The organism is Flavobacterium sp. (assembly GCF_044369455.1).
Classification (GTDB): domain Bacteria; phylum Bacteroidota; class Bacteroidia; order Flavobacteriales; family Flavobacteriaceae; genus Flavobacterium.
On record NZ_JBIPLW010000007.1, the window covers coordinates 57,672 to 173,014 of the forward strand.

General features: G+C 34.7%; 89 protein-coding genes and 2 tRNA genes (1 of these 91 only partly in view). 55 read left to right on the forward strand and 36 right to left on the reverse strand.

Annotated elements, in window-relative coordinates; translation table 11 throughout:
• The 4 genes from ACIQ2L_RS08380 to ACIQ2L_RS08395 all read right to left on the reverse strand — a co-directional run.
• Positions 1–512: the 5' portion of a response regulator gene (locus ACIQ2L_RS08380; RefSeq protein WP_396157753.1), read on the reverse strand. It extends 115 nt beyond the left edge of the window; only the first 512 of its 627 coding nucleotides appear in the window; the start codon lies at positions 510–512; its stop codon lies beyond the left edge, outside the window.
• A 137-nt stretch (positions 513–649) separates the two neighbouring features.
• Positions 650–895 (reverse strand): GIY-YIG nuclease family protein, encoded by a 246-nt coding sequence (locus tag ACIQ2L_RS08385; RefSeq protein ID WP_396157754.1) that lies wholly within the window; start codon positions 893–895, stop codon positions 650–652.
• Positions 896–1,114: 219 nt separating this feature from the next.
• Positions 1,115–1,366 (reverse strand): GIY-YIG nuclease family protein, encoded by a 252-nt coding sequence (locus ACIQ2L_RS08390; protein ID WP_396157756.1) that lies wholly within the window; start codon positions 1,364–1,366, stop codon positions 1,115–1,117.
• A gap of 48 nt (positions 1,367–1,414) precedes the next feature.
• Positions 1,415–1,494 (reverse strand) — tRNA-Leu (locus ACIQ2L_RS08395).
• A 246-nt stretch (positions 1,495–1,740) separates the two neighbouring features.
• Here ACIQ2L_RS08395 and ACIQ2L_RS08400 point away from each other — a divergent pair.
• The 3 genes from ACIQ2L_RS08400 (at position 1,741) to pth (ending at position 4,275) form a co-directional block, all read left to right on the forward strand.
• The gene (locus ACIQ2L_RS08400) at positions 1,741–2,682 is read left to right on the forward strand and encodes a ribose-phosphate pyrophosphokinase (protein ID WP_396157757.1); all 942 of its coding nucleotides are present in this window, start codon (positions 1,741–1,743) and stop codon (positions 2,680–2,682) included.
• A 243-nt stretch (positions 2,683–2,925) separates the two neighbouring features.
• On the forward strand, positions 2,926–3,531 hold the full coding sequence (locus tag ACIQ2L_RS08405; RefSeq protein WP_396157758.1) for a 50S ribosomal protein L25/general stress protein Ctc: 606 nt from the start codon (positions 2,926–2,928) through the stop codon (positions 3,529–3,531).
• A gap of 177 nt (positions 3,532–3,708) precedes the next feature.
• Complete coding sequence (gene pth, locus ACIQ2L_RS08410) at positions 3,709–4,275, forward strand: aminoacyl-tRNA hydrolase (RefSeq protein WP_396157759.1); 567 nt, start codon at positions 3,709–3,711, stop codon at positions 4,273–4,275.
• 48 nt (positions 4,276–4,323) lie between these two features.
• Here the strand turns inward: pth and ACIQ2L_RS08415 are convergent, their stop codons facing one another.
• Both ACIQ2L_RS08415 and ACIQ2L_RS08420 read right to left on the reverse strand, forming a co-directional pair.
• Positions 4,324–5,628: a zinc-dependent metalloprotease gene (locus ACIQ2L_RS08415; protein ID WP_396157760.1), complete on the reverse strand. Its 1,305-nt coding sequence runs from the start codon at positions 5,626–5,628 to the stop codon at positions 4,324–4,326.
• A gap of 127 nt (positions 5,629–5,755) precedes the next feature.
• Complete coding sequence (locus tag ACIQ2L_RS08420) at positions 5,756–8,440, reverse strand: reprolysin-like metallopeptidase (protein WP_396157761.1); 2,685 nt, start codon at positions 8,438–8,440, stop codon at positions 5,756–5,758.
• 524 nt (positions 8,441–8,964) lie between these two features.
• On the opposite strand from ACIQ2L_RS08420, the gene ACIQ2L_RS08425 reads away from it, so the two are divergent.
• A complete protein-coding gene (locus tag ACIQ2L_RS08425) occupies positions 8,965–9,906 on the forward strand; it encodes a bifunctional riboflavin kinase/FAD synthetase (RefSeq protein ID WP_396157762.1) in 942 nt (313 codons plus the stop codon).
• 211 nt (positions 9,907–10,117) lie between these two features.
• Entirely contained in the window at positions 10,118–11,203 is a 1,086-nt protein-coding gene (gene bioB / locus ACIQ2L_RS08430) for a biotin synthase BioB (protein ID WP_396157763.1), read from the forward strand.
• A gap of 79 nt (positions 11,204–11,282) precedes the next feature.
• Here bioB and ACIQ2L_RS08435 read toward each other — a convergent pair whose 3' ends face one another.
• A complete protein-coding gene (locus ACIQ2L_RS08435; RefSeq protein ID WP_396157764.1) occupies positions 11,283–16,076 on the reverse strand; it encodes a choice-of-anchor D domain-containing protein in 4,794 nt (1,597 codons plus the stop codon).
• 326 nt (positions 16,077–16,402) lie between these two features.
• Here ACIQ2L_RS08435 and ACIQ2L_RS08440 point away from each other — a divergent pair, with 326 nt between their 5' ends.
• Positions 16,403–16,888, forward strand: a complete 486-nt coding sequence (locus ACIQ2L_RS08440; protein ID WP_396157765.1) for a regulatory protein RecX — start codon at positions 16,403–16,405, stop codon at positions 16,886–16,888.
• A gap of 81 nt (positions 16,889–16,969) precedes the next feature.
• Positions 16,970–17,314, forward strand: coding sequence for a GIY-YIG nuclease family protein (locus ACIQ2L_RS08445; protein WP_396157766.1), 345 nt, complete (start codon positions 16,970–16,972; stop codon positions 17,312–17,314).
• Between the two features lie 102 nt (positions 17,315–17,416).
• On the opposite strand, the gene ACIQ2L_RS08450 is transcribed toward ACIQ2L_RS08445, so the two are convergent.
• The 5 genes from ACIQ2L_RS08450 to ACIQ2L_RS08470 all read right to left on the reverse strand — a co-directional run bounded on the left by ACIQ2L_RS08450 (position 17,417) and on the right by ACIQ2L_RS08470 (position 22,211).
• Positions 17,417–18,655 carry a beta-ketoacyl synthase N-terminal-like domain-containing protein gene (locus tag ACIQ2L_RS08450; RefSeq protein WP_396157767.1) on the reverse strand — a complete coding sequence of 413 codons (1,239 nt, stop codon included), beginning with the start codon at positions 18,653–18,655 and terminating at the stop codon, positions 17,417–17,419.
• Between the two features lie 32 nt (positions 18,656–18,687).
• A complete protein-coding gene (bioA, locus tag ACIQ2L_RS08455; RefSeq protein WP_396157769.1) occupies positions 18,688–19,959 on the reverse strand; it encodes an adenosylmethionine--8-amino-7-oxononanoate transaminase in 1,272 nt (423 codons plus the stop codon).
• 74 nt (positions 19,960–20,033) lie between these two features.
• Positions 20,034–20,657 carry a dethiobiotin synthase gene (bioD, locus tag ACIQ2L_RS08460; protein ID WP_396157770.1) on the reverse strand — a complete coding sequence of 208 codons (624 nt, stop codon included), beginning with the start codon at positions 20,655–20,657 and terminating at the stop codon, positions 20,034–20,036.
• Positions 20,658–21,062: a DUF2007 domain-containing protein gene (locus ACIQ2L_RS08465; RefSeq protein ID WP_396157771.1), complete on the reverse strand. Its 405-nt coding sequence runs from the start codon at positions 21,060–21,062 to the stop codon at positions 20,658–20,660.
• 3 nt (positions 21,063–21,065) lie between these two features.
• Positions 21,066–22,211: an aminotransferase class I/II-fold pyridoxal phosphate-dependent enzyme gene (locus ACIQ2L_RS08470; RefSeq protein WP_396157772.1), complete on the reverse strand. Its 1,146-nt coding sequence runs from the start codon at positions 22,209–22,211 to the stop codon at positions 21,066–21,068.
• Positions 22,212–22,315: 104 nt separating this feature from the next.
• Here ACIQ2L_RS08470 and ACIQ2L_RS08475 point away from each other — a divergent pair, with 104 nt between their 5' ends.
• Positions 22,316–25,618: a reprolysin-like metallopeptidase gene (locus ACIQ2L_RS08475; RefSeq protein ID WP_396157773.1), complete on the forward strand. Its 3,303-nt coding sequence runs from the start codon at positions 22,316–22,318 to the stop codon at positions 25,616–25,618.
• Positions 25,619–25,938: 320 nt separating this feature from the next.
• Here ACIQ2L_RS08475 and ACIQ2L_RS08480 read toward each other — a convergent pair whose 3' ends face one another.
• The 7 genes from ACIQ2L_RS08480 to ACIQ2L_RS08510 all read right to left on the reverse strand — a co-directional run bounded on the left by ACIQ2L_RS08480 (position 25,939) and on the right by ACIQ2L_RS08510 (position 37,217).
• On the reverse strand, positions 25,939–26,220 hold the full coding sequence (locus ACIQ2L_RS08480; RefSeq protein ID WP_396157774.1) for a F0F1 ATP synthase subunit epsilon: 282 nt from the start codon (positions 26,218–26,220) through the stop codon (positions 25,939–25,941).
• 75 nt (positions 26,221–26,295) lie between these two features.
• Positions 26,296–27,807: a F0F1 ATP synthase subunit beta gene (atpD, locus tag ACIQ2L_RS08485; protein ID WP_396157775.1), complete on the reverse strand. Its 1,512-nt coding sequence runs from the start codon at positions 27,805–27,807 to the stop codon at positions 26,296–26,298.
• A 190-nt stretch (positions 27,808–27,997) separates the two neighbouring features.
• Positions 27,998–29,554: a G-D-S-L family lipolytic protein gene (locus ACIQ2L_RS08490; RefSeq protein WP_396157776.1), complete on the reverse strand. Its 1,557-nt coding sequence runs from the start codon at positions 29,552–29,554 to the stop codon at positions 27,998–28,000.
• A gap of 30 nt (positions 29,555–29,584) precedes the next feature.
• Positions 29,585–32,374 carry a TonB-dependent receptor gene (locus ACIQ2L_RS08495; protein WP_396157777.1) on the reverse strand — a complete coding sequence of 930 codons (2,790 nt, stop codon included), beginning with the start codon at positions 32,372–32,374 and terminating at the stop codon, positions 29,585–29,587.
• A 265-nt stretch (positions 32,375–32,639) separates the two neighbouring features.
• Positions 32,640–34,490: a glutamine--fructose-6-phosphate transaminase (isomerizing) gene (gene glmS, locus ACIQ2L_RS08500; protein ID WP_396157778.1), complete on the reverse strand. Its 1,851-nt coding sequence runs from the start codon at positions 34,488–34,490 to the stop codon at positions 32,640–32,642.
• A gap of 11 nt (positions 34,491–34,501) precedes the next feature.
• Complete coding sequence (locus ACIQ2L_RS08505; RefSeq protein WP_396157779.1) at positions 34,502–36,391, reverse strand: DUF4270 domain-containing protein; 1,890 nt, start codon at positions 36,389–36,391, stop codon at positions 34,502–34,504.
• A gap of 19 nt (positions 36,392–36,410) precedes the next feature.
• Complete coding sequence (locus tag ACIQ2L_RS08510; protein WP_396157780.1) at positions 36,411–37,217, reverse strand: glycogen/starch synthase; 807 nt, start codon at positions 37,215–37,217, stop codon at positions 36,411–36,413.
• A gap of 106 nt (positions 37,218–37,323) precedes the next feature.
• On the opposite strand from ACIQ2L_RS08510, the gene panC reads away from it, so the two are divergent.
• The 3 genes from panC to ACIQ2L_RS08525 are packed head-to-tail and all read left to right on the forward strand — an operon-like array spanning position 37,324 to position 39,509.
• The gene (gene panC / locus ACIQ2L_RS08515; protein ID WP_396157782.1) at positions 37,324–38,172 is read left to right on the forward strand and encodes a pantoate--beta-alanine ligase; all 849 of its coding nucleotides are present in this window, start codon (positions 37,324–37,326) and stop codon (positions 38,170–38,172) included.
• Between the two features lie 14 nt (positions 38,173–38,186).
• On the forward strand, positions 38,187–38,537 hold the full coding sequence (gene panD, locus ACIQ2L_RS08520) for an aspartate 1-decarboxylase (protein WP_396157783.1): 351 nt from the start codon (positions 38,187–38,189) through the stop codon (positions 38,535–38,537).
• 6 nt (positions 38,538–38,543) lie between these two features.
• Positions 38,544–39,509: a YbhN family protein gene (locus tag ACIQ2L_RS08525; RefSeq protein WP_396157784.1), complete on the forward strand. Its 966-nt coding sequence runs from the start codon at positions 38,544–38,546 to the stop codon at positions 39,507–39,509.
• On the opposite strand, the gene ACIQ2L_RS08530 is transcribed toward ACIQ2L_RS08525, so the two are convergent.
• From ACIQ2L_RS08530 to fbp, 4 genes are all read right to left on the reverse strand, one after another.
• Entirely contained in the window at positions 39,510–41,078 is a 1,569-nt protein-coding gene (locus tag ACIQ2L_RS08530; protein ID WP_396157785.1) for a S41 family peptidase, read from the reverse strand.
• A gap of 40 nt (positions 41,079–41,118) precedes the next feature.
• Positions 41,119–41,547, reverse strand: coding sequence for a deoxycytidylate deaminase (locus tag ACIQ2L_RS08535; protein ID WP_396157787.1), 429 nt, complete (start codon positions 41,545–41,547; stop codon positions 41,119–41,121).
• A 208-nt stretch (positions 41,548–41,755) separates the two neighbouring features.
• Positions 41,756–42,349 carry a HupE/UreJ family protein gene (locus tag ACIQ2L_RS08540; protein WP_396157788.1) on the reverse strand — a complete coding sequence of 198 codons (594 nt, stop codon included), beginning with the start codon at positions 42,347–42,349 and terminating at the stop codon, positions 41,756–41,758.
• Between the two features lie 250 nt (positions 42,350–42,599).
• Positions 42,600–43,607, reverse strand: coding sequence for a class 1 fructose-bisphosphatase (gene fbp, locus ACIQ2L_RS08545; protein WP_396157790.1), 1,008 nt, complete (start codon positions 43,605–43,607; stop codon positions 42,600–42,602).
• Between the two features lie 107 nt (positions 43,608–43,714).
• Here fbp and ACIQ2L_RS08550 point away from each other — a divergent pair, with 107 nt between their 5' ends.
• The 16 genes from ACIQ2L_RS08550 to ACIQ2L_RS08625 all read left to right on the forward strand — a co-directional run bounded on the left by ACIQ2L_RS08550 (position 43,715) and on the right by ACIQ2L_RS08625 (position 61,173).
• On the forward strand, positions 43,715–44,197 hold the full coding sequence (locus ACIQ2L_RS08550; protein WP_396157791.1) for a GNAT family N-acetyltransferase: 483 nt from the start codon (positions 43,715–43,717) through the stop codon (positions 44,195–44,197).
• A gap of 56 nt (positions 44,198–44,253) precedes the next feature.
• A complete protein-coding gene (locus ACIQ2L_RS08555) occupies positions 44,254–45,507 on the forward strand; it encodes an aspartate kinase (RefSeq protein ID WP_396157792.1) in 1,254 nt (417 codons plus the stop codon).
• 37 nt (positions 45,508–45,544) lie between these two features.
• Positions 45,545–45,757 carry an addiction module protein gene (locus ACIQ2L_RS08560; protein ID WP_396157793.1) on the forward strand — a complete coding sequence of 71 codons (213 nt, stop codon included), beginning with the start codon at positions 45,545–45,547 and terminating at the stop codon, positions 45,755–45,757.
• Positions 45,757–46,050, forward strand: coding sequence for a type II toxin-antitoxin system RelE/ParE family toxin (locus ACIQ2L_RS08565; protein ID WP_396157794.1), 294 nt, complete (start codon positions 45,757–45,759; stop codon positions 46,048–46,050). Before ACIQ2L_RS08560 ends, ACIQ2L_RS08565 begins: the two co-directional genes overlap by 1 nt.
• A 47-nt stretch (positions 46,051–46,097) precedes the next feature.
• Positions 46,098–49,493: a hypothetical protein gene (locus ACIQ2L_RS08570; protein WP_396157795.1), complete on the forward strand. Its 3,396-nt coding sequence runs from the start codon at positions 46,098–46,100 to the stop codon at positions 49,491–49,493.
• 67 nt (positions 49,494–49,560) lie between these two features.
• Positions 49,561–50,103: a hypothetical protein gene (locus ACIQ2L_RS08575; RefSeq protein ID WP_396157796.1), complete on the forward strand. Its 543-nt coding sequence runs from the start codon at positions 49,561–49,563 to the stop codon at positions 50,101–50,103.
• A 351-nt stretch (positions 50,104–50,454) separates the two neighbouring features.
• Positions 50,455–51,432: a ribonucleotide-diphosphate reductase subunit beta gene (locus ACIQ2L_RS08580; protein ID WP_396157797.1), complete on the forward strand. Its 978-nt coding sequence runs from the start codon at positions 50,455–50,457 to the stop codon at positions 51,430–51,432.
• Positions 51,433–51,729: 297 nt separating this feature from the next.
• Positions 51,730–54,150, forward strand: a complete 2,421-nt coding sequence (locus ACIQ2L_RS08585; protein ID WP_396157798.1) for a ribonucleoside-diphosphate reductase subunit alpha — start codon at positions 51,730–51,732, stop codon at positions 54,148–54,150.
• A gap of 171 nt (positions 54,151–54,321) precedes the next feature.
• Complete coding sequence (locus tag ACIQ2L_RS08590) at positions 54,322–54,954, forward strand: NYN domain-containing protein (protein ID WP_396157799.1); 633 nt, start codon at positions 54,322–54,324, stop codon at positions 54,952–54,954.
• Positions 54,955–55,116: 162 nt separating this feature from the next.
• Positions 55,117–56,091 (forward strand): fibrobacter succinogenes major paralogous domain-containing protein, encoded by a 975-nt coding sequence (locus tag ACIQ2L_RS08595; protein ID WP_396157800.1) that lies wholly within the window; start codon positions 55,117–55,119, stop codon positions 56,089–56,091.
• 103 nt (positions 56,092–56,194) lie between these two features.
• Positions 56,195–56,533 (forward strand): hypothetical protein, encoded by a 339-nt coding sequence (locus tag ACIQ2L_RS08600; RefSeq protein WP_396157801.1) that lies wholly within the window; start codon positions 56,195–56,197, stop codon positions 56,531–56,533.
• Between the two features lie 6 nt (positions 56,534–56,539).
• Entirely contained in the window at positions 56,540–58,573 is a 2,034-nt protein-coding gene (locus tag ACIQ2L_RS08605; protein WP_396157802.1) for a DUF3883 domain-containing protein, read from the forward strand.
• Between the two features lie 17 nt (positions 58,574–58,590).
• Entirely contained in the window at positions 58,591–58,815 is a 225-nt protein-coding gene (locus ACIQ2L_RS08610; RefSeq protein WP_396157803.1) for a hypothetical protein, read from the forward strand.
• A 5-nt stretch (positions 58,816–58,820) separates the two neighbouring features.
• A complete protein-coding gene (locus ACIQ2L_RS08615) occupies positions 58,821–59,330 on the forward strand; it encodes an RDD family protein (protein ID WP_396157804.1) in 510 nt (169 codons plus the stop codon).
• A gap of 2 nt (positions 59,331–59,332) precedes the next feature.
• Positions 59,333–59,782 (forward strand): GNAT family N-acetyltransferase, encoded by a 450-nt coding sequence (locus ACIQ2L_RS08620; protein WP_396157805.1) that lies wholly within the window; start codon positions 59,333–59,335, stop codon positions 59,780–59,782.
• Between the two features lie 56 nt (positions 59,783–59,838).
• Complete coding sequence (locus tag ACIQ2L_RS08625; RefSeq protein ID WP_396157806.1) at positions 59,839–61,173, forward strand: deoxyguanosinetriphosphate triphosphohydrolase; 1,335 nt, start codon at positions 59,839–59,841, stop codon at positions 61,171–61,173.
• Here the strand turns inward: ACIQ2L_RS08625 and ACIQ2L_RS08630 are convergent.
• Complete coding sequence (locus tag ACIQ2L_RS08630) at positions 61,170–62,969, reverse strand: 1-deoxy-D-xylulose-5-phosphate synthase (RefSeq protein WP_396157807.1); 1,800 nt, start codon at positions 62,967–62,969, stop codon at positions 61,170–61,172. The two genes, ACIQ2L_RS08625 and ACIQ2L_RS08630, sit on opposite strands and share 4 nt — an antisense overlap.
• Before the next feature lie 52 nt (positions 62,970–63,021).
• Between ACIQ2L_RS08630 and ACIQ2L_RS08635 the strand changes: the two genes are divergently transcribed.
• From ACIQ2L_RS08635 to pbpC, 6 genes are all read left to right on the forward strand, one after another.
• Positions 63,022–63,273, forward strand: a complete 252-nt coding sequence (locus ACIQ2L_RS08635) for a hypothetical protein (RefSeq protein WP_396157808.1) — start codon at positions 63,022–63,024, stop codon at positions 63,271–63,273.
• Positions 63,255–63,536, forward strand: a complete 282-nt coding sequence (locus ACIQ2L_RS08640; RefSeq protein ID WP_396157809.1) for a Txe/YoeB family addiction module toxin — start codon at positions 63,255–63,257, stop codon at positions 63,534–63,536. Before ACIQ2L_RS08635 ends, ACIQ2L_RS08640 begins: the two co-directional genes overlap by 19 nt.
• 20 nt (positions 63,537–63,556) lie before the next feature.
• The gene (locus ACIQ2L_RS08645; RefSeq protein ID WP_396157810.1) at positions 63,557–64,000 is read left to right on the forward strand and encodes a nucleoside deaminase; all 444 of its coding nucleotides are present in this window, start codon (positions 63,557–63,559) and stop codon (positions 63,998–64,000) included.
• A 130-nt stretch (positions 64,001–64,130) separates the two neighbouring features.
• Positions 64,131–69,779, forward strand: coding sequence for an alpha-2-macroglobulin family protein (locus ACIQ2L_RS08650; protein WP_396157811.1), 5,649 nt, complete (start codon positions 64,131–64,133; stop codon positions 69,777–69,779).
• Between the two features lie 77 nt (positions 69,780–69,856).
• Positions 69,857–70,447: a transposase gene (locus tag ACIQ2L_RS08655; RefSeq protein WP_396157813.1), complete on the forward strand. Its 591-nt coding sequence runs from the start codon at positions 69,857–69,859 to the stop codon at positions 70,445–70,447.
• A gap of 61 nt (positions 70,448–70,508) precedes the next feature.
• The gene (gene pbpC, locus ACIQ2L_RS08660; protein ID WP_396157814.1) at positions 70,509–72,899 is read left to right on the forward strand and encodes a penicillin-binding protein 1C; all 2,391 of its coding nucleotides are present in this window, start codon (positions 70,509–70,511) and stop codon (positions 72,897–72,899) included.
• Between the two features lie 194 nt (positions 72,900–73,093).
• Here the strand turns inward: pbpC and ACIQ2L_RS08665 are convergent, their stop codons facing one another.
• Both ACIQ2L_RS08665 and ACIQ2L_RS08670 read right to left on the reverse strand, forming a co-directional pair.
• Complete coding sequence (locus ACIQ2L_RS08665) at positions 73,094–74,797, reverse strand: T9SS type A sorting domain-containing protein (RefSeq protein WP_396157815.1); 1,704 nt, start codon at positions 74,795–74,797, stop codon at positions 73,094–73,096.
• Positions 74,794–76,227, reverse strand: coding sequence for an O-antigen ligase family protein (locus ACIQ2L_RS08670; protein WP_396157816.1), 1,434 nt, complete (start codon positions 76,225–76,227; stop codon positions 74,794–74,796). The genes ACIQ2L_RS08665 and ACIQ2L_RS08670 overlap by 4 nt, the downstream gene beginning before the upstream one ends.
• Positions 76,228–76,860: 633 nt before the next feature.
• Here ACIQ2L_RS08670 and ACIQ2L_RS08675 point away from each other — a divergent pair.
• Entirely contained in the window at positions 76,861–78,186 is a 1,326-nt protein-coding gene (locus ACIQ2L_RS08675) for an O-antigen ligase family protein (protein ID WP_396157818.1), read from the forward strand.
• 254 nt (positions 78,187–78,440) lie between these two features.
• Here ACIQ2L_RS08675 and ACIQ2L_RS08680 read toward each other — a convergent pair whose 3' ends face one another.
• Both ACIQ2L_RS08680 and ACIQ2L_RS08685 read right to left on the reverse strand, forming a co-directional pair.
• Positions 78,441–79,985 carry an Rne/Rng family ribonuclease gene (locus ACIQ2L_RS08680; protein ID WP_396157819.1) on the reverse strand — a complete coding sequence of 515 codons (1,545 nt, stop codon included), beginning with the start codon at positions 79,983–79,985 and terminating at the stop codon, positions 78,441–78,443.
• A gap of 389 nt (positions 79,986–80,374) precedes the next feature.
• On the reverse strand, positions 80,375–80,668 hold the full coding sequence (locus ACIQ2L_RS08685; RefSeq protein WP_236463372.1) for an HU family DNA-binding protein: 294 nt from the start codon (positions 80,666–80,668) through the stop codon (positions 80,375–80,377).
• Positions 80,669–80,802: 134 nt separating this feature from the next.
• Here ACIQ2L_RS08685 and mutY point away from each other — a divergent pair, with 134 nt between their 5' ends.
• The 4 genes from mutY (at position 80,803) to gldD (ending at position 84,268) form a co-directional block, all read left to right on the forward strand.
• Positions 80,803–81,843, forward strand: a complete 1,041-nt coding sequence (gene mutY / locus ACIQ2L_RS08690) for an A/G-specific adenine glycosylase (protein ID WP_396157820.1) — start codon at positions 80,803–80,805, stop codon at positions 81,841–81,843.
• Between the two features lie 86 nt (positions 81,844–81,929).
• Entirely contained in the window at positions 81,930–82,367 is a 438-nt protein-coding gene (locus ACIQ2L_RS08695) for a single-stranded DNA-binding protein (RefSeq protein WP_396157821.1), read from the forward strand.
• A 25-nt stretch (positions 82,368–82,392) separates the two neighbouring features.
• Complete coding sequence (locus tag ACIQ2L_RS08700; RefSeq protein ID WP_396157822.1) at positions 82,393–83,688, forward strand: gliding motility-associated protein GldE; 1,296 nt, start codon at positions 82,393–82,395, stop codon at positions 83,686–83,688.
• A 7-nt stretch (positions 83,689–83,695) separates the two neighbouring features.
• Positions 83,696–84,268 carry a gliding motility lipoprotein GldD gene (gene gldD / locus ACIQ2L_RS08705; RefSeq protein WP_396157823.1) on the forward strand — a complete coding sequence of 191 codons (573 nt, stop codon included), beginning with the start codon at positions 83,696–83,698 and terminating at the stop codon, positions 84,266–84,268.
• Positions 84,269–84,364: 96 nt separating this feature from the next.
• Here gldD and ACIQ2L_RS08710 read toward each other — a convergent pair whose 3' ends face one another.
• Positions 84,365–84,745 (reverse strand): heavy-metal-associated domain-containing protein, encoded by a 381-nt coding sequence (locus ACIQ2L_RS08710; RefSeq protein WP_396157824.1) that lies wholly within the window; start codon positions 84,743–84,745, stop codon positions 84,365–84,367.
• 112 nt (positions 84,746–84,857) lie between these two features.
• On the opposite strand from ACIQ2L_RS08710, the gene ACIQ2L_RS08715 reads away from it, so the two are divergent.
• The gene (locus ACIQ2L_RS08715; RefSeq protein ID WP_396157825.1) at positions 84,858–85,724 is read left to right on the forward strand and encodes a DMT family transporter; all 867 of its coding nucleotides are present in this window, start codon (positions 84,858–84,860) and stop codon (positions 85,722–85,724) included.
• Between the two features lie 47 nt (positions 85,725–85,771).
• Here the strand turns inward: ACIQ2L_RS08715 and ACIQ2L_RS08720 are convergent, their stop codons facing one another.
• Together ACIQ2L_RS08720 and ACIQ2L_RS08725 are read right to left on the reverse strand one after the other, a co-directional pair.
• Positions 85,772–87,820 carry a M16 family metallopeptidase gene (locus ACIQ2L_RS08720; protein WP_396157826.1) on the reverse strand — a complete coding sequence of 683 codons (2,049 nt, stop codon included), beginning with the start codon at positions 87,818–87,820 and terminating at the stop codon, positions 85,772–85,774.
• Between the two features lie 11 nt (positions 87,821–87,831).
• Positions 87,832–89,160: a M16 family metallopeptidase gene (locus ACIQ2L_RS08725; RefSeq protein ID WP_396157827.1), complete on the reverse strand. Its 1,329-nt coding sequence runs from the start codon at positions 89,158–89,160 to the stop codon at positions 87,832–87,834.
• Between the two features lie 235 nt (positions 89,161–89,395).
• Here ACIQ2L_RS08725 and rplU point away from each other — a divergent pair, with 235 nt between their 5' ends.
• Together rplU and rpmA are read left to right on the forward strand one after the other, a co-directional pair.
• A complete protein-coding gene (rplU, locus tag ACIQ2L_RS08730) occupies positions 89,396–89,896 on the forward strand; it encodes a 50S ribosomal protein L21 (RefSeq protein ID WP_396157828.1) in 501 nt (166 codons plus the stop codon).
• 23 nt (positions 89,897–89,919) lie between these two features.
• On the forward strand, positions 89,920–90,180 hold the full coding sequence (rpmA, locus tag ACIQ2L_RS08735) for a 50S ribosomal protein L27 (RefSeq protein WP_396157829.1): 261 nt from the start codon (positions 89,920–89,922) through the stop codon (positions 90,178–90,180).
• A 68-nt stretch (positions 90,181–90,248) separates the two neighbouring features.
• Here the strand turns inward: rpmA and ACIQ2L_RS08740 are convergent, their stop codons facing one another.
• A complete protein-coding gene (locus ACIQ2L_RS08740) occupies positions 90,249–90,881 on the reverse strand; it encodes a polysaccharide deacetylase family protein (protein WP_396157830.1) in 633 nt (210 codons plus the stop codon).
• 96 nt (positions 90,882–90,977) lie between these two features.
• Positions 90,978–94,259: a DUF2723 domain-containing protein gene (locus ACIQ2L_RS08745; RefSeq protein ID WP_396157831.1), complete on the reverse strand. Its 3,282-nt coding sequence runs from the start codon at positions 94,257–94,259 to the stop codon at positions 90,978–90,980.
• A gap of 224 nt (positions 94,260–94,483) precedes the next feature.
• On the opposite strand from ACIQ2L_RS08745, the gene ACIQ2L_RS08750 reads away from it, so the two are divergent.
• Positions 94,484–94,554, forward strand: a tRNA-Gln gene (locus ACIQ2L_RS08750).
• A 53-nt stretch (positions 94,555–94,607) separates the two neighbouring features.
• Here the strand turns inward: ACIQ2L_RS08750 and ACIQ2L_RS08755 are convergent.
• Positions 94,608–95,432, reverse strand: a complete 825-nt coding sequence (locus tag ACIQ2L_RS08755; RefSeq protein ID WP_396157835.1) for a universal stress protein — start codon at positions 95,430–95,432, stop codon at positions 94,608–94,610.
• 166 nt (positions 95,433–95,598) lie between these two features.
• Here ACIQ2L_RS08755 and rimP point away from each other — a divergent pair, with 166 nt between their 5' ends.
• The 3 genes from rimP to infB are packed head-to-tail and all read left to right on the forward strand — an operon-like array spanning position 95,599 to position 100,101.
• Entirely contained in the window at positions 95,599–96,066 is a 468-nt protein-coding gene (gene rimP / locus ACIQ2L_RS08760) for a ribosome assembly cofactor RimP (protein WP_396157837.1), read from the forward strand.
• Positions 96,067–96,073: 7 nt separating this feature from the next.
• Positions 96,074–97,315, forward strand: a complete 1,242-nt coding sequence (gene nusA, locus ACIQ2L_RS08765) for a transcription termination factor NusA (protein ID WP_396157839.1) — start codon at positions 96,074–96,076, stop codon at positions 97,313–97,315.
• Between the two features lie 38 nt (positions 97,316–97,353).
• Positions 97,354–100,101 carry a translation initiation factor IF-2 gene (infB, locus tag ACIQ2L_RS08770; protein WP_396157841.1) on the forward strand — a complete coding sequence of 916 codons (2,748 nt, stop codon included), beginning with the start codon at positions 97,354–97,356 and terminating at the stop codon, positions 100,099–100,101.
• 34 nt (positions 100,102–100,135) lie between these two features.
• Here infB and ACIQ2L_RS08775 read toward each other — a convergent pair whose 3' ends face one another.
• Positions 100,136–100,489, reverse strand: coding sequence for an SPOR domain-containing protein (locus ACIQ2L_RS08775; protein ID WP_396157843.1), 354 nt, complete (start codon positions 100,487–100,489; stop codon positions 100,136–100,138).
• A 256-nt stretch (positions 100,490–100,745) separates the two neighbouring features.
• Here ACIQ2L_RS08775 and ACIQ2L_RS08780 point away from each other — a divergent pair, with 256 nt between their 5' ends.
• The 10 genes from ACIQ2L_RS08780 to queG all read left to right on the forward strand — a co-directional run bounded on the left by ACIQ2L_RS08780 (position 100,746) and on the right by queG (position 114,477).
• On the forward strand, positions 100,746–102,092 hold the full coding sequence (locus ACIQ2L_RS08780; protein ID WP_396157845.1) for a c-type cytochrome: 1,347 nt from the start codon (positions 100,746–100,748) through the stop codon (positions 102,090–102,092).
• Positions 102,093–102,124: 32 nt separating this feature from the next.
• The gene (locus ACIQ2L_RS08785) at positions 102,125–105,196 is read left to right on the forward strand and encodes a TAT-variant-translocated molybdopterin oxidoreductase (protein WP_396157847.1); all 3,072 of its coding nucleotides are present in this window, start codon (positions 102,125–102,127) and stop codon (positions 105,194–105,196) included.
• A gap of 134 nt (positions 105,197–105,330) precedes the next feature.
• Complete coding sequence (gene nrfD, locus ACIQ2L_RS08790) at positions 105,331–106,734, forward strand: NrfD/PsrC family molybdoenzyme membrane anchor subunit (protein WP_396157849.1); 1,404 nt, start codon at positions 105,331–105,333, stop codon at positions 106,732–106,734.
• A gap of 8 nt (positions 106,735–106,742) precedes the next feature.
• A complete protein-coding gene (locus ACIQ2L_RS08795) occupies positions 106,743–107,270 on the forward strand; it encodes a DUF3341 domain-containing protein (protein ID WP_396157852.1) in 528 nt (175 codons plus the stop codon).
• A 7-nt stretch (positions 107,271–107,277) separates the two neighbouring features.
• Positions 107,278–107,838, forward strand: a complete 561-nt coding sequence (locus ACIQ2L_RS08800) for a c-type cytochrome (RefSeq protein ID WP_396157854.1) — start codon at positions 107,278–107,280, stop codon at positions 107,836–107,838.
• Positions 107,839–107,865: 27 nt separating this feature from the next.
• A complete protein-coding gene (locus tag ACIQ2L_RS08805) occupies positions 107,866–109,371 on the forward strand; it encodes a quinol:cytochrome C oxidoreductase (protein WP_396157856.1) in 1,506 nt (501 codons plus the stop codon).
• Positions 109,372–109,390: 19 nt separating this feature from the next.
• On the forward strand, positions 109,391–110,572 hold the full coding sequence (locus ACIQ2L_RS08810) for a cytochrome c oxidase subunit II (protein ID WP_396157858.1): 1,182 nt from the start codon (positions 109,391–109,393) through the stop codon (positions 110,570–110,572).
• A 26-nt stretch (positions 110,573–110,598) separates the two neighbouring features.
• Positions 110,599–112,398 carry a cbb3-type cytochrome c oxidase subunit I gene (locus ACIQ2L_RS08815; protein WP_396157860.1) on the forward strand — a complete coding sequence of 600 codons (1,800 nt, stop codon included), beginning with the start codon at positions 110,599–110,601 and terminating at the stop codon, positions 112,396–112,398.
• Between the two features lie 81 nt (positions 112,399–112,479).
• The gene (gene ruvB, locus ACIQ2L_RS08820; protein ID WP_396157862.1) at positions 112,480–113,502 is read left to right on the forward strand and encodes a Holliday junction branch migration DNA helicase RuvB; all 1,023 of its coding nucleotides are present in this window, start codon (positions 112,480–112,482) and stop codon (positions 113,500–113,502) included.
• Between the two features lie 51 nt (positions 113,503–113,553).
• Positions 113,554–114,477: a tRNA epoxyqueuosine(34) reductase QueG gene (gene queG, locus ACIQ2L_RS08825; protein ID WP_396157901.1), complete on the forward strand. Its 924-nt coding sequence runs from the start codon at positions 113,554–113,556 to the stop codon at positions 114,475–114,477.
• Here the strand turns inward: queG and ACIQ2L_RS08830 are convergent.
• Positions 114,474–115,280: a DUF2797 domain-containing protein gene (locus tag ACIQ2L_RS08830; protein ID WP_396157864.1), complete on the reverse strand. Its 807-nt coding sequence runs from the start codon at positions 115,278–115,280 to the stop codon at positions 114,474–114,476. The genes queG and ACIQ2L_RS08830 overlap by 4 nt on opposite strands.
• Between the last annotated feature and the right edge of the window lie 63 nt (positions 115,281–115,343).

Genomic DNA, 115,343 nt, shown 5'->3' on the forward strand with positions numbered 1-115,343 from the left:
ACTTCCTTATTCATTTGACCTTTGGCTAACAAATTTAGAATCTCGTTCTCTCTTGTTGTGAGGGTTTCGGTTAACTTATTTTGCAATTCCATTTTAGAAAAACTGGCTACCACTTTTCGGGCGATACTACTGCTCATTGGGCTTCCGCCTTCAAACAACTCATCTAAAGCACTGATGATTTTAGCAGGACCTTCGGTTTTTAGAATATAACCACTGGCACCTACTTCTAAACTTTTGAAAATTTTATCATCGTCTTCATAAGAAGTACACATTAAAACCAAATAATCGGGATTGATATTTTTGAGTTTATTCACGCAATGTATTCCATCTTCTCCAGGTAAATTGATGTCCATTAATATTGCGTCTGGGTTGGTTTCGGGCAAATATTGAAGTGCTTTTTCGGCATTTTCAAAACTCCCAGCAAGTTCATAATTCTCTGTAAATTGTATCATCATACAGAGTGCTTCTCTCAAATCTCTGTCGTCTTCAACTATACCAATACGTTTTTTCATAATCGCTCAAATTTACCTTAGCAATATAAAAATAGTAATTATATGCTGAAATACGTAAATAGGCGTAGAAAAGAAAAGCTTTCGTACCTGCCTGCCTGCCGGTAGGCAGGCCTGCCTGCCGGTAGGCAGGTTCCGCCTTATAGATTTTCTCTGATGATTCTTAATTTTTCCTTCCCAATTCCGCTTTTAAAATATTTCTCTCTATTTCTAGCCTCGCTTCTGCTGCTGTAATTTTCAAAATAAATTACAACGAAAGGAGAATAAGCCTTTGTCGTTTTATTTTTCCCTGTATTATGTTCAGATAATCGCCTTTCGAGATTGTCTGTCAAACCTACATAAATATAGTTTCTTTCTACACTGGAAATTGCATAAACATAATACATAAAAACATTTTAAAATTAAAAAGCTCCTCTTTGCAGAGAAGCTTTTCGTACCTGCCTGCCGGCAGGCAGGCCCGGAGCCGGAGTCGAACCTGCCTGTCGGCAGACAGGCCGGCACGGTTTCCCACAGGTGTTTGAGACCAGCGCGTCTACCAACCTGCCTGCCGGCAGGCAGGCCTGCCTGCCGATAGGCAGGCCTGCCTGCCGATAGGCAGGTTCCGCCTATTGTCCTTGATTTTCTCTGATGATTCTTAATTTTTCCTTTCCACTTCCGCTTTTAAAGTATTTTTCTTTAATTCTAGCTTCAATTCTGTTGCCACATTTTTCAAAATATATAAGCACGAAAGGAGAATAAGCCTTTGTCGTTTTATTTTTCCCTGTATTATGTTCAGATAATCGCCTTTCGAGATTGTCTGTCAAACCTACATAAATATAGTTTCTTTCTACACTGGAAATTGCATAAACATAATACATAAAAACATTTTAAAATTAAAAAGCTCCTCTTTGCAGAGAAGCTTTTCGTACCCGGAGCCGGAGTCGAACCGGCACGGTTTCCCACAGGTGTTTGAGACCAGCGCGTCTACCAATTCCGCCATCCGGGCTTGACAGACAAAACCAACAACAGTTGGCTTATCGCGTAAAAAAACATCAAAAAAAGGATGCTTATTTTATAACACGATGCAAATGTAAATATTTTTTGTACAATGATTCAAAAAAATAGTTAAAAATATCCTTTCAGAGTTGGATTAAATTTCTAAATTTGCACCTCGGTAAAACGAACAACAACTAACTAACTACATTCGAGACACTTCCAACATTAGTGTAACGGATAAAAACAACAAATTACAATGTCGCATTTAGAACCAGAAGCAAAGATATTTGCGTGTTCGCAAAGCGTCTATCTTGCTGAACAAATAGCCGAAAACTATGGTGTTCCGCTTGGTAAAGTTACGTTCTCAAAATTTAGTGATGGTGAATTTCAACCTTCTTTTGAAGAATCAATAAGAGGATTGCGCGTTTTTATTGTTTGCTCTACATTTCCGAGTGCCGACAATTTAATGGAACTTTTGTTAATGATAGATGCTGCAAAAAGAGCATCAGCGCGACACATTACTGCCGTAATTCCGTATTTTGGTTATGCAAGACAAGACAGAAAAGACAAACCAAGGGTTCCGATTGGAGCAAAACTAATAGCAAAACTATTAGAAACTGCCGGAGCTACTCGAATCATGACAATGGATTTACACGCCGATCAGATTCAAGGGTTTTTTGAAAAGCCAGTGGATCATTTGTTTGCATCGACTATCTTTTTACCTTATGTGAAGAGTTTGCAATTAGACAATTTAACAATTGCTTCTCCTGATATGGGAGGTTCAAAAAGAGCCTATGCCTATTCTAAATTTTTAGAATCGGATGTGGTAATTTGTTACAAACAAAGAAAAGCAGCCAACGTGATTGACACAATGGAGCTGATTGGTGAAGTGAAAGGGCGACATGTAATTCTGGTTGACGATATGATTGACACCGGAGGAACATTGGCCAAAGCAGCTGATTTAATGATGGAAAAAGGAGCTTTAAGTGTGAGAGCCATTTGTACTCATGCTATCCTCTCGGGAGAAGCTTATGAAAAAATAGAGAATTCTAAATTATTGGAGTTAATTGTAACCGATTCAATTCCGTTAAAGAAGGAATCGAATAAAATAAAAGTGGTGAGTTGTGCACCTCTTTTTGCAGAAGTAATGCACATGGTGCAACACAACAATTCCATCAGTGGTAAATTTCTGATGTGACCGAGTGTTAAGAAGCGAGGCAAAGCCGAACTGAACGAAGTTAAAAAGTCCTATGGACTGTTTTAGTGAAGGGGCAAGGTGATGCGTTGGCCTATGCAAGAATCAAGACTTCAATGAAAATTTAAATTTGAAGTATAGCAGAAGACAGCGTTAGGGATAGAGGCAAGCACCATGTGCAGCCGAAAGCCCGGCCGAAGGCAACGCCCGAAAAGAATTTTTATTATTAATTATATATTTTTTACAATGAAATCGATTACGATTAAAGGATCACAAAGAGAAAGCGTGGGCAAGGTAGCAACCAAAGCGGTACGTAATGCTGGAATGGTTCCTTGCGTTATTTACGGAGGAAGTCAACCAATTCATTTTGCAGCAGAAGAGAAAGCATTCAAAAGCTTGGTTTACACTCCAAACGCACACACAGTTGTGATAGATTTGGATGGAAAAACTACCAATGCCGTTTTGCAAGACATTCAGTTTCACCCAGTTTCAGACAGAATCAATCACATTGACTTCTTTCAATTGGATGAAAACAAAGAAATCATTATGGAAGTACCTGTAAAAGTAACTGGAACTTCTCCAGGGGTACTTTTAGGAGGTGTTTTAAACTTGAATCAACGTAGGTTAAAAGTGAAAGCATTACCTAAAAATCTACCTGATTTTGTAGAAGCTAACATTTCGGAGTTACAAATGGGGAATAAATTGTATGTTACAAAATTAGAAGTGAAAAACTTCAAATTAATGCACCCAGACAATACTGTTGTAGCGCAAGTTAAGATTTCACGTGCTGCTATGAAAGCGGCTCAAGAAGCTGCAAAAGCAGAAAAAGGTGGAGCAAAAAAGAAAAAATAAGTAATTTATTTTTCCGATATAGAAAAGCATCAGTTTTACTGGTGCTTTTTTTATATTTGAAATTAAAAGGAGCATTGCCAGTGGCAATGAGGTATGCAAACTTTAGCTTACTTTTACAACATGAATTGGATTAAAAATGTATTTAAAAAAAATACAATCTCTGAAAACTCAGATATAATGAAGAAATGTCTTATCGTCGGCCTAGGAAACATTGGGGCCGAATATGTAAATACCCGACACAATATTGGTTTCAAAATAGTAGATTATGTAGCTTCAAAACAAGGAGTCTCTTTTGAAACTGCAAAATTAGGTACTGTTGCTGAATTCACTATAAAAGGAAGAAAGCTTATTCTTTTAAAGCCCAATACGTATATGAATCTAAGTGGTAAAGCAGTTCACTATTGGATGCAAAAAGAAAACATTACGAAAGAAAATGTTTTAGTTATTACCGATGATTTAAATTTGGCTTTCGGAACCATTCGAATTAAAGGGAAAGGAACGGATGGCGGTCATAATGGATTGAAAAACATTCAGCTTATTTTAAATACCTCAGAATATCCGCGATTTCGTTTTGGTATAAGTGATGAATTTAAAAAAGGGCAACAAGTGGATTATGTTCTTGGTGAATGGAATGACGTAGAAAAAGAAAAACTTCAGGAACGATTTGAATTGGCCAATCAAATAGTCGAATCTTATGCCTTGGCCGGATTAAACGAAACGATGAATCGCTTTAATGGGAAATAAAAAACCCTTTCATTTGAAAGGGTTTAACATATTTATATTTAAAAAAAATTACTGAATAATTAGCTTCTTAGTTACGATACCATCGTCACTTTTAATATTCACAAAATATACACCGTTAGTTGGATTGTCTAAATTAATTACTTGAGCTAAATTGGCTGTTTGATCATAGTTATTTTCATAAATGGTTTTACCTGTTACGTCATAAACTTCAACTGAAAAACTATTAGCTAGTTCTTTAAATTCTATGGTAAAACTGCCTTTATTAGGGTTAGGATAGAGCGTAAATTTGTTTTCTAAAAAATCTTGGCTTGATAAAGCTGTTGTAGTTAATTGACCAGAAATAGAATTATACCAACTTTGCATTCGAGCGGCTTGACCAGCAGAAAACATATACATACAAGAATCTTGTACATAATCCATATAATTCATTGTCAACTGAAGAAAACCGCAGCTAGACAATGGTGGGTTACCTCCTCCAGGTGTTGGAGGATTATCAGCAGCATTACAATCATAACGCGGTTGGTCAGTCGGTGGGGTATCACAAACCCTATCGCCCGATGATGCGCAATTTGAACCATCACATGCTTGGAAAGTATGCGCTAAATTAAAAAAGTGACCCAATTCATGAGTTAGTGTTCTCCCTTTATTATAGGGAGCAGCAGGGACAAAACCGGCACAAGATGTTGGGCTTGGGGTCAAAGTTGCTCCAAAAGAATTATTATCGATAACTACAGTTCTACCAAATTGAGGTTGCCCACCAAGAGGAGAAAATCCAAGGATACCTCCTGAAATATTTGTAACTACTATATTTATATAACCAGCCCATGTAATATCTTCATTGCACCCATTGGTACAACTTATAACACCCGAACCAATAAAATCAGTGCCAAAAGTAACCGCTAAATCTCCATTATTTAAACCTGTTCCTGCGGGGTGATTTTGGGTTGCAATTACAAATTGTACATTTAAACTTCCAGTTGAAGTTCCAAAGTAGTTATCACTTACAGATGCCCAATTTGAAATATCAGTATTCGTAGCGTTATAATCGGCATTTAAAATATCAATTTGTTTTTGAGCCAAACGGCGAAGACATGTTTTAATAGCATCTGTAACTGCGCCCGCAGTAGGATAGTGAACAGCTACTGGAATTCTAATTAATTCATTTGTATTTCTCAATGAATTAGATTCTAATTTTTGCATCTCAACTTCAAACTTACTTTGTTGTTCAAGATACGCCGCTCTTTGTGCAGGGTCATTCATTATGGTTTGCATATACTCTTGCGTACCACAGGTTCTTTGTTGAGCAAAAGCTACTTGAAAAACAATTAAGAGGAAAAATAATTTTAATTTCATTAGTAAGGGTTTTAAATTTTAAAGAACTCAAAATTAATCAATTGTTTTAAATGACATAATTTTTAACACAAAAAAAGGGGAGAATCTATTAAAATCCTCCCCTTTTAACTAATTAATTGTCAGATAACTATTCAATAACGATTCGTTTCACTAGTTTTTGGTTACCAGCTGTAACCGAAACCAGGTAAACTCCAGCTTGTGCATTATTCAATTGAATATTTTCGTTGAATGTAACCTGATTTGAATAATTATTTTCAAATATAGTTCTACCTCTCATGTCGTAAACATTTACTTTAATTTCGTTTGAAGTAGTGTTGTCAAATTGAATAGTAAAGTTTCCTTTATTTGGATTTGGATAAATCGCAAAATCAGTAAGTTGATTTTCACTTGTTGTTAGGGCTACTGTTTGGGTACATACTTCAATCCCCCATGAATTTATTGTACCAGTGTCTTGGGCAAAATTATCATAAACTCTGAATGTCCAAGTACCTTGTGAGTTTTGACCGTTAAATGCCGCTAATGATTCTCCTGGAGTTACAGTTTGGAGTGTATTACCACCAGTACAATTAACTGCCGCTGCACCATCACTAAATTTTAAGTTTAAGGTTCCGTTAGTATTACCGCAGCTTCTATTAAATAATTTAACAAAAGTTGTTGGGTTTTGTGGGCTACTGATATCAGTTTGAACATCAGACAAATAACTATGTGTAATATTGTTAAAAATATTGACGTCAGAAATAGTTCCAGAAATAGGAACATTTAAAGTTCTAGTTGTGTAAGAACCTGGCGCTTGATCGACAAATGCATAGGGAGTAGTGAAATTATATGTATTACATTGATTTGTAATCGTATAACCTAATGCTATATTTTTAGAAACTGCATAAAATATATTACCAACAGCTTCGATTAATATTCTACAAGAAGTAGATGGTGTGCTTGGAAGCGTAATGCTTTCTGATCCGTCATTTGCAGTATTAGAAGCTAATACAATAGGAAAAGTAGCACCGCCATCCGTAGAAAATAATATATTTACAGTAGACGTATTAATACCGTTGGCAGTAGTTCCGGCAACATTCCATGTAACGGTTTGTGATGAACCTAAATTCCATGATACATCTTGAGTATTCGGATTCGTGATTGCAAATGCAGCACCAGTATTTACAACCGTTACAGTAGTAGCCAAGCTATTAGTTTGACCGCCACCAAGTACATTATCTCTAACTGTTAAAGCAAAATTTAATGTTCTAGCTACAGAAGAGGTAGTTTCCCATGTTGGCGTTAAGTTACCGTTTAATACATCAGAAAACTGAGGCATAAATCTAACAGGAGATAAACTTGGAACACGAGATCTGAAATTTGGGCCATTAGTTTTAGTTGGTGAAGGAAAAGTAGACGTACCTCCAACTACCGTTGCATCGTCATTTTGTTCCCAGCAATAGGTTAACACTTCTCCTGTAGTTCCTGTTCCAGAGCCTGTTAGTTTAAAAGCAGTACTAATTGGAATACTGAAAGCAGGGCTTAAGACAGTAATGACAGGTTTTGGGTTGGTAACCGCTAAACTGGTACTTATAGGACAAGTCTTTGAGTTCATGTTTGACTGAATTTGAGAAATACTTTTGAAGGTAAAATAATCATCAGAATTAGATTGCATATCGGTACCACCACCACCTATTCCTGCATACGCCATTATCGTTGAACCTGAACCAGGTTCAACATTTACTGAATTGTTTTCAGCAGTATGAGTAAATGTGTGATTGGCTCCCATTTGGTGCCCCATTTCGTGAGCCACAAAATCAATATCAAAAGTGTCCCCCATAGGAATATCATCTAAAGGAGAAGTTATTCCACTTCCTTTGTTTGCATCCACACATACACAACCTATACATCCGGCACTTCCGCCGCCACCTGTAGCTCCAAACAAATGACCAATGTCATAATTTGCTGCTCCAATAACAGTATTTAAAGTACTTTGTAATTGTGAATTCCACGCAGCCGGAGCAGCTCCTCCTGTTACGGTTGAGTAAGGATCTGTGGCTGCATTGGTATAAATTACTAAGTTGTTATTTGCTATTATAAGTAACTTAATAGCCAAGTCTTTTTCAAAAATACCATTACATCTGGTCATGGTAGCATTCATTGCAGCTAAAGCTAATGGCACAGTACCTCCATGATAAGTAGTATATTCTGCCGTACACGACAAAGCCAATCTCATGGTTTTATAGACTTCATTACTAGCTTGTGTTATATTTTCTAAATTTTTAGATAATTTTTCACCTACTGCTAAATCTTCAGTACTACATACAAAAGGCAATTTCCCTTTATATCGTGTTTGTGAATCAAAAACAACATAAACCGAACTGTCTTTGGTATATGGTTCGATAAATTCTGTTCCTTTATCAGCTCTAAAAATCATCGTTTGAATCCCTCTTGGGTCAAAACTAAAGTTTAAAACAGCAGAAGGATCGGTAATTCCTTTTCCTACGAATGATCTAATTTCTGGGAATTGTGCCTGTAACGCAGGTTCAAAGTTTGAAGATTCCCATACTAAGAATTTCTCTAACGCTCCTTTAATGTTTGGTAATTGAATTTCAACACCTGCTTGACCAGATCCTTTTTGAGAAACACCAGCAAGTGATTGTTTGAACTGAATAGCATTAAACTGTACTAATTTTTGATTTTCAGAATAATCGGTTTGTCTTATTTTTTCAGAACTGATAGTTTTATTAGAATCCCAAAGCTTAAATGAGGCATTTTGAGAAAATGATAAACTAACAGATAAAATAAAAACAATTAAAAGTAAATTTTTTTTCATGGTTTTGTTGATTAAATAAAAGTAGGTAAAGATAGTTATGTTTAAATAAACTGCAAATTTATATTCTGAATTATTAAACATTCAGTAATTAATTTAACAAATTCTTATTTTTAACCATTTAAAAGTGAATTATTCTAGTCATTTATTTTAAACAAAAATAAAATGTCAAGGTCTTTTCCTATATTTGTGAAAATCAAAAAAATATAATTAGAGTATACTTTTTTCAGTGAGCGCTGATTTTTATTGTTACTTTTTACTTATCATCTTATCAAAGTTCCAACATAGGCAGTAATGAGAGAGTGCTGTTAAAATCAGATTCGTAACGGGCATCAAAAAAAATGTATTTATTAAAGAGTAAAAAACGTGAAATAGTATCCATTTAAAATGAGTGAGGTGCCATAAGTATAAATGAAATCAGTAATTAAAATCAACAGTTTTTTTATATCTTATTTAAGACACTAAAAATTATTGTTTTTAAATTCTAAAACATATTTTTGCGGCATCATACTTTTTATCCATTTTTCTTGAAAATATTCCATTCCATAAAGTCATTTTCTTCTAATAATCAAACTATTGTTACTATTGGAACCTTTGATGGTGTTCATCTTGGACATCAAAAAATACTAAAACAGATTACAAAAAGCGCTCAGGAATTACATTGTGAGAGTTTAGTACTTACCTTTTTTCCACACCCAAGAATGGTGCTTCAGAAAGACACTGAAATGAAGCAACTCAATTCTATAAATGAGAAATTAGAACTACTAGATAATTTAGGGATTGATAATCTTGTTATTCATCCTTTTGATAAAGAATTTTCAAGGTTAACTGCAGAAGTATTTGTAAAACAGGTTTTAGTAGATGTTTTTCGAGTTAAAAAAATTATAATTGGCTATGATCATCGATTTGGAAGAAATAGAACCGCCACAATTGATGATTTAAACTCTTTTGGAGAAACGTATGGTTTTGAAGTGGAACAAATCTCAGCAGAACAAATCAATGAAGTGTCTATTAGTTCGACTAAAATTAGAAACGCAATCTTAGAAGGGAATGTTGAAATTGCCGCATCTTATTTAGGCTATAACTATCCAATCACTGGAATTGTTTCAAAAGGAAATCAATTAGGACGAACTATAGGATATCCCACTGCAAATATTAAAATAGTAGATGACCATAAATTGATTCCGTTAAACGGCGTTTATGTTGCGAAAAGTGTTATCAATGGAGCGACCTTTTACGGCATGATGAATATTGGCACAAGACCAACAGTTGATGGATCAACTCAAACCATCGAAATTAATTTTTTCGATTTTAATCAAGATTTATACAATCAAAATATAACCGTTTCACTTCTAAAACGTTCGCGTAACGAACAGAAATTTGAATCTTTAGATGCTTTAAAAAATCAATTGGGATTAGATAAAATAGCAGCACAAGATTTTATAAATCAATTTGTCAAAAAGAATTAATTTGTTGTTTTTATTTGGTGGAAAACCTCATGTTGCCGAATATTGTTTTGGTATATTATTCGAAGGTATTGCTTCTGCTGTTATGGTAGTCTTCATAACAATGCTCTTATGGAAAAGCAAAAATCCCGAAAAGGACTAACTTTTCTGTTTTATTTCTATTTTTTTCTTCATAACTATTTGATTACTTTTGATGCAATATAAAAAGGCACTCATGAGCATTACTAAACACAATTGGACCAAAGAAGAAATAATTTCAATTTATAATAAACCCTTAATGGATTTGCTTTATGACGCAGCAACAATTCATAGAGAACAGCACGATCCAAATGTAGTTCAAGTATCCACTTTATTGTCAATTAAAACGGGTGGTTGTCCTGAAGATTGTGGCTATTGTCCTCAAGCCGCTCGTTATCATACCGATATTGAAGGGAATGATTTGATGACTGTTAGCCAAGTAAAAGCGCAGGCACTTAGAGCAAAATCTAACGGTTCCTCCAGAGTTTGTATGGGAGCAGCGTGGCGTAATGTTAGGGACGGCGAAGAATTTGACCAAGTCTTGGAGATGGTAAGAACCATCAATAAACTCGACATGGAAGTGTGTTGTACTTTAGGGATGATAACTGAAAATCAAGCACAGCGTTTAGCCGAAGCAGGTTTGTATGCGTATAATCACAATTTAGATACTTCGGAAGCGTATTATAAAGAAGTAATTTCAACTAGAGGTTTTGAAGACCGTTTGGAAACAATCGAAAATGTTCGTAAAACAAATGTTACCGTTTGTAGTGGCGGAATAATTGGGATGGGAGAAAGTATTGAAGACAGAGCCGGAATGTTAGTGGCGCTTTCAACGTTAAATCCACAACCTGAATCAGTGCCCATTAATGCACTGGTTGCCGTTGAAGGCACTCCGATGGAAAATGAAAAGCCCGTTGAAATTTGGGAAATGATTCGTATGGTGGCTACTACGCGTATTGTAATGCCTGAAACCCAAGTGCGCTTATCGGCAGGAAGGACGGAAATGTCAAGAGAAGGTCAAGCAATGTGTTTCTTTGCAGGTGCGAATTCTATTTTTGCAGGAGATAAATTATTAACCACTCCAAATCCGGATGTAAACGAAGATATGAAAATGTTTGAAACACTGGGATTAGTAGCTCAAAAACCGTTTATAAAAATAATGCAACCTACAACGGTTGAGGCAGCAGATTCAAAATTCCAATCGTTAGGAGAAAAGCCAAAATGGACACGACCAGGACATGTTATTGATAGAAACTTAGAAGCATCAACCAAAGGGAAATAAGTCGTACTTTAAATTTATATAATAAAAAAGAGTCCGAATTCTAAATTAGAATTCGGACTCTTTTTTTAAAAAGGCGGTACTAAAGAACAATTTTTCTAGTTACAATTGTTCCGTTTTCGAGTTTTATTTTTACTATAAGTGCTTGCTGGCTGATTGAAATTTTAGAAGTAGAAAAGTCTTTGTTTCCTATTGCTTTAGCTTCGAATAATTGTCTGCCTAAAATATCATAAACCATAACATCTTGAATCGAGTCGACAAAAGATTTAATAGTCATTAGTCCGTGATTTAAAGTTAGAATAACTTCATTTACACTTCCAAATTCAGGATTACTCAAAGCATTATTATTATATCTTAAAACAAATCGGTCATTAATGATTCCAGCGGTAGCATTAAAACTGTACGGATTTTGTCTTAAATCATGAATAATCGCTAACTGCTTATCTTCTATATAGATATTTTGGGTTGGCTCAGAAAACAAACCATCAACAGCACCAATGGCAATTTTATATGCTCCATCTTGCAGGATACGAACTCCAATTTGTACAGTATCAGTAGTATTAAATGGCAAAGATCTTCCTTGAATTATTTGGGTTTCATTTTCAATAATGGAATAAATATTTCTCTCATTTGCAGTGTTTTTAAAAGCATCATACAATCGATCCAAACCATTACTTGCTTCCGGAACATAGCCAATCACAGTTCTTACAGGTACGTTGTCTGAATCCAATAAGTCCAACCAAATCCTATGCTTATCTTGTTCTTCTAGATTTTGTGAAACTCTATAAAATTGATTATTGGCATACGTTTTATTCCTCATTACATTTCTAAAGTTGATTGTTCCACTTGTGGTGGCTCCGTCATTCATCAACACAAAAAATCCTTGTCCACCTGCTATATTACCATTAAACGTTGGAGGTCCAATAGGTCCACTTGTGGTTGCGGTTCCATTATAGGTTATGTAATCGTTTGTGGTGTAATTATATAAAAACGAACTATAAAATGGATTGGTTGAAGATACAGGTGCTGTATTATGAGTCCATAAGTAGATAAATCCTTGAATATTCGTATTAGCATTCAAAAAGTCTAATGCTCTTATTGCAGACGGATAAGGATTGCCCACTAAATTCCAATTGTCGTCAAAATTAGAAATTGTAACTCCATTTCCAGAACCGACGGTACTTGCAGTTGTATTATTTCCTCTGCTTATTGTTACTGGGATTACACCATTATTAACCCTACCTGTGAATACACCCGGAATGCTTGAAGCAGCCATGCTATAGTTGCTAGAACCTCGAACAATATAACCTGTTCCAACATCCATAGTTCCTGATGTAGATTCCCATCTTCCTGAACTCACAGGGCTATTGATGTTAGATGCCAAAGGATTCCATTTGTATTTGAATCCCGATGTTGGACTAGAATAAATATTATCCACGGATTGACCCGTAACCGGCGAAGACCAATATACATAGTCATAACCTCTTATCCCAGCAGCTGTTCTTTGATAAACGATGCTTCCTGAATTTGTCGCAGCATCATTTATTTGAATTAAACTTGCGTTATTGGCTATGGTTAGAGTTCCAGCATTTACAATGTTGCTCTGAATTTCAAAATAATAATTAGAGTCCACAATTACATTTGCTCCTGATCGTATCTGCAATTCACAGGATTCTACACTGCCATTATCTATAGCTGCAGTAGTAGTATATGTTGTTCCCGTGTCAAAAATAGCTTTAGTAGTCGGAGTTGGAAAACCTGCTGACCATGCTGTACCGTTCCATATGGTTGATTGCGCCGTTTGACCTTCTAATTTAATTTCGTCGATTGCCCATAATTCATCATCTCTATCAATAATAAGAGTAATTCTAATTCGTAAATCTGTTGTTTGCGGTAAGTTTTTAACATTATAGGTAGCATTTCCGTTTGCAAATTCTAGATTTCCGTTACGCGAGTCTAAGGTTACACCCGTATTATTTCCAGTATAATAAGCGTTAAAAATACCCGTAGCCGCTAAATTCCATCTAGAATTGCTATACCCTCTCAAAACCGATTCTACAGACCAGTTAACACCGCCGTCAATGCTGGTTTCAATCTGTATTAAGTCATTAATATCTACACCTTGTGTCGCCCCTGAAACTCTATAGGCTCCAACTTTCATAGAAAGATTAATATTGTTGTATTGGCTTACATCCACAGAATTCATGGTAAGTACAGCACTACGCGTAGTGCCTGTGCCAATGCCTCTAAACTGAAAAGACCTTGCTCCTATGAAGGCAGCAACAGGGACTGAACCATTATTAAAAGGTCCGCCAGTAAAAGTTATGTTTCCATCGGAAGTTGAGGAATAATTCCAAGTTGGTGTTGCTGGAACCGTTTCAAAATCTTGTTGGAGGATAGTTTGAACCGCGTTATTGCTACACGGAATGTAAACGATACCTTCTCCAGAAATTGCAAAAGTGTAAACAGGGTCAAGTGGATCAGGAGTGGTACGTCCGGAATTGGTATAGGCATTAAAGCTAACGGTTGTGGTTTTGACTCCTGCAGAAGTTGGTGTGAAATTTATGGTAAAAGAAGTACTGTTTCCTATACCTACAGCATTAATACTGGGTTGAGATATAACCGTAAACATCGCCGAATCACCACCTGATACAGTTACATTAGAAAAATAACGGGATCCTGTAGATAAATTTGTAATCAGAAAAGTATTTTGTTTTACGCCAGTAGTTATTGGGATTAAACCAAAATTGGTCAAATTTAGGGTTGAAGTGGTTACCGATGCTTTTGGGACATCATATCCATTTCCGAAAGCATAAATATTGTTCGCACCTTGACAGGTACCACTAATGTTAAAATTATAAATGGTTTCATCGGTATCATTGCTGCCAATAGTAACCGTAGCATTTTTTGCACCGCCAGAAGTTGGACTAAAGGTAATAACAAAAGTAGTTGATCCAGCGCCAGCGATTGAGTTGGAGGGAATAACGGTAACCGTAAATAATGAGGCATGCGCACCCGTGATTTGAATGTAAGGAGAAAGACCAGTTAATGAAAGTACCGTTGACCCTAAATTTTCTATCGTAAAGGTTCTAGTTGATGAACCACCTTGAAGTGTTAACGGAAACGCGGTATGGTTTAGTCCTGATGGATAAATACTATTGTCAGGAATACTTTGCCCATTTCCTGTTACATTTATTTCAACAATTGGTGTAGTCGAGCCTGTTCCTTGAATTAAAAAGTCATAGGTGGCTTCATTAGCGTCATTATTTGCAATGGTCAACGTTGTATTTCTTACTCCTGCTGCTGTGGGCGTAAAAGTAACAGTAAAGTCTAAAAATCCCCCGCCTGCAATGGTAGTTGGTAAAGTAATTCCCGAAACTACAAATTCGGTATTATTTCCTCCAACCATGGTAATAGAGGTTACATTTAAAGTTGCATTACCCGTATTTTGTATTCTAAAAACCTTAGACTGATTACTTGCCACCACCACAGTAGCAAAAAGCGTATTGTCCGTTCCTTGTGGCGTAATATCACCATCGGGAATTGTTGGATTGGAACCAATAACGCCTCTTACATTTATTTCGGGAGCGGGAGAAGTACTGCAAGTTAATGATGGAATTGTTGCGACTGTTCTGTAATTTATAGAAGTGGGACCAGCTGCAGCATTATAAGGGATTAAAATAAAATAATAAGTGGAACCTCCATTTAAAAAGTTTACAGTTCTAGAGGTTATTCCTGGAGAAATAATACCAACAAATGTTGTGTCTCCTATAATAGTTCCGCCAGGATAAAGAATACCATCTGTTGGCAATCCAGTTGGAGCTGCACCTTCACGATATAGAAGCGCATAACCATTGGCAGGAATCGTACTTGCGGCTGCAAAGTTTACTATTATTGAAGTTGCGGTTGAAGCACCACAAGTAGTAAAACCAGTACCATAACTTGCAGGTTCTGTTGCTAAAGTCCAAAAATTAAAACTTTCAGGATTAGTGGTATTAAAACACACATTGGTGCCGCTACCATTATAAGCGTATGGAGTGGCAGTGTATTGTGTTCCGGCAGTTAAGCCTGTTATTCCGGTAACAGTACCCGCATTGCTTTTCGCTACTACTACGTTACCAGCCGAAATTAAATTAGCTCCAGCTGCCGTAGAAAAATTAAGAGTTGGTACATAATTGGTGCCAGATGTTGGAGCAGTAGGCGCTCCAGCCAAACGAAGAGAAACTAAAGAGCCTGAAGTAGTAGCGCCATCAGTCCATGATAAATTAGCACTTGTTGTAGTTACATTACTTGAGGATAAAGCAGAAGCTTGTGTAGTTGGTGTCGTACAAGGAACAGATAAAATAACCGTTCCGTTAAAGGTAAAATCGTTAATACTATACGTTGTGGCTGCTGCGGTTAGTCCAAAGGCATAAAACCGAAAAGTAATTGCAGAATTCACATTTTGATAGGCACTAGCGCTTAATGAAATTGTTGTTCCACTGGCACTAGGCGTTCCAATATTCGAAGTATATCCGTCAACGCTAGAACGAAAAGCAAAATTCGGAGTACCTGATGAAACTTGCCCTGTATAAACAAAACTTACAAAATTTATTTCATAACCAGGACTTGGGGTCATCGTAAACTCAAAATAGTCTGTCAAGTCAATTGCACCGGTGCTCCATCCATCAGAATTGTATCTATCGTTGGTATTTGTTCCTAGAATACCTGAGCCTCTTCCAATACCAGAAGCAGTCATGTTGGCTGCTACCGTCTGCCCAATAGTATATGGGTTAGAAGTATTTGGATTAGTTCCTGTTATTGGATTATTAAAAATAGATTGTCCCCAAGAGAAGCTACTAACCAAAAGCGCAATAAAAACTATTCTTAGTTTCATTAAAAATGAATTATATTATTGTATTCGTTTCCAAAGCAATAGGTGCTCATTTTGGGCACAAAAAAAGGGAATACAAATTTGGTAGAATAAGGGGTGACAAAATTAAGTCTAAATTACTAAAATACAAGTGTTTTACTTTAAGAAATCATTATTAAAAGGGACTTTTTTATGAACGCTTTTGGTCTATAAAACGTACATTCATGATTTTAGTTACTTTATAGAATCCGGCAGCAATTTTTAGATTTAATTTTTCATCGGTTTATTCTTAAATAATTAATGGAATACTATAAATGTCTAACTTTGTTTGATTAGAATTACATTACAAAATGAATGACAAGCTCACGGTAAAAGAAGCCCAACTTAAATTAGAATATTACTGTTCGTATCAAGATCGCTGTCATCAGGAAGTGGTACAAAAATGCTACGATTTGGGAATGAATTCTGATGAAGTTGATGCTATAGTTGTACACTTGTTACAAAACAATTTTCTCAATGAAGAGCGTTTTGCCCGAAGTTTTGCTCGTGGAAAACACCGCATAAAATTGTGGGGAAAAATCAGAATTGTTAACGAACTCAAACAACGCCATGTTTCGGCTCCCATTATAAAACTGGCATTAACCGAAATTTCTGAATCAGCATATCATGAAACTTTAGATAAAGTAGCTGAAAAACAATGGGAAAGCATTAGAGAAACTAATGTTCAAAAAAAGAAAAAAAAGTTTTGTGATTTTTTGTTGCGCAAAGGATGGGAAAGTAATTTTGTGTATGAAAAGTTAAAGGAGTTCGAAAGGTCTTCGACAGGCTCAGACTGACATTGTGGTTTTAATTATAATTTTATAAATAGAGGTTGTCACACTGAGCTTGTCGAAGTGCCACAATAAAATTAAATTGTTATGAAGTCTTATTTTGTTTACATTTTAAAATGTAGTGACCAAAGTTATTATACTGGTTTTACCAATAATCTTGAAAGACGTCTTGCAGAGCATCGCTTTGGGAAAAATAAAGAGTGTTATACTTTTGATAAAAATCCTTTAGAATTGGTGTGGTTCGAAACTTTTAATGATGTTTTAGATGCAATCGCAACCGAGAAGAGGATTAAAGGTTGGAGTAAAATAAAAAAAGAAGCTTTAATTAATAATGATTGGGATAAATTAGTTTTGTATTCTAAAAATTACACTGAGTTTGGGAGACCGTCTTCATCAGAATCAGTGGATAAGTCTTCGACAGGCTCAGACTGACATCGCTGTATTGATTATAATTGTATAAAAAAGTTGTCACACTGAGCTACACCAGTACTGAGCTTGTCGAAGTATCGAAGTGCTGTCTTTAGCAAAATAAAATTATGATTTACTCAACAAAACACTTACCGCATTTCCGCCAAATCCAACGGCATTTATCAGTACATTTCGAATCGCCTTTCTAGGATTTTCTTCAGTTACAAAAGGTACTCCAATAAACTGTTGCTGCTGCATCATTAAGATAGCCATTTCAATATTGAGCATTCCCGATGCCCCAAAAGTATGCCCTACTTTCCATTTATTGGTGGTCAGCATTGGCAAATTTTTTCCAAATACTTTTTGTATTGCTTTATATTCTGATTTGTCTCCTTTTATCGTTCCCGGAGCATGCATAACCACTACATCAACTTCTTCTAACGACACATTTTGTAACGCCATTTTCATCGATTTTTGAAAACATTCCGCTTCATCGGTGATGGAAATACTGTGTTTCAAATCGTCGGTGGCATACCCAAATCCGGTTACATACGCCAAGGCATTTTTATGTTTGCCAAGCTCTAAACAGGCCATAGCGGCACCTTCGCCTAACACCATGGAGTTTTTGGTTTTTCCTAGATCTAAAGCCCTACAGGGATAATATAAAAGGTCTTCGACAAGCTCAGACTGACATTGTGGCTCTTGCTTATGTCTTCCTTTAAAATTGTCACACTGAGCTTGATGAAACGCCTCATTAGAAGCATAAATTTTCAAAGCGTGCATTTGCGCAACAGTAAAAGCAGTCAATGGCGCTTCGCTTCCGCCAACAAGAAACTTCTCTGCCATGCCAGCTTGTAACCAAGCAATGCCGTTTAACAAGGCATGAAGCGCTGTTGAACAGGTTATAGAATGGGATAATTCTGGGCCTTTAGATTTTAAATCTTGAGCTACCCAAGTAGAAATATTTCCTAAAGTTGTTGTTGGCGACGTTAATGTCGCCACTTTTCCAGACTCTAAAAACTCTTTGTAATTTTTTTCGAAAAGATGCGTCGCGCCCCGAGAGGAACCAATGTTGATGCCAAATTTTGAATCATTCCAACCCGCATGTTTCAGGGCTTCTCTCGACGCTAAAATAGCATATAAAACGGAATTGTCAAGTGATTTATATTTCGATTCTGAGTTTCGAAGTAGCTGAACTTCGGTAGTTAAGTCATCGGACAGTCGTGCAACAAAATTTAAGTTGACACCGATTTTTTTTTCGACAATTAATGTTCTTGGATTGAGATATTCCTTCCAAACTTCGTTAGTAGTTTTTCCTAAGGGAGAAAACGAGGCAATGGAAGTTATGGCAATAGGGTTTTTCAAGGTATTCGAATTAAAGCATAGATACTGCAAAACTACACTATTTCAAGCGCTTTTTCTAAGGTTGTATATACTTTTTCTAATTGTGAATTGGTAATAATATAGGGCGGTAAAATGTAGACAATATTTCCAACTGGACGAAGAATCACACCATTCTCGATAAAGAAATGGTAGAGTTTATTACGCATCGTCCCATAATAACTTTCCTGATTATCCGTTTTTATTTCGAACGCAAAAATAACGCCAAGGACTCGGGTTGTTTTTACTTTAGGATGTGATTTTATTTTTTGTTCAAAATCCAAATGAGATTTATTTATTCTAGCAATATTATGCTGCGTTTCTTCTGTTTGCATCAATGCGATACTAGCCAAAGCAGCGGCACATCCTGTCGGATTTGCCGTAAAAGTATGTCCGTGTAATAAGGCTTTGTTAGTGGTATCATCATAAAATCCGTCAAATATTTTTTGAGTGAAAGTAGTTATTGCCATCGGTATTGTTCCGCCAGTTAGTGCTTTTGATAAACACATCATATCGGGTTTGTTTACAAGATAATCCGAAGCAAACGTTTTTCCTGTTTTTCCAAAACCCGTCATGACTTCATCGGCAATGGTGAACACGTTATTTTGATTGCAAATTTCAATCAAATTATCGAGAACTTCAGCAGAATACATAACCATTCCGGCTGCACCTTGAACCAAAGGCTCAAATATAAAAGCGGCATATTCATTAGTGGAAACCAAATCTTTTAACGCTTGAATACTTTTCTCTTCATTGCCATTTGTTGGAACGGGAATTCGAACGACTTCTAATAAAGATCCTTTAAATGCTTCTGTAAAAATAGAAATGCCACTCGAAGCCATAGCTCCAAAAGTGTCTCCATGAAAGGCATCTTCAAAAGCAATTATTTTAGTTCGTTTTTCACCACTATTATAAAAATACTGCAAAGCACCTTTTAGTGCCACTTCTACAGCAGTAGAACCATTATCAGAATAGAAGAGTTTTTTTTGATTACACGGCAAAATTTCTATGAGCTTTTCGGCCAATAAAACAGCTTTGTCGTGAGTAAAACCGCCAAACAACACATGTTCTAAAGTGGTTAATTGCTTATAAATAGCATCGGCTATAAACGTATTGGAATGACCAAACGGATTCACCCACCACGAAGCAATAGCATCAATATATTCTTTGCCATTTTCATCCCACAGCAGTGCGTCTTTTCCTTTGACAATTGCCGGAAAATTTGGGGCTGTTTTGTGTTGCGTATACGGATGCCAGTTGTATAATTGGTCTCTTTCGGAAAGGGTCATTTTTTAATTAGATAAAAGAATATAGAATAAAGAACAAAGACTTTGTGTAAAATCTATTCTCTATATTCTATGTTCTATGTTCTTAAACTTAAAAGGTTTTCTCTGAATTTATCCGCATAATATCCGATAACATTTGCGTCAAAATAAGGTTCATCATCAATTCTACCAATGAGTTTTACGCCAGTTTTTTTCAGAATGATATCTTCGGTAGCTTTGTTTTCATCTCCAGAAAAAATTATTCCAGCAATGTTTATTTTTCTATTTAGCAATCCTTCAACAGTTAATAGTGTGTGATTAATACTTCCCAAATAATGGCGAGAAACTATAATAACTTTATGGTCTTTCTGAATTAAATCGACCACACAGTCCGAATCATTTAATGGGACCAAAATTCCACCTGCACCTTCGATTACCAAATGATTAGTAGTTTTAGGTTCTTTTATGTTTTTTAAATCAATAGTAATTCCGTCAACAGCTGCAGCATAATGCGGACTTGCAGGAGTATTTAACGCATAAGCATTGGGATGAAATTGGGATTTTTTATTTGAGATTCGAGATTTGACTTTATGTGTATCGCTGGTTTCTAAATCGCCAGCTTGTATGGGTTTCCAATAATCCGCTTCCAACGCTTCCACAATAATTGATGAAGCAACGGTTTTACCAACATCGGTACCTATTCCAGTGATAAAAAGTTTCATTTAATTGAATTCGTGTTTACAGTTTTGACAAGTGTATTTGTATTTGGTAGAAAAAATGGCAAAAGCGCCAAAAATTAGTACCTTAATAAGAGATTTAATTCCATCAATAGAGATTTCTAGTTCAACTTGCTCTGCTCCACATTTTGGACATTTTATTAGATTATTATCATCATCAACCGAAAATAAACTCACTTCGTTAAGGATTTCGGAGGCTTTAGAAACATCTTCCGTTTTGACAAATAACTTTATGCCACCAACCGCATTGCTGTACAACGGATTGGAATCTACAATAGTAATATCTCTCAAAAAAACTTCTATGCCTTGGCTTTCTAGTTTTCCTTTATAAATAATGGCTTCACTTGAATATTGAAAACGGCGTAGTAATGTAAATTTTTCTTCTGGCATAATCTAGAATACAAATGTAGCTAACAATTCTAATACATTCGAAATTTCATTTTCAGAATTATAACTGTGCAAGCAAAAGCGCAATCGTTCCTGACCTTCGGGAACGGTTGGAGAAACTATTGGTTTTACATCAAAACCATTTTGTTGCAGTTGATTTGCTATGTTTTTTACTTTTTCATTACCAGGAATAATGGCACATTGAATGGCGGACTTGCTATACACAAAAATTGGTTTTAATCCCAAACGAACTTTCTCTTGATTAAAGAAAACGATATTCGATTTTAGTTTTTCGATGGCATTTTTTTCTTTTTCCAGATACGAATACGATTGCAAAATGGTAGCAATACTATGAGGAGAAAGTCCAGTAGTATAAATTAAACTTCGAGCAAAGTTGACCAAGTAACTCTTTAACGATTCACTTCCTAAAACGGCTGCGCCGTGACAACCTAATCCTTTCCCGAAAGTGATTATTCTTGCAAATACGTTGTCTTGCAGTCCCAAACTTTGAACAACACCTTCACCGGTATTTCCAAAAACACCCAGAGCATGAGCTTCATCAACAATTAAATAAGCACGATACTTTTCCGAAAGGAATAGCATTTGTTCTAAATTTGGAGTATCGCCATCCATAGAAAAAACACTTTCGGTGACGATATAAAGTTCTGATGTATCTGAAGTAAATTTTAGAATGAGTTTCTCTAAATCCTCCAAATCGTTGTGCTGAAATTTAAACGCTTTAGCATTACTCATTTGGATGCCATCTCGAATCGATGCATGACACAATTCGTCAAATAAAATCACATCATTTCGCTGAGGCACTGAACTAAACAAGCCCACATTGGCATCGTAACCCGAATTGAAAATAAGTGACGATTCAACTTTGTGAAACTGTGCAATAAAAGCTTCCGTTTCCTGATATACTATATGGTTTCCAGAGAGTAAGCGTGAACCAGTAGCGCCGTTTACTTTGATGTTTTTAGCTAAAAGAAAATCGTGTGTTTGATTAAAAATCGTTTCGTTTTTTGCAAAACCAATATAATCGTTTGAAGCAAAATCGATTAGTGAGTTAGAAGAAGGAAGTTGTCGTAAAGCATTTTGTTCTTCACGCAGCTCAAGTTTCTTTTCTAATGATTTAGGCAGTTTTTTCATCAGTCAAAAATAAGCAACTTTTATAATAAAGAAATTAATTAAATTATAATTTACGAGCTAGTACGCTGGAATATTTATAAATTTGGAAATCAAAATTTTTAAAAATGAAAAATAGTTGTATTTCGTTGATTGTGATGCTTATAAGCCTAACTTCTTATTCTCAATCAAAGAGCCTTTGGAAATTAGTTAAAGAATCAGAGGTAACCTCTCAAGAAAAAGTCAGAAGAAATTCGACTCCGAGAAATTTCGAATTATACCAGTTGGATTTAAATTCGTTTAAAGCATTATTGATTAATGCTCCGTTGCGTGATAGTAAAGGCAAATCAAAGCTTATTATTGAGTTACCAAATAGCGAAGGACAACTTAACCATTTCAGAGTAGTTGAAACACCGTGTATGGAAGAAGCTTTAGCAATAAAATACCCGATGATTAAATCTTATGCGGCTCAAGGAATTGAAGATCCCACGGCAGTAGCACGATTTTCAGTTACGCAATTGGGATTGCATAGTATGACATTGTCGGGTGAAAAAAGAACTGTTTTTATAGAGCCATACACTGAGGATAGAAATACGTATATAGTGTACAGTAAAAAGTCTTTGGTCAAGAATGGAAATGATTTTACTTGTTTAACGGAACAGGGAATTAATTTACCTTCTTTAGATGGTGAGCAAAATAAAAACACAAATGCAATTTTGAATGTGAATGATAGTAAATTAAGAACCTATCGTTTGGCCTTGTCTTGTACTGCAGAATACGGGAATATTTTTGCTGGAAATGGAACGGATGCCGAGAGAAAAGCCAATATTCAAGCTCAAATGGCAATTACCATGACAAGAGTTAATGGTGTATATGAAAGAGATTTAGCAATTACATTAATTTTTATTGCAAACAATGATCAATTAATTTATTATGGAAATACCGCTTCTGATCCATGGAATGGTGAGTATAATACCCAAACTGGAATTACCATTGATGAAACGATAGGTTTTGATAATTATGATATTGGGCATAATTTTAATACTGATGGCGGTGGAAACGCTGGGTGCATTGGTTGTGTTTGTGGGAGCAATACGGATCCTGATTCGGGATTTCATAAAGGAACTGGAATGACAGGCCTAAACAATCCTACAGGAGACCCATTTGATATTGATTATGTAGCGCATGAAATGGGACATCAGTTTGGTGGTTTTCATACGCAAAGTAGTTCAGATTGTCGATCAGGAAGCGGATTAACCGAAGTAGAACCAGGTTCTGGCTCAACTATTATGGGATATGCTGGAATTTGCGATACTAATGTTCAAAACAACAGTGATGACTTATTTGCCTATGTTAATATAAGAGATATTTCGGACAACATTAAAACGGGTGTGAGTTCATCATGTCCACAAATAACAAACTTTTTAAATAATCCTCCAATAGTAAATGCGGGTAGCGATTATGTTATTCCGAAATTAACCGCCTTCATATTAACAGGTACAGCTTCAGACCCAGATGGAGATGCCATTACGTATAATTGGGAGCAAAATGACCCACAGGATCCAAACACAACTGCAGCACCATCGCCGACTAGAACGGTAGGTCCAATGTTTAGACCTCTTCCAAGTGCTGTTTCATCCACACGATTTATGCCCAATTTAGCAACGGTATTGACAGGAGCAACTTCAAATACTTGGGAAGTTTGTCCTTCGGTGGCAAGAGATTTAAATTTTTCATTAACGGTCAGAGATAATAAAGCCGGAGGCGGACAAACAGTATCCGATTTGATGAAAGTTACCGTTAATGGAACTGCTGGGCCATTTGTAATTACGACTCCAAATACTATTGTAAGTTGGGCTGCAGGATCTACACAAAATGTTACTTGGAACGTAGCAGGAACAACTGCCAATGGCGTAAATACACCTTTTGTAGATATATTTTTATCGAACGATGGTGGAATTTCTTTTCCAATACTAGTAGCAAGTAAAGTTCCGAATGATGGCTCTGAAATAATCTCAGTTCCAAACAGTGTAGGTACTCAAAATAGAATTATGGTAAAAGGATTTAATAATATCTTTTATGATGTTTCTAATACTAATTTTACGATCACAGCGCCTACAGCGACTTTCTTGCCTGCCTTTAATGGTGTTGTTGGTGAACAAAACAAACCTATTTGCACAGGAGCAACTGCCTCATATACTATAAATTATTCAGCTTTAGCTGGTTTTTCTGGTACAACTACATTTAGCGCTGTTGGAAATCCGGCTGGGACAACCGTTAGTTTTTCACCAGCAACAATTAGTGCTAATGGTACTGTTACCATGACGGTTTCTAACACAACAGGAGCTACTGCTGGCTTTTATACTTTGGCTGTTACAGCAACTTCTGGAGCAACTTCTAAAGTTATCAATTACTATTTAGAGATATTTAATTCTACTTTTACTACCATGTCATTAACGTCTCCAGCTAATTTAGCGGTTGGAATCGGAACTACTGCAACAGTAACTTGGGTGGCTAATTCAAACGCTTCTTCTTACGATGTTCAATTAGCCAATGATGCTTCATTTGCCCTAGTTTTAACTAATGTTAATACAACAACAACTAGTTTTACATTTACTGGGCTAAATCAAACCAGTAATTATTTCTGGAGGGTTTTGCCCAAAAACATTTCTTGCTCAGGGACTTACAGCACTCCTTTTAGATTTACAACAGGTGTATTAGCGTGTACTGATTTTAACTCAACTAATGTTCCTTTAACTATTGCAGCAACAGGAACACCAACAATAAATTCAACATTGAGTATCCCTTCAGGAGGAACAATCAATAGTATTAGTGTAACGATGGATGTTTCGCATACGTGGATAAATGATTTAACAGCTACTTTAATTAGTCCGAGTGGTACTCAAATAGTTTTATTTGCCAATCCTTGTACAGATGCGGTTGAAGATATTGCAGCCACTTTTAGTGATAATGGAACTGCGCTTGTTTGCAGTAACAATCCAGGAATTTCAGGAACCGTATTGCCAAGTCAAGCGTTAAGTGGATTAGTTGGACAAAATTCAACAGGAACTTGGACACTTAGAATAAGAGATGCCTTTAACCAAGATGGAGGCGCTTTGAATAGTTGGGGTTTGAATGTATGCACGATCGCGCCAGCTTTGGCTATAAATGATACTGCATTAACTAATTTTGTGCTGTATCCAAATCCAAATAACGGAACGTTTACCATCAATTTTGAGGCAGATAACGCCTATCCAGTAGAGGTAAGTGTTTTTGATTTAAGAGGAAGAGAAGTATTTACTAAAAGCTACACGAATCAATCTATTTTTAATGAGTCTATAGATTTAGGCGCTATTCAGTCGGCAGTATATTTGTTAAAAGTTAAAAACGGAACACGCTCTGTAACTAAGAAAATAGTAGTTGATAAATAAAATCAATTTGTACTTTAAAAATTAAAAGTCTGGCTTTAAGTTGGACTTTTTTGTAAACGATATCTACTAGCCCAGATTACCTCACTAATGTAATATTGGTTTCGGTGTTCGGTGAATTTCATTTGAAGTGGCATCCTTTTATACCTGTCAGGTTTTTAAAACCTGACAGGTATAAAAGATAAAACGGAAAGCTGGAAACACCTGCCTGCCGGCAGGGCTCCAAAAACGGACTCGGCCAAAGCAACTGGTGAGGCAAATTAATTTAGCTAAAATAAAAAAGCCCAACATAAAGTTGAGCTTCTCTTTTAATTTTAATTATCTTAATCAGCTAAAACAATTACTTTATTGTCTTTCATTTCAATGGTTCCTGAATTAATTTCTAAAAGGTAGTTTTGATCATTTACTTTGGTAAATTTATCCGCCACTTCTTTTTGGAAATTAAAACTAGCGGCTTCAATTTTAACAACACCGTGTTTTAAAATAGAAACGATTGGGGCGTGATTATTCAATACTTGGAATGAACCACTTACACCTGGCAAAGAAACCGAAGTAACTTCTCCTTTGAATAATGTAGCTTCTGGTGATACTATTTCTAAAATCATAAATTTATATTTTGGATTCAGGATTTGGGATTTAGGAATCGGTTTTAAATCCTAATTCCTAATTCCTAATTCTTTTTAAGCTTCCGCCAACATTTTTTGTCCTGCTTCAATAGCTTCTTCAATAGTACCTTTAAGGTTGAAAGCAGCTTCTGGCAAGTGATCTAATTCACCATCAATAATCATGTTGAATCCTTTGATTGTTTCTTTAATATCAACCAATACTCCAGGAATTCCTGTAAATTGCTCCGCTACGTGGAACGGTTGGGATAAGAAACGTTGCACTCTACGTGCTCTTGATACTGATAATTTATCTTCTTCAGATAACTCTTCCATACCAAGAATCGCGATGATATCTTGTAATTGTTTGTATTTTTGAAGAATCTCTTTTACTCTCTGTGCACAGTTGTAGTGCTCATCACCTAAAATTTGAGCCGTAAGAATTCTAGAAGTAGAATCTAACGGATCAACTGCAGGATAAATTCCAAGCTCAGCAATTTTACGAGATAATACAGTGGTAGCATCTAAGTGAGCAAATGTAGTTGCCGGTGCCGGATCGGTTAAGTCATCAGCAGGAACATAAACTGCTTGTACTGATGTAATCGAACCTTTGTTTGTAGATGTAATTCGTTCTTGCATGGCACCCATTTCTGTTGCTAATGTTGGTTGGTATCCTACCGCAGATGGCATACGACCCAAAAGAGCCGAAACCTCAGAACCTGCTTGAGTAAAACGGAAGATATTATCAACGAAGAACAATACGTCTTTTCCTTGATCTGAACCGGCACCATCACGGAAATACTCAGCGATAGATAATCCTGAAAGGGCAACACGTGCTCTTGCCCCAGGTGGTTCATTCATTTGTCCGAAAACGAAAGTAGCTTTAGACTCTCTCATTCCAGGTTTATCGACTTTAGATAAATCCCATCCTCCATTTTCCATAGAGTGCATGAAATCGTCTCCATATTTTATAATTCCTGACTCCAACATCTCACGAAGTAAATCGTTTCCTTCACGAGTTCTTTCACCTACTCCTGCGAATACAGAAAGTCCCCCGTGTCCTTTAGCGATGTTGTTAATCAATTCCTGAATCAAAACTGTTTTACCAACACCAGCACCACCAAACAATCCAATTTTACCTCCTTTTGCGTAAGGCTCAATCAAGTCGATTACTTTAATACCTGTGAATAATACTTCAGTTGAGGTTGATAAATCTTCGAATTTTGGAGCTGGACGGTGAATAGAAACACCATCCTTACCTGCTTTTGGTAAATTTCCTAATCCATCGATTGCATCTCCAATTACGTTGAACAAACGTCCGTAAACATCGGCTCCGATTGGCATTTGAATTGGAGCACCTGTAGCATTTACAGCGGTTCCTCTACTCAAACCATCTGTTGAGTCCATAGAGATAGTACGCACTGTGTTTTCACCAATATGGGATTGCACTTCAAGTACTAAAATTGAACCATTTTTGTTAATGATTTCTAATGAATCATAGATTTTTGGTAGTTCAACATCTTTAGTATCAAATACTACGTCTACTACTGGGCCAATGATTTGGGAAACTTTTCCTATTGCTTTTGACATTGTTTATGTATTTATTAAATAGCTGTTTAGGTTTGAATAAAACATTCTTTTTTCAGAGCGCAAAGATAATTTTTATAAACCGAATAATCAATAAATATTTTATAAAAAAAAGAAGATTTTTTGAATATTCATAAAAACAAAAAACCATCCCAATTAATTAGGATGGTTTTCGTAATAAAAAAAACTTTTTCTATAACATTGCAGGAAATAATATTTGGTATTGACCTAAATTCACTCCTTTAAAGTTTGACCCATAGGTTGTATTAATTGCTTCTAAAAATTTATTTGCAATTAAAGCATATCCTTTTGGACTAGGATGTACTCCATCTAAAGAGAAAGAATTACCCGTAACATAAGTTGAAGTCATCGTATATCCGTTATAGACTAATCCTACATTTGCTACTTGATTTAGAGCTGCATTTGCATCTACAAAAGCTAATCCTTTACTGTTTGCTAATGCTAAAATAGTTGCGTTATAGGCATCTGTAGCAGTCTTAACTTCGGCAGTTTCACTTGCTGTTAAGGTAGTATTATCTTGCATCGGATACGAAACACCTATGGTATTAAAAGGAGAAGGCGCTCCAGCTTGCAAAGTTCCAATTATTGTTCTTGCTGATAATACTATATAATCCTTAGACCCCGAAGCATTGCTCGCATGTCTTGCTTGACCGTAAATACTACCAAGATATCCTGCAGTGGGCCCTCCAAGTACAGGAGTTAACGCTGCGGTTATTTGTGCAGAAATATTAGGTAAAGATTCATCAATAATTAATAGTGGATTTGCTTCAACTGTTGCTGGATTTCCATCGTCAGCTACTAAAGTTACAAAACGTGCAGGTAAACCGAATCCTGCCAAGGCAAGATTAATACCGCCAAACAATTGATTTAATTGGCCAGCACTAGCTGCAGGTAATCCTGGAATCGGATTGGTTGGCACTGCAGTAAAAAAGGGCACAGAAGTAACATCAGGAATGTTAGCTACCACTCCTTTTGCACCACCGGCTGTTAATTGTGTTACTAGAGTAGAATAAACACTTGCAAACACATTAGGATCAGTAATATCATTTCCGCCATAAGTTGTTGGATCTAAATTCCCAGTTTGGTTAGTACCCGTTCCTCCAGATGTAGCATAAGATAAAACATCATTATTGCCTATCCATAATGAAAAGAATGTAGGAGACTGTGCCACAGCATCAGCTAAAACAGTTGTGCCAGGATTAGATGCAAAACGAACAAAATAAGGATTAGATGCTCCAGAGGCTACTCCAGCAACATTGCCATATCCTGGGGCAACCAAGTGGAAACTTTTAGCACCTGGAATCCCCATATTATTATATTGTCCAGTAAGTATATTACTTACTTCGGTAGTTGTAGCACCCGAAACAGGTGTTGGAATATTTCCTGGAGCCAAAAATAAACGTGGCCCTTGGATTTGAAATCCACCTAATAATAATCCACCTACATTATCATTCATAAAAGGAATTTTAAATTCACCTCCTCCAACTAAAGCAAACTTTTGTGATAATAGATTTGGATAGGATCCTTGTTGCCCTGCAATAAATAAGGCACCATCGCTAAATCCAGCTGTTAATGAATTTCCTAAAGCAACATATTTAGAAAAATCTGCTGTACCTGCTGTTAGTGGTAAGCCGTCTGATGAATTAGCATCTATTCCAGTTTCATCATCACTACTACATGCTACAAAGGTTAACGAAACCAATACTAGCCATTTTAAATTTTTTATCATAACTTTTAAATTATATGTTGTTATTGATTATTATGGATTAATTGTTATAGAAGCAAACCATTGTTGTCCAATAGCCCCAGCTCCAATTACTTGGATGTAATCTTCTCCAAATAAATTGGTTGCTCCCACTTTTAAAACTGATTTTAATGTTGGAATAGCGTAATTGATTTGGGCATCAAATACTACGTTCTCTGGAACCATCCCGTCCGCAAAAGATGCTTGCCACAAATATTCGCTATTGTATCTTACGTTGGTGTTGAACCCGAAGTTTTTAAATAAATTTTGATTTCCTAAAGACGCTTTAACCCTGTGTTTAGGGGTGTTAAAACTTGGGATAAAACTTGGGTCTTTGGCTTGATCAAATGTGAATTCAGCGTAATTATAATTAGCGCTTAATTCAAATTCTTTGTATACTTTTTTAGACAATCCGATACCAAATCCTAAAGAAGTAACTTCAGCTTTTGAATTGGAATAGATTTGATATACTCTTCTGTCACTATTATCTAATGCTTCTATTGCATCAGCTGGAGACGTATTAACATCGCCATAAAAAGGAGTTACTACTCGTGATTGATTTAGGAAGTCGTTATAAATATTGTAATACCCTGTAATATCTACTGTTAAATCATTTTTGATAACCGAACGATAACCAATATCAAATGCTTGTACTCTTTCAGGTTTTACCAAATCGATGTTGGCTATTTGTAAATCGGTTGAATTTCCTGTTTGTTGATATGTTTGGAATGATGCTAAAGTATACGCATTATTATAGGCATCATTACCATCTAATGTAGCAGTGGTTCCAAAACCTGAAGCTTGCCCAAGAGCACTTACGTTAAATGTTTCTTGAAAACGATCTAAATTGTCAGCAGCGGATCCAATCAAAGCGAATGGTCCTAAATCCAAACCAATATAAAGGTCTTGAGTAGTTGGGTTTCTAAATCCTGTTTGATAAGAAGCTCTGAAGTTATGTTGCTTTTTATCTCCAGCAGAGTAAACAAAGGATACTCTTGGCGAGAAAAACCCATCAAAAAGTTCCGCTTTATCGTATCTAACAGAACCTGTAAATTTTAATCGTTCCTCTTTCATAAATTTTTTCTGAACTTGTGCATACGCTCCATATTCGTTATATCTGATTGGGCCATCGAAATCAGTAAAAATAGTTCCGTTAGAATTTAATTCATATTGTCTGGCAGATCCTCCAAGTTGAAATTCTGCAAATTTTATATGATCTCTAAAATTATAATTGACATCTGAGTGATAAATTTTTGATTGGTCTTGAAATTTAGAACCTGTTGTTAAATTAGGATCTGCAGAAACTGTTGCTAAAGCATTATTATACTCTGGAGTTCCAGGTAAAAATCTACCATTATCAGCAGTTGCTCTACCTGCAGCATGTGCTTGCTCTGGAGTTGCACCAGCTAAAGTAGACTGTACAAAAGCCCCAGCATATTGCCCAAACCAAGTTTGATCTGATTTCCATGCTCTGTTAACATTCCAAGCAGCGAAACGCATATCATACGAATCTCCTGCATTTTCAGCGGTCATATAGGCTCTTGCGAAATAATTTTTTCCTTTAAACTCAAGTCTAGTTTGGTTCATGAAGAAATTTTTCAAAGAATATCTATTGGCACCTTGATAAATGGTGTTTCCTAAGCCAACTTTATGTTGGAAGATGATTTCATTATCATTAGCCCATGGTTTGAAGTGTAATGAGAAATCTGCTTTTATACTTTTTACCGAATTATCGGTTAAATCTTGTTCTCTATAACCTGTTCTGGCTACATTGTAATTTGGCAATAAGTTCACTGCTGAAGCAGGAATTAAACCAGCAGCTGCCAGACCAACACCAACACTTTTTAAGTTAGTAGAAACTTCATCTCCGTATAGATTCAATCCGTCATAATTTGGATTAGTAGCCGAGCCAGTATTGTTTATTGTTAAATCTCTGGTGTCACCGGCAATCCACTCTGTTGCTTTCATGAAAGTAAAGTTGGCTTTAGCCGCAAAATGGGGTGAAAAAGCATGTGCCGCTCTAAGACCAAAATCCCAATAATCATTAGTTCCGGCAATGTCTTGTGTTGTTTGACCGTATTTAAAGTAAAAACTTAAACCTTGATTGGTAAACGGACTTTTACTGTTCATAAACATGATACCGTTGAAAGCATTCGCTCCATACAATGCAGATGATGCTCCTGGAAGAAGTTCTACATTAGCTACATCCAATTCGGAAAGTCCAATTAAATTTCCTAATACAAAGTTCAAAGCAGGAGAAGAGTTATCCATACCATCAACTAGTTGCATAAAACGCGTATTGGCTACGGTTGCAAAACCTCGGGTATTAACCGATTTAAATCCAAAACTACTCGTATTAAAGTGAACTTCTTTGAGGTTTTCCAAACCATCGTAGTAACTTGCTGCAGTAGTAGCTTTTATGTCCTTTAAGCTCATCCTTTCAATCGTTACAGGAGATTCTAAAACTCGCTCAGGTGTTCTAGAGGCAGAAACTACAATTTCATCAAGTTTAGTTTCTTCATCAGTTAAAACTGCGGTAACTTTTTGATTGTTTGATGTAACGCTAACTTTTTTTGAGCCAAAACCAATGCTTGATATTTCAAGGTCGAATGGTGGTTTTTTGTTCGTTGTTAAACTAAAATTTCCATCGGCATCAGTTACAGCGCTAGAGCTATCTCCAGCTACTTTAACATTGGCGCCAGGAATTGGTTCGTTCTTACTGTCTTTTACCGAACCCGATATTGAAGTTTGCGCATACGTTATGCCGCAAAAAAACAATGAAACGATAAATAAATAAATCTTCATTTGGTTAAATTTTGTTGGTTTAAGTAGCCAAAGTACAAATATTTCTTTTACATTAATAAAAAAACATTGGTATTTTTATTGATAATTTATTTTTGAGTTTATAAATCAGCAATATAGAATTTATGATTTCTTTAATCATTTGGCATTTTTTATACTAAAAATACTATCCACACATATAAAAAAAAACTATTAATAAATAAATCCTAAAAATTAGCACAAAAAAAGCGTGACTGTGCCACGCTTTTTTTTGGATTCAATTAAAAATTTATTCTACGGTTACCGATTTGGCCAAATTTCTTGGCTGATCCACGTTGCAGCCTCTCATGACAGCAATATGATAGGATAATAATTGCAACGGAATTGTGGTGATAAGCGGGGAAAGTGCATCTGAAGTTTCTGGAATTTCAATTACGTGATCGGCTAATCCTTTTACTTGAGTATCTCCTTTGGTCACTATAGCAATAATTTTTCCGCTTCTAGATTTAATTTCCTGAATGTTACTAACTATTTTGTCATAATGTCCTTGTTTAGGAGCAATAACAATAACAGGCATATGCTCATCAATTAAAGCAATAGGTCCATGTTTCATTTCGGCTGCTGGATAACCTTCAGCATGAATATAGGATATCTCTTTAAGTTTTAACGCGCCTTCAAGCGCCACAGGAAAATTGTAACCTCTTCCAAGATATAAACAATTAGTAGCATCTTTAAATTTAACTGCTATTTCTTTTGCCATTTCGTTGGTTGATGCCAATGCTTCAGCAACTTTTTCGGGGATGACTTCTAATTCTTGAAGGTATCTATGAAAATCTGAGTTTGACAAAGTTCCTTTAGCTTTGGCTAAGCGCAATGCAATCATCGTTAAAACGGTGATTTGTGTAGTAAATGCTTTTGTAGAGGCAACTCCAATTTCTGGTCCGGCATGTGTGTATGCTCCGGCATTAGTCTCTCTCGAAATAGATGAGCCAACAACATTACAAACACCAAATACAAACGCTCCTTTTTCCTTTGCCAATTTTATTGCAGCTAAAGTATCTGCAGTTTCACCCGATTGTGAGATAGCAATCACCACATCGTTTTTATTGATTATTGGGTTTCTATATCTAAATTCTGAAGCATATTCCACTTCAACATTAATTCGGGCAAATTCTTCTATTACATATTCAGCAACTAGTCCAGCGTGCCAGGATGTGCCACATGCAACAATTAGAATTCTATCTGCATGAAGAAATTTTTCTAAATTATCTTCTATACCAGCCATTTGAATTATTCCTTGGTTGGCCAAAAGTCTTCCTCTATAGGTGTCTTTAATGACATTTGGCTGTTCATAGATTTCTTTCAACATGAAATGATCATAACCCCCTTTTTCAATTTGCTCCAAGTTCATTTGAAGTTCTTGAATGTAGGGATCAACTAAAGAGTCATCTTTTATTTTTCTAATTTTTAAAGGTTTATGAAGTCTAACAATGGCCATTTCTTCATCTTCTAAATAAATAGCATTTGAAGTGTATTCAATAAATGGAGACGCATCTGAGGCAATAAAAAACTCCTCTTCACCAACACCAATTGCTATAGGACTTCCCAGTCTTGCTACTATAATTTCGTCTGGGTTTTCTTTGTCAAAGACACAAATAGCATAGGCACCGACAACTTGGTTAAGAGCAATTTGTACTGCTTTTCCAAGTTTTATATTTTCTTTCTTTTTTACATCTTCTATTAGATTTACTAAAACTTCAGTATCAGTATCCGATGTAAAAGAATAGCCTCTTTTTAGCAATTCTTTTTTTAATGGCTCATAATTTTCTATAATACCATTATGAATTATCGCGATGTTACCCGAATTGGAAACATGAGGATGGGAGTTAATATCATTAGGAACGCCATGAGTTGCCCAACGCGTATGCCCCATTCCGATTCTTGCTTTAGACGAGGAAATCCCACTTGATTTTTCTTCAAGGTCGGAAACCTTTCCTTTTGTTTTTACAATTTTAAGGTCGTTGCCCTCACATAACATAATTCCAGCGCTATCATAACCTCTGTATTCAAGTCTCTTTAAACCTTTAATTACTATTGGATACGCTTCTCTAAATCCAATATAGCCAACAATTCCACACATAATTTTAGGTATTAATTCGGTTTTGTATAATAAATTTCAAGTTTTAATTTTTCATTAGAAGGAGCACTTGGTCCTGTACCATATAAAATTGTCCCTAGCGGGCTCAATACTGACATTGAAGGGACTCTGTTAAAATTACTATTGGAATTTCTAAGTTTTGAAAACCCAATATTGGCAATGTTTTCAGTAACTGTGACTCCAAGTCGAACATTAGTAGAATCGTTTTTAATTAAATTTCTAATATGATTAGTTATCCTAATTTTATATTTAGTTCCTTTATTTACAAAAACACCATCACTATTCTTTTGTTTGAGTATTTTACCTTTATCATCAAGTAAAATTCCTCCGAATATTCCTTTGTTGAATTTTGGGAATAGTGCATTAGTCGTAAAATCAAAGGAATAGTCAAACAAAGCCTTTTTGTTAGTTAAATCATAAAGAAAAATTCGACCAGGTTCAATAGTGCTAGCAGCACTCATGTCTGTTTTAGCAATATAAAAAACAAGGTTAGCATCATTTATCATCCATCTGTTTTTTATGGAGTGATATATTTGACCAGGCGCGTCATTAATTAAAGGATATCTAATATCGTCAAGCTCATCAGAAATTCCATTTGGACTATTGGTTTTAGTATAAATAAAATAATTACCAGTTGTAGGGTTTCCGTTTATATCAAGAGGAATAATGACATCATTTTCATCAATTGGTTTTCCATTAGAGTTCTTTTTTATTACATATTTATAGGTGTCATAATTGCTATCCGCTGGATCTCCAAATAAATCGATAATCGCAACCGATCCTTCGCCACCTTTCAAATAAAGTTTTGAGGCTTCACTCGAACTATTTGCTGCATTTAAATAATCGACGCTCTCATTAGAATTTTGTAATAAACTGATACAGTTTCCGGTCATATTTAAAGCAAGCGTTTTATTTACTCTTTCAAAAGTTACAGTAGTGCCAACCGTTTTCTTTTTATCTTCATTATAGTAAAGTGTAATTTTCCCTCCTTTAAAGTTTAACATGGCCATGTTGCCTGGAGCCCCGTTTTCAACTTTGAAATAAAGTCCTCTAAAATAATTTTTAAAAGTGGCATTATCGGCTAATTTTCCTGAAGGAGCATTTAGAATAAGATTAGCAAAAACCGCGTTGTTTAAATGCAATCTCATCGAAGGGACGCTTCTAGTATACACCGGTTCATTATTGTCATCTAAAACAGACGTTCTATGTTCTCTTTTGTCAAAATAAAAGGCACTATTTTCATGTCCGTCAGTATTACGAGGATCAGAAGGAGGTAAATCATTTAATAAAACAGGAATTTTATTATTATCAATGGTAGTGTTTTCATCGGTATAAAAATCTTGTAATTGAGACAATGACTGACCTGGATCTAAATCTCTTAAATAGTAATTGGATTGATAAACACTTAATCTAAACTTTGAATTACTAGTGGAAGCAGTTTGATCGTATGGCGTTGCTCCATAAATAGAATCCAAACGAAAAGTAGAAACTTTATCTTCCTTTTTTATAAAAGTTTTAAAATATGGGACTTCCATAATAACACTATCAAGCACAGTAGGTAAAATATCATATTCTAAAGGGTCCGTATTATTAAATTTTGGATTAATTGCAGAAAGCTCCACTTGCGTTACAAAGTTTGCCTGAGTCGTTCCAAAAGCGGGATTTTGATAAAACCCAAGCGGGTTAATGGGCAAATTATTAGACGCAACGGCACCAATTTTTTGATTGAATGCTTTGATAGAAACATCGGTATTTTTTTCGAAGCTGAAATGGTCGTCACCAATAATATTGGTTCCAATTTCATTAAAATCTTTGTCACATGAAGCGAAAAGAACAGCAATTACTGCAAGTAAAAACGGTTGTAAAAATGATTTTTTATTCATAAAAACGCAACTATATTATTTAAGATAGCATGCCCTTGTAAAAGGTAGTGTATGCTTCTGTGAATTTGTCTTTCGTGGCGAAAGGTAAAAAAGGTTTACCTGAAGATTCTATAAATTTTGTTAAACTTGCCGTTACATTGTCAGAGGCAATTACAACAGCATCTGAATGTTTAATCGCTGCTTTGATAAGGTTTTCGTAATTGGGTATTTCTAATTCTTGAATAGCGTCATTAGGGACGTTATCAAACTTTATTTTGTTAATCATTTCACTGTCTAAATTACCTTCAAAAGACTGTCCGTAAACAGAAGTGACAATTTTGGTTTCAGAAAACAACGCTTCATCTTTATAATAATGCTTCATATAAATAGGCAGTAAACTTGCCATCCAACCATGAACATGAATAATATCGGGAACCCAATTTAATTTTTTTACCGTTTCAACAACACCTTTGGCAAAGAAAATGGCTCTTTCATCATTATCGGGGTACAAAACGCCGTCTTCATCACTAAAAGTGGCTTTCCTCTTGAAATATTCATCGTTGTCTATAAAGTAAACTTGAATTCGCTCTTTCGGAATAGAAGCGACTTTGATAATTAAAGGCATATCTATGTCGTTAACAACCAAATTCATTCCCGATAATCGTATAACTTCATGCAATTGATGTCTTCTTTCATTAATATTGCCATACCTAGGCATAAAAATTCTTATTTGTCCGCCTTGATCGTTAATCATTTTTGGAACGTCATACGACATCAAAGAAACCTCATTTTCAGCCAAATACGGCACCACTTCAGATGATACATACAATATCCTCTTATCTTCCATAATCTATTCTACTTTATTTATTGGCAATAAAAAACAGGCAAAAGTACAAAAATTTATGCAGTTATTTATGAAAATGGTAAGTTTGCAACTCATTTACTGAAAGCCGATGCTTCTTTTTAACACACAAAACGAATTAACCGCTCATCTAAATTCTGTTTCTAACGAATCAACAGCTATTGGTTTTGTTCCTACTATGGGCGCGCTACACAAAGGACATTTGTCTTTGCTCGAAGAATCATTAAAAAACAACCAAATCAATGTTATTAGCATTTTTGTGAATCCAACCCAGTTTAATAACGCCGAAGATTTAGCAAAATACCCTAAAACATTAGTAGAAGATATGGCTAAAATCAAAACGGTTTCAGACGATATTATTGTCTTTGCGCCAAGTGTAGATGATATTTATGAAGGAAATACAGTTTCCAAACATTTTGATTTTGATGGATTAGAAAATCAAATGGAAGGCAAGTTTCGCCTGGGGCACTTTAATGGAGTAGCAACCATAGTTAAACGGCTTTTTGAAATTGTAAAACCAACCAATGCCTACTTTGGTGAGAAAGATTTTCAACAAGTGCAAATCGTAAAAAAATTGGTTGAAAAATTAAAAATAAAGGTTAATGTTACAAGTTGTCCAATCTACAGAGAATCCAATGGTTTAGCTATGAGTTCTCGTAATGAAAGATTGACTAACAAAGAGCGAGAAAAAGCAGCCATTATTTACAAAACAATTCTAGAGGCAAAAAAAAGATTTGTTTCAAAATCGGCTAAAGAAGTCACAGAATTTGTCCAAAGGGAATTTATAAAGCAACCTGATTTTGAACTAGAATATTTTCAAATAGCCGAAGAAGTTACATTATTACCTTGCATAAGAAAAAGTCCTCATAAAAAATATCGCGCTTTTATCGCAGTTTTTGTTAACAAAATCAGATTGATTGACACGATTTCATTAAATTAATTTACTTTTGCGCCATGCAAATTGAAGTAGTAAAATCTAAAATTCACAGGGTAAAAGTTACGGGTGCCGATTTAAATTATATTGGCAGTATTACTATTGATGAAACCCTGATGGATGCCTCAAATATTATTGAGGGCGAAAAAGTGTCTATTGTAAACGTAAACAATGGTGAGCGTTTCGAAACCTATGTAATCAAAGGAATTAGAAATTCGGGTGAGATTACATTAAATGGACCAGCAGCAAGAAAGGTTCAAAAAGGAGATGTAATTATTATCATGTCCTATGCCAGAATGGATTTTGAAGAAGCAAAAAAATTCAAGCCATGGATGATTTTTCCTAACGAAGCTGACAACACCCTAACCTAAAATCTTTTGAAAAATCAGATTGGCAAATGGTTGACTATTCTTATTCCTCTTTTCATAGGAATCGGTATTATTTATTATCAGTATACCACATTGTCTTCTGATGAAATAGAAAAAATAAAAATAAGTTTTCAAAAGGCAAATTACTATTATATATTATTATCGCTTATTATTGCCTGTGTTGGCTATTGGTCTAGAGCCTATCGTTGGAAATTTGCATTAAATCACTTGGGCTATCAAACTAAATTCTCTTCAAATTTTTTAACAGTTTGTGTATCGTATTTGGTCAATCTAACAGTTCCTCGTTCGGGCGAGATTTCTAGAGCAGCATTGCTAAAAAAATACGAAGACGTTCCTTTTGACAAAGCATTTGGCACTATAGTAGCCGAGCGAATAGTAGATTTGCTTATCTTTTTTATTTTTGTTTTTATTGGTTTTGTTTCTCAGTTTGATAAAATTTATCAATTTCTTTTAAGCAATAATGTTTCCCTACAATCCTTAATTATCACTGCAATTATTGGACTGCTTTGTTTCGTCATTTTTGTTTTAATATGGATTTATGCCGAGTGGAAAATAATTTTAAAACTCAAGAAAAAGTTATCGGGCTTAATTGAAGGTATTACAACAGTCTATAAAATGAAAGACAAATGGAAGTATATTTTTCATTCCTTTTTTATATGGTTTTCCTACTTGATGATGTTTTATGTTGCCATTTTTGCTTTACCAGAAACAACCGAAATTAGTTTTGATGTAGTCATAATGGGCTTTATTTTTGGCAGCTTGGCTGTTGGTTTTTCTAATGGAGGGCTTGGCGCTTATCCTTTCTCTATTGCGTTAATTTTTTCGCTTTACGGAATCACAAAGGATGTTGGAACTGCTTTCGGATGGTTGGTTTGGACCTCACAAACTATTTTGGCTATTTTTTTGGGTCTTATTTCGTATTTACTTTTGCCCATTTTAAATAAAAATAAGTAATTATTTCAACACCGCTTTTAACATGGTGTCATCTTTCAAAATGATACCATAATATTGGCTTTCGCCAAATAATTGACGAGCAAATTCTGCAGTAATATACTTTTTGACCAAAGTTTTATTGTTGCTAAGTTTCATTTCCAATCCAGCAGTTTTCAAATAACTTTCAAATTTCGAAATGTAACTGTCGTCTTTTTTCATTTTATGTAAAAAGTCGTGAAATAGCAACCCTTTAAATGCTGTTGGATTTTTGTCAAATTGTTCAAAAACAAAATGCCCCACAATACCTGAAGTAAGAATATACGCCAAACTTTCTTCCCCTTTATTAACCTCTAATGGAACAAATATGTCAGGAACAATTCCGCCCCCGCCATAAACAATTCTTCCTTTTTTTGTTTTGAATTTTAAGGAATCCGCGATTTTTATTTTATCTTTTGTATAAAGTTCACCACTTTCAAAACGGGAGTGCCCATCGTTACTATATTTTTCTCCTTCTCCTTTGATATATGGTTTTTGAATAGAACGTCCACTTGGTGTGTAGTATCTCGAAATGGTTAATCTAACGGCTGAACCATCATCAAAATCCATTTCACGTTGAACCAATCCTTTGCCAAAAGAACGCCGACCAACAATGGTTCCTCGGTCATTATCTTGAATGGCTCCCGCCAAAATTTCACTAGCTGAAGCAGAATTTTCGTCAATCAAAACGAAAAGTCTACCCGTTTCAAAAATACCTTTTTCGGTTGCAAATGTTTTTTCAATAGTTCCTTTACGGTTTTTGGTAAAAACAACTAATTCTTTGTCATTTAAAAATTCGTCTGCAATTTCCACCGCTTTTTCAAGATAACCACCTCCATTATCACGCAAATCAATTAATAATGTGGTCATGCCTTTCTTTTTTAATTGTTCTAAGCCAACCTTGAATTCGTCATAGGTATTCTCTGCAAATCGATTGATTTTAATATAGCCTGAAGTTTTCGTAAGCATCAGATAGGTGTCTACACTTTTTATGGGAACAATTGCACGTTCAACGGTAATTTTAATTTTTTTGTTGATGCTTTTTCTAAAAATGGTCAAAGCTACTTTTGATCCTTCTGCCCCTTTTAGTTTATTATACAAACTATCGGTTGGCAATTTTCTCCCAAAAATTTTGGTTTTATCAACGTATAAAATTCGGTCTCCTGCAACAATCCCTGCCTTTTCAGCAGGACCATTTTCTATTGGTTTTATGACTGCTACAGTATCGTTGTACATATAAAAATTAACCCCTATACCCACAAAATCTCCCTTCATAATTTCGGCTTCAGATGATTGTTCACTTGGAGGAAGATAGATAGAGTGCGGATCCAGATTAGCTAAGATACTATTGAGCGTCTTATCAACAATAGAATCAGAATTGACTTCGTCAACATATTCTTCGTTAATAAAATCAATTAAACGTTCAATTTTCACTTTACGAGCATTGTTTTTAGATACTGTTGTTTTAGGAAAATTAATCATACCGCCAATGATAATTCCCATGGCTACGCATGCAAATAATAGTATTGGAAGGTAAATGCCTTTTGATTTCATCGTATGCTGAATTTTTCCTAAACTAGTTTCTGGGTATCATTTATCCCAAATCTTCAATTTGATTCACAATTACACCTGCCTTTTCTAAAAACTCCAGGCCAGTTGTGTCACGATAACCATGTTGAAAAACGACTCGTTTTATGCCCGATTGGTGAATGAGTTTGCTACATTCTTTACAGGGAGAAAGCGTGATATACAAAGTGGCATTTTCACACGTTTGAGTAGAACGTGCTACTTTTGAAATGGCATTGGCTTCGGCATGAAGCACAAACCATTGTGTTAATCCTTCTTCATCTTCGCAGCAGTTTTCAAAACCGGTTGGGGTTCCGTTATAACCGTCAGAAATTATCATTCGTTCACGTACAATAATGGCGCCAACTTGCTTGCGTTTGCAATAAGATAGTTTGCTCCATTCGGCTGCGATTCTAAGATAGGCTATATCGTATTTGAGTTGTTTTTTTTCTTTCATTTTACACTGTACTTGTTTACTGCGTCAGTTTGCATCGCTCGGGTCAGTATCTCAGGAATACTGATCATCAAATGGGTTTTTTCTAGCCCCGATCGAAGCGGTACCCAGTATGACGAAAGGCAGCTGAGTATAGCGTAGAGCGGGAACCTGCCAGCCGGCAGGCTGGTAAGCTTAGCAAATATACCGAAACCTTTCGCTTCTAATAACGTTATTTATACCAAATTTCATTTTGAATTAGAATTGGAATTATCACACCCACTGTAAATGCAGAAACCATCAATATCCAATCACGTTTAGTGAATTTAAATAAAGTTTGAATTACATAACTTAGAAGTAGCGCAATAATTACTACAATAATTTGTGCCGATTCAATACCAAGTGCAAATTCAATTAGTGGTAATAATTTGTCAGTAGCTTTTCCAGAAAGAATACTATTGAAATAATTAGAAAACCCCAAACCATGAATAATTCCAAAGAAAAGAGTAATAAATCCAACAAAAGAGATGTTGTCTTTTTTACTTGATTTTCCGGCTATAATGATGTTATAAAATGCAGCAATGAGAATTGTAACTGGAATTAAAAACTCCACTAAAGTTGATTTGATTGTCAGAATATTGAAAACAGAAAGAAATAAAGCTAAAGTGTGTCCCAGAGTGAAAAGGGATACTAAGATTAGTATTCTTTTCCATGATTTAAATTCATAAGGTACGGTTAAGGCGAAAAGAAATAGAATATGATCGTAGGCAAATATGCTCATCACATGCTTTAATCCGATAATGAAATAGATCCAAAAATCTGACATGGTAATTTGGGAGTTTGATATGTAAACTTACAATTTATTTTGTTTTGCTGTAAAAATAAAAGCTAAAATTAGCAAATATTTTTTTTGATTTATGTTATCAAAAAGGTCATTTTTCAGCGATAATAAGAGTAGTTATTTCTTATTGTGATTTGGAAAAAGCAGAAAAAGATTTTTAGAAAAGCTAGCCATAGGTTTAGAAATTTCCGCAACAGAATATGAGTACATATTACTTACGAGCAATCGGAGTTTTTCAACAATATTTAGACATAAACGTCTCCGCTTTTGCTACCATATTAAAACTGCCACAAAAGAAAGGCACTCTTTGGTGCAATTCGGTGGGTTGTATTTCCATAATTCGACCAAAACCATCCGAGGCTTTTCCCCCGGCTTGTTCTACTATAAATGCCATGGGATTGCATTCGTAGAGTAGGCGTAATTTTCCTTTTGGAGATTTAGAACTCGTCGGATAAATATAAATTCCACCCTTAATCATGTTTCGGTGTATGTCAGAAACTAAGCTTCCTATATACCGAGAAGTGTAAGGTCTATCTTCCTCTTCTAACTGACAATATTTGATATAATCTTTTACACCTTGTGGAAAATGCACATAGTTGCCTTCGTTAATGGAATAGATAGTGCCATCTTTAGCAAATTGCATGTTTGGATGGGATAAATAAAATGTTCCAATGGCAGGATTTAATGTAAAACCATTCACGCCATGACCAGTGGTATACACCAGCATCGTTGAGGTTCCATAAATTACATAACCCGCCGCCACTTGTTGTGTTCCAGGTTGTAAAAAATCTTCTAAAGTAACCGGAGTTCCTATAGGTGTAATTCTTCTGAAAACCGAAAAGATGGTTCCAACAGAAACATTCACATCTATATTAGAAGAACCGTCTAAAGGATCCATTAAAACCACATATTTATTATTATGGCCTTCATCTAATCCTTGAACTGTAATGAAATCATCACTTTCTTCTGAAGCAATACCACAAACAATTTCACGATTAATCAAGGTTTGAATAAAAATATCGTTGGCATAGACATCTAGTTTTTGTTGGTCTTCACCCTGTATGTTTTGTTCGCCAGCAGCACCAACAATATCAACTAAACCCGCTTTGTTTACTTTGTAATTAACTACTTTGGCAGCCAACCGAATGGAGTTGATAATTTTGGATAATTCACCTGATGAATATTGATGTGCCTTTTGGTTCTCAATGATAAATTCCCCTAGAGTTTTGTTGCGTTCTTCCATTACGAAATCGTTGTAGTTGTTTGTGCAAATATCGATAAATTTGGCTAAGAAAAAATCTATTTCACGAAGAAATTATTAATTGTATTTTTGTTCCAAATATTTCCCAAATGAACATCCGAAAAGGAGAAAAAAAAGATATGAAAGCCGTTCTTGAATTAATTCAGGAATTGGCTGCTTTCGAAAAAGAACCTCACGCTGTTGAGGTTACTGTAGCGGATTTGGAAAATGACGGTTTTGGTGCGGATCCTTTGTTTTATACTTTCGTAGCAGAAGTAAAAGGAACTATCGTTGGAATTGCACTTTACTATTACCGCTATTCCACTTGGAAAGGCAAAACAATACATCTCGAAGATTTGATTGTAAAAGAAGAAATGCGCGGATGTGGCGTGGGTTTTGAATTGTATACTAAAATTATCGAGCAAGGAAAAATTGACAGAGTGCGTCGGATTGAGTGGGCTGTTTTAGATTGGAACACATCAGCGATTGAATTTTATCAAAAATCAGGAGCAAAAATATTGGAAGAGTGGCGTGTAGCACAAATGGATGAAAGAGGCATTTCAAATTTTCTAGAAAATTTGAAAGCCAACTAACGAAAAAATAAAAAACCAAATTCCAATACTAGTTATGGAATTTTAACATTAGAAGAATGAGAATATTCAAATTTGGTGGCGCATCAGTACAAGATGCAGAGGGTATAAAAAATGTTTTTAGTGTATTAGAAAAAGTAGGTCACCAAGACACGCTTTTGGTAATTTCTGCAATGGGAAAAACCACGAATGCTTTGGAATTGGTAATCAAAAATTATTTTGAAAAGTCCAACGAATTAAATGCATCCTTGCAAGATGTTCGCAAATACCACAACCAAATTTTGCTAGATTTATTCGATGATGAAGATCATGATGTTTTTTTTGCCGTAAACAGTCATTTTGCCGATTTAGAATATTTTATACGAAGTAATAAATCACCGAATTATAACTTCGTCTACGATCAAGTGGTAAGTTTTGGTGAAATTATTTCTACCACAATTGTAAGCCATTATTTTAATCATGTGGGGTTAAAAAACAATTGGATGGATGTTCGTAATTTCATTAAAACCAATAATAATTACCGTGATGCCGATGTCGACTGGGAAAAAACGCAACAGTATATTTCTAAAGGAGTTAAGAAGAAAGCACTCAATATAACCCAAGGGTTTTTAGGCTCGGATGAGAATAATTTTACTACTACACTTGGGCGCGAAGGATCTGATTACACAGCGGCAATTTTTGCGTATTGTCTTAATGCCGAAAGTGTCACCATTTGGAAAGATGTGCCGGGAGTTTTGAATGCTGACCCACGTTATTTTGAAAATGCCATTTTATTAAATCAAATTTCCTATCGAGAAGCGATTGAATTGGCGTTTTACGGAGCGTCAGTAATCCATCCAAAAACATTACAACCTTTACAGAAAAAGGAAATTCCATTATTTGTAAAATCGTTTATCAATCCTCTTTTACCAGGAACCAGGGTTTCTAAAGGGCAAGATTTAGAGCCAAAGACTCCTTGTTTTATTGTAAAAAAAGAGCAATTGCTGCTTTCGCTTTCGTCTATTGATTTCTCATTCATTATGGAAGAAAATATAAGTGACATTTTTGCTTTATTGCACCAATACAAAATCAAAACAAGCTTAATTCAGAATTCGGCGATTAGTTTTTCGGTTTGTCTTGAGGATAAATTCAGTAATTTTAATGAAGTAAAAAACATACTTTCCAAAAAATTCAAGGTTTCCTACAACGAAAATGTTTCGCTTTACACCATTCGTCACTTTGATGAAAAAGCAGCCATAATGGTAGAAAAAGACAAAACCGTTTTGGTAAAACAAATTTCAAGAGAAACGATGCAGATAGTGACGAAGGAATAATTCGATTTTATTTTATACTTTTATATAAAAAGAAGCTATGGAAATCAAAGATTTATCAAAATATTCTAATGCTGAAAAAATTATTTTAGCGGAACAACTTTGGGATAGTGTTTCAAAAAAAGACATAGAATTGTCAAAAGAAATCCAGAAAGAATTGGATTATAGACTACAACTTTTAGAAGAAGGTAAATCAGAACTTTATTCTATGGAAGAAGTAAAAAAGCAGATAAATAAAATTAGAAATCAATAATGTATACCATTAGTTTTACTAAGGAAGCATTATTTGACATTGAGTATATAGTTCTTTGGTATGAAGAACAAAGAGTTGGACTTTCGTATGATTTTGAATTGTGTCTGGAAGCAGGTTTAGCAGAAGTTTTAAGAAACCCAGACAATTTTCAGAAACGTTATAAAAAAGTACAGGTTAGATTTATTTCTCGTTTCCCTTATGGAATTCATTATGTTGTGAAAGAAAACACGATTGTTATAATTGCAGTTTTTCATACGTCACTTTCTCCAAAAAACTGGTCTAAAAGATTATAAATCATAAAAAAACATACATTTTCAAAGGTTTTTACGTTATTATACGTATGCTAAAAAAACGCTTTTTATTAATGCTATTTATTGGATTCTCCCAGCTTCATGCTCAGGAAATAAAATCGTTGTATCAAAATAAAAAAGTTGCCGTTTCAAACGATACAATCGAAATTGAAAAAGTAAGTATTAGTCCAAGTTTTTTCAAATTGCTAAACAACGATGGAACAGTTATAGATTCTACATTCTACAAAGTTGATGTTAAAAAAGGAAAACTGGTTTTTAAAAATGGATTTACAGCTGAAGATAGTGTAACGATTCGGTATTTCAAATATCCAGAACAACTAACCAAAACCTACAGCATTTATGACCAAGAAAGAGTCGTTGCTAGCGATGCAAATTTGTATAAAGTAAATCGTTCCGTCAAAAAGTTTGTGCCGTTTGATGGCTTGAATACTTCGGGAAGTATTACTCGTGGAGTTACTATTGGTAACAATCAAAATACATCGGTTACTTCAAATCTTGATTTACAAATCACAGGAAAAATATCCGATAAAGTTTCGCTGCGCGCTTCTATTCAAGACAGTAATATTCCGCTTCAAGACAATGGATATTCTCAAAGATTAGATGAGTTTGACCAGATTTTCATCGAACTGTTTACCGATAAGTGGAATATTCGTGCAGGAGATTTATTTTTAGAAAACAGACAATCTCGTTTTCTGAATTTTAATAAAAAAGTTCAAGGACTTTCTACTCATTTTACTTTTGGAGGAGAAGAAAACAAGACCGATATTTTTGCTTCGGCCGCTTTGGTTCGTGGGCAATATGCCAAAAGTTCCTTCACTGGCCAAGAAGGAAATCAAGGGCCATATAAATTAAGAGGTAATAATGGTGAGTTGTATGTACTTGTAATTTCGGGGTCTGAACGCGTTTATGTGAATGGAATTTTACGGAAACGTGGCGAAAATAACGATTATCTTATTGATTATAATGCAGGAGAAATTACGTTTACTTCGCTTTTTCCGATTACTTCCGAAATGCGAATTGTTATCGAATACCAATATTCTGATAGAAATTATACTCGATTTGTAACGTATGCCGGAGCCAATCATGAAGCTAAAAAATGGAGTTTAGGAGGCTATTTATATTCTGAAAATGATGTAAAGAACCAACCATTACAGCAAAATTTAACCAATGAACAAGCTGCAATTTTGAGTAATGCAGGCGATAATGTCAACTTGATGAATGCGCCTTCTGCCTATTTAGATTCGTATTCCGACAATAAAATCTTATACAAAAAAATTGTAGTTACTGCAGGCGAAGCTTTTCAATACTCTAATAACCCAACAGACGAATTATATAATGTTAAGTTTACGTTGTTAGGCACTAATTTGGGGAATTATATTTTGACAAATTCCTCTGCAATTGGCAAAATTTACCAATATGTAGAACCAATTGCAGGTATTCCGCAAGGAAATTACGAACCAATTACACGCTTAATTGCACCGACTAAAATTCAGATTGCAACCGTTATGGGAAAATATAATCCAAACGAAAAGACAAGTATAGATTTTGAAGTAGGCATAAGCAATAATGATTTGAATTTGTTCTCAGCTATAGATGATAACAATAATAAAGGAATAGCGGGGAAGTTGAATTTCAAACAACGATTATTTACAAAAAAATGGCAAATTGACGCCTTTGGAAATTATCAATACGTACAGGAAAATTTCAAAACCATTGAACGTTTATTCAATATTGAATTCAATCGCGATTGGAATCTGACCACTTTTGCAGGAAATCAAAGTTTGATAATAAATGGTTTGAATTTTATTTTGCCCGAAAAAGGAAAGCTAACCTATCAGTTTGAAAAGCTTGATTTCTCTAAAAGTTTTTCCGGAAGCCGTCATATGTTAAATGGTCTTTTCAAACTTAAGAATTGGAATATTCTTCAAAATAGCAGTTATTTAACTAGCGATGGGACTTATGCCAATACCACTTTCATCCGAAACCAATCGCAAGTCAAGTTTAACTTAAAAAAAAATTGGATAGGAGGGAATCTTAGTATAGAAAACAATAAAGAAAAGTTAGTTGCAACTAATCAGTTGTCTTCGTTAAGTCAACGATTTACCGAATATGGCGCCTTCGTAGGTCGTGGCGACAGTACCAAAGTTTTTGTTGAATTCGGCTATTTGCAACGCGTAAATGACAGTTTATTTAGTGGAGTCTTAAAAAGGGTAAATACGTCACAGTCCTATTATTTGAAATCAAAATTAGTGCAAACCAAAAAAAGCGATTTGACCTTATTTGTTAATTATCGAAACCTAAAATATATTGATGAAACAAGACAAAACGAACCTTCATTAAATTCCCGTTTACTATATAACGATCAATTTTTTAAGCAATTGATGCAGGTTACAACGGCGTACGAAACCACGTCAGGAACTATTGCCCAACAAGAATTCACATATCTTGAAGTAGAACCTGGGCAAGGCGTATACACCTGGATAGATTATAATGGCAACGGAATTCAAGAACTGCAGGAATTTGAAGTGGCACCATTTCCTGATCAGGCAAAATACGTTCGTGTGTTTTTACCCAACCAAATCTTTTTAAAAACCCATCAGAATAAGTTCTCGCAATCACTGACTTTAAACCCGAGCCAGTGGCAAAATGCCCAAGGATATAAAAAAGTATTGTCACATTTCTACAACCAAAGTTCGTTCTTGATTGAGCGAAAAATAAAAAGAAACGGAGCTAATTTCGATTTGAATCCGTTTTCAGATTCCGATGAAAATATGCTTGGGCTGAACACCAGTTTTAGGAATAGTCTGTTCTTTAATCGCGGAAAGCAGAAGCATTCGACAACTTTTACAATAATCGGCAATCAACTGAAAAGTTTACTTTCTGTAGGATTCCAACAAAGTAAAAATAAGATATATCAATTGCAATACGCACATTTACTTAAAAAGACATGGCTTTTTTCTTTGGCAACAGAAACATCTGAAACGCTCTTGTTTTCAGAAAATTTCAGCAGCAAAAATTTTGAAGTTGATGGCTATCAAATCAACCCCAAGATTTCCTATTTGTTCAATAAAAATGCAAGTTGGGATCTGTTTTATGAACTACAAACGAAAGAAAATCAGATAGGAAACTCAGAAAGTTTGAAGCAAAATCGATTTGGTACTTCGTTTTCTTATGCTAGCGAAAAGAAGTTTACGATGAATGGGGAAATTTCATTTTATGATAACAGATTTGTTGGCGATAGCCAATCTCCAGTAGCTTTTCAAATGCTGGAGGGCTTACAACCTGGGAAAAACATGACTTGGAGACTACTTTTGCAAAAGAATTTAACACAGTTTCTAGACATTAATGTTAATTATCAAGGTAGAAAATCAGAGACTAGCAAAACCATTCATACTGGAAATGTTCAACTTCGAGCGTATTTTTAATTACTTTTAAAATATTCAAATAGTTTTTTCTTTACTTTTATAGCTCTAATTTGTAAAATAAAATAACATGAAAAAACTATTTTTACTTTCACTCCTTTTCGCTTTCGTTTTAAATATGAATGGACAAGAAAAAAAAGGTGAAAAATCAAAAACAACAACAGAAAAATCAACTAAGTCAAAAAAAGAAGTAGAAAAAAAAGACAAAAAAGCTAAATCAACAACTCAAAAATCTGCTAAACCAAAAAAAGAAGCAAAAACAAAAGTTCCTCTAAAAAAAGATGGAACTCCAGATAAAAGGTATTCTAATTCAACTAAAGAATCAAAAGCACCTCTAAAAAAAGATGGCACGCCAGATAAGCGTTATAATAATTCAACTAAAGAAAGCAAATCATCACCAACGGGGCAAAAAAAAGCTGCTGATGGAAATGCAAAAGCTAGTTCAAATAAAGCATCTGCAAAAACCAAAAAAGAAACAAGTTCAAACGAAAAAGCACCAAAAAAGAAAGATAAAGCCACTGGAAAATACAAAGGCAAAACAGTTTATACCGGTCCAAGAGGCGGAGAATATTATATCAATTCCAACGGGAATAAAACATACATAACCGACTAAAATCAGGTTTTATTTGCATTGTTTTAAAAAAGTGAGTTTTCTAATTGAAAAATCACTTTTTTTTATCCATAAAAACTAAAATTTAAGGCCAAGTGAAATGTTAAAATTACACCGAAAGTAAATTCTTACTTCCCTTTGTTTTAGGGCTTTTACAACTTTATATATTATTTAAAACATTGAAAATCAATAATTTAATTAAAATATAAAATTAGGGCAAAACGGCTCTATTTGTTAAAAACTAGAGCGTATTGTGAATAAGTTTGGCTTTCATTTTCCGTTTCGTTTGACAATCTTTGTAACATACAGATTCGATTAAACTACCAACAATATTTATAAAAACACAAATTCAAAATGGCGAGCATAGAACCAATTTTACAAGAAAACAAAAATCGTTTCGTGATTTTTCCAATAAAACATCATGATATTTGGGATTGGTACAAAAAAATGGAAGCTAGTTTTTGGACTGCAGAGGAAATCGATTTACACCAAGATTTGTCCGATTGGAACAACAAATTAAATGCTGATGAAAAATATTTTGTCAAGCATATTTTAGCCTTTTTCGCAGCTTCGGATGGAATTGTAAATGAAAATTTAGCCGAGAATTTTGTAAACGAAGTACAATATCCAGAAGCAAAGTTTTTTTATGGCTTTCAAATCATGATGGAAAACATTCATAGTGAAACCTATTCACTTTTGATAGATACGTATGTAAAAGACGAAGCCGAAAAAGCACAACTTTTCAACGCTCTAGAGGTATTTCCAGCGATTAGAAAAAAAGCAGATTGGGCATTAAAATGGATTGGTTCTGATTCGTTCGCCGAAAGATTAATCGCTTTTGCTGCCGTTGAAGGCATCTTTTTCTCAGGCGCATTCTGCTCTATTTATTGGTTAAAAAAACGCGGATTAATGCCCGGCTTGACGTTTTCAAACGAATTAATCTCCCGTGATGAAGGGGTTCACTGCGATTTTGCAGTGCATTTGCACAACCATCACTTGGTGAACAAAGTGTCAAAAACTAGAATTACAGAAATTATTACGGATGCTCTAGACATTGAGCGCGAATTTATTACCGAGTCACTCCCCGTGAGTTTAATTGGAATGAACGCAACTTTAATGACACAATATTTAGAATTTGTTGCCGATAGATTGTTGGTGGAATTAGGTTGCAATAGAGTATATAATTCCTCAAATCCATTCGATTTTATGGACATGATTTCATTGCAAGGAAAAACCAATTTCTTTGAAAAACGCGTAGCCGAATATCAAAAAGCAGGGGTAATGAATACCGATTCTGAAGCCAGTAAAATTACTTTCGACGCCGATTTTTAATCTGAACTTGTTTCATATTCTCATGAATTAATGCAGAATCTGGAGCGAATGGCTCGGGCATTTTAGGAAACCATATTCCTGCTGTCCGTTCCAATTTTTTGTTTTGTCTCCCTCAGCGTCTACCTGTCGGCAGACCCGCAGTCGAAGGGCTTATTTTAAAAACAAAAAGATTTCCACTTCCATCAGGGCTAGGAAGTAAATCATAGCACTAAAAACAGATGCTGAAATGAATTCAGCATAAACAAATAACCAGAAAATAGGTAAAGGGATTTTCTATTTTCAAAAACTGACAAGCCTATGTATGTAGTAAAAAGAGACGGACACAAAGAGCCGGTAATGTTCGACAAAATCACGGACAGAATTAAAAAATTATGTTACGGATTAAACGATTTAGTAGATGCTGTAAAAGTAACCATGCGGGTAATCGAAGGTTTGTATGACGGAGTAACTACTTCAGAACTTGACAATTTAGCAGCAGAAACGGCTGCATCAATGACCATTGCTCACCCAGATTATGCACAACTAGCGGCGCGAATCGCGATTTCTAATTTGCATAAAAACACCAATAAATCCTTCTCGGAAACCATGAAAGAAATGTACTTTTATGTAAATCCAAGAACGAACCAAAAAGCACCATTATTATCGGATGAAGTGTATGAAGCGATTCAGGCAAATGCCGAATATTTAAATTCACATATCATTTACAACCGTGATTTTAATTACGACTATTTTGGGTTCAAAACCTTAGAACGTTCGTATTTGCTAAAAATCAATGGTAAAATCGTTGAGCGTCCGCAACATATGTTAATGCGTGTGGCAGTTGGAATTCACTTAAACGACTTAGAATCGGTAATCGAAACCTACGATTTGATGTCGAAGAAATTCTTCACGCATGCCACACCAACCTTGTTTAATGCCGGAACGCCAAAACCTCAAATGTCTTCATGTTTCTTGTTAACCATGAAAGATGACAGCATCGACGGAATATACGATACACTTAAACAAACAGCAAAAATCTCGCAATCTGCCGGTGGAATCGGTTTGTCAATTCACAATGTTCGCGCAACGGGTTCTTACATTCGTGGTACCAATGGAACATCCAACGGAATCGTTCCAATGTTACGCGTATTTAATGATACCGCTCGTTATGTAGATCAAGGCGGCGGAAAACGTAAAGGAAGTTTTGCTATTTATTTAGAGACATGGCATGCTGATATTTTCGAATTCTTAGACTTAAAAAAGAATACCGGAAAAGAAGAAATGCGCGCACGTGATTTATTCTTTGCCATGTGGACCTCCGATTTATTCATGAAACGCGTTCAGGAAGATACTACTTGGACATTGATGTGTCCTAATGAGTGTCCGGGATTATGCGATGTTTACGGAGAAGAATTCGAAACCTTATACACTTCATACGAAGCACAAAATAAAGGAAGAAAAACCATCAAAGCACGTGAACTTTGGGAGAAAATCCTAGAGTCGCAAATTGAAACAGGAACGCCTTATATGCTCTATAAAGACGCAGCTAACAGAAAATCCAACCAAAAAAATCTGGGAACCATTCGTTCTTCAAACCTTTGTACCGAAATCATGGAGTATACCGCTGCAGACGAAATTGCCGTGTGTAATTTGGCTTCGATTTCCTTACCAATGTTTGTAGAAAACGGTGAATTCAACCACCAATTGTTATACAACGTAACCAAGCGCGTAACGAGAAACTTAAATAAAGTAATCGACAGAAATTACTATCCGGTTCCGGAAGCCGAAAATTCGAATATGCGTCACCGTCCCGTTGGATTGGGCGTACAAGGTTTGGCCGATGCTTTCATCTTATTGCGCATGCCGTTCACCAGCGATGAAGCAAAAAAACTGAATCAGGAAATTTTTGAAACCATGTACTTTGCGGCCGTTACCGCATCGATGGAAATGGCCAAGGAAGAAGGACCATACTCTTCTTTCAAAGGCTCACCAATTGCAAACGGAGAATTCCAACACAATCTTTGGAACATCAAAGACGAAGAACTTTCAGGACGTTGGGATTGGAAAGCGTTACGAAAAGACGTGGTGAAACACGGAGTACGTAACTCCTTGTTGATGGCACCAATGCCAACCGCTTCAACATCTCAAATTTTGGGCAACAACGAAGCATTCGAACCATACACTTCTAACATTTACACCCGTCGCGTATTGTCGGGCGAGTTTATTGTCGTAAACAAACACTTATTAGAAGATTTGGTAAAACGCGGCCTTTGGAACGAAGATTTGAAACAACAATTGATGCGTAACAACGGTTCGGTTCAGGATTTAGATATTCCACAAGATTTGAAAGAATTGTACAAAACCGTTTGGGAAATGTCTATGAAAGACATCATCGATATGTCACGCCATAGAGGGTATTTTATTGACCAGTCACAGTCGTTGAACTTGTTTATGCAAGATGCCAACTATGCCAAACTAACGTCGATGCACTTCTACGCTTGGCAAAGTGGTTTGAAAACCGGAATGTATTATTTGAGAACCAAAGCAGCCGTAGATGCCATCAAGTTTACCTTGAACAACGATAAAAAAGCTGAGCCAATAGTACAAATAACCGAGCCAGTTGCGGTTGAGGTAATTGCGCCCAATGAAACCGGCGAAATGACCGCCGAAGATTTTGCAGCCATGGTAGAACGCGCACGCAATGCCGGACCGGATGATTGCGAAATGTGTGGGTCGTAAAAAAGAGAAAAGAAGAAAGAGAAAAGAATAAAGAAATACAGCTGTCGAGAGATGGCTGTTTTGTATTTAAAAACTGATATTATAATAAATGAGAAACGCCTCTTTCGAGGCGTCGGACTAAAGATGCTATCTTTAGCGTTGTTATTGTGATGCAAATATAAAGAATAATAAATGGGAGATACAAATATTTTAATAAAAAAAGAACGTGTTGTAGTTTATGTAGATGGATTTAATTTATACTTTGGCATGTTAGATGCAGGTTTTGATTATTGTAAATGGTTAAATTTAAAACTTTTAGTTGAGAATTTATTACAACAAAATCAATCATTAATAGAGATTAAATATTTTACAAGTAGAGTTAGTAATAATCCAGACAAACAAAAAAGGCAAAATACATATATAGAAGCTTTAGAAAGTGTTGATGTAAATATTTTTTATGGAAATTATCAATCTGACAAGATTGAATGTAAAAGGTGTAAAAATGTCTGGCCAACCTATAATGAAAAAATGACTGATGTAAATATTGCTACACAAATCTTAATAGATGCCTATCAAGACAAATACGATATGGCGATGCTAATTTCAGGAGATAGTGATTTAGTTCCACCGATGAGAGCAGTACATGAAATATTTAAAAACAAACGAGTTTTTGTTGCCTTTCCTCCTAAAAGGCATAATCAATCCGTTGCCCTAATTGCAAAAGGGTCGTTGACAATCGGCAGGAAGAAACTTGTTGAAAGTCAATTCAACGACAGTGTAACAAAAAAAGATGGATATGTTTTGAATAAACCAAAAAATTGGTGATTTAGCTAAAATAATTTTGTAGAAATTATATAAAAGATATAATAGAGAGTGCAAAATCAATTATGCTATCTGTTCAAAAAACTATTCAATCATCATATAATGATAAATGGTAAACATTAATAAAAGAATATTACTTTAAAAAAAAACAGATTTAAATAAATTATGAAACAACAAATTTTAATATCCCTATCATTCTTATTCATTTATGGATGCTCATCAAGTTCAGATTCTAATAATACAGCAGATTTACCTACATTAACTACTGTAGAGGTTTCATCAATTACTACTGCAACAGCAGTTTCTGGAGGGGTTATTTCAAGTGATGGAGGAGCTAGTATATTGGAAAGGGGAGTTTGTTGGAGTACAAGTGCTAATCCTAATGTTTCTTTAACAACAAAAACAACAGATGGGACAGGAATTGGAACATTTACTAGTAATATATCAGGTCTTGCTGCTAATATAACTTATTATGTTAGAGCTTATGCAACTAATAGTGTTGGGACTGCTTATGGAACTATGGTGAGTTTTACAACATCTAACCCCTTAACAGATATAGATGGAAATACTTATCAATTAGTAACTATTTGTGACCAGACTTGGACCAAAACCAATTTGAATGTATCTAAATATAAAAATGGTGATGTTATACCTCAAGTTACTAATCCCTCGGCATGGGCGAATCTAACCACTGGTGCTTGGTGTTATTACAATAACGACTCTTCAAATGGTGCAGTTTATGGTAAATTATATAATTGGTATGCTGTAGTTGACCCACGAGGATTAGCTCCTTTAGGTTACCACATACCTACTGATAATGAATGGACTACTTTAACCACTTGTTTAGGAGGGTTATCAGTTGCGGGTGGTAAAATGAAAGCAACAGGTACATCGCTTTGGCTGAGTCCTAATACCGGTGCTTCCAACAGTTGTGGTTTTACAGCAATTCCAGGAGGTTATCGCTTTAGTAATGGAACATTATTCGACCTGATTGGCCACTTTGGTGGCTGGTGGAGTTCTACGGGTTACACAGGTACTAATATGGCTTGGCCCCGCTCAGTTTATTACAATGATGACAAGATTTTCAGAAGTTCCAGTTATAAGGCAGATGGTTACTCAATTCGTTGTCTTAAAGATTAATAACCTTTAATGTCAAAAAAAGTTAATATTTCAAATGGCAAACTTCCTGTTTTTTTGATAAAAATAAAAAAACACTTATTTATAAAAATTAAATTTAAAAGTAATGAAAGAAATACTTGCAAAATCATTATTAAATAAAATTGAAAGACTCGAAGCATTCGAAGAAAGGCTTTCGGTGAGGTTTGAGAATATCTCGATAAAAATTTATGCAAATAATGCTGTTTCTGTATATTGTGAAATACATTCCAATAAAGGTACAACTATAGAAAAAACTGTCAAAATTGAATGTACTGCATATGATAATGACGGTCAAATACTAGATGTTAAAAATACTTATGTGTCAAAAGATAATTTTTTTGGATTTGAAATTTTGGAATTTTATTTTGGAGATGATGAGATTGCAGATAAAATCAATAAATTAAGATTATATCCAAAATTATAAAACATTATGGATATTAATAACATTAGAAACCAACTACTTGACGAAGCAAAATCATCACCAAATTTATTGTCTGATTTGGCAGGTTTAGAAACCTATATTTCTGAAAGTTACAACAATCGCTCTTTTATAGAATTATTGCAAAATGCAGATGATGCAATTGCTACAAAATTTAAAATTATAAAAGATAATGATTTTTTATATGTGGCAAATAATGGAAGAACTTTTAATGCGAAAGATGTTGAAAGTTTATGCCGAAGTGCATCCTCAACTAAAACAAGAGGAGAAAGTATTGGTTACAGAGGAATTGGCTTCAAATCAGTTGTAGGCTTTGCCAAAGAAATTCATATCATTAGTGGCGATTTAGAAATTACGTTTTCCAAAGAAAGAACTAAAAATGAAATACCAAACGCATTAAGAGTTCCTTTAATACGAATTCCACATTCTATAATTGAAAAAGACAAGTCATTAATCGCTACAAATGTTAAAAATCTAATAAGTGATGGGTTTAGAACAGTTTTTATTTTTACTGGAGTTAGAGCTAATGAAATAGAAACCGAGTATGAAAATTTTGATTATAAATCATTACTTTTTTTGAACAATGTAGTAACTACTGAAATTTCTATTTCAAATTATAGTATAACACATATTGATAAAACAATAATTTCAGAAAGTGAAAGCAAACTAAAAATCAATAATAACGGCAATCAAACAGAGTGGTTGATTTCTAATTATAAAAAGACTGCAATTGCTTTTCAAATAGAAGAAGGTTTCCCAGCAAGAATTAATCAGACAGATGCTTTAGTTTATTCGTTTTTACCAACGGAAGATATTACAGGACTTGGAGTTATAGTTAATGGCGATTTTAGTACTGATCCGTCAAGGAAGCATTTGATTTATGATAATGAGACAAATGTTACAATAAAAAATATTGCTACTCAAATAATAAACTTAATTGAGAAAAATTTATCCAATAATAAAGCCGAAAACAATAGTATAATTAAAGCTTTGGTTCCTTACTGTGACCCCAGAATGATAAGTTTTAAAAAAACTTCATTTGAAAAACTTCTTTTAGAACAAATCAAAAATGTAAATTCAGTTTACTTTGAAAAACTAGAATTGCCACCAAATTGGCTAAATCCAAAAGATTACAATTGTATTGTTAAATCTAATGGTAATTTAGTTATTGGTTCAAGCTCACTAAATATTGATGGTTTAGTGTCATTTTTAAAATATCTTGGCGCAAAAGAAGCTTCATTTGAAACATTAAAGACTAAAATAAATAATTCAGAAATTTCAATTTTAGGTTGTGTTCAGATTTCAAAATATATATTTACTTCCATTTTGTCAATGAATAATGATAATTTTATTATTTCAATAAAAGATTTAAAAATCTTATTTAGTGATAAAAAAAGAGTTTCTATAAAAGAAATAGAAAATGATAACTTAATAGTTGACAATTCATTTATCACTTTATTAATTGAAAATGGATTAACAGAATTTGACATAAAACAAATATTTAAAAAAGTAATCTCAAATTATAAAAATGATTTGTTTCTCGATAAGGAAGGTGAAATACCATTAATCCCTCAAAAAATAAAAAATATTACTAATGAAAATTGGTATAACAATTCTGTTGAAGGAACAACTGATAAAGTTAAATATGGATTAAAACGTTGGAGAAGTGCAGAGGAAATAACTTTAGAAATATTGAATTTAAATGGATTTAATTTACAAGATGTTAGCAAACAAAACATTGGTTATGATTTAGATGGTTTTGACCCAAATGGAGAAGAAATACATATCGAAGTAAAATCAATAACACTTCCTGGTCAGAAATTTAAACTTACCAATAATGAAATTGGAGTTGCTCAGGAAAAACAAAAGAAATTTTATATTGCTGTGGTTCGTCAAACAGATGATTTCTTTGAAATTGCAATGATTTCTGACCCAATAAAAAATCTAGTCTTAAATAGACAATGCGTACAATGGATTTGGGAATGTTCAGAATATGAATATAATCCCAAGAGATTTGAACTTTAATATCAAATAAAATCAGCATGTCAAAAGAAAAAAAAGGAGTGTACACCGGCATCATCGAAAAGGACAAAGACGGGAATTATTTCTGCGGCGAATACCTTTTGGATTATAAATACACAGAAGCCAGTTTTAAAATTGGTGATGAAATCAATATCAAAAGTGTGATTGCCAACCCGAGTGATAAAAGCTACAATCAATATCCGAAGAAGTCGCGCAATTTCTTTTTAGCCAATCAAAAAGAATAATAAAAATGAACACCAATAACAGGAAATTCCTTGTTGCCGATGATATTGTGGCTACAATTCCACAACGATTTTTAAACTACATCATAGACGCTATAATGCAGTTAATTTTATTAATGGTATTGGCCATGTTTAGTTTTATAATTAGTGATTTGATAGGAAGTAAAAGCGCCATCAATTTTTTCTCAAAACTCGATAAAAATACCATCGGACTCTATACCATTTCATTTACATTAGTACTTATTTATTACAATGTATTTGAAATTTTGTTTGCTAGAACCATTGGTAAATTTATTACACAAACAATCGTGGTGGATGAACACGGAGAAAAACCACATCATGAAACTATATTAATACGTTCACTATGTCGATTAATTCCGTTTAATCCTTTTTCAGTATTAATTTTAGGAAGAGGTTGGCATGATAGCATTTCAAAAACTTATGTGGTTGACAAAAAATTATTGGACGAAAAGAAGCGTTTGTTCTATGCCTTGGAACAAAATGTAAATGAAGCATAATCATGATTGAACTCATCCGAACCACATCAAATAATACAGATTTTGAAAAACTAGTTGTGTTGCTCGATGCTTATTTGAGCATACTTGACGGCGAAGATCATGCTTTTTACGCACAATTTAATAAAAGCAACTTGTTGAAAAATGCGTTGGTGTGTTATGAAAATGGAATGCCGATTGGTATTGGTGCTTATAAAGAATTTGAACCCAGCATAGCCGAAATGAAACGCATGTATACGCTGCCCAATCATCGTGGAAAAGGCATCGCAAAAGCCATTTTAACCGAATTAGAAAACTGGGCCAAAGAAGAAAACTATGATACTGCTATACTCGAAACGGGTTATTTGCAAAAAGAAGCCATTGGCTTGTATCAAAAGTTAGGATATACCATCATTGAAAATTTTGGGCAATACAAAGGCGTTGCTAACAGTATTTGTATGAAAAAAATAATTTAATAATGTATCTTTAACTTCTAAAATCAAAGATCATTAATCATCAATCCTAAATCAATATGACCTGGGAACAACTTTTATCACTAAAACGCCAAGGCGATACCAGCAAACGGTTACGCATCGAACAAGACGATACGCGTTTGGGCTTTGAAGTCGATTATGACCGAATTATTTTTTCATCTGCTTTTAGAAGTTTACAAGATAAAACCCAAGTAATTCCCTTATCAAAAACCGATTTTGTGCATACGCGCTTGACGCACAGTTTGGAGGTTTCGGTCGTGGGTCGTTCTATCGGAAGATTAGTAGGAAAAAAAATCATCGAAAAATACCCGCATTTACGCGAGGTGCACGGCTATCACATGAACGATTTTGGAGCAATTGTCGCTGCCGCTGCTTTAGCACACGATATCGGAAATCCACCATTCGGACATTCCGGCGAAAAGGCAATAGGCGAGTATTTCTCTATTGGAAAAGGACAACAATACAAAGACCATCTAACCCCAAAACAATGGCAGGATTTAATCGATTTTGAAGGAAATGCCAATGGTTTTTCGGTGCTAACGAGTTCTCGTCCAGGGATTGAAGGAAGTCTGCGTTTGTCCTATGCTACCCTAGGTGCTTTTACCAAATATCCCAAAGAAAGTTTACCCAAAAAACCAACCAAAAATATAGCCGATAAAAAATACGGTTTCTTCCAATCGGACAAGGATTTCTTTAAAGAAGTAGCCGAAGAACTAGGGATGATTTCCAATAAAACCGGAGACGATATCGGTTATGAGCGCCATCCGTTTGCGTTTTTAGTCGAAGCTGCTGATGATATCTGCTACACGATAATCGACTTTGAAGACGGTATCAATCTAGGTTTAGTTTCCGAAGATTTTGCATTAGAATACTTAATCAAACTGGTAAAAGACACTATTGATACTGCTAAATACCAAACATTAACCACCAAAGAAGACCGCATCAGTTATTTGCGCGCCTTGGCAATTGGCAATTTAATTAATGATGCAGTTCGGGTTTTTATTGAAAATGAAGAAGCTATTTTACAAGGAAAATTTCATTTTGCACTGACCGACAAAAGCAAGTACAAAGCGCAAATGGACGACATCATAAAGCTGAGTGTTAGGAACATTTACCAAAGCCGAGAAGTGATTGAAAAAGAATTATCGGGCTACCAAATCATCAATAATTTATTAGACAAATTCATCACCGCCTACAACAATAACCACGAAGGGAAAGCCACGAATTATGACAAATTACTATTGAAAATTCTGCCAGAAAAACATCATTTGGAAAAAGAAACTTTATACGAAAGATTGCTGCACATTTGCCATTTCATCTCGATGCTCACCGATGGAAAAGCAGTGCAGTTGAATAAAATTGTGACGGCTTAATCTTCTTCCTCTTCCTCAAGCAAACCCGAGAAAAGGGAGCGTAATCCATCCACATCAATATTGCAAAATTGCTGCAGTTCATCAACCGTTCCGTGTTCGATAAAATAATCGGGCACACCACAAAGGAAGATTTCGTTTACGTAATCATTTTTAGCCGAAAATTCTAATACAGCACTTCCAAAACCACCAATAGTCACACCATCTTCGACAGTAATAATGGTAGAAAACTTGTCGCATATTTTGTGCAGTTTCTTTTCGTCTAACGGTTTTACAAAACCAAAATGGTAGTGCGCAAAATGACCTTCATCCTCTATTTCAGCAAGGGCGTCAGTCACATTATAGGCAATGGTACCTGTTGATAGAATGGCAACTTTTTTCCCTTTTTTGAGTTTATGAGCTTTTCCAATTTCAATTTTTTGAAAGTTTTTGGAATTTGGAATTTCGAAGTTTGGAATTTTTCCACGTCCACGTGGATATCGAATCGCAATTGGATTTTTCAATCCCAAAGAAGCCGTGTACAAGATATTTTGAAGTTCAATTTCATCTTTTGGCGCATAAATAATCATATTCGGAATGCAGCGCAAATAGGCCAAATCAAAAACTCCATGATGTGTCGCTCCATCTTCACCCACCAAACCGGCGCGATCCAAACAGAAAATTACTGGTAAATTCTGCAACGCGACATCATGTATCACTTGGTCGTAAGCGCGCTGAAGAAACGTTGAATAAATGTTGCAGAAAACAATCATGCCTTGGGTCGCCATTCCAGCCGAAAGCGTTACGGCATGTTGCTCGGCAATACCCACATCAAAAGCGCGCTCTGGAAAAACTTCCATCATAAATTTCATCGAACTACCGCTGGGCATGGCTGGCGTAATGCCAATAATCTTTTCGTTATTTTTAGCCAATTCTACTAAAGTTAAACCAAATACATCTTGGAACTTCGCTGGCAAATTCTCCTCAGATTTCTTATGAATTTCTCCGGTCGAAGCATCAAATTTTCCTGGTGCGTGATATTTTACCTGATCCTCTTCGGCTTGTTGTAATCCTTTGCCTTTCGTAGTAATGATGTGTAAAAACTTTGGGCCTTTTACTTTTTTTAGTCGTTCCAATTCTCTGATTAAAGCTTCGATATCATGACCATTAACAGGACCTGAATAATCAAAGTTAAGCGACTTAATCATGTTATTCTGTTTCGGATTTTTACCTTCTTTAACAGCCGTCAAATAGTTTTTTAAAGCACCAACACTTGGATCAATTCCGATAGCGTTATCATTTAAAATTACTAGCAAATCAGCATTGGTCACTCCGGCATGATTTAATCCTTCAAACGCCATTCCGCTCGCTATAGAAGCATCACCAATCACAGCAATATGATGTTTGTTTTCGCCTTTAAGCTGCGAAGCTAGCGCCATTCCCAAAGCCGCCGAGATAGAAGTAGAAGAATGGCCCACGCCAAAAGTATCATACACACTTTCGCTTCGTCTTGGAAATCCAGAAATGCCGCCAAGTTGTCGATTACTATCAAATTTTTTTCTGCGTTCGGTTAAGATTTTATGACCGTATGCCTGATGACCAACATCCCAAACCAACAAATCATTGGGCGTATCAAAAACATAATGCAAAGCAATTGTCAGCTCAACCACACCAAGTGATGCACCAAGATGACCTTCTTTTACCGAAACAATATCAATGATAAATTCACGCAATTCCTTTGCCAGTTGTGGCAATTGAGAAAGGTCTAACTTTCGTAAATCTTTTGGGTTGTTGATATGTTCGAGCAATTTTTTTGACATGTGACAAATGTACAATTTGAAATTGTATATTTGTAATTATAAATTCATCGCTATGACAACTTTCACTATTAAAATTAACGAACGCACTAAAGCAGGAAAAGCATTTAGAGCGATGACCGAAACATTTTTTAAGGATGTTAAAGGCATCGAGATTTTAGAAAACTCAACCCAAACGGAAGATGAGATTTACAATCCTGAATTTGTAAAAATGATTTTAGAGCGTGGGGAAGGAATAAATGATCCCGAAAAAAGAAAAAATTGGACTACTGTAAATCCAAATGATATATGGGGAAGTATATTGTAGTTCTCGAACCATCAGCAGAAAATGAAATTAAATTTCACTTAAAATCAGGAAACAAAGCAATCATAAAAAAGCTTGAAAAAATAATACAAGAACTTACGGAAACACCTTATTCTGGAATTGGAAATCCCGAAGCACTTAAAAATAATTTATCGGGGTATTGGTCGAGGCGAATTAGTCAAAAAGACCGGATTATTTACAGAGTTGAAGAAAATATTGTTACTGTATTTGTAATTGCTGCTTTAGGTCATTATTCTGATAAATAAAACCTCATTCATTTCCTTATATGGAAAACCCTTTCACCCACGAGTATTTTATGAAGAAAGCGTTGCAAGAAGCCGAAATCGCTTTTGATAAAGGCGAAATTCCGGTTGGTGCCGTAATAGTAATCGATAATAAAATTATTGCAAGAACCCACAATCTCACCGAAATGCTTAATGATGTTACTGCTCACGCCGAGATGCAAGCCATCACTTCGGCTGCTAATTTCATAGGTGGGAAATATTTGAAAGGGTGCACACTTTACGTCACACTAGAACCATGTCAGATGTGTGCTGGTGCATTATACTGGAGCCAAATTTCCAAAATTGTTTTTGGCGCTTCGGATGAGCAACGAGGGTACCAAAATTTAGGCACCACAATTCACCCAAAAACCCAGGTAATTCAGGGCGTTTTGGCTAAGGAATGTTCCGATTTAATGTTCCGCTTTTTTGCCTCCAAAAGAGGATAATTTGACAAGAAAAATATTCCTAAAATATATTTTACAATGTAAATAATATTATACTATTTTTATCGTTATATTGCTAATTGAGGAAAATCACTCAAGGAATAAGTTCTAACAAATAATTCATTTACTACCTATGAAAACCAGCAAGATTTTCGGCTTGTTTGTTGCAATTCTTTTATTGCAATCCTGTTCAAAAAAATCGGTTTCCGATTTTGATTCAGACCCCTCTCTTTTCAAAGACTACATTACAGGATTTTCATCTGGTTTCGTCTCGGTCCACTCCGACTTCAGAGTTCAATTGGCTTTCAACAAAACAGATTGGAAAGTCAATCAAGAGTTAGACAATGATTTATTCGATATTTCACCATCGGTTAGCGGAAAAGTAGTAGCGCTTTCACCCAATACAATTGCCTTTATTCCAAAAGACAAATTGGAACAAAACACCTTGTATCAAATTACGTTTCACCTTTCTGAGGTGACCAATAAAGTTCCAAAAGAACTCAAAAATTTCAACTTTTCGGTTAAAACTATCAAGCAAGATTTTATCGTCAATACACAAGATTTACAATCCTACAGTAAGGACTGGTATTATCTCAACGGAAATTTAAAAACCGCTGACAATCTCAGTTTTGAAGATGCTCAAAAAATTATTGAAGCCACTCAAAATAATAAAAAACTAAAAATTAATTTTGATAAATCAGTGAGTACCAATACTGATTTTAAGTTCACTATTGATAGTATTCAACGCTTTGATGAAGACACGGAAATTATAATCAACTCGGATGGAGATGATGTTGGCATCGATCAAAAAGGAGTTCTTAAATTCCCAATTCCTGGCAAAAACCAGTTCAAAGTTGTGAAAATTGAACCCGGTGACGCCAATAATCAATCGATACTTATCAATTTTTCGGATCCATTAAAAAAAGATCAAGATTTCAAAGGATTGGTGGCGATTGAAAACACCAGCAATCTCAAGTTTACCACAATGGGAAATGTGTTGAAAGTCTTTTACAACAAAGAACCCGAGAGTTCAAAAGTAGATAGAGGCAGCACAACCGAAGCAGTGGTTGATTCGACCGCAGTTGTTGAAGTTGAAGAAACGGCGCAGTCAACAGAAACAGGTTTTTCGGGGACAAAATTAGTTGAGGTGTTTCAAGGCGTTGAAAACATTGATGGCTACAAAATGAAAAATAGTTATTCGGAAAAAATACTATTTGACCAAATAAAACCCGGTGTCAAATTAATAAAAAGCGGTACTATTTTGCCAAGTTCCAATAATTTAAAAATCAATTTTGAAGCGGCCAATTTGAAAGCGGTAGATGTAAAGATTTTTAAAATATACAAAAGCAATATTTTACAGTTTTTACAAGACAATGCAATCAATGGCACTCAAAATCTGAGACAAGTTGGGCAATCTATTACCAAGACAAAGATTGATTTAAAACAAAATAACATTGTAGATTATTCCAAATGGAATACCTATGCCCTAGATCTTTCAAAAATCATAAAACCAGAACCCGGAGCAATTTATCGGGTGGAGTTCTCTTATAAAAAAGAGTATTCCTTGTATAAATGTGTAGGGAGTGCCACAACTGACCAAGAGGATGAAGATGAAGAGGGGGGCTATTACAATCGTAAAAACGAAGAAGATATAGAGGAAAATGATGTAAATTATAGTAATAATGGATATGATTACTATTACGAACAAGACTACGAATGGCGACAAAGTCAAGATCCATGTTCCGATTATTATTTTTATAATACCAAAACAGGCACCAATATTTTAGCTTCCGATATAGGAGTTATTGCCAAGCGAGGCACCGATAAATCTATTGTTATTGCCGTTAGCGATATTGTTTCTACCAATGCGGTTTCGGGCGCAAAAGTAGAATTGTATAATTACCAACAACAAAAAATTGCAAGTTCAACAACTAATGGTGAAGGGATGGCTATATTCCAGTTGGACAAATACGCCTATTTCGCTATTGTCAGCAATAATGGTCAAAGCACATATGTGAAATTAGATGACGAGTTGTCTTTATCGGTGAGTAATTTTGATGTTTCTGGCGAAACGTTACAAAAAGGATTAAAAGGTTACATCTATGGTGAACGTGGCGTATGGCGTCCGGGCGATACCGTGTATTTGTCTTTTATCTTTAACGACAATGCCAACAAACTGCCCATTTCGCATCCAATCAAATTAAAAATGAATGACCCAAATGGGAAAACGGTTTATGAATGTGTTCAAAAAATGAATGAACTCAACCATTACAAATTTATCATTCCAACAGAAGACGATGACATTACAGGAAATTGGGAAGCAGTAATCAGTGTTGGCGGTGCTCGTTTTTACAAAACCATCAAAATTGAAACCATCAAACCCAATCGTTTGAAAATCAAAAACAGTTTCAACGAGCCAATCCTTTCGGCAAGTAAAGAAAATGTCAACAAAATTCAGGTATTGTGGTTACACGGAGCTGTTGCCAAAGATTTAAAAACCGAAGTGCAAGCTAAGTTTTCACAACAAGTAACTACTTTCAAAGGATTTTCTAACTATGTTTTTGACGACCCAACCAAAAGTTTTTATACAGAAGAAATCAATATTTTCTCAGGAAAAGTTGATTCAAAAGGACAAGCTACTATCCCGATTAAACCCAACATCGAAGGCGAAGCACCCGGAATGTTGCGTGCTGCTTTTATTACCAAAGTATATGAAAATGGAGGCGATGTTAGCACCGATGTGGCTTCGGCTTCCTATTCGCCCTACAAAACCTATGTTGGCATAAAATCGCCTGAACCTAATAAATACGGAATGATTGAAACGGGTAAAAACAACCGCTTCGATATTGTTTCGGTAACCGAAAATGGTCGTCCAGTTGCTCTTCAAAATCTCGATGTTCGTGTTTATAAATTGCAATCGCGCTGGTGGTGGGACGCTTCCAATGATGATTTGTCAAGCTACAACACCTCCAATGCTACTATTGGCTATAAAAATTTTAGGATAAATACCAACGCTTTAGGAAAAGGTAGTATTGCTTTTGCTGTGGATGACGAAGAATGGGGGAATTATTTAATTCGTGTAACCGATCCAAATAATGGTCATTCAACGGGAGTGAAAGTGTACATTGATATGCCTTGGTGGTCTGCCAAAAGTAGAACTACCGATGGGGAGTCGGCAACCATGTTGAAATTTTCTACCGATAAATCCAATTATGCTGTGGGAGATAAAGCCAAAATCTTCTTCCCGTCAAGCGAAGGTGGAAGAGCCATGATTTCCATAGAAAACGGAACCAAAGTGCTAAAAACCATTTGGGCCAAAACCAAAAAAGGGGAAACAACAGTCGAAATGCCTATTACAGGTGATATGGCTCCAAACGTCTATATCAACATTTCTTTATTACAACCACATGCATCAACCAAAAACGATTCGCCAATACGAATGTATGGCATTCTTCCGATTGAAGTAATTGATAAAAACACCGTCTTAGAACCGCAGTTGACCATGCCCGATGTGTTGCGTCCTGAACAAACCGTAAATGTAAAAGTTGCTGAAAAAAAAGGAAAAAGAATGACCTATACGATTGCTGTGGTTGATGAAGGTTTGTTGGATTTAACTCGCTTCAAAACGCCAAATGCTTGGAATAGTTTTTACACACGAGAAGCTTTGGGTGTTCGCACTTGGGATATTTATGATGATGTTATTGGTGCTTATGGAGGAAAAGTCAACCAAGTTTTCAGTATTGGTGGTGATGCTGACGCGGGTGGAGGCAAAGCCAAAAAAGCCAATCGTTTCAAACCCGTAGTATTATATTTTGGTCCTTTTGAATTGGAAAAAGGAGCTTCAAAAACCCATAAAATTACCTTGCCAAAATATATTGGTTCGGTTAGAACAATGGTGGTAGCGGCCGATTCTAAAACTAACGCATACGGAATGACCGAAAAAGCAACTCAGGTAAAAAGCCCGTTGATGCTATTAGCATCGTTGCCAAGAAAGATATCACCTTCTGAAAAAGTAACCATTCCAGTAACGCTTTTTGCTACCGAGAAACAAATCAAAAAAGTAACATTACAAATCAAAACCAATAGTTTTGTAAAAGCAATAGGAAAAGCAAGTCAAATCATTTCTTTCACCGAACCCGATGAGAAAATGGCTTATTTCAATTTAGAAGTGGGCAGTTCAACAGGAATTGGGAAAATTGACATCATTGCGACTTCAGGCAAAGAAAAATCAATCTATACTGTTGAAATTGATGTTTCCAATCCAAATCCGATAACGAATGATTTCACCGATGTTATTATTCCGCCAAACACTTCAAAAACAATTACTTGGGGAACCTTTGGCGTAAGCGGAAGCAATAAAGCCAAAATGGAAGTTTCCTCTGTGCCAACAGTTGATTTTGGGCGACGATTGGATTATTTAATTCAATATCCTCACGGCTGTGTAGAACAAACAACATCGTCAGTTTTTCCTCAATTGTATTTGACCGAAATAATGGATTTAGATGCTGTTTATAAACAAAAAATTCAGAAAAATGTAACCGCTGGAATTCAAAGATTAGGTGGTTTCCAATTGGCAAATGGCGGATTTTCGTATTGGCCTGGCAACAGTCAAGCTGATGATTGGGGAACTTCTTATGCAGGACATTTTTTGATTGAAGCGGAGAAAAAGGGTTATGTGTTGCCCATAAACTTCAAATCAAAATGGATTTCCTACCAACAAAAAATGGCGAAACAATGGCGTTTTGAAAACCAGTATAACAATGATTTTGCACAAGCGTATCGCTTATATACACTTGCTTTAGCGGGTTCACCCGATTTGGCTTCGATGAACAGATTGCGAGAAACAGTGGGAATTTCAAACGAAAGTAAATTGCGTTTGGCAGGAAGTTATGCTATGATAAAACAAAATGCAGCGGGTATGTCTTTGTTGAGCAAATCCTTCATTGACGAACAAAATTCAGACGATACCTATCATTATTATTACTACTATGGTTCGGCGGAACGAAACAGGGCAATGGCGCTTGAAACTTTAATTTTATTGGATCAAAAACCAAGAGCTTTTGCTATGGCAACAAAACTAGCAAAAGATCTTTCCAGCCAAAAATGGATGAGCACGCAAACGACTGCTTATGGTTTATATGCTATGGCAAAATTTGCAAAATCCAATGGAACAAAAGGGGTTTCCATTCAGTTTAGTAATGCCGGAAAAACGGAAATTATCACTACCGATAAAACCATAGCACAACGCAATTTATCGGTAAAAACCGGAAATAATTCAGTTACCATTAAAAACAACAAAAAGAATACATTGTTTGTTCGTGTTTTAAATAGTGGGATATTACCCATTGGAAACGAGAAGGTTGTTCAAAATAATATATCAGCTAATGTGGTTTTCAAAGACCGAAAAGGGAAAGTGATCAACATTTCCAAAATTGCTCAAGGAACCGAATTTTATGGCGAAGTAACCTTAACCAATCGTAAAAATGAACGTGTTGAAAATATTGCTTTGTCCCAAATTCTTCCTTCTGGCTTTGAAATAGTAAATACTCGTTACACTGATTTTGGCGATGCCACAGCTAATATTGCTGATTATATTGATATTCGAGACGACCGCGCCAATTACTATTTTAGTTTGAAAGCAGCCGAAACACGCCAATTCAAAATCCTACTAAACGCTTCGTATTTGGGCAACTATTATTTGCCTGGATTGCAATGCGAAGCGATGTATGACAACGACTTTTTGGCAAGAACCAAAGGGCAATGGGTGGAAGTTGTGAAGTAAATAACGTATCCTAACAGGTTTTTAAAACCTGTTAGGTATATATTTTTTAAAACTATCAAATAAATTATCATAGTAAAATGAATAAAGATGTTTTAGAAGCAGGTGTAATTTATCATTTTTATAATAGGGGAAATAACCATGAAAATATTTTTATTGAAGAAAGAAATTATGATTATTTTCTAAAACTTATAAAAAAGTATGTAGTACCTATTTCGGAAGTATATGCGTATTGTCTTTTAAAAAATCATTTTCACATAGCTTTAAGGATTAAGGAGAAAGAAGAAATACCAACTCAGTATCAAGAAAAAATTCATTTGCCTTTTTCGAATTTATTTAACACCTACACCAAAAGTGTCAATAAAGCTTATCAGAGAACTGGAAGTTTATTTCAAGAGCATCCTAAAAGGAATAGGGTTGAAAACGAAGATTATTTAAGGCAGCTAATAGTTTATATTCATCTAAACCCGTTAAAGCATAAATTTTCAGATAGATTTTTCAATTATAAGCATTCATCCTATCAATCCTATTTATCCAAAAAAGAAACTAATCTTGACAAGGAGTATATTTTAGGTTTATTTGGAGGAAAAGAAAATTTTATTGCCTTTCATAACGAAAGTCAAATTAAGTATGAGGGATTGATTGACCAAATAGATAAGTTCGATTTATAACTTTTTATTGATATCCTAACAGGTTTTTCAAACGTTTTGGCTATTAAAAAAATAAAAAAAGATGCCTAAAATAAACATACCTAACAGGTTTGAAAAACCTGTTAGGATATTGCTTAACAATATCAAACGCAACCCAAAGAAATCGGCTGTTGTCGTTATTCTTTTGGTCGTGTATTACTTTTCGTTACCACGGGTTTTATTCGAAGAACCTTATGCAACCGTAATCGAGAGTAATGATGGAGAATTATTGGCTGCCAAAATTGCTCGTGACGGTCAATGGCGGTTTCCGGCTCAAGATAGTGTTCCAGATAAGTTTAAAAAGTGCATCGTTTATTTTGAAGACGAACATTTTTATCAGCATTTCGGGTTCAATCCTGTGGCGATGGTCAAGGCATTTCAACAAAATCGTAGTGCTGGGAAAGTCGTTCGAGGTGGAAGTACCTTGACCCAACAAGTCATTCGTTTATCGCGAAAAAACAACAAGCGAACTTATTTTGAAAAAGGAATAGAGCTTGTTTTAGCCACACGACTAGAATTTCGACATTCTAAAGAAAAAATTCTACAATTGTATGCCGCTCATGCACCTTTTGGAGGTAATGTTGTTGGTTTAGAAATGGCGTCTTGGAGGTATTTTGGTGTGCAATCCTATCAATTATCTTGGGCAGAAAGTGCTACTTTGGCAGTGTTACCAAATGCGCCAAGCTTGATTTATCCTGGCAAAAATCAAATCAAGTTGATGAGAAAACGCAATGCGCTGTTGTTAAAGCTTTACCATGAAAAAATAATTGATAAGCTGACTTATGAATTAGCAATCAAAGAACCTTTGCCCCAAAAACCCTATAATTTACCTCAAATTGCTCCACATTTGCTACAACGAATTGCCAAAACAGACGAAGGTAAACGCATTAAAACTACAGTTGATATTTCATTACAAAACCGAGTCAACCAAATCACTCAACAGTACTATAATCAGTACAAACAAAATGAAGTGCACAACCTAGCAGTTATTGTGATAGATATTCAAAACCGAAATATCATCAGTTATGTAGGCAATTCACCAACGGATAAAGACCACGATAAAGATGTTGATATTATTTCGGCACCACGAAGTACCGGGAGTATTTTAAAACCGTTATTATTTGCCTCAATGCTCGATGAAGGCGAATTATTGCCCAATACTTTGGTAGCCGATGTGCCAACGCTCATATCGGGGTATTCACCACAAAATTTTAATTTGACTTTTGACGGCGCTGTTCCTGCTCAACGCGCATTGGCACGTTCGTTGAACATTCCTGCGGTGTTGATGTTGCAGCAACATGGAGTGAATAATTTTTATGAATTGTTGCAAAAGTTCCAGCTCAAAAACATCAACAAACATCCTGATCATTATGGCTTGTCGCTGATTCTTGGTGGTGCTGAAAGCAATCTTTGGGATTTGTGCCGTACTTATGCCAATATGTCTTCTACGATTAATTATTTCAATGCTTCGGATGGGAAATACCGAACCAAAGAGTTTGCCGAACTCAACTATGTCAACGGATTTGAGCAAAATTATGGCGAAGACAGCTTTCAGAAAACTATCTTGGGAGCAGGTTCTATTTATCTGAGCTATAACGCTATGAAAGAAGTGAATCGTCCCGAAGGCGATGAAGCTTGGAAGTTTTATGATTCTTCCTTAGAATTAGCTTGGAAAACCGGAACTAGTTTTGGGAACCGCGATGCCTGGGCCATCGGAACGAATTCGCGATATGTTGTGGGAGTTTGGGTAGGCAATGCCAACGGCGAAGGAAGACCAGAGTTGACCGGAGTAGGAAGTGCAGCGCCAATCTTATTTGATGTATTCAATTTGTTGCCCAGAAAAAAATGGTTTCAACCCCCTTTGAATGATTTAGAATATGCTGAAGTTTGCAGTTTGAGTGGTCATCTAGCGCAAGACGATTGCCCAAAAACCAAACAATTAATTACCCGAAGAGGCAAAAAAACAATCGTTTGTCCTTATCACAAATTGGTTCATTTGGACGCAACGGAACAATTTAGAGTCAACAGCAGTTGCGAAGATGTGGATAAAATCGTTTCCAAAAAATGGTTTGTGCTGCCACCGGTGATGGAATGGTACTTCAAGAGTTTGCATATTGATTACAAAACGTTACCGCCTTTCAGAGCCGATTGCCAGCAAGACCAAAAAGCAGCAATGGATTTTATTTACCCCAAAACCAATAGTAAAATATATTTGGCCAAAGATTTCAATAGTACTATCCAGCCGGTGATTTTAAAAGTGGCACATTCTAATCGGGAAGCGAAGTTGTATTGGTATGTGGATAATGCCTACAAAGGCACAACCCAAACTTTTCATGAAATGCAAATCGAAGCTGAGACAGGCATTCATTATATTACGGTGGCGGATGAATTTGGGAATGAGATTAGGAGAAAGATTGAGATTATAAAGGATTAGCGCTAGCCCGGACCTGTCTGCCTGCCGGCAGGTTGCAGTGGAAATCCTTTTTCGTCATCTCGATTTATGATTGAAACGACTGTATTGTTTACGAAAAAGATTGCAACGTATAGCCGGAATAGCTTAAAAAAAAGAAACAAAAAAACCGCCCAATCTCTCGAAAGGCGGTTTTTATTTTTAAATTTCTAGTTAGATTATTCCTTCAAAAATTTTGAACTTGTAGTTCCCTTATCACTATTGATTTTAATAAAATAACTTCCTGTTTTCAATCCTGAAACATCTATCGTTTCAGATGGATTAGTAACTACTTGAACTAGTTGCCCGAGTGTATTATAAATGTTTGCCGAACTCATCATCACTTCTTGTTTGGTTGTAACAATTAAGTGGTCTTTTGCTGGGACAGGAGATAGAGTAAATACACTTCCAAATTCAAAATCTGGAGTTGCCAGAGGATTAAACACATTCGTTGTATAGGTATTTGTCGTGATAGGTAAATTATAATCAAAATAAATGTTAGCCGTGTTACTAATGTTAGTTCCTAAAGGTAATGTTGATCTAGTTTTGATTTTAAATGTAACAAAGCCATCATTATTGGCATCATCAAAAGGAAGATTAATGTTTTCAAAAATAAACTCAACCTTATTAGTTTCGCTAATTCTTGTAACAAATGGATGACTTCCTGATAAAGGCGTTAAGGTGTTAATCTCAAATTTAGTGGTGTCAATAATATCACGTATGACTACAAATTCAGCATTTGCCGTTCCCGTATTTTCAAAACGAATAACATAATTAAGGTATTTACCAACTTCATTGATAGGCATAGATGGACCATCTGTACATGTTTTGTCGTTGGGATCGTATGAACCAACTACAGTTTGTTCAAGTATTGACGAGTTGTTTGATGGAGTTAGATCTGTTGCACCGTTAATTGTTGCACCGAATATCAAGATGTTTCCAGCATTTACGGCAGGCACTTCTGATGGCGAATTAATATTCATTGTAAAATCAATCGCTCTACTTTCAAATAACCCTAGATTGCTAAAATTCCAACTTAATGTATTTGTGGTTTGATTATTTACAGCAGGTGTGGCAGATATTAAATCCATTATAGTGTCGTCAAAGGTTAATACAACTGTGCCGCTTTGTATTGTAGTACCTTTGTTTTTGTATACAATTCTATAGCTAGCGTTAAAACCTGGTCGGGCTGGAATAGTTGAAAATAGAACCACTTCTAAATCATTGTTAGTACCATTCGGAGAAATGCAAAAGTTCTGGACAACTAAAGGGTTTCCCGCAGATACGTTAACACTAGCATTTGGTGGTGTGATTGTAAAATAAGATGGGTTTTCTAGAATTGGCCTAAAGTTATTATTACCAACTATAACATCATAAAAATTATAAAAACCAGCTTGATTGGTTGTTAGGGTTCCAGAAGTCGGACCATTTACAAAAGACATATTTTGATAGGGTAAAATGGGGTCAGACCCATCGCAACCATTGCCATTACTGTCATAACGAACAGTTCCTTGTATCGTATACGTATATGCAGTGTTTACTGTAAAGGAATCAGCTAATGTTGTACTAAAAACGCCATCGACCTCAGCCACATTAACGTCATACAAGCCAGGGATAGCATATCCAGGAATGGTTAAATTTACTAATAATTGGTTTGTATTTTCAAAACCAGTAGTGTTAGCGGGAAGTATATTGCCAAATTGATCAACGAAGGAAACATCAACTATTGGTGTGGTTACCGAAAAATCAACATTTTGCATTGTAATAGTAACATTTAAGTCTTGTTGACCTCTATTACCATTATTTGGCGAAACCGATATAATTGACTGAGCAAATATAAAATTTGAAAAAAAGAATGTGAAAAGGAGTAATAGTTTTTTCATTTGACAGATGATTTGATATAATTATCGAAGGTACAATTGTTTTCTTTGTAATCAAAATAAAACCGTAAAAGTTCATCCTCTGTTTTTATTTTAGATTTTAGATGTTCATTTAGTTTCGGATTGTTCAATTTAACGAGAGTTGTATTCAGTTTCTTTTCAACAATTGGAGTTAAAAATTGCTTGTATGAATTATGTTTAGAATTGCTATCGCACTTATCAATTGTTTGGAATGCTTTTTCATATTCTTTACTATTATAATACGTTGCAGCTAAATTTATCCGCGCGTCTTCATAGTTTGGAGAAATAGTTAACGCTTCTTTATAATGTTTTATTCCTTCTGCAATATTATTATTTTTTATATAAGTAGAAGCTAAATCATTGTTAACAATTATACAGTATGGATTTATTTTATAAGCCTTGATAAAAGAGTCCAAACTTTCTTTATAATTACCAGAATAAAATTGTGCTTTGCCAATATGCCAATCTAGGGGTATTGCATAATTGTCAGTTGAGAAAAATGTGTTTTTGGCTTTGTTAAACTCAAAAATTGCGGTTGTATTATCTAACGTTTTCTCCACATTTTTTGCTTTGTTTAAATGTTTTTCCCCCACAATTCTATAGGCTAATATTGTTGAAGCGTATAGTAATAAAAAGAAAACAAATACATAAACCAATCGGGAAGAAACTTTATATCCTATAGCACTGTTAGCTTTTAAATATTTTGCATTAATTATGGCAATTACAGTTAGTAAGAGTATTTGATGCTCAATTCGGGCAAGTGGAAAGTCAAAAAAAGCAATAACAAAATAACAAATAAAAAAAAGCAAAAAATAATTCGCATTTCTTCGGTCAATAGTATTATTCTCATTTACTGAAAGCCAATAGGATTGATATAGTATAGACATAAAAATTCCTAAATAACATAAAAATCCAAAAACACCTATTTCTGAAAAAATCATCAAAAAATCATTGTGAGGATTACTAATTATCATCCTTCCGTTTACGATAGCTGTATTTGAAAAGTAATCTAATCCATATTTTGGATAAGTGCTAATCCAATTGCCAATACCAATTCCACTCAAAAAATTGTCTTTAATGATATAAATTGCTTGTTGCCAAAATTCTATTCTTGAGTAAAAGGTAGCAGAGGAAAGTAGTCTGTAAAAATATTGGATCATTATATTAGGGGAAGAATGGAAATGATCTTTAATTGAAAACAAATACAATAAACCAATCATTAAAATTGTTACTGATGCATATAAAAAATAAATCAATTTTCTTTTTGACAACTTGTTTCTTAAATGAAGTAAAAACGCCAAAAATAAGTAAAGGCTTACTGCAATCATGACCGTTCTTGTTCTCAATAGTAACAGCAGAATGATAGTAAAAATAATTGCGACTGTAGATGTAACTCTTATTCTCTTTGACATTGAAATCCCAATGAAATAAAAAGGCAGACAAAAAAATAGAATTGAAGACAAAAAGTTCTTGTTGCCAAATGTGCCACTCATAAAGTTTACTTGCCTAAATAAATTTTGCCCATTAATAGTTTTATTAGTAAAAACCAATAAAGCAATTGTTATTGATAAGAAACCAAAAAGAATTACGTTTGAAATTATTCTGTTAATCTCAATCAGATTGTTTATTATCAAATGCCTAATTAGGATGAAAAACAGAAAAAAAATCAGGTATTTAGATAAGGCAGCATGACTTAAATCAAGTATTTGGGATTTTGAAAATGAGAATATGCAAAATACAATAAAGCTTAAAAAAAAAATAGCAGTATTATCCAGCCTGAAGAAGTCAATCCTTTTATATTTTAAGATTAAATAAATTAAGATACAATACAAAAGCACAGTAGTTAGCAACTGCCTTGCCAATAAGAAAGGATCTGATACAGAACTAAAAAAAACAAAAGGGAGCAAACAAAAAAACAGCAATACGATTAAGTTGAAACTTTTGTCTTTTTTTATCGATTCCATAAAAATTAAATATTAAAAGCTTTTCAAAATTACATTTAATAAGAATATCTTTTAAATATATTTGCTTTACAATACACTTCGATGAAAGAAAAACACTTGATAAACCTAACACTACTTCATATAGGTATTGGTTTTTTACTAGCATTTTATCCTCAGTTGTCTAAAATTTATACGCTTTTAATTGTTTTAGTTGGTTTTTATATAGTTGACAAAAACAAAAATAAAAACAACGAAATACTTTATGTTATTGCTTATATAGCCGGAAGTGAAGTTTTTTTAAGGACAACCAATGGAAATCCTTTGCATGAATTCGGAAAGTATTCTATGTTGTTTTTTACCTGCTTAGGTTTTTATCACAACGGTTTTCCAAAAATCAGGAATCCCTATTGGGCTTATTTACTTTTGCTTCTGCCTACGGTTTATTTGTCATTTATGTATTTAGATGGCGATTTTAGGAGAAAGATTTCATTTGAAATTCTGGGACCAATTTGCCTTGGAGTTTTGGCTTTGTATTCCTATAAAAGAAAAATTTCTACAATTGAAATTAATATTGTTTTTACCTCAATAGCACTTCCGATACTTGCTTCCTGTGTTTATTTAATTTTAAGGTATTCCCATAATATTTACCCTATAAATTCTCATAGTTCAAATTTTTATTATTCAGGTGAATATGCTCCAAATCAAATGGCAACTGCATTGGGACTTGGAGTTTTTGTTTATTTTATAAAAGCAATTACAGAATCAGCTAGTATGAAGATGTATTTTCTCAATATCATATTTTTATGTCTCATTTTTTACAGAGGGTTACTAACTTTTTCCCGAGGAGGAATTGTAACCGGATTAATCGCGGTTTGTATTGTATTTATCTCAATGGAAATAAGTAAAAAAGGATATTTTTTAAAAAGGAAAATAGGCATATCTTTATTTATTATCACGACAGTTTTTATTCTGACGGCTTATCAGACGGAATATCATTTATTTGAAAGGTATACCAACTTTAACATATTTCATACCAAAAATAACCACAAGCCAAAAGGAAGATACATTCAGATTACATCCGATATTAAAAATTTTTCCGAAAACCCGATAGTAGGAATCGGAGTCGGGAAAGGTAAAGAAATTAGAAAAGCTACTTATAGTTTAAACGTTTCAACACATAGTGAAATAACGCGTTTGCTATCAGAACATGGAATTTTTGGATTATTTGCTTTATTGATTTTGATTTTTGTTCCACTTCAACTTTATTTTAATAATTTGAAAAATGTTTATCTGTTGTCTTTTTTTATTTTTTGGTTGTTTACCATAAATCATTCCGCTACACGGATTATTGCACCCTTATTTATGTATTCGTTGGCGCTAATGAAAATTGAGTTTGAAAAGGAAGAAAACAGTGTTGTTTCGAAATAGCATTAAAATTTTTATGCCTATCGCTAACTAAAAAACCATCTCGTTGCACTAACGGGACGGTTTCTTTTTTATTCCTTAATCTCCTTTCCTTAATTATAGAAGAAACGGTATTCAAGATACGTGTAGGCTTCACGAGATTTGAAATTAAAGGTGGACTGCTAGTGGCAGTCAGGCACACGAACTTTAGGTCGTTTTAAATATTTTAGCAAAAGAACATAAAAAAACCACCTGCGTTACGTACGAGGTGGTTGTTTTTATTCCTTAATTTCCTTTCCTTCATCATCGAAGAAACGGTATTCAAGATACGTGTAAGCGTCACGAGGTATGATTTTCACCCACTTTTTATGTTCAAAAAACCATTTTGAACGTAATGATGGAAAACCTTTTTTAAGGTATGCTGCCACAAAAGGATGAACGTTAAGTTTTACTTTTTTATGGTCTTTTACAATCTTTTCAAGCGAAAAATTAATCTTATCAATAATCTGAATCGGTGCATCTACATCACCACTCAAGTTATTTGGATTTTCTTCCCTTGTTTCAATATTTACTTCTGGTCTTACGCGTTGACGTGTAATTTGGACTAATCCAAATTTACTTGGCGGTAAGATTTTGTGTTTGGCTTTATCATCGCTCATTTCTTCTCTAAGGAAGTTGAACAACACTTGGCGATTGTCTGGGTCTTTCATATCGATAAAATCGATTACGATAATTCCGCCCATATCCCGAAGACGTAATTGTCTTGCGATTTCTGCTGCTGCAATCATATTTACTTCCAAAGCAGTATCTTCCTGATTGTTGGCTTTGTTAGAACGGTTTCCACTATTCACGTCTATAACGTGGAGCGCTTCGGTGTGTTCTATAATTAAATAGGCACCTTTGCTCATAGAAACGGTTCTGCCAAAAGAAGTCTTTATTTGTCTTTCTATATGATATTTTTCAAACAATGGCGTGTCTCTCGACTGATAAAATTTAACAATTTTTTGTTTCTCGGGAGCTATTTCTGCTAAATAGTCCTTTGTTTCTTGGTACAACTCTTCATCATCAATTTGAATACTGGTAAAAGTATCGTTGAATACATCTCTTAGTATCGAAGAAGCTTTGTTAAGTTCTCCCAACACTTTGGATGGATGATGTGCGGTTGGTAATTTTTTACCCATTGCAGTCCATCTATTCATTAAGTTCTGCAAGTCTTTTTCTAATTCGGCTATGTTTTTGCCTTCTGCTACTGTTCTCACAATAACACCAAAACCTCTTTGTTTGATAGATTGTACAAGTTTTTTAAGACGGTCTTTTTCTTCTTTGGATTCTATTTTTTGCGAAACAGAAACGCGATCTGAAAAAGGCACTAAAACTAAAAATCGTCCGGCGAAAGAAAGCTCACAGCTTATTCTCGGACCTTTTGTAGAAATAGGTTCTTTTACTACTTGTACTAATATTGATTGATTGGCGCTTAGCAAGTCTGCTACGGCACCATCTTTATCAATTTCTTTCTCAAACTGAAAGTTTTTTAGGGAGAAATCTTTTAGTTTACCTGCGCTTACAAGTTTTATGAATTTCAAATAAGAAGCGAAACTTGGACCTAAATCATGATAATGTAAAAAGGCATCTTTTTCGTAGCCTACATTTACAAAAGCAGCATTTAAGCCAGCTACAGGTTTCCTAATTTTTGCAATAAAAATATCGCCAACTTGGAAGTTGCTTGTTTCTTCTTGTTTGTGTAATTCAATCAGTTTTCCATCTTTTAATAAGGCAAAATCTACAGCGTCAACATTAGATCTAATAATTAGTTCTTTATTCACTTTGTAAATTTTTATCTGTATTTGTTGTTTGTTGTTTATTGTTTGTTGTTTATAGTTAAGAACCATAAACTAGGAACCCTAAACCCTAAACCTCTTAGTACAGATGGATTAAACATTTTAAACAGGTATTGTTTTTACCCGGCGAAAAATAGTGTTCAGTTTGCAGTTTGTAGTTTACAGTAACTGACTACTAATTACTGACCACTGATTACTAAATTTCAATTTCAATGAACGTTTTCTAAAAAAAAGAAAAGTAGTTTAGAACTACTTTTTCTTTTTGTGACGGTTAGCTCTCGCTCGCTTTTTACGCTTATGAGTCGCTACCTTATGTCTTTTTCTTTTTTTACCACTTGGCATAGGTTGGTGTTTTTGTGATTAATAAATAAGTTTTATACTGCTACTTCAGTATTAGTTTTTATTGCTTCTACAAATACTTTTGCGGGTTTGAATGCGGGAATATTGTGTGCAGGAATTTTGATAGTGGTATTCTTCGAAATGTTTCTACCTGTTTTTTCAGCTCTTGTTTTGATAATAAAACTGCCAAAACCTCTTAAGTAAACATTATCTCCTGTTTCTAAAGACATTTTTACTTCTTCCATAAACGCTTCTACAACTGCCTGAACATCTCCTTTTTCAAGTCCTTTTTTTTCTGAAATCTTTGCTACGATATCTGCTTTCGTCATTTTCTTTCGTATTTAATATTATTATGTAATTTTTTTGAGGTTGCAAATATATGAATTAAAAAAACAATATTTCAAGCATAATCTATTAAAATTTAATAACATAAAGATTTATTTTTGCTAACCATAATTTAACAATGAATTTTTCTAAGACACTTATTCAATGGTATTTACAAAACAAGCGCGATTTGCCATGGCGCAACAATACCAATCCGTATATAATTTGGCTTTCCGAAATTATGCTTCAGCAAACACGTGTGGCTCAAGGACTGCCATACTTTTTGCGTTTTACCGAAGCTTTTCCGACTGTTTTCGAATTAGCTAATGCTTCTGAAGAAACCGTTTTAAAACATTGGCAAGGTTTGGGCTATTATTCTAGAGCAAGGAATTTGCATAAAACTGCTCAATTTATTGCATTCGAATTGAATGGAACGTTTCCAAAAAGCTATGTCGAACTGTTAAAGTTAAAAGGCATTGGAGAATATACTGCTGCTGCGATTGCTTCTTTTGCACATAATGAAAGCGTTCCCGTGGTTGACGGAAATGTCTATAGAATTTTGTCTCGTTATTTTGATGTAGAAACTGACATTGCATCTTCAAGTGCTAAAAAAGAGTTTGCCCAATTGGCCAACGTTTTAATTCCAAAAGACCAAGCAGATGTTTTCAATCAAGCGATAATGGAGTTTGGAGCTTTGCAATGTGTACCTAAAAATCCAGATTGTTCTATTTGCGTTTTTAATGACAGTTGTCTGGCTTTACAGAAAAAGAAAGTAGCGCAGCTTCCGGTAAAATCTAAAAAGAACAAAGTAACCAATCGGTATTTTAATTATTTGGTTTTTTCAGATGATAATGATAAAACAATTATTAGTAAACGAACCCAAAAAGGAATTTGGCATAATTTGTATGAGTTTCCATTGATTGAAACTGAAATTTCTGAAACCGATACTGTTATTTTAGAATTAATACGCAATCAGGACTTTGTCGAGAATAAAATAGAAGAAATACAATTATACAATCCAGAAGTAATTCGACACAAACTTTCACACCAGCATCTGCATATTAAATTTTGGCATGTGAGATTAAAAAACACCCTTTTAAACGGAATGGATTATGAATCAGCTTCAAAGTTTCCCTTCCCTGTGGTAATTTTCAATTTTATTGAAAAAGTTTGGTTTTAGATTTCAAAATAATTAGTAAATTTGATGGACTCGAGGCTTTTTGCCGAATTGTATGGAGCGAAGCGTAATAAAACAATAAGTTAGCAATGAATGGTACTTTAAACAAGGTTTTGTTAATTGGTCATTTAGGTGACGATGTAAAAATGCATTATTTTGAAGGCGGTAATTGTATTGGTCGATTTCCTTTGGCTACTAATGAAGTTTATATTAATAAACAGACCAATGAAAAAATTACTTCTACCGAATGGCATAATCTAGTTGTTAGAAATAAAGCTGCCGAAATTTGTGAAAAATATTTGTCAAAAGGAGATAAAATATTTATTGAAGGCAGAATAAAATCGCGTCAATGGCAAGCTGAAGATGGCTCTACAAAATACACAACCGAAATACAGGTTACAGAGTTTACTTTTTTAACTACAAAAAAAGAAGTTGATGGATTGAAATCAGCACAGAATTTAGAAACAAAAAACACTAATTTTGAAGCGCCAAATACGGTTGCTCCTGAAAATGATTTACCGTTTTGACATTGTTTAATTAATCTATACGCTATTGGACTCCGAGCCCGGTTTAAACTTTCTTGCAAGTATTGATACTAATTTACTCTTCGGAAGTTTAGGTATTATTTTTCTTTTGTTATGTTCCGCTATGGTTTCTGCAGCAGAGGTTGCGCTTTTTTCTCTTTCTCAAAATGACATTACGACATTGGCTGAGGAAGATGTTTCGAAAGCTAACCTAATTTCAAAACTATTGCAACGGCCCAAAAAATTATTAGCGACCATTTTAGTTGCCAATAATTTTAGTCATATTGGCGTTGTAATAATCTTTTCGTTTGTTGGAACGACACTATTTGAAAGTATAGCTTCACCTTTCTTAAAATTTATAGTTGAGGTTTTATTGGTTACATTTCTTATTCTTTTATTTGGAGAAGTACTCCCTAAAATTTACGCCAGTAGAAATAATATTAAGTTCTCAAAATTTGTAGCTAATCCTTTGTCGCTTCTAGACAAACTGCTTTCGCCAATTAGTTTACCAATGCGATCAGTGAGTGTTTTATTGCATGAAAAGTTAGGGAGACAGAAATCAAATATTTCGGTTGATCAATTATCTCAAGCGTTAGAATTGACTTCTACAGATGACACCTCTTCTGAAGAACAAAAAATATTAGAGGGAATTGTCTCTTTTGGAAACACAGATACAAAGCAGGTTATGAGTCCGAGGATTGATATTTTTGCACTCGAGATTGAGGAAACTTTTGCAGAGATTTATACTAAAATTGTTGAAAAAGGCTATTCTAGAATTCCGGTTTACAGAGAAAGTATCGATCATATTGAGGGTGTACTCTTTGTAAAAGATTTGATTCCACACATCAATAAAAAAGAATTTGATTGGAAGCAGTTAATGCGGGAACCTTTTTTTGTTCCAGAAAACAAAAAATTAGATAATTTGTTGAAAGAATTTCAAAGTAAGAAAAGCCATTTAGCGATTGTGGTTGACGAATATGGAGGAACATCTGGGCTGGTTTCTTTAGAAGATGTAATTGAAGAAATTGTAGGAGATATTTCGGATGAGTTTGATGATGAGAATTTAAATTTTTCTCAAATAGATGAAAAGAATTTTCTTTTTGAAGGTAAAATCAATCTTAAGGATTTCTATAGAATTGTAGATGTTGATGAAGAAATTTTCGAAAATAGTAAAGGCGAAGCAGAAACATTAGCCGGATTTATATTAGAAATTTTAGGAAATTTTCCAAAAAAAGGTCAAAAAATTCATTTTTCAAACGTACGTTTCAGCATTGAAGTGGTTGACAAAAAAAGAATAAAACAAATAAAAATCACACTTGAATAATTTAAAAATGCTTAAAAAAATTGTTGGTATTTTTTCGGCGCTATCAATTTTGGCTCTTGCCATAAGTTGTAAAGATGATGTTTTGCCAAAACCAGAAAGCCAATTGCGATTGGATTATCCAATAGCTAAATACGCGAGTTTTAGTAATCATTGCCCTTTTGAATTTGAAATAAACGAAAACGCCATAATCAAAGAAGATAAAAATTGTGGTTTTTCAATTCATTATCCTAAAATGAAAGCGACCATTTACCTTACTTATAAAAGGGTTGACAATAATATTAATGTATTATTGAAAGACGCTCAAAAACTAACGTATGAGCACGTAATAAAAGCAGATGATATTTTGGAACAGCCTTATATTAATCCAGACAAAAAGTTGTATGGTATGTTTTATCGCGTAAATGGGAATGCTGCAACAAATGCCCAATTCTACGCCACCGATAGCATTAAACATTTTGTAACCGGCTCCGTATATTTTTATGCCAAACCAAAATTTGATTCTATAATGCCAGCAGCGGATTATGTTAAAAATGACATGCAGCGTTTACTGGAGACCATAAAATGGACCCAAGGCCGTTAGGGCGATCGGAGCGCCACGAGCGAAGCGAACTGGCGTAGCAAACTAAATAAAAAAGGAACCCTTGAGTTCCTTTTTTATATGTTAAGTTGGTTAGTATTATACTTTACCTTTTGTTTTCATGTCTGAAACTTTATAAGTTTCTCCGTCACCGGTGGTTTCAACAGCTTTCGTTATGTTTTCTGAAGATAAAACCGCAGCATCAAAATCAACTGTAGCTTGTTTTTTATCAAAATCAATAGAGGCTTTTTGAACACCATCCATTTTGGATAATTTGGTTTCAATGGTTTTAGCACAACCCATGGCACAAGTCATGCCTTCAATTTTGAAACTGGCGGTTTCTGGTTTAACTACAACAGTATTTTTTTTCTCTGTAGTCGATTTATTATTGCCAGTTGCTGGTTTGCTAGCTGCATCTTTACAACCAATTAATAATGCAGAAGCTATACTAAAAGTTACTAATGATTTGGTGAAATTCATTGTTTCCTATTTTATTATTGGGGTTTGTTTTTAATTTTTTCCAAAATTAGTAAAAAATAAAAGTGATTATTCTTAAAATAATTACAAAATTTGAGGCAATCAAAAAGTAACAATGAAATTACTACAGTTAAAATGGATTATCCTTATAACACTTGCCCTGATTTGGGGAAGCTCATTTATATTAATAAAAAAAGGATTAGTAGGATTAGATCCATTTCAATTGGGTTCTTTGCGAATTATTTTTTGTACGATTTTTTTATTACTGTTGGGGTATCGGAGCTTAGCATCTATTGCGCAGCATCAATGGAAATATATTGCGCTGACTTCGTTGTTTGGAACCTTCATTCCGGCGTATCTTTTTGCTATTGCACAAACACAAATAAATAGTTCTGTTAGTTCCATTTTAAATTCATTGACGCCTTTGAATACTTTAATTCTCGGGGCTTTAGTTTTTGGATTGGATTTCAAACGAACGCAAATATTAGGAATAATTATAGGTTTTATTGGAACAATTCTTTTGATTTTTAATGGTGCGTTACATCATCCTAATCAAAATTATTGGTACACTTTATTGGTTTTAATAGCTTCTGTTTGTTATGCAACGAATGTTAATTTGATAAAAAAATATCTTTCTGAAATGAAGCCGTTGACGATTACAACAGGGAATTTTTTAGTAATGTTGTTTCCAGCTTTAATAATATTATTGTGTTCAGATTTTTTATCAGTTATTAATATGGAAACAGTAAGGCATTCCATGATATTTATTGCTGTTTTAGGAGTTATAGGTACCGGTATAGCTAATATTTTGTTTTATAAATTGATACAAATATCATCACCTGTTTTTGCTACATCGGTAACGTATTTAATTCCGGTTGTAGCTTTTTTTTGGGGATTACTCGATAATGAGATGTTAACGCCTATTCAATTTTTAGGAGCTTTTATTATTTTAATTGGAGTTTATTTATCTGGTAAAAAGTAAAAAGCCATTCCGATTGGAATGGCTTTAAGAAAATATTTTCTTTTTAATTATTGAAAATCTGCATCAGAAACTCCTTCATTGATTTTTACATCACTCATTTTAATATCTAATTCAAAACCAACATTCATGATTGTATTAAAAGGAACTTTCACTCCTTTAACAGCTCTATAATCTTTAAAGTTTGTTACTCTAGTTGCTTTCTTTCCATCTTGCTCTTCTGTAGTTGATTCAGCCGTTTTTAATCCTGATTTTACATCAAAAAAGTAAGTAGTATCACCATCAACAACTGCGTAAGCATCAGAACCGTCAATTGGCTCGATTCCTGAAATAGTTACACCGCTTTTAGTCGTTAATAAAGTTTCATTGAAAAGTACTGCACTTTCTTTCATTTTTGCTAATTCTTCACCTTCTAAAACTTTTTTCTGACCTTGTTGCATCATGTATCCGCTATTCCCATTAATTACTTGCTTCATCAAGCTCATTCCTCCCATAGCTAATTCGATCATCATTTTTCCATTTGAATCCATTTTAGCATTGTATGATAAAGGTGCTGGCGCTTGAGGAATAGTTGTTGAACCCACAGAGGCCATAGATTTAACCGATTTCACAGCTTTGTCTCCACCGATAGCCGTTACATAAGCATCAACTACAGTTTTCACCGTAACTCCAGCAGGAACTGGTTTTTTCATAGCTGGTTTTTCAGTTGGATTTCCAAATTTATCAAAATAAAACATTGGAATCTTTAGGCTTTCTAATCCAGCGATTACTTCGGAACCTTTTCCAACTACTAAAATTCGAGCATTGTCTCCTAGGAAATATTTGTTTGCAACTCTCATAACATCATCAGGGGTAACGGCATTGATGTTTTTGATGTAGTTTTCGTAGAAATCAGCTGGTAATCCTTCGGTTTCAATATTTAAAGCATATCGAGCCACCGTTGCTGGCTTTTCAACTTGCATCACAAATTTCCCAACATATCCTGCTTTTACATTATTTAAAATTTCATCCGTTACTTTTTCAGTTCGGATTTTTTTTAATTCTTTCAACGCTTCAACAACAGCACTATCCGTTACAGCATTTCTAACTTGAGTATTTGCTTTGAATTGGCTATAAACATTTTTATCAAAACCGATGCTTGAACGCGCGCCATACGTCCAACCATGAGCCTCTCTTAAATTCATGTTTAAGTAGCTATTGAAATCACCACCGTAAACTTGATTCGCTAAAATTACTGGGAAAAAATCAGCATCAGTCATTTTTAGATTTACAGTGTTCATTATTGTAATCTCTGATTGAACCGCGTTAGGCATATCTACAAAGTTGATTTGTGTATATTGAACATTACTCGGATTAGTATATGTCAATCTTGGCGCGGTAGCTTTTACCCATGAACCAAATAGCTTTTCAACGTTTTTCTTAACGTCTTTGGTTTTTACATCACCAACAATAACTAAATAAGCATGTTCGGGAACGAAATAGGTTTTATAGTTATCTCTTACATCAGCAAGTGTTACATTATTAATAGTTTCTTCTGAAAGATATTCTCCAGAGGGGTGATTTCTTCCATAAGCTAATACTCTTTCAACTCTACCCGCAACTGCTGTAACACTTTTCTCTTGTGCTTTTAAACCGTCAATTAATTTGTCTTTTTCTTTGTCAAATTCATCTTGAGTGAAGTTTGGCATTAAAGCGCCTTCTGCCATTAATTCTAAGATTCTTTTTGCGTGTTTTGACAAACCACTTGCAGAGGCACCTGAAGAATAGAAGTTAATGTTTGCGCCTAAAAAATCAATTTCTTCGTTAAAAGGATCTTTTGCAGTTTTGGTTGATCCATTTCCGATTAAACTACTGGTTAAATCATCAACCCCTTTTTTGTTGCCTTCAGCAAATGGAGTATTGTCAATCGTTAAGCTATAAGAAACCCTTGGTAGCTTATGGTTTTCAACTACTAATACTTTTAATCCGTTTGGTAACGAAAAAGTTTCAGGTTTTTTGATGTTGATTTTTGGAGCTGGTCCAGGTTTTGGCTGTGTTCTGTCTTGTGCTTGCATAATAAAAGTTAAAAACAAGCTTGATAATATGATTATTTTTTTCATTTTGAGTAAGTTTATTTATTGTCAGCTTTGTCTTTTGCAGGAACATAATCCAAGATCAAACGTTGGTTTGAATTCAGGTATTTTTTTGCAATTGTTCTCATTTCTTCACGAGTAATTGAGCGTAATATATCAATATCAGTATTGATTAAGTTAACATCGCCATACAATAAGTAGTAAGTGGCTAAATTTTCAGCAACACCTTCAATGCTTGCATTATTATCTACATAATTACTTTCATTGATGTTTTGTAATTTTTGAAAATCTTTTTCAGAAATTAAATCTGTTTGCAATTTTACAATTTCTTCATCAATTTCTTTAACTAAATCATTTGAAGTAAATTCACCTTGCGGCATTCCGTAAAGAATATATTGTCCATAATCTTCTTGGGCATAATTGAAAGCTCCAATTTGTAAAGCCATTTTCTTGTCGTCAACAATTTTTTTGTACAATTTGGAACTTTTACCATTGCTTAAATACGTCGATATCATATCTAAAACTCTTGCATCACGTGTTTTCATAGATGGAATTCTATAGGCAGTGACCACCATTGGTTTTTGGATGTTTGGATCTTCGTAAGTTGCTTTAATCGTTTCTGTAATTGGTGCTTCTACAAATGTTTCTTTTTTCAATTCAATACCTCTAGGTATTGGTCCAAAATAATCTTGAATCCATTTTTTAGTTTGTTCAACATCAATCTGACCTGCAACCACTAAAACAGCATTGTTTGGCGAATAAAACTTTTTGTTAAACGCTTGAAATTCTTCTAGTTTTGAAGCATCTAAATGAGCCATGGAACCAATAGTGGCCCAACGATACGGATGCACTTTAAACATGTTCTTCTTAACTTCGGCAATCAATTGACCGTAAGGTTGATTGTCTACTCGCAATCTTTTCTCTTCTTTAACTACTTCATTTTGAGTGTCAACACCAATTTGATTAATTACAGGATGCATCAATCTTTCTGATTCCATCCACAACCCTAGTTGCGCATTATTTGAAGGAAAAACTTCGAAATAATAGGTTCTGTCTTCTGTAGTGTTGGCGTTGTTTGTACCTCCATTTGAAGTTACAATTTTAAACCATTCACCACGTTTGATGTTTTGAGTTCCTTCGAACAATAAATGTTCAAAAAAGTGTGCGAATCCAGTTCTATCTGGATTTTCATCTTTTGCACCTACATGATACATAACAGAGGTAATTACAACGGGTGCTGATTGGTCATTGTGTAAAATTACATGTAAACCATTTGGCAAATCGTATTCCTCAAAAGCGACCTTTTGGGCCAGAGCTGTTCCTCCAAGCATAAGCATTGAACTTAAAGCGATTAATGAATTTTTCATAAAAAATATAAATTTTTTCGTTGATTTTGATGTTAGTAAACTAACGTTAAATTTTGTTACACCAAAAGTAATTTATTTTATTTATATTTTACAAAAATATATTAATTTCTAAAGAAGGTTGTAACACTTTGATTAACAACTTTAAACTTTTTTTTAGTTAGAGTTGTGTGTAAAAGAAATAGTATTATATTTGCAACCCGAAAAGTCGGGATTAAATTAATTAAACATCATTGTTATGTACGCAATCGTAGAGATAGCAGGGCAACAATTTAAAGTAAGCAAAGACTTAAAGGTTTATGTTCACCGTTTGACTAATGAAGAAGGTTCAAAAGTTTCTTTTGACAAAGTTCTTTTATTAGACGAAAATGGAAACATAACTTTAGGCGCCCCAGCTATAGAAGGTGCTTCAGTAGAAGCCAAAGTGTTACAACACTTAAAAGGAGACAAAGTAATCGTTTTCAAAAAGAAAAGAAGAAAAGGGTACAAAAAGAGAAACGGTCACAGACAGTATCTTACTCAAATTGTAATAGAAGGTATATCTGCAGCTGGCGCTAAGAAAGCAGCTCCAAAAGCAGAAAAAGTTGCAGTAGCAGCAACTGAAGAACTTGAAGCTCCTAAAAAAGCAAAAGCTCCGAAAGTTGACACGAGCGTTAACGAACAGGCGAAGCAAAAGTCAGCGGAAGAAGCTCCAAAAAAAGCAGCTCCAAAAGCTAAAAAAGAAGATACACAAGAATAATAACAATATAAAACTTATACGTCATGGCTCACAAGAAAGGTGTCGGTAGTTCTAAGAATGGTAGAGAATCAGAATCAAAACGTTTGGGCGTTAAGATATATGGTGGTCAAGCAGCAATACCTGGTAATATCATCGTTAGACAAAGAGGTTCTAAACATAATCCAGGAGAAAACGTTTACATGGGTAAAGATCATACCTTGCATGCAAAAGTTGCTGGAGTAGTGAAATTTCAGAAAAAAGGTGAAAACAAATCATTTGTTTCTGTGATTCCATTCGAAGCATAAGAACAAATCTTATTAATATACTAAACCCGAACAGCAATGTATCGGGTTTTTTGTTTAAATTACTTTATTTAAATATTGGCGCAGACAAACCCTTTCTCTTCAAGAAATTCTAAAGTTTTAGGTAAAACATATTTTAGGTTTCGTTCGGCTTTTAGACTATCGTGAAAAACAATTATACTTCCAGATTTGATATTTTTCAAAACATTATTTAGACATTTTTCTTTAGAGGTTTCAGCATCAAAATCATAGGATATGATATCCCACATGATTATTTTATAGCCTAAGGCGCGCAATTTTTTAGATTGTGAAGGTTTTATTTTACCGTAAGGAGGACGAAATAAGTTTGTGATTTGTGATGTGTGATTTGCAATTTCTGATTGACAAAGCAAAACATTATTACTATACTTCTTAGTAGCAGTTTTCCATCCTCTTAGATGATTAAAAGTATGGTTGCCGATAGAATGTCCGTCAGCGAAAACTTTTTCAAAAATTTTAGGATGTTTTTCAATATTATTCCCAATGCAAAAGTAAGTCGCTTTGGCATTATATTTTTTTAGTTGATCTAGTGTCCATTCAGTGATTTCGGGAGTTGGGCCATCATCAAAAGTTATGAATACTTTATTTTCATTGTTGGCAATATCCCAAACATAATTTGAGAATATTTTTTTGATGAAATAATTTGTTTTTACCCAGAAACTCATAGTATAAATATAAAAAAATGTACTAATAAGAATTTTCACCCGAGCAAAGCGAACTGGCGAAGCAAATTAGCACATCTTCTATTTTTTTAAATTATATTATTCTAATTCTCTTCCGAAACGGGAAAATCGGTTGACCAATGCATTAAATGCGGGTTTGTTTTTATTGTAGAATTCGATATCGCCTCTATCTTTTATGACCGTAAGTAAACTTCTATAGCGTTCAATATCAGTAATGATATCTGATGCAATACCGTTTTGAATTGAGGGCTGAATTCCTGAATAATAGGTTAGATTTTGTTTGTATTTCGTCATCAATCTTTCTAATAGTTGTCGGGCTTTGGCTTTTTCTCCTACTTCATAATAGCCACCCGCAAAGGGTTCAACCATAGTATAATAGCCATAGTAATCCATTGGCATCTTATTTAGTGCTAATTCGATTATCTTTTTAGCTTTCGCTATTTTGCCTTCATTGATTAATTGCTCCATTAGTCTTGCCATATTAGTTCTATAGGAAATACTATTTTTTCTGGTTTCTGGATCGTGATAAATACTCGTAAGTTGCCCATTACCCCAGTTCCATTTCATGACCAAATCATACATTTTGTCACTATCAATATCGCCCATATCATAAGGATTTTCTTTGTCAATAGGTGTTTTTATCGGAACTAATTTATAAACCAATCCATCTAGCTGCAGGTAGTCTTTCATCCATAAATAATCGTCATCTCCAAAACTTCCACCTGTAAAATATATTGGACGTTTCCAGTCATTATTAGCTAAAACATCTAAAGCCATTAAACGGTTTTTATATAAAGCACTTCCTTTTATGTCTAAATCTATATAAGGTACTAATGAGTCATAGTAAATACTATTGACCACATTATTCTTGATAATTTTATTTTTATCAACAGGGATTCTGATTTTATTTGTTGGGTAAAAATGGATGGTTTGACCGTTAGACATTTCAACGGTTGATTTCGGATTTTTTATAAAATCGATAAACGCTTTAATGTCCCAGCGAGCATCTGTTTTTGGAATGTGGGCAACGTAATCTAATTTGTCTCCTACATATTCATCGTGTTTAAATGATATTGGTAAGCCATCAGATTTATACGTTTTAAATTTCATTTGATCTATATACCAATCGGTCATGAACAATTGTGTATTTACAATTTTAATATCGGTTCTAATTCCTTCAATTTCTTGAGCATACCACAGCGGGAACGTATCATTGTCTCCAATTGTATACAGAATGGCATTTTGGTCGCACGATTCGAGATAGTTTTTTGCCATAGCGATTGCTGTATATTTTTTTGCGCGACTATGGTCATCCCAGTTTTGGCAGGCCATTAAAATCGGTGCAATCAAAAGGCAAATAGCAATAACAAATGGTCCAACTAGTTTCGATTTTATTTTCTCGGAGATAATTTCATAAATTGCATAAACTCCGAAACCAAGCCAAATTGCGAACACATAAAAGGAACCAACCAATGCATAATCTCTTTCGCGAGGTTCAAATGGTCTTTCGTTTAAGAATATTTTTAAAGCAATACTGTTAAAAAGGAATAAGGCTAGAAGTACATAAAAGCTTTTTAAATCTTTTTGTGCATGATACATAAGCCCAATTAGGCCAATAAAGAATGGTAAGAAGTAATATAGATTTCTTCCTTTATTATTTATAACATCATCTGGAAGATTTTCTTGAGTTCCTTTGCCTAGATGAATTTCGTCAATGAATTTAATTCCACTTAACCAATTCCCATCCAAATTATCATATTTTCCTTGAACATCGTTTTGTTTTCCCACAAAATTCCAAAGCAAGTATCTACCGTACATGTAACCAAATTGGTATTCAATCATGAAACTTATATTGTCCCATGTTGATGGTTTTTCTATGATTAAATAATCGCTATATTTTTTAAGAAAGGAAACATAATCTTCATTGTCAATTTTTTTCTGGGCATAAGCCGACTTGAATTCAGTAATCGTCTTCCCCATTTCTTCTTTTAACTGACCTACCGCCATACCAACTTGTTCTTCACTTAAACTATCGATATTAACACCGTATTGCGCTAAGTCTTCTTCGTAAGGATAGTTTTGATTGAGTTCTACTTTTGGAACACCAGTAAACTGAATATAATTATCTATATGATCCGTACTCCAAAGTCTTGGGAGCACTGCTTTTTGAGCGTTGTCACTATTTTGTTCAGCATTTTTGTAATTATTTACGATAACATATTTGCCCGTTTTATAATCTCTTTCATAGTTTGGTGCTTTGTCTAAATAAGGTTCGTCTTTGTCTAAACCTGCAAACGTATCGGTATATTGTGGACCATAGAATAAAGGATTAACTCCATACTGTTCTCTATTATAGTAGGCTAAAACTTCGGCCGCATCCGAAGGTTTATTTTCATTAATTACCACATTGGCATTGGCACGAATGGGTAACATCATCCATACAGAAAAACCAATTAAAACAAAAAGAACACACAATAAAATAGTGTTGTAAAAAGGATGCCCTTTTTCTTTGGTATATCTTAATCCAAAATAGAAAAAAGCGACAATCAACAAAAGGGCAATTAGAGTTCCTGAGTTAAAAGGTAATCCAATACTATTTATCATAAAGATTTCCATTTTTCCAAAGAATGCTAAAGTATAGGGCAATAGTAATTTAAATATAAATAGTAATACAGCAACAATAATGATGTTGGCAATTATAAAATTTTTGACAGTAATTTTTTTAAAATTTTTAAAGTAGTATAAAAAACCAATGGATGGAATGGTTAACAGTGCCATAAAGTGAACCCCAAATGAAAGTCCAATAAGTAATGAAATAAGTAACAACCAACGATTTCCTTTTGGTGTGTGCATATCTTGCTCCCAACGTAATCCAAGCCAAAAAAGCAATGCGATAAATAAAGAAGCCATCGCATAAACCTCTGCTTCTACGGCACTTGACCAAAAACTGTCTGAAAAAGTAAAGGCTAAAGATCCAACAAATGATGCTCCTAAAATCACAATCGATTTGTTTTTATCAATTTCGGTATACGATGAAACTATTTTTTTTAATAGAATAGTAGATGACCAGTACATAAATAATATAGTAAATGCGCTTGAGAATACGGAAAGCATATTAACCATTAAGGCCACTAAAGAGTCATTTCCAAAAGAAAACATCGCAAAGAAAGCACCTAGCATTTGGAACAATGGTGCTCCGGGTGGATGACCTACTTCTAGTTTTGCAGCGGTAGAAATATATTCGCCACAATCCCAAAAACTCATAGTAGGTTCAACGGTTAAGGAAAAAGTTAGTAAGGCAATTGCAAATGTTGTCCATCCTAAGATGGTGTTCCAATTATTGAAGTTAAAATTCATCATATAGATATGAAATGAAGGGTTTTATTTTGATGCTACAAAGAAACTATTTTTTTTAACGCAATTAAATGTGCGTTAACAATTTTTTCTCAAATAGGATAACGGTTTAATTACAAGTTTATTGTAGTCTATTATCACTAGATATAGTAGATTCGTTTTAATTTTTATAGCTAATTATTTGTATAAAATAAAATTTGTGTTAAATTTGCACTCGCGTTAAGTAAAGCTGGTCTATGGTGTAATGGTAACACAACTGTTTTTGGTGCAGTCTTTCAAGGTTCGAGTCCTTGTAGACCAACAAAAAATCCTCTCAAGTTGAGAGGATTTTTGTTTTTATAAAATTTGAATTAGTTATATTTTAAAAGTAACTATAGGTCTCATAGAATGATTTACCAAATCTTCACTAATACTTCCGTTAAAAAAATGTGCTATTCCTTTTCTTCCATGAGTGCAAACGCCAATTAAATCAGCGTTAATGTGATCAGCAAAATTTAGTATTCCATTTTCCACATTTACATCATTGTATATATTAATAGTGTGCTTGTTAATAGAAAAGTTAGACGCAAAGTTTTTTATGATTTCAACGGCAACATGAGTTGGTTTGAAACTACTAGGAGTATTAATCATAACTAATTCTAGTTCTGCATCAAATTTATTAGCAAATGAGACTACTTTAGAAAAAGGGATTTTAATTTCATCTGTAAAATCGGAAGCAAAAACAAATTTTTCCACACTAAATTCTCCAGCATCTTTTTTAATAATCAACACTGGAACTCCCGAGTTTCTCACTACTTTCTCCGCATTAGAACCAATGAACATTTCTTTAAAACCGCTAGCTCCATGCGAACCCATAATGATTAAATCAATATTGTTTTTTTCGCTGATTTTCATAATGCCATTAAATGCTAGTTCAAATTGAATTACTTCAGTAACATTAAGTCCTTTCAAACAATCATCATCCATTAAATCTTCTAATCTATTAATGGCTGCATTTTTAAACATCATAATTTCAGGGACATCATGTCCACTTCCTATCGCATCACTGCCTTGATGAGGTAATTCTAACATGTGTAATAAAGTGATTTCTGCTCCATTTTTTTTAGCAATTTGAGCAGCCACTTTTAAAGCTTGATAAGCATGATCTGAAAAGTCGGTAGGGACTAAGATTTTTTTCATAATATAAACGTAAATTTTGGATTGTAAATTTTAAGACAATAAAGATATTATTTTTTTTTGATACAACAACTTTTTTGATTTATAAAAAAAAACTATATTTGCACCGTTATTTACCATTCAAAATTAAATAATGAGGGAAGCATTGCTTCCCTCTTTTTATACAACTATGGCATTTAGAGATAAAGTTTCGGATATATTGGGAGAGGCATTAAAAGAAAAAGAATCTTTGTTTCTTGTGGATTTAACAATTACAGAAACATTTAAAGTGATTGTTACTTTAGATGGAGATAATGGTGTAAATTTGCAAGATTGCATAGATGTTAGTCGTGCAATTGAAAATAATTTAGATCGCGAAGAACAAGATTTTTCATTAGAAGTAGCTTCTGCTGGAGTGTCGACACCTTTAAAATTGGTTAGGCAATATCGAAAAAATATTGGAAGAACATTAAAAGTAAAAACAACTACAGAAACTATTGAAGCTAAATTAGAAGGAGTTAACGATGAAAATGTTACGCTTTCTTGGACAGCAAGAGAACCAAAGAAAATAGGGAAAGGAAAAGAAACGGTTGAGCACAAACGTGAAGTTCCTTTTTCAGATATAAAAGAAGCAATTGTTACAATAATATTTAATTAAATTAGGCATGGAGAATATTGCATTAATCGATTCGTTTTCAGAGTTTAAAGACGATAAGCTTATTGATAGAGTAACGCTTATGGCGATTTTGGAAGATGTATTTAGAAACGCATTGAAAAAGAAATACGGTTCTGACGATAATTTTGACATCATTATTAATCCTGATAAAGGGGATATGGAAATTTGGAGAAGAAGAGTAATCGTTGCTGACGATGATCTAGATCTAGAAAATGAAGAAATTACATTAACAGAAGCCAGAAAAATTGAAGCCGATTTTGAAATTGGAGAAGAAGTTTCTGAAGAAGTAAAATTAATCGATTTAGGAAGAAGAGCGATATTGGCTTTGCGTCAAAACTTGATTTCTAAAATTCACGAGCATGATAACACAAATCTTTACAAGCAATTTAAGGATTTAATTGGCGAAATTTATACTGCCGAGGTACACCACGTTCGTCCAAGAGTTGTAATTTTGATTGATGATGAAGGAAATGAAATTGTTTTGCCAAAAGAAAAACAAATTCCATCTGACTTTTTCCGTAAAGGTGACAACGTTCGCGGAATTATTGAAAGTGTTGAATTGAAAGGAAATAAACCTCAAATTATCATGTCAAGAACGGCAGATAAATTTTTGGAAAAATTATTTGAACAAGAAATTCCTGAAGTTTTTGATGGTTTAATTATGATTAAAAACGTAGTCAGAATCCCTGGTGAAAAAGCAAAGGTAGCCGTTGACTCTTATGATGACAGAATTGATCCTGTTGGAGCATGCGTTGGAATGAAAGGATCCAGAATTCATGGAATTGTTCGCGAATTAGGAAACGAGAATATAGACGTAATTAATTACACAACAAATCTGCAATTATATATTACAAGAGCATTAAGTCCTGCGAAAGTATCTTCAGTTAAAATTGACGAAGAGAAAAAAAGAGCGGAAGTTTTCTTGAAATTAGAAGAAGTCTCTAAAGCAATTGGTCGAGGTGGACACAATATCAAATTGGCTGGACTTTTAACGGGTTATGAATTAGATGTCATTAGAGAAGGAATTACTGCTGAGGAAGATGATGTTGAATTAACTGAGTTCTCAGACGAAATTGATGGATGGGTAATTGACGAATTTGCAAAAATTGGATTGGATACTGCAAGAAGTATTTTGAATCAAGATGTTGCCGATTTAGTCAGAAGAACAGATTTAGAAGAAGAAACCATTCTAGAAGTAATACGAATATTGAAAGAAGAGTTTCAAGACTAACTCTTTCAACGCAAAATAGATAACATTAATAAGATTTTATGTCTGAAGGAAATATTAGAATTAATAAAGTTTTAAGGGAATTAAATATTTCTTTGGAAAGAGCTGTGGATTATCTTAAGGATAAAGGCATTGCTATTGAAGCAAGTCCAAACACAAAAATTTCCGATGATGTATATACTATTCTTTGCGGACAGTTTGCCGGTGACAAAGGAAACAAAGAAGCTTCAAAAGGGATCAGTGAAGAAATAAGAAAAGAAAAAGAAGCGCTTCGTATAGAAAGAGAAAAAGAGATTGAAGACAAACGCAAACAAGAAGAAGAGCGTCACCAACAACAAGAGTTAATTAAAGCCAAAGCAACGGTAACTGCTCCAAAACAAGTTGGAAAAATTGATTTGGAACCAAAAAAAATAATTGCGCCTGCGCCAACTGAATCTAAGCCAGTTATTGAAAAGAAAGAGAGCAATACCCAAAAAGAAATTATTGCTCCAAAAGAAACTGAAGTTGAAGCGACCCAAACTTCCGAAGAAGCAGTTGTTGACGAAACGCATACAACAAAATATCAAAATCTTACCGGACCAATATTAACTGGTCAAAAAATTGATTTAACACAGTTCAACAAGCCTAAGAAGAAAAAAGAAGAGTTTAAAAAAGTAGTAGCTAAACCTGCTTCTCCAGCGACTGGACAAAATGCTTCAGCTAACAATAACGTAAACAAGAATAAGAGAAAAAGAATTCCACCAAAGCCCGGAGAAGCTGGTAAACCAGTAATTGGCGGAGGTGGAGGAGGAAACGCTTTTGGTCCAAACAAAACAGGAAACAAACCTGGAGGTGGCGGTTTCCAAAAAGGAGCTAGGCCAGCTATTGTGCAAAAAGTGGAGCCAACAGAAGAGGAGGTTAAAAATCAAATTAAAGAAACTTTAGAGCGTTTACAGGGTAAAGGAAACAAATCTAAAGCAGCAAAATACAGAAGAGACAAGCGAGATACTCACCGTCAAAGAACGGAGGAAGAAATGCAAGCTCTAGAGGAAGGAAGTAAAACAATTAAAGTAACTGAATTTGTTACCGTTGGTGAAATTGCAACCATGATGGATGTGCCAATTACAAAAGTGATTGGGACGTGTATGACTTTGGGAATCATGGTAACCATGAATCAACGTTTGGATGCAGAGACCTTATCAATTGTAGCAGATGAATTTGGTTATGAAGTAGAATTTATAACTTCAGATATTGAAGATGCAATTGAAGTTGTTCAAGATAGAGCAGAGGATTTAATGGCTCGTGCTCCAATAGTAACTGTCATGGGTCATGTTGACCACGGTAAAACATCGTTACTAGATTATATTCGTAAAGAAAATGTAATTGCTGGAGAATCAGGAGGAATAACCCAACATATTGGTGCTTATGCAGTGACTCTTGATGGCGGACAAAAAATAACATTCTTAGACACGCCTGGTCACGAAGCATTTACTGCTATGCGTGCCCGTGGAGCTCAAGTTACCGATATTGCAATTATTGTGGTTGCAGCGGATGATGATATTATGCCTCAAACTAAGGAAGCTATTAGTCACGCTCAAGCAGCTAATGTTCCGATGATATTTGCGATTAATAAAATTGATAAGCAAGGAGCGAATCCGGAAAAAATTAAAGAGAAATTAGCCGCTATGAATTTATTGGTTGAAGATTGGGGTGGAAAATATCAATCTCACGATATCTCAGCTAAAAAAGGAACGGGCGTAAAAGAATTATTAGAAAAAGTATTGCTAGAAGCAGAAATCTTAGATCTTAAAGCGAATCCAAATAAACCTGCGGTAGGAACCGTTGTAGAAGCGCAACTAGATAAAGGTAGAGGATATGTTTCTACTATATTAGTTCAATCCGGAACTTTAAAAGTTGGAGATTATGTGTTGGCAGGAAAGAATCATGGTAAAGTGAAAGCGATGCATGACGAAAGAGGTCATAGTGTAACCACTGCCGGACCTTCAACACCTATATCTATTTTAGGTTTAGATGGAGCTTCAACTGCAGGGGATAAGTTTAATGTTTTTGAAGATGAAAGAGAAGCCAAACAAATAGCAACAAAACGAATACAATTACTACGCGAGCAATCCGTTAGAACGCAACGTCATATTACATTAGCAGAGATTGGACGTCGTATTGCACTAGGTCAATTTAAAGAATTGAATATTATCCTTAAAGGAGACGTGGATGGTTCTGTAGAAGCGCTTTCAAGTGAGTTTAGCAAATTGTCAACAGAAGAAATTCAAATTAATATTATCCATAAAGGAGTTGGTGCTATTACAGAAACTGACGTAATGTTGGCGTCAGCATCCGATGCGATTATCATCGGATTTAATGTACGTCCAGCAGGAAACGCACGTCAATTAGCTCAAAAAGAAGAAATCGATATCAGAAACTATTCTATTATTTACGATGCCATCAATGACTTGAAAGATGCAATGGAAGGAATGCTTTCTCCAGAGATGAAGGAAGAAATCACCGGAACAGCTGAAATTAGAGAAATATTCAAAGTGTCTAAAGTTGGAACAATAGCGGGTTGTATGGTTACAGATGGTAAAATCTTCAGAAATTCTAGCATCCGTATCATTCGGGAAGGGGTGGTTATTTTTACAGGGGAATTATCTACTTTGAAACGTTTTAAAGACGATGTAAAAGATGTAGCGAAAGGATATGATTGTGGTATGCAAATTAAGAATTATAACGATATTGAACAACTAGATATTATTGAAGCTTTCCAAGAAGTGGAAGTGAAGAAAAAAGCGAAATAACACCAAATAAAAAATCCCGATGATTCGGGATTTTTTATTTATTCGGCTTTATCAAAAAAGCATTCGGATATTTTTTCTTTAAGTCGGTTAAGTTTTTTTCGGCCTCAATTCTAGTTTTAAAATTCCCAACCCAAACTTTATATAAAGGTGTACTAAAAACAATTGTGGCATCTAGATTCTTATTTTCTCTTTTAAAATCGGTTAAGGTTTTTTTAGAATTTTCGGTATCACCATTAAAAATCTGAATTTTATAACGGTCGTTTATTGTGATGGAACTGTTTATTTTTCTTTTTTCATTTAAAAGTTGTTCAAACTTTGGATCTTGACTAACGGTTACTTTTGCTATTTGCCCGATACTTTTTTGCGATAAAAAAACAACAAAAGACATAAGGAAAACTAATTTAAATTTCGAAAAAGTAGACATAATGATTTGATTTTTATACAAATGTAAAACTTAAAAAATTAAACATTACAGAAAACGTTATTTAGAATTAATATAAATTGATATTTAAGATATATTTAAGGTTTTGAGAATAGTTCATAAGTCGTATTTTTGTGCAAGTTTTTAATAAAGCATCGATTTTTACTGGATATATAGCTCAGAAAAAATCATTCCAAATAGTAGTAGATAATCACTATATTATATGAAAAAAGTGGGTAACCATAATTCGATTTCAAGGAAAATAATTTTTTGTCTAGCAGCATCGCTAACATTCTCCTTCTCTTCATTTTCACAAGCAACACCACCGCCAGCAGCAACTGCAACAGCAGATGCTACGAAAGCCGCAGCTCCGGCTGCAACTTCTGGAGGAGATGCGGCAGCGGGAAAAGCATTATTTAATGTAAACTGTGCAGCTTGTCATAATTTGGATAAAAAAATGACAGGACCTGCGTTAAGAGGTGTATCTGCAAAGTATGATATGCCTTGGCTGTACAAATGGATCAACAATAGTTCGGCTTTGATTAAGTCTGGTGATGCAAAAGCAATCAAAGTATATGAAGAAAATAACAAGTCAGTAATGACGGCTTTTCCTCAATTAACAACTACTGATATTGATAATATTATTGCATACACCAATGAGCCTAAAGCCGTGGCTCCAGCACCAGGACTAACTGCAGGTCCTCCTGATACAGTAGCAAGTAACAGTGGGATTTCAAATGAAGTAATTCTAGGAGCCCTATCTTTAGTGATGTTGATGTTGGTTATCATGTTATTCTTAGTGAATAATGTGTTAAATAAAGTGGCCAAAGCAAATGGTATTGAACTGGCGGAGAAAGAAGCTAGACTGCCCATTTGGAAAGCATTTGCTAAAAACCAATTTTTAGTTTTTGTTAGTTCAATATTTTTATTATTGGCAAGTGGTTATTTCTTCTACAGCTGGGTAATGCAAATCGGCATTGATCAAGATTATGCGCCAATTCAACCAATTCATTATTCACACAGAATACATGCTGGAAGTAATGGTATTGATTGTAAATACTGTCACTCATCAGCGAGAGTTAGTAAAAACGCTGGAATTCCTTCTTTGAATGTCTGTATGAATTGCCATAAAAGTATTGCAGAGGTCGCTGATAGTACAGCAACACCAGAGTATTCAAAAGCATTTTATGATGCAGAAATTCAAAAATTATATAGTGCTGTAGGTTGGGATGCTACAAACCAGAAGTATACTGGAAAAACCAGTCCTGTGAAATGGGTTAGAATCCACAATTTGCCTGATTTTGCGTACTTTAATCACTCGCAACACGTTACGGTTGCCGGAATTGAATGTCAAAAATGCCACGGTCCAGTTCAAACCTACGAAATTCAAAAACAATTCGCTCCTTTAACAATGGGATGGTGTATTAAATGTCATAGAGAAACAGAAGTTAAAATGGAAGGAAATGCATACTATGACAAAATACACGCAGAACTTTCCAAAAGATATGGTGTAGACAAATTGACTGCTGCACAAATGGGAGGTTTAGAATGCGGTAAGTGTCACTACTAATAAATTTATTAAGAAGCTAATATTTATATACGATGTCATCGAACAAAAAATACTGGAAAAGTGTTGAGGAGCTTAACGAAAACAGCTCTATTGTTGAGGCGCTTAGAAATAATGAATTTGTAGAAGAAATCCCAACAGCGGACTTTTTATCGGACAAAGAATCATTATCATCGTCATCAACAACTCGTCGTGATTTCTTGAAATACGTTGGATTTAGCACTGCCGCTGCAACTTTAGCAGCTTGTGAAGGTCCGGTACACAAATCAATACCTTACGTTTTACAACCAGAACAAATCATTCCTGGAGTTGCTGATTATTATGCAACATCTATGTTTGATGGTTTTGATTTTGCTAATCTTTTAGTAAAAACACGTGAAGGGCGTCCAATCAAAATAGAGAATAACACTATTGCTGGCGCTAATTTTGCAGCCAACGCAAGAGTTCATGCTTCGGTATTGTCATTGTATGATAGCATGCGTTTGAAGATTACCAAAGTGGCTCAAAAAGAAGCAACATGGCAAGAAGCTGATTTAAAAATAAAATCAAGTTTAGCGGAAGCTAAAGCTAGAGGTGGACAAGTTGTTTTGTTGACAAATACATTGGCAAGCCCATCCACCGAAAAATTAATTGCTGAATTTATTGCTAAAAACCCAACTGCAAAACATGTTATTTATGATGCTGTTTCTGAGTCATCAGCTCTTGATGCATTTGAAGCTGTTTATGGAGAAAGAGCTTTAGTAGATTATGATTTTTCAAAAGCGAATACCATAGTGTCAATAGGTGCCGATTTCTTAGGCGATTGGCAAGGTGGAGGTTATGATTCGGGTTATGCTAAAGGAAGAGTTCCTCAAGAAGGAAAAATGTCTAAACATTTTCAATTTGAAGCCAATATGACATTGTCGGGAGCAGCTGCTGATAAGCGTGTTCCGATGACTATTGCCAATCAAAAGCAAGCTTTAGTTAAAATATATAATTTTATTACAAATTCTGTTATTTCTACTGGTAAAGTAGCTAATGAAGATGTAGTTATGAAAGCAGCAAAACAATTAAAAGATGCTGGAAGTAAAGGCCTTTTAATTTCTGGAATTCAAGACAAAAATGCTCAATTGTTAGTAGTAGCTATTAATCAAGCTTTGGCTAGCGAGGCATTTTCTACATCAGGTACTCGTCAAATTAGAAAAGGTTCTAACGAGAAAGTAGCTCAGCTAATTGCCGATATGAATGCAGGAAGTGTTCATACTTTAATAATGAGTGGTGTAAATCCAGTGTATACTTTAGCAGATTCGGCTAAATTTGTAAGCGGATTGAAAAAAGTAAAATTATCAGCTGCATTTTCTTTAAGAGAAGATGAAACAGCCTCTATTACAAATATTGCTATTCCTGCACCTCACTATTTAGAGTCTTGGAATGATTTAATGCTAACTAAAGGAACGTATTCTTTAACACAGCCGACGATTCGTCCATTATTCAGCTCAAAACAGTTCCAAGAAGCATTATTGTCATGGAATGGGAATAGTGCAGATTACCATGATTATATTAAAGCCAATGCGGGAAGTTACACTTCAGGTACTTCATGGAATCAAACCGTTCACGACGGAGTAGTCGTTGGAGTTTCTGGAAGTGCCGTTGGAGGTTCAGCAAATTTTGCAGCTGCAGCCAGTGCATTAGCCCAATCGACACCTACAAAAGGATTTGAATTGGTGTTGTATACTAAAACAGGCTTGGGAGATGGTCAACAAGCAAACAATCCTTGGTTACAAGAATTTCCGGATCCAATTACAAGAGTTTCATGGGATAACTATGTAACTATTTCACAAGCAGATGCTGATTCGAAAGAATTAGGTTTTGAAAATAAAATTGTTGCTAATGGAGGTCTTAACGGAAGTTATGCAACGCTTACTGTAAATGGAATAAAACTGGAAAATGTTCCAGTTATAATTCAACCAGGACAAGCTAAAGGGACTTTAGGAATGGCTTTGGGTTACGGTAAAATGAAAGGCTTAAATGAGGAAATGCAAGTTGGTCTTAACGCTTATGCATTTTATGCTGGTTTTAATAATGTACAATCGGCTTCAATTACTAAAGGAAGTGGAGAGCATGAGTTTGCATGTGTTCAATCACAAAAAACGTTGATGGGAAGAGGAGATATAATAAAAGAAACTACTCTTGAAATATTTAATGCAAAATACAACGAACCAGAAGTATGGAATGCTGTGGCTATGGTCTCTTTAGACCATAAAGAAGTAGAAGCTACCAAAGTAGATTTATGGGAATCTTTTGATCGTTCTGTAGGTCATCATTTTAACCTTTCAATCGATTTGAATGCTTGTACGGGTTGTGGCGCTTGTGTTATTGCTTGTCATGCCGAAAACAATGTTCCAGTTGTTGGAAAATCAGAAATAAGAAGAAGCCGCGATATGCATTGGTTGCGTATTGACCGATATTATTCTTCTGAAGATACTTTTGCGAGTGATAATGAAAAGAAAAAAGGATTTGACGGATTATTTGGAGAGAAAGGATCATTAGGCGGATTTGGACAAATGGAAAGTCCAGCCGATAATCCTCAAGTAGCTTTCCAACCCGTAATGTGTCAACATTGTAACCACGCCCCTTGTGAAACGGTTTGCCCTGTGGCAGCAACTTCACATGGTCGTCAAGGTCAAAACCAAATGGCGTATAACCGATGTGTTGGTACGCGTTATTGTGCCAATAACTGTCCGTATAAAGTTCGTCGTTTCAACTGGTTCTTATACAATAATAATGATGAATTTGATTTCCATATGAATGATGATTTAGGGCGAATGGTTGTTAATCCAGATGTAAACGTTCGTTCTCGTGGAGTTATGGAAAAATGTTCGATGTGTATTCAAAAAACACAATATACTATTTTAACCGCTAAACGTGAAGGAAGAGAAGTAAAGGCAGATGAATTCCAAACGGCTTGTTCAGCTGCTTGTTCAACTGGCGCCATGCAATTTGGAGACATCAATAATAAAGCGGATAAAATCAATGAATTTGTTGAAGATAAAAGAGCGTATCATTTGTTAGAAAGTGTTGGTACTAAACCCAATGTGGTTTATCAAGTTAAAGTAAGAAATATCTAAGAGCATAAGTTGGAAGATGGAAGACGGAAGTCAGAAATTATAAAACCTAAAAAAATAATTAAAAGTAAAATATTGATTGAATTTGCTTTTTTTCTAAAATCGTAAATCTAAAATCATAAATCTAAAATTAAAATATGTCGTCTCATTACGAAGCACCCATTAGAAAACCCTTAGTTATAGGTGATAAATCATATCACGATGTAACAGTAGATGTTGCTGCTCCTGTAGAAGGAAGAGCCAATAAACAGTGGTGGACTGTATTTTCTATCGCATTAATAGCGTTCCTTTGGGGAATTACCTGTATCGTTTATACTATTTCAACAGGTATTGGAACCTGGGGTTTAAATAAAACAGTTGGTTGGGCTTGGGATATCACTAACTTCGTTTGGTGGGTAGGTATTGGTCACGCTGGGACACTTATCTCTGCGGTTTTATTGTTATTCCGTCAACGATGGAGAATGGCCATTAACCGTTCTGCAGAAGCAATGACAATATTCTCTGTAATACAAGCAGGCTTGTTTCCAATTATTCACATGGGTCGTCCATGGTTGGCTTATTGGGTAGTGCCTATTCCAAATCAGTTTGGATCGCTTTGGGTTAATTTTAACTCACCATTACTTTGGGACGTATTTGCAATCTCTACCTATCTTTCAGTTTCATTAGTTTTCTGGTGGACAGGTTTATTACCCGATTTTGCAATGCTTAGAGACAGAGCAGTTACTCCTTTTACCAAAAAAATATATTCTATTTTGAGTTTTGGATGGAGCGGAAGGGCAAAAGATTGGCAACGTTTTGAAGAAGTATCTTTGGTATTGGCAGGTTTGGCGACACCATTAGTACTTTCAGTACACACAATCGTATCTTTTGACTTTGCTACTTCTATCGTTCCAGGTTGGCATACTACCATTTTCCCTCCTTATTTCGTTGCTGGAGCTGTATTCTCCGGATTTGCAATGGTAAATACCCTGCTTATCATTATGAGAAAAGTATCTAACCTTGAAGATTATATCACCATTCAACATATAGAATTAATGAACATTGTAATCATGATTACAGGTTCAATTGTTGGAGTTGCTTATATTACTGAGTTATTTGTAGCATGGTATTCTGGAGTTGAATATGAACAATACGCATTCTTAAATAGAGCAACAGGTCCTTATTGGTGGGCATATTGGTCGATGATGACCTGTAACGTATTCTCTCCGCAATTTATGTGGTTTAAAAAATTGAGAACGAGTATTATGTTTTCATTTATAATTTCGATAGTGGTAAATATTGGAATGTGGTTTGAGCGTTTTGTAATCATCGTTACCTCTTTACATAGAGATTATCTACCCTCATCTTGGACGATGTTCCAACCAACCTTTGTTGATATCGGAATATTCATTGGAACTATTGGATTCTTCTTCGTTTTGTTTTTATTATATGCTAGAACATTCCCAGTAATTGCTCAGGCAGAGGTTAAAACAATCTTGAAATCATCGGGAGAAAATTATAAAAGAGAAAGAGAAAAACATAATCATTCTGAAAAACATTAGTATTTGTTATGAGTAGTAATAAAGTTATACACGCTATATACAATGATGATGATATCTTAATGGATGCTGTAAAGCAGACCAGAAAAGCACATCACCATATTGAAGAAGTTTTTACTCCTTTTCCTGTTCACGGATTGGATAAAGCAATGGGATTGGATCCAACTCGATTAGCTATCTGTGCCTTTATATATGGATGCATTGGATTATCGGTGGCCACAACAATGATGAATTATATCATGATTACTGACTGGCCTCAGGATATTGGAGGAAAACCAAGTTTTGCTTACTATCAAAATATGCCAGCTTTCGTTCCAGTAATGTTTGAAATGACCGTATTTTTTGCAGCCCACTTAATGGTAATTACTTTTTATATGAGAAGTAGATTATGGCCATTCAAACAAGCTGAAAATCCAGATGTTAGAACTACAGACGACCACTTTTTAATGGAAGTTTCCGTTAAAGATAATGAAGCAGAATTGGTAAAATTTTTGCAAGAAACGGGTGCAGTAGAAGTTAAAGTAATAGATAAGCATTAATATAGATATGAAAAGTTTACTTAAAATAGCATTTGTATTAGGTATCGTTGTTTCCTTTTCGTCTTGTAAAGATGATTTGAAACCTAACTACCAATATATGCCCAACATGTACGAATCGGTAGCTTATGAAACCTATTCAGAATCGGATGCTTTCAATTCACCAGCAGGTTTAAAAGGAAAAGAAGGACAAATTCCTCCAACAGGTTCAATAAAAAGGGGTTTTGTTCCTTATGACATACCAAATACAACGGAAGGATATAATTTCTCTAAATCCATAGTAAATTCACCGCTTGATTCTACTCAAGTTGATATGAAAAAAGCAGAAGAACTTTTTGTTATATATTGTGCTATTTGTCACGGAACTGCTGGAAACGGTAAAGGTAAATTGGTGACTCAAGAAAAAATATTGGGTGTTCCAAGTTATGCCGACAGACAAATATCAGTAGGAAGTGTATTCCATGTTCAGGCATATGGATTAAATTCAATGGGGGCATATTCAAATCAGATGACTCAAAATGAGCGTTGGATGGTTTCTGCATATGTAATGGAATTAAAAAGTAAATTGTAATTATAGAACAATCTGATTATTATAGATATGTATACATTTTCAAGTAAATTAAGAACCTTTTCTTTTGTCCTAATGTTAGTGGGCATTCTTGGTATTGGTTATGGTTTTTTAACCGCACCAAAAACGATTCAAGATGTTGAGAAGATTCTAAAAGAAGAAGAAGCGGCTCATCATGAAGGTGGACACGAAGCAACAGCGGAGCATCACGATGTTAAAGCAGAATCTCATGAAGAAACTGCAAAACATTCAGAAGACATTCACTCATCAGTTGATTCCTCTTCAATTAAAATCGAAGCTGTTTCATCAGCTGTACATGACACGCTAACTAAAGCTGTTTCTTCTAATCACGAAGTAGAAGCAAATAATAAAATAGGGGTTAAATATGAAGATGCACTCAAGCATGTTGAACATAAGGAACATGCAGAACACGTTTTTCATCAATTGCAAAATAAACCATGGGCGGCACTTTATGTTGCTTGTATATTCTTTATGTTAATTTCTCTTGGAGCTTTAGCTTTTTATGCTATTCAACAAGTGGCACAAGCAGGTTGGTCTCCTGTTTTATTTAGAGTAATGCAAGGTATAACAGCGTATTTATTACCAGGTTCTATAATTTTCTTTATTCTTTTATTAGCATCTGGATTTCATATGAATCATTTATTTGTATGGATGAATGAAGGTGTAACAAAAGTAGGACATGAAAATTACGATGCTATTATCGCTGGTAAATCAGGTTATTTAAACTTTCCTTTCTGGATAATTAGAGCGCTATTGTTCTTAACAGTTTGGAATTTATATCGCTATTATTCAAGAAGAAACTGTTTGGCACAAGACGAATCTACGGACAATAGCTTTTACAAAAAGAACTTTAAAATGTCAGCGGCGTTTTTAGTTTTCTTTATCGTATCTGAATCTATTATGTCTTGGGATTGGATTATGTCAGTTGACCCGCATTGGTTTAGTACACTTTTCGGATGGTATGTTTTTGCTAGCTTCTTTGTAAGTGGAATTACGACGATTCAAATGGTTACCTTATATTTAAAATCTAAAGGATATTTAGAAAACGTTAACTCAAGTCATATTCATGATTTATCAAAATTCATGTTTGGTATCAGTGTTTTCTGGACCTATTTATGGTTTTCACAATTCATGTTGATATGGTATGCTAATATTCCTGAAGAAGTAACATATTTCGTTACTCGAATTAATGATTATGGTATTACGTTCTGGGGCGCTGTAGCAATGAACTTTGTATTCCCGATTTTACTATTAATCAATACCGATTTCAAACGAATTGCTTGGATTATCGTAATGGGTGGAACGGTTATTTTGTTAGGACACTATGTTGATTTCTTCAATATGATTATGCCTGCCACAGTTGGGGACAGATGGTTTATTGGAATACCTGAAATTTCATCATTAGCATTCTTCTTTGGTTTATTTATTTTTGTAGTATTCAGTGCCTTAACAAAAGTACCGTTGCTGCCAAAACGAAATCCTTTCATCGAAGAAAGTAAACATTTTCATTATTAATATTTAAAGTAAATTACAAATGACAACTCTTTTGGTACTTATAGTTGTAGTTTTATTGGCAGTTGCCTTGTGGCAGTTAACTAAAATATTCGACTTAACTCAAGTTGGAGTAGCAGTTGACAATAGTCCTGTAGCAACTGATAATGATAATAAATGGAATGGTTATATGATGTTTGCCTTTCTTGGGTTCATTTATTTAACTACTATTTATTGTCTTGTAAATTATGGCAAATTTCCTTTGATGAGTGATGCAGCTTCTGTACACGGACCAGAACTTGATAATCTGATGTGGATTACCATGATGCTAATCTTTATAGTACAAACAATTACTCAAGCGTTATTACATTATTTTGCTTTTAAATACAGAGGGAGACAAGGACAAAAAGCCCTTTATTTTGCAGATAGTAATAAATTAGAATTTATATGGAGTGTCATCCCAGCTGTTGTTTTGGCGGTATTAATTCTATACGGATTGTATGCCTGGACCAATATTATGTTTGTTGATGAAAAAGATGAAAAAGATGCCATTGTAATTGAGTTGTATGCACAACAATTTAAATGGGAAGCACGTTATTCTGGAGCGGATGGCGTTTTAGGAAAAGCAAATGTTAGGTATATTGAAGGCGTTAATAACTTAGGTATAGATCTATCAGATCCAAATGCGCAGGACGATTTCAATTCAACCGAATTACACATACCAAAAGGAAAGAGAATTATTTTCAAAATGCGTTCTCAAGATGTATTGCATTCAGCTTATATGCCTCACTTTAGAGCTCAAATGAACTGTGTGCCTGGAATGGTAACTCAGTTTTCATTTATTCCTTCTGTAACTACAGCAGAAATGAGAGAAAAGCCAGCTATGGTTGAAAAAGTGGCAAATATTAACGAAATCAGAGCTAAGAAAAGTATTGACGTGGTTGCAAAAGGGGAAGCAGCACTTGACCCTTATACATTTGATTTTTTATTGTTATGTAATAAAATTTGTGGAGCATCTCATTATAACATGCAAATGAAAATTGTAGTAGATACACCAGAAGAATATAAAGCTTGGTTAAAAGAAAATGCCCCTAAAACGATTGTTCAAGCAGTAAAAAATGCAGCATCTGAAGCAAAAGCGGCAGAAAACCCATCACAATCTATAGACTCAAGTTCTACGAAAAGCAAAGACACCACTGTTGTTGCTCAAGTAATAATGAAATAGTAATAAAAATTTAAAGTTAATCTAATATGTCAGCAGAAGCTCACAATCACGATCACGGTCACGACGAACACGAACACCACCATAAAGACACGTTCATCACTAAATATATTTTTAGTATTGACCACAAAATGATTGCCAAACAATACTTATTAACGGGTATTATTATGGGAGTTATAGGTGTTGGAATGTCTTTGCTCTTTAGAATGCAGTTAGCATGGCCTGAAGAATCATTTAAAGTATTTAGCTTTTTCTTAGGAGAAAAAATGGCTCCAGGTGGCGTTATGACAAACGAGGCCTACCTTTCGTTGATTACGATTCACGGAACCATAATGGTTTTCTTTGTGTTAACAGCGGCTTTGAGTGGAACCTTTAGTAATCTTTTAATTCCTCTTCAATGTGGTGCAAGGGATATGGCTTCAGGATTATTGAATATGATTTCTTATTGGTTGTTTTTTCTTTCGAGTGTTATAATGGTTTCTTCACTTTTTGTGGAATCTGGACCTGCTTCTGCTGGATGGACGATTTATCCTCCTTTAAGCGCTTTACCTCAGGCTATTTCCGGTTCAGGAACAGGTATGACCTTATGGTTAGTTTCTATGGCAATATTTATCGCAGCCTCGTTATTAGGTTCGTTAAATTATATTGTTACCGTTATCAATTTGAGAACGAAAGGAATGTCTTTTACAAGATTACCATTAACAATTTGGGCTTTCTTTATTACTGCAGTAATTGGTGTGATTTCTTTTCCAGTATTGCTTTCAGCAGCTTTAATGCTAATTATGGATAGAAGTTTTGGTACATCTTTCTTCTTATCGGACATTTATATTGCGGGAGAAGTATTGCATTATCAAGGTGGATCGCCAGTATTGTTTGAGCACTTATTTTGGTTCTTAGGTCACCCAGAAGTATATATCATTTTATTACCTGCTCTTGGAATAACTTCTGAAGTTATTGCTACTAATTCTCGTAAACCAATTTTTGGTTACCGAGCGATGATTATGTCTTTAATTGCCATTGCGTTTTTATCCACAATTGTTTGGGGTCACCACATGTTTATATCAGGTATGAATCCATTCTTAGGGTCTGTGTTTACATTTACGACTTTATTAATTGCAATTCCTTCAGCAGTAAAAGCCTTTAATTATATTACAACGCTATGGAAAGGTAATTTACAGTTAAATCCTGCGATGTTATTTTCTATTGGATTAGTATCTACTTTCATAACTGGTGGATTAACCGGAATTATTTTAGGAGATAGTACTTTAGATATCAACGTTCACGACACTTATTTTGTTGTAGCGCACTTCCACTTGGTAATGGGTATTTCTGCTCTTTACGGAATGTTTGCTGGAATTTATCATTGGTTCCCAAAAATGTTTGGTAGAATGATGAATAAAAATTTAGGGTACATTCACTTTTGGGTAACGGCCGTTAGTGCTTATGGTGTTTTCTTCCCAATGCACTTTATCGGTATGGCTGGTTTACCAAGAAGATACTATACCAATACTAATTTCCCATTATTTGACGATTTGCAAAATGTAAACGTAATAATTACTGTTTTTGCTCTTGTTGGAGGCGCATTCCAATTAGTTTTCTTATATAATTTCTTTAGTAGTATTTTCTACGGTAAGCGTACCGTTCAAAATCCATGGAAATCGAATACCTTAGAATGGACAGCGCCAATAGAGCATTTCCACGGGAATTGGCCAGGAGAGATTCCGCACGTATACAGATGGCCTTATGATTATAGTAAACCAGGACATGATGATGATTTTGTTCCTCAAAATGTTCCTATGAAACCCGGTGAAGAACAATTACACCACTAATCTAATAGATTAATTAAAGTAAATGCCTTTCGTTTAGAAAGGCATTTTTATTTGCATACAACTTTGTTATATATTTGTGATATGAATGAAAATCTCAATCCAACCAATTCTAATTTTAATCCTGAAGAACTCGACCTAGAAAAAAAGTTGAGACCCTTAACATTTGATGATTTTACAGGTCAAGATCAAGTGTTGGATAACTTAAAAGTTTTTGTTGAAGCTGCCAATCAAAGAGCAGAAGCTTTAGACCATACGTTGTTTCATGGCCCACCGGGATTAGGAAAAACCACTTTAGCGAATATTTTAGCCAACGAATTAAATGTTGGAATTAAGATTACTTCGGGACCAGTCCTTGATAAACCCGGAGATTTGGCCGGATTACTAACCAATCTTGAAGAAAGAGATGTATTGTTTATTGATGAGATTCATCGTTTAAGCCCTATTGTAGAAGAATATTTGTATTCAGCAATGGAAGACTTTAAAATTGATATTATGATTGAATCGGGACCCAATGCTCGAACGGTTCAAATCAATTTAAATCCGTTTACTCTAGTTGGAGCTACAACACGTTCTGGATTATTAACAGCACCAATGCGTGCCCGTTTCGGAATACAAAGTAGATTGCAATATTATAACACCGAACTTTTAACGACCATAGTACAAAGAAGTGCTACCATTTTGAAAATGCCAATCTCTATGGAAGCTGCCATTGAAATTGCGGGAAGAAGTAGAGGAACGCCTCGTATTGCTAATGCCTTGTTACGCCGCGTTCGTGATTTTGCTCAAATAAAAGGCAACGGAAAAATAGATATTGAAATTGCAAAATATGCTTTGAAAGCATTGCACGTTGATGCACATGGATTGGACGAAATGGATAATAAGATTTTAAATACTATTATCGATAAATTTAAAGGCGGACCAGTCGGATTGTCAACCTTGGCGACAGCCGTTTCCGAAAGTGGTGAAACCATCGAAGAAGTATATGAACCTTTTTTAATTCAAGAAGGATTTATTATGAGAACGCCGAGAGGAAGAGAAGCTACCGAGAAAGCCTATAAACATTTGGGTAAAATTAAAACTAATATTCAAGGAGGCTTGTTTTAATCCCAATTTTGTCATTCCGAAGAATGAGGAATCTCATAAACTATTTTTGTCATCAATCCAAAATCAAAATACACCCAACTCATCAAATCCGAAGCCAAACGCCTCGGGTTTCTCTCATGCGGAATCTCCAAAGCGGGTTTTTTAGAAGAAGAAGCGCCACGTTTGGAATCTTGGTTAAATCAAAATCATCACGGCGAAATGAAGTATATGGAAAACCATTTTGACAAACGGTTAAATCCGACTTTGTTGGTTGATGACGCCAAAAGCGTGATTTCATTACTGCTGAATTATTATCCTTCAGAAGTTCAAAATCTAGAAAGTTATAAGATTTCAAAATACGCTTACGGACAAGATTATCATTTTGTCATCAAAGAGAAACTAAAAGAGTTACTCTTTACTATCCAAACAGAAATTGGGGAAGTATCCGGAAGAGCGTTTGTCGATTCAGCGCCCGTTTTAGACAAAGCGTGGGCAGCCAAAAGTGGTTTGGGATGGATAGGTAAGAATAGCAATTTATTAACGCAGCAAATAGGGTCATTTTATTTTATAGCCGAATTGATAATCGATTTAGATTTGGAATACGACCATGCCACAACCGATCATTGTGGAACCTGCACAGCATGTATTGATGCGTGTCCGACAGAAGCGATTGTGTCACCTTATGTTGTTGACGGAAGTAAATGCATTTCCTATTTCACAATAGAGCTCAAAGAAAACATTCCACTAGAAATGAAGAACAAAATGGACGATTGGATGTTTGGTTGTGATGTCTGCCAAGATGTGTGTCCGTGGAATCGTTTTTCAAAATCACATAATGAACCACTTTTTAATCCAAATTCGGAAGTTTTATCTTTTACCAAAAAAGACTGGGAAGAAATCACGGAAGACACTTTTAAAAAAGTCTTTAAAAACTCAGCCGTAAAGCGAACAAAGTTGGAAGGATTGACCCGAAATATTAAATTCTTAAAAAGTTAAATAGTTATCCTCACTACATAACCTTCAAAAGTGCGCACATTAAATACCGTTCCGTCTTCAAATAATAAATACTGACCCTTTATGCCGCTTAGTTTTCCTGAAAAATTAGGTGATTTATCTAAATTCAAGCTGTTCACCTTACTTGGATAACTCAAAATGGGAAAATGCATTTCATATAAATCATTTGCATTCAAATCATAATAATCCTGAACTTCTTTGGGAATAAGATATTTTAAACTGGCTTTTTCTTTAATCAAATCTACCATTGGCCCCGAAGTTTCGGGATTCATTTTGAGCATTTTTTGCCAATTGGTTTTATCCGCATAATGATTTTTTAGTGCTACTTCGGTTATCCCAGCTAAATACCGATTGGGAACTTCTACAATTGGAATGGCCTGAATGGCACCTTGATCTATCCAACGGGTTGGCACTTGTGTTCCTCTGGTTACCCCAACTTTTACATCACTAGATAAAGCCAAATAAACGATATGAGGTTGCAATTGCACTCTTTTTTCATACTCCAAATCACGATCTTCAATTTCTAAATGTGCGGTACTTAACTCAGGTTTCATAATCCAATCGCCCGCAGCTGCCGAACTCATGAAGCAATCATAACAAAATCCCTGACGAAAAATCTTTTTCTTTTTACCGCAATGTAAACATTGATAACCCACAAAACTGATTTCCATCGGCTTGCCAAGCAATTGATTTAAACTCAAAAAACTATTCTCAAAAACCAAATAATATTGAATGGGATTCGAGAATTCGGTTTGCATTTTGGTTAATACACCTTCGTATGTCATCTTTTTATTTAGGATTAAGGAATAAGGATTAAGGAATTAATTCCTATTTTAGCGTAAAGTTAC

What these genes read in the sequence shown, in the direction of transcription:
- nrfD (WP_396157849.1), top strand. Translation starts at nt 105,331, where the DNA reads ATGTCGTCTCATTACGAAGCACCCATTAGAAAACCCTTAGTTATAGGT.
- ACIQ2L_RS08595 (WP_396157800.1), top strand. Translation starts at nt 55,117, where the DNA reads ATGAAACAACAAATTTTAATATCCCTATCATTCTTATTCATTTATGGA.
- ACIQ2L_RS08670 (WP_396157816.1), bottom strand. Translation starts at nt 76,227, where the DNA reads ATGTCAAAGAGAATAAGAGTTACATCTACAGTCGCAATTATTTTTACT.
- ACIQ2L_RS08470 (WP_396157772.1), bottom strand. Translation starts at nt 22,211, where the DNA reads ATGAAAAAACTGCCTAAATCATTAGAAAAGAAACTTGAGCTGCGTGAA.
- ACIQ2L_RS08795 (WP_396157852.1), top strand. Translation starts at nt 106,743, where the DNA reads ATGAGTAGTAATAAAGTTATACACGCTATATACAATGATGATGATATC.
- rplU (WP_396157828.1), top strand. Translation starts at nt 89,396, where the DNA reads ATGTACGCAATCGTAGAGATAGCAGGGCAACAATTTAAAGTAAGCAAA.
- ACIQ2L_RS08550 (WP_396157791.1), top strand. Translation starts at nt 43,715, where the DNA reads ATGAACATCCGAAAAGGAGAAAAAAAAGATATGAAAGCCGTTCTTGAA.
- ACIQ2L_RS08465 (WP_396157771.1), bottom strand. Translation starts at nt 21,062, where the DNA reads ATGCCAGAAGAAAAATTTACATTACTACGCCGTTTTCAATATTCAAGT.
- ACIQ2L_RS08615 (WP_396157804.1), top strand. Translation starts at nt 58,821, where the DNA reads ATGAACACCAATAACAGGAAATTCCTTGTTGCCGATGATATTGTGGCT.
- ACIQ2L_RS08645 (WP_396157810.1), top strand. Translation starts at nt 63,557, where the DNA reads ATGGAAAACCCTTTCACCCACGAGTATTTTATGAAGAAAGCGTTGCAA.
- ACIQ2L_RS08570 (WP_396157795.1), top strand. Translation starts at nt 46,098, where the DNA reads ATGCTAAAAAAACGCTTTTTATTAATGCTATTTATTGGATTCTCCCAG.
- ACIQ2L_RS08715 (WP_396157825.1), top strand. Translation starts at nt 84,858, where the DNA reads ATGAAATTACTACAGTTAAAATGGATTATCCTTATAACACTTGCCCTG.
- ACIQ2L_RS08740 (WP_396157830.1), bottom strand. Translation starts at nt 90,881, where the DNA reads ATGAGTTTCTGGGTAAAAACAAATTATTTCATCAAAAAAATATTCTCA.
- ACIQ2L_RS08630 (WP_396157807.1), bottom strand. Translation starts at nt 62,969, where the DNA reads ATGTCAAAAAAATTGCTCGAACATATCAACAACCCAAAAGATTTACGA.
- ACIQ2L_RS08580 (WP_396157797.1), top strand. Translation starts at nt 50,455, where the DNA reads ATGGCGAGCATAGAACCAATTTTACAAGAAAACAAAAATCGTTTCGTG.
- ACIQ2L_RS08585 (WP_396157798.1), top strand. Translation starts at nt 51,730, where the DNA reads ATGTATGTAGTAAAAAGAGACGGACACAAAGAGCCGGTAATGTTCGAC.
- ACIQ2L_RS08590 (WP_396157799.1), top strand. Translation starts at nt 54,322, where the DNA reads ATGGGAGATACAAATATTTTAATAAAAAAAGAACGTGTTGTAGTTTAT.
- ACIQ2L_RS08540 (WP_396157788.1), bottom strand. Translation starts at nt 42,349, where the DNA reads ATGTCAGATTTTTGGATCTATTTCATTATCGGATTAAAGCATGTGATG.
- ruvB (WP_396157862.1), top strand. Translation starts at nt 112,480, where the DNA reads ATGAATGAAAATCTCAATCCAACCAATTCTAATTTTAATCCTGAAGAA.
- fbp (WP_396157790.1), bottom strand. Translation starts at nt 43,607, where the DNA reads ATGGAAGAACGCAACAAAACTCTAGGGGAATTTATCATTGAGAACCAA.
- rpmA (WP_396157829.1), top strand. Translation starts at nt 89,920, where the DNA reads ATGGCTCACAAGAAAGGTGTCGGTAGTTCTAAGAATGGTAGAGAATCA.
- infB (WP_396157841.1), top strand. Translation starts at nt 97,354, where the DNA reads ATGTCTGAAGGAAATATTAGAATTAATAAAGTTTTAAGGGAATTAAAT.
- ACIQ2L_RS08830 (WP_396157864.1), bottom strand. Translation starts at nt 115,280, where the DNA reads ATGACATACGAAGGTGTATTAACCAAAATGCAAACCGAATTCTCGAAT.
- bioA (WP_396157769.1), bottom strand. Translation starts at nt 19,959, where the DNA reads ATGACCCTTTCCGAAAGAGACCAATTATACAACTGGCATCCGTATACG.
- ACIQ2L_RS08475 (WP_396157773.1), top strand. Translation starts at nt 22,316, where the DNA reads ATGAAAAATAGTTGTATTTCGTTGATTGTGATGCTTATAAGCCTAACT.
- ACIQ2L_RS08685 (WP_236463372.1), bottom strand. Translation starts at nt 80,668, where the DNA reads ATGACGAAAGCAGATATCGTAGCAAAGATTTCAGAAAAAAAAGGACTT.
- ACIQ2L_RS08490 (WP_396157776.1), bottom strand. Translation starts at nt 29,554, where the DNA reads ATGATAAAAAATTTAAAATGGCTAGTATTGGTTTCGTTAACCTTTGTA.
- ACIQ2L_RS08555 (WP_396157792.1), top strand. Translation starts at nt 44,254, where the DNA reads ATGAGAATATTCAAATTTGGTGGCGCATCAGTACAAGATGCAGAGGGT.
- rimP (WP_396157837.1), top strand. Translation starts at nt 95,599, where the DNA reads ATGGCATTTAGAGATAAAGTTTCGGATATATTGGGAGAGGCATTAAAA.
- ACIQ2L_RS08440 (WP_396157765.1), top strand. Translation starts at nt 16,403, where the DNA reads ATGAATGACAAGCTCACGGTAAAAGAAGCCCAACTTAAATTAGAATAT.
- ACIQ2L_RS08620 (WP_396157805.1), top strand. Translation starts at nt 59,333, where the DNA reads ATGATTGAACTCATCCGAACCACATCAAATAATACAGATTTTGAAAAA.
- ACIQ2L_RS08675 (WP_396157818.1), top strand. Translation starts at nt 76,861, where the DNA reads ATGAAAGAAAAACACTTGATAAACCTAACACTACTTCATATAGGTATT.
- ACIQ2L_RS08650 (WP_396157811.1), top strand. Translation starts at nt 64,131, where the DNA reads ATGAAAACCAGCAAGATTTTCGGCTTGTTTGTTGCAATTCTTTTATTG.
- ACIQ2L_RS08415 (WP_396157760.1), bottom strand. Translation starts at nt 5,628, where the DNA reads ATGAAATTAAAATTATTTTTCCTCTTAATTGTTTTTCAAGTAGCTTTT.
- bioD (WP_396157770.1), bottom strand. Translation starts at nt 20,657, where the DNA reads ATGAAACTTTTTATCACTGGAATAGGTACCGATGTTGGTAAAACCGTT.
- pbpC (WP_396157814.1), top strand. Translation starts at nt 70,509, where the DNA reads ATGCCTAAAATAAACATACCTAACAGGTTTGAAAAACCTGTTAGGATA.
- ACIQ2L_RS08445 (WP_396157766.1), top strand. Translation starts at nt 16,970, where the DNA reads ATGAAGTCTTATTTTGTTTACATTTTAAAATGTAGTGACCAAAGTTAT.
- ACIQ2L_RS08810 (WP_396157858.1), top strand. Translation starts at nt 109,391, where the DNA reads ATGACAACTCTTTTGGTACTTATAGTTGTAGTTTTATTGGCAGTTGCC.
- atpD (WP_396157775.1), bottom strand. Translation starts at nt 27,807, where the DNA reads ATGTCAAAAGCAATAGGAAAAGTTTCCCAAATCATTGGCCCAGTAGTA.
- ACIQ2L_RS08785 (WP_396157847.1), top strand. Translation starts at nt 102,125, where the DNA reads ATGTCATCGAACAAAAAATACTGGAAAAGTGTTGAGGAGCTTAACGAA.
- ACIQ2L_RS08575 (WP_396157796.1), top strand. Translation starts at nt 49,561, where the DNA reads ATGAAAAAACTATTTTTACTTTCACTCCTTTTCGCTTTCGTTTTAAAT.
- ACIQ2L_RS08695 (WP_396157821.1), top strand. Translation starts at nt 81,930, where the DNA reads ATGAATGGTACTTTAAACAAGGTTTTGTTAATTGGTCATTTAGGTGAC.
- panD (WP_396157783.1), top strand. Translation starts at nt 38,187, where the DNA reads ATGCAAATTGAAGTAGTAAAATCTAAAATTCACAGGGTAAAAGTTACG.
- ACIQ2L_RS08755 (WP_396157835.1), bottom strand. Translation starts at nt 95,432, where the DNA reads ATGAAAAAAATCTTAGTCCCTACCGACTTTTCAGATCATGCTTATCAA.
- ACIQ2L_RS08780 (WP_396157845.1), top strand. Translation starts at nt 100,746, where the DNA reads ATGAAAAAAGTGGGTAACCATAATTCGATTTCAAGGAAAATAATTTTT.
- ACIQ2L_RS08530 (WP_396157785.1), bottom strand. Translation starts at nt 41,078, where the DNA reads ATGAAATCAAAAGGCATTTACCTTCCAATACTATTATTTGCATGCGTA.
- ACIQ2L_RS08720 (WP_396157826.1), bottom strand. Translation starts at nt 87,820, where the DNA reads ATGAAAAAAATAATCATATTATCAAGCTTGTTTTTAACTTTTATTATG.
- ACIQ2L_RS08640 (WP_396157809.1), top strand. Translation starts at nt 63,255, where the DNA reads ATGGGGAAGTATATTGTAGTTCTCGAACCATCAGCAGAAAATGAAATT.
- ACIQ2L_RS08725 (WP_396157827.1), bottom strand. Translation starts at nt 89,160, where the DNA reads ATGAAAAATTCATTAATCGCTTTAAGTTCAATGCTTATGCTTGGAGGA.
- ACIQ2L_RS08480 (WP_396157774.1), bottom strand. Translation starts at nt 26,220, where the DNA reads ATGATTTTAGAAATAGTATCACCAGAAGCTACATTATTCAAAGGAGAA.
- glmS (WP_396157778.1), bottom strand. Translation starts at nt 34,490, where the DNA reads ATGTGTGGAATTGTTGGCTATATTGGATTTAGAGAAGCGTATCCAATA.
- ACIQ2L_RS08745 (WP_396157831.1), bottom strand. Translation starts at nt 94,259, where the DNA reads ATGATGAATTTTAACTTCAATAATTGGAACACCATCTTAGGATGGACA.
- ACIQ2L_RS08655 (WP_396157813.1), top strand. Translation starts at nt 69,857, where the DNA reads ATGAATAAAGATGTTTTAGAAGCAGGTGTAATTTATCATTTTTATAAT.
- ACIQ2L_RS08610 (WP_396157803.1), top strand. Translation starts at nt 58,591, where the DNA reads ATGTCAAAAGAAAAAAAAGGAGTGTACACCGGCATCATCGAAAAGGAC.
- ACIQ2L_RS08385 (WP_396157754.1), bottom strand. Translation starts at nt 895, where the DNA reads ATGTATTATGTTTATGCAATTTCCAGTGTAGAAAGAAACTATATTTAT.
- ACIQ2L_RS08400 (WP_396157757.1), top strand. Translation starts at nt 1,741, where the DNA reads ATGTCGCATTTAGAACCAGAAGCAAAGATATTTGCGTGTTCGCAAAGC.
- ACIQ2L_RS08390 (WP_396157756.1), bottom strand. Translation starts at nt 1,366, where the DNA reads ATGTATTATGTTTATGCAATTTCCAGTGTAGAAAGAAACTATATTTAT.
- ACIQ2L_RS08405 (WP_396157758.1), top strand. Translation starts at nt 2,926, where the DNA reads ATGAAATCGATTACGATTAAAGGATCACAAAGAGAAAGCGTGGGCAAG.
- ACIQ2L_RS08665 (WP_396157815.1), bottom strand. Translation starts at nt 74,797, where the DNA reads ATGAAAAAACTATTACTCCTTTTCACATTCTTTTTTTCAAATTTTATA.
- pth (WP_396157759.1), top strand. Translation starts at nt 3,709, where the DNA reads ATGAAGAAATGTCTTATCGTCGGCCTAGGAAACATTGGGGCCGAATAT.
- ACIQ2L_RS08495 (WP_396157777.1), bottom strand. Translation starts at nt 32,374, where the DNA reads ATGAAGATTTATTTATTTATCGTTTCATTGTTTTTTTGCGGCATAACG.
- ACIQ2L_RS08635 (WP_396157808.1), top strand. Translation starts at nt 63,022, where the DNA reads ATGACAACTTTCACTATTAAAATTAACGAACGCACTAAAGCAGGAAAA.
- ACIQ2L_RS08815 (WP_396157860.1), top strand. Translation starts at nt 110,599, where the DNA reads ATGTCAGCAGAAGCTCACAATCACGATCACGGTCACGACGAACACGAA.
- ACIQ2L_RS08420 (WP_396157761.1), bottom strand. Translation starts at nt 8,440, where the DNA reads ATGAAAAAAAATTTACTTTTAATTGTTTTTATTTTATCTGTTAGTTTA.
- nusA (WP_396157839.1), top strand. Translation starts at nt 96,074, where the DNA reads ATGGAGAATATTGCATTAATCGATTCGTTTTCAGAGTTTAAAGACGAT.
- ACIQ2L_RS08505 (WP_396157779.1), bottom strand. Translation starts at nt 36,391, where the DNA reads ATGAATAAAAAATCATTTTTACAACCGTTTTTACTTGCAGTAATTGCT.
- ACIQ2L_RS08605 (WP_396157802.1), top strand. Translation starts at nt 56,540, where the DNA reads ATGGATATTAATAACATTAGAAACCAACTACTTGACGAAGCAAAATCA.
- ACIQ2L_RS08775 (WP_396157843.1), bottom strand. Translation starts at nt 100,489, where the DNA reads ATGTCTTTTGTTGTTTTTTTATCGCAAAAAAGTATCGGGCAAATAGCA.
- panC (WP_396157782.1), top strand. Translation starts at nt 37,324, where the DNA reads ATGCTTCTTTTTAACACACAAAACGAATTAACCGCTCATCTAAATTCT.
- ACIQ2L_RS08560 (WP_396157793.1), top strand. Translation starts at nt 45,545, where the DNA reads ATGGAAATCAAAGATTTATCAAAATATTCTAATGCTGAAAAAATTATT.
- bioB (WP_396157763.1), top strand. Translation starts at nt 10,118, where the DNA reads ATGAGCATTACTAAACACAATTGGACCAAAGAAGAAATAATTTCAATT.
- ACIQ2L_RS08510 (WP_396157780.1), bottom strand. Translation starts at nt 37,217, where the DNA reads ATGGAAGATAAGAGGATATTGTATGTATCATCTGAAGTGGTGCCGTAT.
- ACIQ2L_RS08625 (WP_396157806.1), top strand. Translation starts at nt 59,839, where the DNA reads ATGACCTGGGAACAACTTTTATCACTAAAACGCCAAGGCGATACCAGC.
- ACIQ2L_RS08435 (WP_396157764.1), bottom strand. Translation starts at nt 16,076, where the DNA reads ATGAAACTAAGAATAGTTTTTATTGCGCTTTTGGTTAGTAGCTTCTCT.
- mutY (WP_396157820.1), top strand. Translation starts at nt 80,803, where the DNA reads ATGAATTTTTCTAAGACACTTATTCAATGGTATTTACAAAACAAGCGC.
- ACIQ2L_RS08565 (WP_396157794.1), top strand. Translation starts at nt 45,757, where the DNA reads ATGTATACCATTAGTTTTACTAAGGAAGCATTATTTGACATTGAGTAT.
- ACIQ2L_RS08710 (WP_396157824.1), bottom strand. Translation starts at nt 84,745, where the DNA reads ATGAATTTCACCAAATCATTAGTAACTTTTAGTATAGCTTCTGCATTA.
- gldD (WP_396157823.1), top strand. Translation starts at nt 83,696, where the DNA reads ATGCTTAAAAAAATTGTTGGTATTTTTTCGGCGCTATCAATTTTGGCT.
- ACIQ2L_RS08800 (WP_396157854.1), top strand. Translation starts at nt 107,278, where the DNA reads ATGAAAAGTTTACTTAAAATAGCATTTGTATTAGGTATCGTTGTTTCC.
- ACIQ2L_RS08805 (WP_396157856.1), top strand. Translation starts at nt 107,866, where the DNA reads ATGTATACATTTTCAAGTAAATTAAGAACCTTTTCTTTTGTCCTAATG.
- ACIQ2L_RS08535 (WP_396157787.1), bottom strand. Translation starts at nt 41,547, where the DNA reads ATGAAAGAAAAAAAACAACTCAAATACGATATAGCCTATCTTAGAATC.
- ACIQ2L_RS08600 (WP_396157801.1), top strand. Translation starts at nt 56,195, where the DNA reads ATGAAAGAAATACTTGCAAAATCATTATTAAATAAAATTGAAAGACTC.